Annotated in this window: 104 protein-coding genes (2 of these 104 cut by a window edge); 10 read left to right on the plus strand and 94 right to left on the minus strand. The window is 46.5% G+C overall.

Going from position 1 to position 115,343, the window contains the following annotated elements; genetic code table 11:
• On the minus strand, positions 1–418 hold the beginning of the coding sequence (locus tag F6X55_RS11590) for a bifunctional glycosyltransferase/CDP-glycerol:glycerophosphate glycerophosphotransferase (RefSeq protein WP_153463445.1). It extends 1,805 nt beyond the left edge of the window; only the first 418 of its 2,223 coding nucleotides appear in the window; its start codon is at positions 416–418; the stop codon falls past the left edge of the window.
• 486 nt (positions 419–904) lie between these two features.
• Between F6X55_RS11590 and F6X55_RS11595 the strand changes: the two genes are divergently transcribed.
• The 3 genes from F6X55_RS11595 (at position 905) to F6X55_RS11605 (ending at position 5,445) form a co-directional block, all read left to right on the plus strand.
• A complete protein-coding gene (locus F6X55_RS11595) occupies positions 905–3,655 on the plus strand; it encodes an SH3 domain-containing protein (protein ID WP_153463446.1) in 2,751 nt (916 codons plus the stop codon).
• A 214-nt stretch (positions 3,656–3,869) separates the two neighbouring features.
• Positions 3,870–4,268: a glycerol-3-phosphate cytidylyltransferase gene (tagD, locus tag F6X55_RS11600; protein ID WP_026570729.1), complete on the plus strand. Its 399-nt coding sequence runs from the start codon at positions 3,870–3,872 to the stop codon at positions 4,266–4,268.
• 37 nt (positions 4,269–4,305) lie between these two features.
• Complete coding sequence (locus tag F6X55_RS11605; protein WP_272914948.1) at positions 4,306–5,445, plus strand: CDP-glycerol glycerophosphotransferase family protein; 1,140 nt, start codon at positions 4,306–4,308, stop codon at positions 5,443–5,445.
• Positions 5,446–5,749: 304 nt separating this feature from the next.
• On the opposite strand, the gene F6X55_RS11610 is transcribed toward F6X55_RS11605, so the two are convergent.
• The 18 genes from F6X55_RS11610 to fabZ all read right to left on the minus strand — a co-directional run bounded on the left by F6X55_RS11610 (position 5,750) and on the right by fabZ (position 26,221).
• On the minus strand, positions 5,750–6,796 hold the full coding sequence (locus tag F6X55_RS11610) for a glycosyltransferase family 4 protein (protein ID WP_026570731.1): 1,047 nt from the start codon (positions 6,794–6,796) through the stop codon (positions 5,750–5,752).
• 193 nt (positions 6,797–6,989) lie between these two features.
• Positions 6,990–8,027: a GNAT family N-acetyltransferase gene (locus tag F6X55_RS11615; RefSeq protein WP_161993079.1), complete on the minus strand. Its 1,038-nt coding sequence runs from the start codon at positions 8,025–8,027 to the stop codon at positions 6,990–6,992.
• A 23-nt stretch (positions 8,028–8,050) separates the two neighbouring features.
• The gene (gene pssE / locus F6X55_RS11620) at positions 8,051–8,530 is read right to left on the minus strand and encodes a PssE/Cps14G family polysaccharide biosynthesis glycosyltransferase (protein WP_153463452.1); all 480 of its coding nucleotides are present in this window, start codon (positions 8,528–8,530) and stop codon (positions 8,051–8,053) included.
• Complete coding sequence (gene pssD / locus F6X55_RS11625; RefSeq protein ID WP_026570734.1) at positions 8,527–8,997, minus strand: PssD/Cps14F family polysaccharide biosynthesis glycosyltransferase; 471 nt, start codon at positions 8,995–8,997, stop codon at positions 8,527–8,529. The genes pssE and pssD overlap by 4 nt, the downstream gene beginning before the upstream one ends.
• A gap of 12 nt (positions 8,998–9,009) precedes the next feature.
• Complete coding sequence (locus F6X55_RS11630) at positions 9,010–10,101, minus strand: glycosyltransferase (protein ID WP_153463454.1); 1,092 nt, start codon at positions 10,099–10,101, stop codon at positions 9,010–9,012.
• An 11-nt stretch (positions 10,102–10,112) separates the two neighbouring features.
• Positions 10,113–11,576, minus strand: a complete 1,464-nt coding sequence (locus F6X55_RS11635) for an O-antigen ligase family protein (RefSeq protein WP_051382146.1) — start codon at positions 11,574–11,576, stop codon at positions 10,113–10,115.
• 16 nt (positions 11,577–11,592) lie between these two features.
• On the minus strand, positions 11,593–12,498 hold the full coding sequence (locus tag F6X55_RS11640) for a PIG-L deacetylase family protein (protein ID WP_153463455.1): 906 nt from the start codon (positions 12,496–12,498) through the stop codon (positions 11,593–11,595).
• Between the two features lie 5 nt (positions 12,499–12,503).
• Positions 12,504–14,027, minus strand: a complete 1,524-nt coding sequence (gene murJ / locus F6X55_RS11645) for a murein biosynthesis integral membrane protein MurJ (RefSeq protein WP_153463457.1) — start codon at positions 14,025–14,027, stop codon at positions 12,504–12,506.
• 174 nt (positions 14,028–14,201) lie between these two features.
• The gene (locus F6X55_RS11650; RefSeq protein WP_153463459.1) at positions 14,202–16,622 is read right to left on the minus strand and encodes a cell wall-binding repeat-containing protein; all 2,421 of its coding nucleotides are present in this window, start codon (positions 16,620–16,622) and stop codon (positions 14,202–14,204) included.
• A gap of 353 nt (positions 16,623–16,975) precedes the next feature.
• On the minus strand, positions 16,976–17,173 hold the full coding sequence (locus tag F6X55_RS11655) for a hypothetical protein (RefSeq protein ID WP_153463461.1): 198 nt from the start codon (positions 17,171–17,173) through the stop codon (positions 16,976–16,978).
• A 67-nt stretch (positions 17,174–17,240) separates the two neighbouring features.
• Entirely contained in the window at positions 17,241–18,578 is a 1,338-nt protein-coding gene (locus tag F6X55_RS11660) for a UDP-glucose dehydrogenase family protein (protein ID WP_153463474.1), read from the minus strand.
• Entirely contained in the window at positions 18,575–18,709 is a 135-nt protein-coding gene (locus tag F6X55_RS20320; protein ID WP_272914944.1) for a hypothetical protein, read from the minus strand. The genes F6X55_RS11660 and F6X55_RS20320 overlap by 4 nt, the downstream gene beginning before the upstream one ends.
• Before the next feature lie 259 nt (positions 18,710–18,968).
• Entirely contained in the window at positions 18,969–20,042 is a 1,074-nt protein-coding gene (locus F6X55_RS11665) for a glycosyltransferase family 4 protein (protein ID WP_026570740.1), read from the minus strand.
• A 171-nt stretch (positions 20,043–20,213) separates the two neighbouring features.
• Positions 20,214–23,303, minus strand: a complete 3,090-nt coding sequence (locus F6X55_RS11670; RefSeq protein ID WP_153463477.1) for an efflux RND transporter permease subunit — start codon at positions 23,301–23,303, stop codon at positions 20,214–20,216.
• Between the two features lie 2 nt (positions 23,304–23,305).
• The gene (locus F6X55_RS11675) at positions 23,306–24,175 is read right to left on the minus strand and encodes an efflux RND transporter periplasmic adaptor subunit (RefSeq protein WP_161993080.1); all 870 of its coding nucleotides are present in this window, start codon (positions 24,173–24,175) and stop codon (positions 23,306–23,308) included.
• 351 nt (positions 24,176–24,526) lie between these two features.
• Positions 24,527–24,859: a hypothetical protein gene (locus F6X55_RS11680; protein WP_051382147.1), complete on the minus strand. Its 333-nt coding sequence runs from the start codon at positions 24,857–24,859 to the stop codon at positions 24,527–24,529.
• A gap of 369 nt (positions 24,860–25,228) precedes the next feature.
• Positions 25,229–25,606: a hypothetical protein gene (locus tag F6X55_RS11685; RefSeq protein WP_026570743.1), complete on the minus strand. Its 378-nt coding sequence runs from the start codon at positions 25,604–25,606 to the stop codon at positions 25,229–25,231.
• Positions 25,607–25,801: 195 nt separating this feature from the next.
• Positions 25,802–26,221: a 3-hydroxyacyl-ACP dehydratase FabZ gene (gene fabZ / locus F6X55_RS11690; protein WP_026570744.1), complete on the minus strand. Its 420-nt coding sequence runs from the start codon at positions 26,219–26,221 to the stop codon at positions 25,802–25,804.
• A 270-nt stretch (positions 26,222–26,491) separates the two neighbouring features.
• Between fabZ and F6X55_RS11695 the strand changes: the two genes are divergently transcribed.
• Positions 26,492–26,632: a lmo0937 family membrane protein gene (locus F6X55_RS11695; RefSeq protein ID WP_152525554.1), complete on the plus strand. Its 141-nt coding sequence runs from the start codon at positions 26,492–26,494 to the stop codon at positions 26,630–26,632.
• Positions 26,633–26,806: 174 nt separating this feature from the next.
• On the opposite strand, the gene F6X55_RS11700 is transcribed toward F6X55_RS11695, so the two are convergent.
• The 63 genes from F6X55_RS11700 to F6X55_RS12010 all read right to left on the minus strand — a co-directional run bounded on the left by F6X55_RS11700 (position 26,807) and on the right by F6X55_RS12010 (position 95,343).
• Complete coding sequence (locus F6X55_RS11700) at positions 26,807–27,154, minus strand: DNA-directed RNA polymerase subunit beta (protein WP_035426930.1); 348 nt, start codon at positions 27,152–27,154, stop codon at positions 26,807–26,809.
• A 66-nt stretch (positions 27,155–27,220) separates the two neighbouring features.
• Complete coding sequence (locus tag F6X55_RS11705) at positions 27,221–28,048, minus strand: flagellar hook-basal body protein (RefSeq protein ID WP_026570746.1); 828 nt, start codon at positions 28,046–28,048, stop codon at positions 27,221–27,223.
• A gap of 11 nt (positions 28,049–28,059) precedes the next feature.
• Positions 28,060–28,884, minus strand: coding sequence for a flagellar hook-basal body protein (locus tag F6X55_RS11710; RefSeq protein WP_153463483.1), 825 nt, complete (start codon positions 28,882–28,884; stop codon positions 28,060–28,062).
• A 140-nt stretch (positions 28,885–29,024) separates the two neighbouring features.
• Positions 29,025–30,026: a rod shape-determining protein gene (mreB, locus tag F6X55_RS11715; protein WP_026570748.1), complete on the minus strand. Its 1,002-nt coding sequence runs from the start codon at positions 30,024–30,026 to the stop codon at positions 29,025–29,027.
• Positions 30,027–30,419: 393 nt separating this feature from the next.
• Positions 30,420–30,704, minus strand: a complete 285-nt coding sequence (spoIIID, locus tag F6X55_RS11720; RefSeq protein ID WP_026570749.1) for a sporulation transcriptional regulator SpoIIID — start codon at positions 30,702–30,704, stop codon at positions 30,420–30,422.
• 477 nt (positions 30,705–31,181) lie between these two features.
• Positions 31,182–31,337 carry a hypothetical protein gene (locus tag F6X55_RS11725; RefSeq protein WP_153463486.1) on the minus strand — a complete coding sequence of 52 codons (156 nt, stop codon included), beginning with the start codon at positions 31,335–31,337 and terminating at the stop codon, positions 31,182–31,184.
• Positions 31,338–31,572: 235 nt separating this feature from the next.
• On the minus strand, positions 31,573–32,628 hold the full coding sequence (locus tag F6X55_RS11730) for an AimR family lysis-lysogeny pheromone receptor (protein WP_051382148.1): 1,056 nt from the start codon (positions 32,626–32,628) through the stop codon (positions 31,573–31,575).
• Between the two features lie 209 nt (positions 32,629–32,837).
• A complete protein-coding gene (locus F6X55_RS11735; RefSeq protein WP_026570750.1) occupies positions 32,838–33,743 on the minus strand; it encodes a stage II sporulation protein SpoIIQ in 906 nt (301 codons plus the stop codon).
• Positions 33,744–34,166: 423 nt separating this feature from the next.
• Positions 34,167–35,216 carry a stage II sporulation protein D gene (gene spoIID, locus F6X55_RS11740; RefSeq protein ID WP_153463489.1) on the minus strand — a complete coding sequence of 350 codons (1,050 nt, stop codon included), beginning with the start codon at positions 35,214–35,216 and terminating at the stop codon, positions 34,167–34,169.
• A 36-nt stretch (positions 35,217–35,252) separates the two neighbouring features.
• On the minus strand, positions 35,253–35,429 hold the full coding sequence (locus F6X55_RS11745) for a hypothetical protein (RefSeq protein ID WP_153463492.1): 177 nt from the start codon (positions 35,427–35,429) through the stop codon (positions 35,253–35,255).
• Positions 35,430–35,686: 257 nt separating this feature from the next.
• Positions 35,687–36,694 (minus strand): ABC transporter ATP-binding protein, encoded by a 1,008-nt coding sequence (locus tag F6X55_RS11750; protein WP_153463494.1) that lies wholly within the window; start codon positions 36,692–36,694, stop codon positions 35,687–35,689.
• Positions 36,691–37,626 carry a C40 family peptidase gene (locus tag F6X55_RS11755; protein WP_035426934.1) on the minus strand — a complete coding sequence of 312 codons (936 nt, stop codon included), beginning with the start codon at positions 37,624–37,626 and terminating at the stop codon, positions 36,691–36,693. Before F6X55_RS11755 ends, F6X55_RS11750 begins: the two co-directional genes overlap by 4 nt.
• A gap of 2 nt (positions 37,627–37,628) precedes the next feature.
• On the minus strand, positions 37,629–38,732 hold the full coding sequence (locus tag F6X55_RS11760; protein WP_153463497.1) for a mandelate racemase/muconate lactonizing enzyme family protein: 1,104 nt from the start codon (positions 38,730–38,732) through the stop codon (positions 37,629–37,631).
• Positions 38,733–38,763: 31 nt separating this feature from the next.
• Complete coding sequence (locus F6X55_RS11765; protein ID WP_026570755.1) at positions 38,764–39,684, minus strand: S66 peptidase family protein; 921 nt, start codon at positions 39,682–39,684, stop codon at positions 38,764–38,766.
• Between the two features lie 189 nt (positions 39,685–39,873).
• Positions 39,874–41,526, minus strand: a complete 1,653-nt coding sequence (locus tag F6X55_RS11770; RefSeq protein WP_153463501.1) for a peptide ABC transporter substrate-binding protein — start codon at positions 41,524–41,526, stop codon at positions 39,874–39,876.
• 20 nt (positions 41,527–41,546) lie between these two features.
• On the minus strand, positions 41,547–42,554 hold the full coding sequence (locus F6X55_RS11775) for an ABC transporter ATP-binding protein (protein WP_026570757.1): 1,008 nt from the start codon (positions 42,552–42,554) through the stop codon (positions 41,547–41,549).
• A 5-nt stretch (positions 42,555–42,559) separates the two neighbouring features.
• The gene (locus F6X55_RS11780; protein WP_026771875.1) at positions 42,560–43,513 is read right to left on the minus strand and encodes an ABC transporter permease; all 954 of its coding nucleotides are present in this window, start codon (positions 43,511–43,513) and stop codon (positions 42,560–42,562) included.
• 1 nt (position 43,514) lies between these two features.
• Entirely contained in the window at positions 43,515–44,447 is a 933-nt protein-coding gene (locus F6X55_RS11785; RefSeq protein WP_026771876.1) for an ABC transporter permease, read from the minus strand.
• Between the two features lie 10 nt (positions 44,448–44,457).
• Positions 44,458–45,282: a M55 family metallopeptidase gene (locus F6X55_RS11790; protein WP_026570760.1), complete on the minus strand. Its 825-nt coding sequence runs from the start codon at positions 45,280–45,282 to the stop codon at positions 44,458–44,460.
• Between the two features lie 605 nt (positions 45,283–45,887).
• Positions 45,888–47,201: a UDP-N-acetylglucosamine 1-carboxyvinyltransferase gene (gene murA / locus F6X55_RS11795; protein WP_153463503.1), complete on the minus strand. Its 1,314-nt coding sequence runs from the start codon at positions 47,199–47,201 to the stop codon at positions 45,888–45,890.
• Positions 47,202–47,234: 33 nt separating this feature from the next.
• Positions 47,235–47,948: a YwmB family TATA-box binding protein gene (locus F6X55_RS11800; protein WP_153463506.1), complete on the minus strand. Its 714-nt coding sequence runs from the start codon at positions 47,946–47,948 to the stop codon at positions 47,235–47,237.
• A 130-nt stretch (positions 47,949–48,078) separates the two neighbouring features.
• Entirely contained in the window at positions 48,079–48,309 is a 231-nt protein-coding gene (locus F6X55_RS11805; RefSeq protein ID WP_200865446.1) for a DUF1146 family protein, read from the minus strand.
• Between the two features lie 754 nt (positions 48,310–49,063).
• A complete protein-coding gene (locus F6X55_RS11810; RefSeq protein WP_026570764.1) occupies positions 49,064–49,465 on the minus strand; it encodes a F0F1 ATP synthase subunit epsilon in 402 nt (133 codons plus the stop codon).
• A gap of 117 nt (positions 49,466–49,582) precedes the next feature.
• Entirely contained in the window at positions 49,583–50,995 is a 1,413-nt protein-coding gene (gene atpD / locus F6X55_RS11815) for a F0F1 ATP synthase subunit beta (protein WP_026570765.1), read from the minus strand.
• A gap of 30 nt (positions 50,996–51,025) precedes the next feature.
• On the minus strand, positions 51,026–51,886 hold the full coding sequence (gene atpG / locus F6X55_RS11820; protein WP_026570766.1) for an ATP synthase F1 subunit gamma: 861 nt from the start codon (positions 51,884–51,886) through the stop codon (positions 51,026–51,028).
• An 87-nt stretch (positions 51,887–51,973) separates the two neighbouring features.
• Complete coding sequence (gene atpA / locus F6X55_RS11825; protein ID WP_026570767.1) at positions 51,974–53,482, minus strand: F0F1 ATP synthase subunit alpha; 1,509 nt, start codon at positions 53,480–53,482, stop codon at positions 51,974–51,976.
• 22 nt (positions 53,483–53,504) lie between these two features.
• A complete protein-coding gene (locus tag F6X55_RS11830; RefSeq protein ID WP_153463509.1) occupies positions 53,505–54,047 on the minus strand; it encodes a F0F1 ATP synthase subunit delta in 543 nt (180 codons plus the stop codon).
• Entirely contained in the window at positions 54,044–54,508 is a 465-nt protein-coding gene (gene atpF / locus F6X55_RS11835; RefSeq protein ID WP_371069722.1) for a F0F1 ATP synthase subunit B, read from the minus strand. Before atpF ends, F6X55_RS11830 begins: the two co-directional genes overlap by 4 nt.
• Before the next feature lie 193 nt (positions 54,509–54,701).
• Positions 54,702–54,908 carry a F0F1 ATP synthase subunit C gene (gene atpE / locus F6X55_RS11840; protein WP_026570770.1) on the minus strand — a complete coding sequence of 69 codons (207 nt, stop codon included), beginning with the start codon at positions 54,906–54,908 and terminating at the stop codon, positions 54,702–54,704.
• A 169-nt stretch (positions 54,909–55,077) separates the two neighbouring features.
• Positions 55,078–55,803: a F0F1 ATP synthase subunit A gene (gene atpB, locus F6X55_RS11845; protein WP_026570771.1), complete on the minus strand. Its 726-nt coding sequence runs from the start codon at positions 55,801–55,803 to the stop codon at positions 55,078–55,080.
• Between the two features lie 24 nt (positions 55,804–55,827).
• Entirely contained in the window at positions 55,828–56,196 is a 369-nt protein-coding gene (locus F6X55_RS11850; protein ID WP_026570772.1) for an ATP synthase subunit I, read from the minus strand.
• A 779-nt stretch (positions 56,197–56,975) separates the two neighbouring features.
• Positions 56,976–59,168: a S8 family serine peptidase gene (locus F6X55_RS11855; RefSeq protein ID WP_153463512.1), complete on the minus strand. Its 2,193-nt coding sequence runs from the start codon at positions 59,166–59,168 to the stop codon at positions 56,976–56,978.
• 335 nt (positions 59,169–59,503) lie between these two features.
• Positions 59,504–60,658, minus strand: coding sequence for a non-hydrolyzing UDP-N-acetylglucosamine 2-epimerase (gene wecB, locus F6X55_RS11860; RefSeq protein ID WP_153463515.1), 1,155 nt, complete (start codon positions 60,656–60,658; stop codon positions 59,504–59,506).
• A gap of 24 nt (positions 60,659–60,682) precedes the next feature.
• A complete protein-coding gene (upp, locus tag F6X55_RS11865; RefSeq protein WP_026771880.1) occupies positions 60,683–61,312 on the minus strand; it encodes a uracil phosphoribosyltransferase in 630 nt (209 codons plus the stop codon).
• Between the two features lie 140 nt (positions 61,313–61,452).
• Positions 61,453–61,695, minus strand: coding sequence for a hypothetical protein (locus F6X55_RS11870; RefSeq protein ID WP_026570775.1), 243 nt, complete (start codon positions 61,693–61,695; stop codon positions 61,453–61,455).
• A 367-nt stretch (positions 61,696–62,062) separates the two neighbouring features.
• Positions 62,063–63,301: a serine hydroxymethyltransferase gene (locus F6X55_RS11875; RefSeq protein ID WP_153463518.1), complete on the minus strand. Its 1,239-nt coding sequence runs from the start codon at positions 63,299–63,301 to the stop codon at positions 62,063–62,065.
• Positions 63,302–63,475: 174 nt separating this feature from the next.
• Complete coding sequence (locus tag F6X55_RS11880; RefSeq protein WP_152525568.1) at positions 63,476–64,039, minus strand: TIGR01440 family protein; 564 nt, start codon at positions 64,037–64,039, stop codon at positions 63,476–63,478.
• 58 nt (positions 64,040–64,097) lie between these two features.
• Positions 64,098–64,547, minus strand: coding sequence for a ribose 5-phosphate isomerase B (rpiB, locus tag F6X55_RS11885; protein WP_153463521.1), 450 nt, complete (start codon positions 64,545–64,547; stop codon positions 64,098–64,100).
• Between the two features lie 4 nt (positions 64,548–64,551).
• Positions 64,552–65,910, minus strand: a complete 1,359-nt coding sequence (locus F6X55_RS11890; protein WP_081704602.1) for a methyl-accepting chemotaxis protein — start codon at positions 65,908–65,910, stop codon at positions 64,552–64,554.
• Between the two features lie 98 nt (positions 65,911–66,008).
• Complete coding sequence (locus F6X55_RS11895) at positions 66,009–66,617, minus strand: low molecular weight protein arginine phosphatase (protein ID WP_153463524.1); 609 nt, start codon at positions 66,615–66,617, stop codon at positions 66,009–66,011.
• A 394-nt stretch (positions 66,618–67,011) separates the two neighbouring features.
• Entirely contained in the window at positions 67,012–67,566 is a 555-nt protein-coding gene (locus F6X55_RS11900; RefSeq protein WP_026570780.1) for a manganese efflux pump MntP, read from the minus strand.
• A 321-nt stretch (positions 67,567–67,887) separates the two neighbouring features.
• Positions 67,888–68,952, minus strand: a complete 1,065-nt coding sequence (locus F6X55_RS11905; RefSeq protein WP_035426942.1) for an L-threonylcarbamoyladenylate synthase — start codon at positions 68,950–68,952, stop codon at positions 67,888–67,890.
• 429 nt (positions 68,953–69,381) lie between these two features.
• The gene (locus F6X55_RS11910) at positions 69,382–69,828 is read right to left on the minus strand and encodes a hypothetical protein (RefSeq protein ID WP_153463526.1); all 447 of its coding nucleotides are present in this window, start codon (positions 69,826–69,828) and stop codon (positions 69,382–69,384) included.
• Between the two features lie 96 nt (positions 69,829–69,924).
• Entirely contained in the window at positions 69,925–70,533 is a 609-nt protein-coding gene (gene spoIIR, locus F6X55_RS11915) for a stage II sporulation protein R (protein WP_153463529.1), read from the minus strand.
• 86 nt (positions 70,534–70,619) lie between these two features.
• Positions 70,620–71,489: a peptide chain release factor N(5)-glutamine methyltransferase gene (gene prmC / locus F6X55_RS11920; RefSeq protein WP_035426944.1), complete on the minus strand. Its 870-nt coding sequence runs from the start codon at positions 71,487–71,489 to the stop codon at positions 70,620–70,622.
• Between the two features lies 1 nt (position 71,490).
• Positions 71,491–72,561: a peptide chain release factor 1 gene (prfA, locus tag F6X55_RS11925; RefSeq protein ID WP_026771885.1), complete on the minus strand. Its 1,071-nt coding sequence runs from the start codon at positions 72,559–72,561 to the stop codon at positions 71,491–71,493.
• 114 nt (positions 72,562–72,675) lie between these two features.
• Positions 72,676–72,894 carry a hypothetical protein gene (locus tag F6X55_RS11930; RefSeq protein ID WP_026570787.1) on the minus strand — a complete coding sequence of 73 codons (219 nt, stop codon included), beginning with the start codon at positions 72,892–72,894 and terminating at the stop codon, positions 72,676–72,678.
• Positions 72,895–73,103: 209 nt separating this feature from the next.
• Positions 73,104–73,505: a hypothetical protein gene (locus tag F6X55_RS11935; protein ID WP_026771886.1), complete on the minus strand. Its 402-nt coding sequence runs from the start codon at positions 73,503–73,505 to the stop codon at positions 73,104–73,106.
• Positions 73,506–73,906: 401 nt separating this feature from the next.
• A complete protein-coding gene (locus F6X55_RS11940) occupies positions 73,907–74,527 on the minus strand; it encodes a thymidine kinase (RefSeq protein WP_026771887.1) in 621 nt (206 codons plus the stop codon).
• 243 nt (positions 74,528–74,770) lie between these two features.
• On the minus strand, positions 74,771–75,016 hold the full coding sequence (locus F6X55_RS11945) for a type B 50S ribosomal protein L31 (protein ID WP_026570790.1): 246 nt from the start codon (positions 75,014–75,016) through the stop codon (positions 74,771–74,773).
• A 285-nt stretch (positions 75,017–75,301) separates the two neighbouring features.
• Positions 75,302–76,588: a transcription termination factor Rho gene (gene rho, locus F6X55_RS11950; RefSeq protein ID WP_026570791.1), complete on the minus strand. Its 1,287-nt coding sequence runs from the start codon at positions 76,586–76,588 to the stop codon at positions 75,302–75,304.
• 713 nt (positions 76,589–77,301) lie between these two features.
• Entirely contained in the window at positions 77,302–78,588 is a 1,287-nt protein-coding gene (locus F6X55_RS11955) for a UDP-N-acetylglucosamine 1-carboxyvinyltransferase (protein WP_026771888.1), read from the minus strand.
• A gap of 458 nt (positions 78,589–79,046) precedes the next feature.
• The gene (gene fba / locus F6X55_RS11960) at positions 79,047–79,910 is read right to left on the minus strand and encodes a class II fructose-1,6-bisphosphate aldolase (RefSeq protein ID WP_026570793.1); all 864 of its coding nucleotides are present in this window, start codon (positions 79,908–79,910) and stop codon (positions 79,047–79,049) included.
• A gap of 163 nt (positions 79,911–80,073) precedes the next feature.
• A complete protein-coding gene (locus F6X55_RS11965) occupies positions 80,074–80,448 on the minus strand; it encodes a response regulator (RefSeq protein WP_153463532.1) in 375 nt (124 codons plus the stop codon).
• A gap of 668 nt (positions 80,449–81,116) precedes the next feature.
• On the minus strand, positions 81,117–82,727 hold the full coding sequence (locus F6X55_RS11970; RefSeq protein ID WP_026570795.1) for a CTP synthase: 1,611 nt from the start codon (positions 82,725–82,727) through the stop codon (positions 81,117–81,119).
• A 509-nt stretch (positions 82,728–83,236) separates the two neighbouring features.
• Positions 83,237–83,848 (minus strand): DNA-directed RNA polymerase subunit delta, encoded by a 612-nt coding sequence (gene rpoE / locus F6X55_RS11975; protein WP_153463534.1) that lies wholly within the window; start codon positions 83,846–83,848, stop codon positions 83,237–83,239.
• Between the two features lie 570 nt (positions 83,849–84,418).
• Entirely contained in the window at positions 84,419–87,658 is a 3,240-nt protein-coding gene (gene icmF, locus F6X55_RS11980; RefSeq protein WP_153463535.1) for a fused isobutyryl-CoA mutase/GTPase IcmF, read from the minus strand.
• Between the two features lie 38 nt (positions 87,659–87,696).
• Positions 87,697–88,335 carry a TetR/AcrR family transcriptional regulator gene (locus F6X55_RS11985; RefSeq protein WP_153463538.1) on the minus strand — a complete coding sequence of 213 codons (639 nt, stop codon included), beginning with the start codon at positions 88,333–88,335 and terminating at the stop codon, positions 87,697–87,699.
• Positions 88,336–88,609: 274 nt separating this feature from the next.
• Positions 88,610–89,752, minus strand: coding sequence for an acyl-CoA dehydrogenase (locus F6X55_RS11990; RefSeq protein ID WP_026570800.1), 1,143 nt, complete (start codon positions 89,750–89,752; stop codon positions 88,610–88,612).
• 24 nt (positions 89,753–89,776) lie between these two features.
• Positions 89,777–90,919, minus strand: coding sequence for an acyl-CoA dehydrogenase (locus F6X55_RS11995; RefSeq protein ID WP_153463541.1), 1,143 nt, complete (start codon positions 90,917–90,919; stop codon positions 89,777–89,779).
• A 26-nt stretch (positions 90,920–90,945) separates the two neighbouring features.
• Positions 90,946–91,800, minus strand: a complete 855-nt coding sequence (locus tag F6X55_RS12000) for a 3-hydroxybutyryl-CoA dehydrogenase (RefSeq protein WP_153463544.1) — start codon at positions 91,798–91,800, stop codon at positions 90,946–90,948.
• Between the two features lie 52 nt (positions 91,801–91,852).
• Positions 91,853–93,034, minus strand: coding sequence for an acetyl-CoA C-acetyltransferase (locus F6X55_RS12005; RefSeq protein ID WP_026771893.1), 1,182 nt, complete (start codon positions 93,032–93,034; stop codon positions 91,853–91,855).
• 170 nt (positions 93,035–93,204) lie between these two features.
• On the minus strand, positions 93,205–95,343 hold the full coding sequence (locus F6X55_RS12010; protein ID WP_153463547.1) for a (Fe-S)-binding protein: 2,139 nt from the start codon (positions 95,341–95,343) through the stop codon (positions 93,205–93,207).
• 246 nt (positions 95,344–95,589) lie between these two features.
• Here F6X55_RS12010 and F6X55_RS12015 point away from each other — a divergent pair, with 246 nt between their 5' ends.
• Positions 95,590–95,769 carry a XapX domain-containing protein gene (locus F6X55_RS12015; RefSeq protein WP_026570805.1) on the plus strand — a complete coding sequence of 60 codons (180 nt, stop codon included), beginning with the start codon at positions 95,590–95,592 and terminating at the stop codon, positions 95,767–95,769.
• A 434-nt stretch (positions 95,770–96,203) separates the two neighbouring features.
• Here F6X55_RS12015 and F6X55_RS12020 read toward each other — a convergent pair whose 3' ends face one another.
• Entirely contained in the window at positions 96,204–96,611 is a 408-nt protein-coding gene (locus tag F6X55_RS12020; protein WP_153463549.1) for a KGG domain-containing protein, read from the minus strand.
• A gap of 184 nt (positions 96,612–96,795) precedes the next feature.
• On the opposite strand from F6X55_RS12020, the gene F6X55_RS12025 reads away from it, so the two are divergent.
• Entirely contained in the window at positions 96,796–97,077 is a 282-nt protein-coding gene (locus F6X55_RS12025; protein ID WP_153463552.1) for a YrhK family protein, read from the plus strand.
• Positions 97,078–97,598: 521 nt separating this feature from the next.
• On the opposite strand, the gene F6X55_RS12030 is transcribed toward F6X55_RS12025, so the two are convergent.
• A complete protein-coding gene (locus F6X55_RS12030; RefSeq protein ID WP_153463554.1) occupies positions 97,599–98,507 on the minus strand; it encodes a helix-turn-helix transcriptional regulator in 909 nt (302 codons plus the stop codon).
• A gap of 76 nt (positions 98,508–98,583) precedes the next feature.
• On the opposite strand from F6X55_RS12030, the gene F6X55_RS12035 reads away from it, so the two are divergent.
• Complete coding sequence (locus F6X55_RS12035; RefSeq protein ID WP_026570808.1) at positions 98,584–99,030, plus strand: VOC family protein; 447 nt, start codon at positions 98,584–98,586, stop codon at positions 99,028–99,030.
• A gap of 320 nt (positions 99,031–99,350) precedes the next feature.
• Here F6X55_RS12035 and argS read toward each other — a convergent pair whose 3' ends face one another.
• The 5 genes from argS to speE all read right to left on the minus strand — a co-directional run bounded on the left by argS (position 99,351) and on the right by speE (position 104,917).
• Entirely contained in the window at positions 99,351–101,021 is a 1,671-nt protein-coding gene (argS, locus tag F6X55_RS12040; protein WP_153463557.1) for an arginine--tRNA ligase, read from the minus strand.
• A gap of 167 nt (positions 101,022–101,188) precedes the next feature.
• A complete protein-coding gene (locus tag F6X55_RS12045) occupies positions 101,189–101,623 on the minus strand; it encodes a YwiB family protein (protein WP_153463560.1) in 435 nt (144 codons plus the stop codon).
• Between the two features lie 357 nt (positions 101,624–101,980).
• A complete protein-coding gene (locus tag F6X55_RS12050; protein WP_153463563.1) occupies positions 101,981–103,054 on the minus strand; it encodes an AimR family lysis-lysogeny pheromone receptor in 1,074 nt (357 codons plus the stop codon).
• Positions 103,055–103,199: 145 nt separating this feature from the next.
• Positions 103,200–104,075: an agmatinase gene (speB, locus tag F6X55_RS12055; RefSeq protein ID WP_026570812.1), complete on the minus strand. Its 876-nt coding sequence runs from the start codon at positions 104,073–104,075 to the stop codon at positions 103,200–103,202.
• 14 nt (positions 104,076–104,089) lie between these two features.
• Positions 104,090–104,917 (minus strand): polyamine aminopropyltransferase, encoded by an 828-nt coding sequence (gene speE / locus F6X55_RS12060; protein ID WP_026570813.1) that lies wholly within the window; start codon positions 104,915–104,917, stop codon positions 104,090–104,092.
• 433 nt (positions 104,918–105,350) lie between these two features.
• Here speE and F6X55_RS12065 point away from each other — a divergent pair, with 433 nt between their 5' ends.
• Positions 105,351–107,435 (plus strand): transglycosylase domain-containing protein, encoded by a 2,085-nt coding sequence (locus F6X55_RS12065; protein WP_153463566.1) that lies wholly within the window; start codon positions 105,351–105,353, stop codon positions 107,433–107,435.
• A gap of 574 nt (positions 107,436–108,009) precedes the next feature.
• Here the strand turns inward: F6X55_RS12065 and F6X55_RS12070 are convergent.
• On the minus strand, positions 108,010–108,528 hold the full coding sequence (locus F6X55_RS12070) for a YwhD family protein (protein WP_026570814.1): 519 nt from the start codon (positions 108,526–108,528) through the stop codon (positions 108,010–108,012).
• 180 nt (positions 108,529–108,708) lie between these two features.
• On the opposite strand from F6X55_RS12070, the gene F6X55_RS12075 reads away from it, so the two are divergent.
• Positions 108,709–108,894: a 2-hydroxymuconate tautomerase gene (locus F6X55_RS12075; RefSeq protein WP_153463569.1), complete on the plus strand. Its 186-nt coding sequence runs from the start codon at positions 108,709–108,711 to the stop codon at positions 108,892–108,894.
• 77 nt (positions 108,895–108,971) lie between these two features.
• Here the strand turns inward: F6X55_RS12075 and F6X55_RS12080 are convergent, their stop codons facing one another.
• From F6X55_RS12080 to F6X55_RS12090, 3 genes are all read right to left on the minus strand, one after another.
• Positions 108,972–110,969, minus strand: a complete 1,998-nt coding sequence (locus F6X55_RS12080; protein ID WP_161993081.1) for an ABC transporter permease subunit — start codon at positions 110,967–110,969, stop codon at positions 108,972–108,974.
• 337 nt (positions 110,970–111,306) lie between these two features.
• Positions 111,307–111,813 (minus strand): YwgA family protein, encoded by a 507-nt coding sequence (locus tag F6X55_RS12085; RefSeq protein WP_153463575.1) that lies wholly within the window; start codon positions 111,811–111,813, stop codon positions 111,307–111,309.
• A 45-nt stretch (positions 111,814–111,858) separates the two neighbouring features.
• Positions 111,859–113,157, minus strand: coding sequence for an HD domain-containing protein (locus F6X55_RS12090; RefSeq protein ID WP_153463578.1), 1,299 nt, complete (start codon positions 113,155–113,157; stop codon positions 111,859–111,861).
• A 388-nt stretch (positions 113,158–113,545) separates the two neighbouring features.
• Between F6X55_RS12090 and F6X55_RS12095 the strand changes: the two genes are divergently transcribed.
• Positions 113,546–114,379 (plus strand): lipoate--protein ligase family protein, encoded by an 834-nt coding sequence (locus F6X55_RS12095; protein WP_153463580.1) that lies wholly within the window; start codon positions 113,546–113,548, stop codon positions 114,377–114,379.
• Between the two features lie 17 nt (positions 114,380–114,396).
• Here the strand turns inward: F6X55_RS12095 and menC are convergent, their stop codons facing one another.
• A protein-coding gene (gene menC, locus F6X55_RS12100; protein ID WP_153464043.1) for an o-succinylbenzoate synthase crosses the window boundary here: on the minus strand, positions 114,397–115,343 show its 3' portion. 130 nt of this gene lie beyond the right edge of the window; only the last 947 of its 1,077 coding nucleotides appear in the window; its start codon lies off the right edge, out of view — the gene reads right to left on this strand; its stop codon occupies positions 114,397–114,399.

Here is a 115,343-nt window from a genome sequence, read left to right on the forward strand (position 1 = left end):
CTTGTGCATCTTCCTGCAACATTTGTTTTTCTTCTTTGTTAGTTGTTCTGTCCGTAGCAGTAATATTTGATTTCCCGACAACCATTGTGAATCCTTCTGCATTCCTCAACAGGCTTCCCAAAGTGTCTTCAGCTATATAATCATCACTGTCTAAAAAATAAATGTAATCCCCACTTGCTTGATCTAGCCCTTTATTACGTGCAAATCCTACACCATGGTGTTTTTCCAGGGTGATGACCTTCACTCGCTCATCCAAAAGATAAAAATCTTGAATTATTTGTTTAGTCTCTGTTTTCGAATTATCATCGACAATGATAACTTCAAAATTTTGATAAGTTTGTTCCAAAACGGAATTTATACAATCATTTAAATACATACCTGTATTACTAACAGGTATTATGACTGAAATTTTTTTCATTATGTCCACTCCAAGAATAGAATTTCAATTTCAATATTATATCATCTAGGTATAAAGCAGTAAATCATATAAATAAATTGCATTATATCACTTCCTTATATATTTACTAATAGGAAAAGGATAAACTATGAAAGAGCCTACACGACTATACCCATATCTATCCTTATCCAGGTACTTTAGTCCTCATAAATAGTGTCTAATAATAGGGAAAAATAACCTTAACAATTTTAGTGAATCTTGCCATAATAAACTATATGTTTATGCTAATGAGGTGATTGATAGAGACAATATACTATGGAAACTTCACAGAGGATTGATAAGTGATTCCTTTTATCAAACTGGAATGTAATCACTCTACTATAATTAGAAAATAATAGAATATAAAATTTCATAATTATTATATAGAATAACTACACTTACTACTCATCTTTCCTATTACGTTGTCAGTAACTCAGCCAAGATTCAATACTACATGGGGGAGAGAGATTGAAGAAAATAATAAGAATAATGGCTTACCTGCTGGTATTTTGGGTATGTGCACACTTTTTCCCTTCCTTTGCTTCAGCAGCTCCGGGTGATAATTTACAGGGGATAGGCTTACAGGACTCAACACCCGTTTATGCAAAGACATCGACTAATTCGACCGTATTGAAATCATACGAGCGGGGAACTTTGCTACGCTATAGTACTTATAACACTTCCTGGTATAAAGCAACGGTCTATATTCGCGGGAAAGCGACAACTGGATATATTCGTAAACGGGATGTCGAAAATGCCGTAACTCCCCAGAGCGATATGCAAGGCGTAGGAAACGTGAAGCCTACGAACGTATATGCTTTAGCATCCAATTCTTCTAAAGTGTTAAAGTCTTATAGCAAAGGAACCATTCTTAAATATAAGACATTTACTTCGAACTGGTATCAAGCCACGGTTTATTTAAACGGCCGTGCGACTGCTGGCTATATAGATGCTAGCGATGTAGAAAATGCAGACAACTCACCGGCCAGTCTCTCGGGGGTCAGTCTGGATGATCCAGTCAAGGTTTATCAACAAGCGACTGAAACGAGCAATGTTCTGAAGTCATATGGACAAGGGACAATATTAAAGTATCAAACTTTCACTTCCAATTGGTACAAAGCCACTGTATATGTCCGTGGAAAAGCCAAAACAGGTTTTATAAGCAAAAAGCAGGTAGAGAATGCCGACCCAGAACCTACCGATTTATTGGGGGTTGGTTTGAAAAGTTCCACTAAAGTGTATGATTCTCCAAACAGCAATTCCAATACACTGAAAGCATACAGAAAAGGGACAATCCTACAGTACCGAACATTCACTTCCGAGTGGTATCAAGCTACAGTGTATGTGAATGGCAAGGCGAGAACCGGATATATTAGTAAAAATGACGTGGAAGATGGTGAAGTGTCTCCAACAGCTTTGGAGGGTATTGGAGTTAATAATCGCACCTTTGTATATGCACAAGCCTCCACCGATTCTGAACAGCTGAAAATCTATAATCAGGGGACAATTTTACAATACGAAACCTTCACCTCCAATTGGTATAAAGCAAAAGTGTATCTCGATGGCCAAGCCAGAACCGGTTATATCGCCAAAAACGATGTGGAGAATGCTGATGATCAGCCGACTACGTTAAATGGTATTGCTGCCAAAGCGCCGACCAAGATATATACTTCGCCGGTAGGAGCCAACACCATTAAATCATACACGCAAGGTTCCTCGCTTAAATACCAGACGTATACTTCAGGCTGGTACCAGGCAACCGTTTATGTCAATGGCAAAAAACAATCAGGCTATATCAAAAATTCTGATGTTGAAAACCTGGAAGCTGTTCCAAAGCAGCTTCAGGGATATGGCGCCAAAAGCCCTACCAATGTCTATGCCACTCCTTCGACTTCCGCTTCTGTGTTGAAGTCTTACGGCCATGGGTCTGAATTGAAGTATAAAACCTATACTGCCAGCTGGTATCAGGCAACTGTCTATGTCGATGGCAAAGCAAGGACTGGTTACATTCATAAAAATGATGTCAGCGATACACCGCAAACAGTCTATCAGACTACGGAATATGATCATACATTCAGCCAGGCTGCTGACATCCAGATGACAAGAACACCAAAGGCAAATGGCTCCGGAACGATTCCGGCCACCAGAAGCCAAGTCGAGTACTACATGAATCCGGACAATTTCGCTAAAGATGCATCAAGCTACTTTCAATTCTTGAAGCTATCACATAGTGCGCAATTAAGTGCCAATGAAATCAACAGCAAAGTACTAAACAACAAAGGTACTTTGACAGGAACAGCAGCTGCGTTCATCGAAGCGGGCGAAAAGTTCAACATCAACGAGGTTTACTTGATGGCCCATGCCCTGCACGAGACGAACAATGGCAAGTCTGCATTGGCTGCAGGTGTAGGTGTTGATACGAAAGGGAATGTAGTGGGCTCGGGACAAACACCAGCTTATACAGTGTATAACATGTACGGCTACGGTGCTTATGACGGCTGTGCCCTTTCCTGTGGTGCCAAATATGCCTTCGATCATAATTGGTTTACCCCGGAAGCTGCAGTTATCGGCGGGGCTGAGGATGTAGCGAAAAACTATATTAATAGAGGTCAGGATACGCTTTATAAAATGCGCTGGAATCCTGCGAATCCGGGCGTACATCAGTATGCGACTCATGTTTCCTGGGCAGTGAGCCAGACGACAAAGATAAGCGATATCTATTCCTTATTGGACAACTATGTATTGAATTACGATATTCCGCAATACCGCAATCAACCAGAGACTGGAACAATCAGTGAGCTTCCTGCAGGAGTTTACGGGGTCACCACCACCAGGTTGAACTTCCGGACAGAGCCGAATTCCTCTAGTGGTGCGACAATTATTAGTACGCTGGATAACGGTCAAAAAGTAGAAGTTCTTGGATCAAATGGCAACGGCTGGTACCAAGTGAAAGTCGGCAGTCAAACAGGATGGGTTTCTTCTTCCTATGTTGATCTTCTGAACCTTCTGGAAGTTACGGCTTCCTCCCTGAATGTAAGAACCGAGCCTTCTACTAATGGAGGTCTGGTCGGCGGTCTGAGTAACGGAACCCTGGTCGCTGGGATGCTCGACAGTAATAACCACCTAAGCAAGAATGGTGTATGGTACCAAATCGACTATAATGGCTCAGCACGATGGGTAAGTGGAGGAAATAACGGAGAATACATTTCCGAAAAATAGTTGAAAGCATAACATAAAGAGAGGGACAGCGTATGGATTTTCCATAAAGTCCCTCTCCTTTTATGAGCAAAATTCTTTACATTAGAAACTATTACCTCTTGTATATTCTTAACAAACCGTTTACAATTTATAGTGTTATGGGTAAAAAAAAGTATAAACTATGCTATGAAATCTTAACTTTTGTAGCATTGATTCCTTAGGGAGGTTTCAATAAATGAAAAAAGTAATCACTTATGGCACCTTTGACTTGCTTCATAACGGCCATATCAATATACTCCGCCGTGCCAAAGAGCTTGGCGATCACTTGACTGTTGCTATCTCGACCGATGAATTCAACGCGATTAAAAATAAAAAAGCATATCACAGCTACGAAAACCGCAAAATGATTTTGGAAGCTATCCGCTATGTGGACGAAGTCATTCCTGAAGAAGATTGGGAGCAAAAGATAGACGACGTACAAAAGCATGATATCGATATCTTTGTAATGGGTGACGACTGGGAAGGCAAATTCGACTTTTTGAAAGATTATTGCGAAGTCATTTACCTGCCCCGCACAGTCGGCATTTCCACTACAAAAATCAAAAAGGATTTATTTAAAGTAAACAATGGCTAGAGAACTGGTGATATCCAGCTATCTCTTTTTCTTCAGGATGCTTTTCAACTTCTTCAAGTTGTTCCCGCTCAAGGAAAAAACCATCATGGTCGCTTCCTTTGGGGACAATATCGCCACAGTAGCGGATGAACTGAAACGTTCTGGTCAAGAGCAAATCATTGTATTAAAAGCAGAAGGATGCAAGCGGGACTTTGCGGACGATTCTCAAGTCTTAATCAAGCATTTTCGTCCATCCCACCTGCTGCAATTCTTACAATCTATCTACCATTTAGCCACATCCAAAGTGATTTTCGTTGATAATTACTTTGGATTTTTATCTGTCACCGATTTTAAAGCGGGAGTTTCCTGTATACAGCTTTGGCATGCTGCGGGCGCCATCAAGCAATTCGGATTGAAAGATCCTTCGATTGAAACACGCAGCAACCGTGCCAAACAGCGGTTTCAGGAAGTATACCGTCGCTTTCATTATGTGGTGGTCGGTTCAGAAAAAATGGCTGGTATCTTTCGAAAAAGCTTTGGCCTGAACAACGAGCAAATTTTGCGGACCGGTGTTCCAAGAACGGACTTCTTTTTTGATAAATCGCACACTAAGCAAATCGAGCAGGAGATAAAGCAAAGGTTTCCGGTTATCGCAGGGAAACAGGTGATTTTATATGCACCTACCTTCCGTGATAACCAACTTCATTCCGCCGATATCGCTTTGGATATTGAACAGCTTTACAAGAGCTTAGGTGATGAGTACGTCTTGTTTTTGCGTCTGCATCCGGCAATCAGGGCAAATCTGGATAACAAGTACAATGATTTTGTCGTAGATGTTACAGACTATGAAAATATCAATCACTTGTTGTTGGTCAGTGACTATTTAATCACTGATTACTCTTCCATTCCTTTCGAATTCGCGTTATTGGAAAAACCGATGATATTCTTCAGCTATGATTTGGCAGAATACCAGACAGCACGCGGTTTTTGGGAAGACTATAAACAAAACATTCCAGGACCAGTTGTTTCCACGACAACCGAAATTTCTGACATCATAAAAGAAAATCGTTTTGATATGGAGAAAGTGCGTAACTTTTCTGCTCAATGGAACCAATACTCGCGAGGAAATTCGGCCGCCAACCTGGTCCAATACCTCTACAGAGAGGAAGAGCAACAACAGCGGGTATCGGAACAATAATCGCCGTGATAGGAGTGTACTCCTATCACGGTTTTCTCATGGAGACTAGTTGTCGTTCCTATGTAAATCAACGGAACAGCTGGAAGAATGATTGATCAGGGAGACATTAAGCGGGAATAACAGACGTCTTGCTGAGGGAGTGCAGTAAAGTCTTGCGGGATAGAAGTCCTTTATGGGGTTACAGTAAGCTGTCCACTGGCCATGAAAAGCGTAATACAATTCCCCCACGCCCTAATATGCAGGAACACAAAAAGAGCTGCTTCACAAGCCTTTAAACGGCTGATGAAGCAGCTCTTTTCTATGTTTATCGTTTCGCCTTGGCGCCTTCCAACAAACGCAGAATCGGGCGATAGTTTTCACTGATAAGGCCTGTCAATTCAACTACAATCTCTACCAGTATCGTCAGTGCCAACAGGGTTATCGTCGATCCCCAAACGGTCGATTTGGTGAAGATGATGGCCGCGATGCTGAACAATCCGCTCATCGCATAAATCAGGATAACGGTCTGTTTATGGCCAAAGCCTAGTTTCAACAGACAATGGTGCAAATGCAGCTTATCCGGGGCGGACAGGGGCTTGTTTTGGATGATGCGGCGAACAATCGCAAAGAAAGTATCTAAAATCGGCACGCCCAAAATGATAATCGGGACAATCAACGAGAACAACGTTACGTTCTTAAAGCCAAGCACCGAGAACACACCGATCATGTAGCCTAAAAACAATGCGCCAGTGTCGCCCATGAATATTTTGGCCGGATGAAAGTTGTAAACCAAAAATCCGAGCGTGCTTCCAAGCAGCATCAATCCCATCAAAGCGACGAACGTATCACCGAGCGATATCGCCAAGCCGGAAATCGTGATCAGAGCAATGGCCGAAACACCGGCTGACAGTCCATCCAAACCATCAATCAAATTGATGGCATTCGTAATGCCGACAATCCAAATCAAGGTGATTGGAATGCTCATGTAGCCGAATTGCAGTGTCTCACCGAAAGGCAAATTTATGAAAGTGATTTGTACGCCATTGAAAACGACGATTCCTGCAGCGATCAGCTGAACGGAAAACTTCACTTTGGCTGACAACTCGAACAAGTCATCAAGAAAACCGATCGTGGTAATCAAAATGGCACCTACCAGAATCGGCCAGTCATACTGACTGACTGGGTCAAACAAGTAAAAGCCGATAAGGAAACTGATAAATATCGCCAAACCGCCTAACCGCGGCATTAATTTGCTATGAATTTTACGGTAATTCGGCTGGTCGACCGCACCGATGCGGATGGCCAGTTTTTTAACCAATGGTGTTATCGCCACCGATATAATAAAGCATAATAGCAATGCTATAAATTCCATGGTCGGTCCTCCTGAATTTCGAGCCTATCTCTCTCTAGTTTGTTTGTCTTTTAATATGACGTGGGTCACTGAAAATAGGTTTCATAGTTTCGTATTTTTTTTGCTTTTGTTACTATAGCACAATACGGGATAAAAAACACGGTTTCCCGAGAAAATTTTACAATTGTTTCAATATAGTAATGAAAATAACCTCTTAAAATGAATCAACATCTCCCTGGTGCAAATACCAGTCCTCAAGCCTGCACCCTATCGTTGTATTCTCTAGGGGATGAACAACAAGCGCGAGCGGGTGGTCCTTTACCTTAAAGCCCTTTGAAGCGAGGGCATTCGCTGATGGAGTTTCAGGCAAGGCCCAGCTCTGTACCACGTCGCAGTCTCGCAATTGGTGCAATGCTCCCTGCAATAATTCCTGCCATACCTTTTCATCGTCAATCGCCAGCCAGTCAACAATTGTTCCGACGGCCACGCTGCCATGATTGAGTTGTTTCCCTTCCTTTTTCACGACTACATAGCCTGCCAACTCCGCTCCCTGACTAAGTGCTGCCATGTGATACGTGTTGTCCGGATGCTGGTGGTAACGCCAATTCAAGTACCTATCGCTCCGGCGGATCACAACCGGCCTGATTGCGGACAGGCGGTCGGCCAGATCAGTGAAACGCCCGTCACATGCTGTGACGGTTTCCAGTCGATATGGAACAGAAGACAGTCTCCTTTGTTTGCTGATTGATTTTTTATAAATACTGCCCAGCGGTTTCGCAAGGCTGGCAAGCTTTATCATCCCCGCAGCCAATGTAAAAGGATTTTGTATGTAAACAAAGCGTGACACAGGACCCGCTTCCTTTGCTGGTGTGCGGGTAAGGAGCAATTCTCTCGCTTTCGGCGCAGGGAAACCATATAGCAGCTTGATTCCCGACTTTCTGGCTTCGGTAAACATCGCTTCATTCAACTGCTGATATATTCCTTGCCCCCTGTTGTCTGGATCAACCATCGTATCGACACGCAATCCTGCCAGATGCAGTTCACCTTTAATATATACTTCGCTTACCCATAAGGCAATGTGGCCGGCGATACGGTCGCTTTTTTCAAAAACCAAAATCCATGGATTAACCGGGTTGGGATGGTTAACGTATTTCCATTCCCAACCTGCTAACGAGCGCTCTTTCCCGAACACTTTGGTGTACAGCTGTTGGATTCCCTCTCGATCCCCCGGCTGAAAAAAACGAATGGCCATGCTATCCTCCCCTTTTGAAGTGCTCATGCATGATCGATAAAATCGGTCAGGATTTCCTGCAGGCGTTGCTTTCCCGATTGAAAAGGTTTCGGAACGAAATGGCTGGCCTGGTGGATGACAGCCTCGAGTCGATCGCCGTCATTCCAACTTAAAATGTGGCCTTGGGCAGTGAATGCTTCCACCAGCTGAAGCTGGTGATCATCATTATGTTCGCCGTACTTTTTCAGACGGGGAGCGGCAATCACCTTTTTCCCCTTTCTCAATCCAGTAATGACAGAACCGGTGCCTGCATGGGTGATAACCAGGCTGGCATCATCGTATAAAGCTTCCATTTCTTCATAGCTGACAAACGGTTTCAATGTCATCCGTCCGCTTTTATATGGTGTGTGGCCGTGTTGGACGATGACCTCTTCTTGGATGACATTTTCCTGTTTGAGCCGGTCCACTTCATCAACCAGGCGGGTGAAAGGAAGTTCGTGCGTGCCTAAAACTACTAGTATCAATAGATTGACCCCCCGTACACTGCCTTCGGATAAATGTCCTTCATCGATTCCCATTGCACGATGAACAAATCGGAAATCGGATAAACCATCCGGCCGGACAAGGTGGGGCTGGTTGATTTGGCAAAGCTCTCGATGAAGATGATTTTGCGCCGGAATAATTTTGCCAGGTAACACATCGGCACCGCTGTGTGTGCTCCTGTTGTGATGATGATATCCGGACGGTGCTTGAGAAAGATGAACAAGGATTTGATCGTATTATAGGTGAATTTGTAGATATAGCGGATCGGATAATTCCGTGCCCCGTACATCAGCAGGGAAACCGGGTATTTTTCCATCAACTGTTCGGTGATCTCCGACTTTTCGGTTACAAGATGGTATTGGTAGTTTTTGAACAAGCCTTCCAACTGTAGCAGCTGGGTAAGATGTCCGCCTATAGATGAAATGAGAAGCAATTTTTTCTGTTTCATCCTGTCTCGCTCCTATCGATGGTAGATTGAAATAAGCTGATCCAACAATTTATCCTGATCGTTTTCCTGGGCTTTCTCTTCTCCCTTGATGACAAGTTGATCACGAAGCTTTTCGCTCGTTATCAGTTTCTCCAATCCATCGCACAGTGATTCATGGTCTTTGGGCTGCACAAGTATACCGGCCCCACCTTTGAGCAGATGGGCAAGACCGCCGACATTGCTGCCGACGACAGGGGTATGGCACGACATGGCTTCCAGTGCCACCAACCCGAACCCTTCCATATGGGAAGGAATGATAAAGATGTCGGAAGCCGCCATCCAGTCCGCCACCTCCTGTTGTCCTTTGGGACCATGGATGGTCACATCCGGGATATCCTCCCTGTCGATTTTCTCCTCGATTCTCTCCAGGAATTCTGGCTGCTTGGCTGCTCCAATGAGATGCAGTTCCAATTGATCAAACGTTTGTTTTAACTGCTGGTAGGCACTCAACAGCTCCATCAGCCCTTTCGCTTCAATCAGGTTGCCGACATACAGCAGTTGTATCCTGTCTTTCTCTAGACCCAACATTCGTTTCGCTTGTGGTTTAGGAACCGGCGTGAAAATCTGCCGGTTGACTCCCATATTCAACACAGTCACTTTTCCGGCATCCACTTGATAGCGGTCAAGCATTTCCTGTTTTAGTGTTTCCCCTACTGCGACGATATGGTCCGCATGCTGCAAAATCCGTTTTGTCTGCTGAAAAAAGAACTTCCCCTTTTTCGCCATTTTGTCCAGATCGCCGCCATGGCAGGTAACAATCAACTTGGTTCCGAACCGCTTTTTGAACCAGAGGCCGAACAATCCGCTCGGGAAAATATAGTGGGCATGGATCAATTGATAGCCTTTTCCCTTGCGAAGACTGATCAGGCCGATGCGTATCATCCAGGTCGAGTATTTTTTCAACAGTTGGTGTTTTCGCATACCCGGCTCCGTAATCGCTGCGACATCGATGTCCAACCCTCGTTTTCTTAAAGCTTCGACCTGATTGCGGACAAATATACCGAAGGTCGGACTGTTTTTCCCTGGAAACATGGTACTCAAGACAAGGACATTTTTTAACGGCATCTGCTCCCCTCCTATTCTGCCGCCGCTGCCAGCTTCCTTGCAGACTGGACGTGGCGTGTCTGGTTGATGACATACGCAAGCATCGCAAAGTAAAACAGTGTGAACGAGTCATTTTCCCAGATGTTGTAGACCAGTCCGGCAACATAGGAGCCAAGCAAGACGGCAAGCAGTACCGTGGCTGTCTTCAGCTCGCTTCGTCTGTTCCACAACAGGTAAAGCATATTCAGTAAAAACACGGCAAACACGATGACGCCGAATATCCCGGTCTGCACGATGACTTGGATGTACTGATTGTCTGAATAAAACTCACGATCGATATTGTAATCTTCATAAATCGGTGAACCGGCATTCAATGTAGCCGAATCACCAAACGTGGCAAAACCTGTCCCGATCACCGGATTGTCCTGGAAGATGGTCCAACCCTTTTCGATGATGTACAGACGGCCTGCACGTTTGCTCCCCTCCACGGCATCCTCGTTGAAAGTCTCCCGCATACGGTCGGAGAAACCGCCGTCGCGCTCGTCGTACTGTTTTTGCGTGCTGCGTTGGGTTTGCCCGAAATCGGATGCTTCAATCGTGCTCGCCAGCATATTGGCAGGGACGCCGATGAAGATGATTCCGGCTGCCAGAGTGATCAAAGTCGTCCTCAGGATTCGCCAGTTCCTGGTCAACGCGATATAAATCAACAGGCCGACAGTAAAGGCGAGCCAGGTCCCGCGCGAATAGGTAAGAAACCAGACACCCATGTAAAGAACCAATGCCATGTTGGCCACCCAGACCATTTTGCCCCGCAAATAAGTGCGTAAAAAGAGTGTCAAAATGAACGCAAAAGACAAGTAGTAAGCGAGCAGGTTAGGATTGCCGATCAATCCATAGATCCGAATCCGATTGATAGCGGAAAGCGGCATGTTTTCCCATGTCGGAGGAAGCAGCCACCCGCGCAAAGAGAGCTTTTCCACCAGTCCGTGCAGGCATATTACCACGGCCAGAATCACGGTCGCCCAAAGGAACCGGGCGATATCCTGTTTCGTGATGTCCATCCGCTTGACGACATAGTAGACAAGGTAAAACAACAGGAAGGATCGCAGCTGCAACACCAAAGCCGTAATCGAAACGCCGGACACGAGCGCAGAAACGGCGCCGATAAAACAAAAGGCGAAAAAAGCGAGTTCAAACCATTGGAACTTCACAAGTGAACGCCAATCGTGCCGGTATTTCAGGATGGTTTTTACCAACAGGATGAAAATCACGGCATCTCCGACAAGCTTCAGGATCGGGTTGAATTCGACCAGAAAGGGACGGATCGGAAAATAAACAAACAGCAAAATCAAGGCGTTTTTTTCCTGAAAATAGCTGTAGGTGACAAAGGCTGCAATGACGGCCAGTGACACGATGAGGTTGTCGAGCATCATAGCGGCCAGTAGAATAAGCAAGGCGGCCGGTACGAATCCGATTTGTTTGATGCTGATGTTCATGGTACATTCTCCTCTCCTATCGATGGGTGCCGGGATGTGACGGCCAATGTTGCTGGTAAATCCTTTTCTTCAACCGATGATTTTTATATATTGCCCACAACAGCGTCACCGTGCGGTTTGCCTGTTTGAACAGCTTGGGATAATCATAGTTTTCGTTTTTTATCGCCTGCATGATTTCCTGAAATTCCTTGCTGGAAAGCTGCAGGAATCCTTCGGCTGCATCAATAGCATTCTCGGCAAGGTGGGCTTTCATCCTGTTAAGTTCCAGAAAGCCGTCGAACGCGATTGCTTGCGATTGAAATACACCGATCGCCCGGCGTTTTGCCGGCAGTGTCTCCGAAATATCGATCAAACAATTGATGGCTGCCGGTGGAAAGGGGCAATTGATTTCATATAAACGAATGAGCGGATCGATGCTGTCTACTTGTTCGAGAGCACCAGCCAACGCTTCCGCTGTCGCGACATGGTCCGGATGGGCATCGACAAACGTCGTGGAATAAATGATATCCGGCTGGAGACGTTTGATGTGTTCGGCAATCGTGCCGCTCAAATCCGGCCGATTCCCGACATGCCCATCCGGCAAATCACAGTAGACAACCTGATCGATTCCGAGAATCGGCTGAACCTGGCTGATTTCCGCCTTCCGCAGGACAGCCAGTTCTTTTCCCGGAAGCCGGCTGACACTTCGTCCTCCATCTGTGATAAACAAACAGGTAACCTGTGATCCGGTATCGGCATGACGACGTATCGTCCCTCCGAGTCCGATCGTTTCATCGTCCATATGAGGAGCTAATACCAGGATGTGTTGATTCGGCACCACGCTTGCGGTTTTTTGACTGTTTTGATAATGTTTTTTCATTAAAAGCCTGGTAACCGGAACGACTACCGGCTCCGCTGATTTTAACAATGTATCTTTCATCATCGCTGTTACGTCTCCTTTTGCTTCGTTTTACTTCGCAGACTTCCGGCTAGGTAGTGCAAGGAGTGCGTCTTCAGGACCCCTGCGGCCCCTAGGAATATTCCCGCACCGATAGCCGCAACCATTATGATATGCAACAACACGGGCCAACCTGTGACCAACCGGCTGAGCGGGATGATGACAGCTGCCATGATTCCTGTAGCGACAGTGATTTTGATAAACTCTCCAGCCAACATGCCTGACGGAAGCCCCTTGACATGCTTCAGGAAGAGAACAAATCCTGTGGTCGCATAAAGCAAACCGACTACCGAGGATGCGAGCGGGATACCGATAAATCCCAGCATGTTCGTGAATAAATAATTGAATAATAGATTCAACACCACGGAAACGGCGCCGATTTTCATGATTAATTTGCCTTGTTTTATCGAATAAAATCCTTTGTTGACCATCGTATTCAAACTGAAAAAAAGTACCGAACCAAAATAGTAGTAGGCCGCCTGGCTTGTCTCCAGGGTAGCCTGATGCGTAAACGCACCGCGCTCATACAATAGCTCGATGATTTGCGGCATGAGGATCATCATCCCGCTGATCGCCGGAAGGACGAGCAAGTACATCAGGTTAAGTCCCTGCGTCATCGTTTGTTTGAATTGCTTCTGATTGCCTGCAGCCTGTGCTTGAGCAAGTGCCGGAAAAACCAGGGTCGCAATCGTGACTCCGAAAATCGCCTGCGGAAAATGGACCAGGTTTTTGGCATAGTTGATATAGGTCACGGTTCCTTCGGGAAAGTAGCCGGCAAATATATTGTCGACTGCCAAGTTGATTTGGCCCACCATAACGGTCAAGGCCACAGGCAGGAACAACTGATAAAATTGTTTAATTTCCGCCGGATTGATTTTTTCTTTCCATCGGATTGCTTGTTTGGGAACAGCCAAAATCAGCTTGAACAATAAAGAAACAATCGTACCTGCAAAATAGCCGGCCGCCAGTGCGTTAGGTCCGGCAGATTCCGCGAATAGAAAAGCGCTGGTTATCATGGCGGCTATCACGATGATTTGCGAGGCAGCTGATGTGGAAAATCGCTGTCTTGCATCCAGATAAGCCTCCAATACAGCGTTTAATCCAACAAACACCAAGGCACCCATAAGCCAAATGGATACCCCGACCGCAACCCTTGTCGCCTGTCCGCTGAATTCGGCATAAAGAAACGGAATCAAATACGGGGAAAGCAGCATACCGAGAACCGCTGCGACTGTCCCTCCAATAGCTGTTGCTTTGAACACATGGGACAAGTGGCTGTTTTCCCTGCCACTGGCAGCTGCCTCGAGATAGCTTGGGACGAATGTATTCTTCATTCCGTTGATCATGAACAGGAACAGCATGTTCGGAATGATGAATGCAGCCAAGAATGCATCCGCCTGATAACTGTCTCCGAAGTAATAGGCAATCACCATGTCGCGGACCAGGCCTGAAATTTTCAATAGCAATGTCATCAGCAAAAACAACAATCCGGCCGCTCCCAGTTTCGACTTCATCCTCATTACCCCGCAGTTTGCTTCCTGTTTTGTGTTTGGACAGTCCGCCAGAGGCGGAGCTGCCTGTAATTCACCTCAAATATACCAAACCTAAACAAAAGAAAAAGGAAAATTCATGATTCTTAACGCACTCTTTACGTACTTCATATTAACTTAGTATTCTGTGAATCTTTGTTAATGGAACAGACCTTCCAGCTTGTTTCTGACAGAGGGGGAAATCGCACTGTTTCCGCCCAAATAGTAATAAACCGGTTCGCCGGGCAGTCCTTTCAGCCATTCGGAAAGCACGTCGGGCACTTCCTTCTCGTTCGTCAACAGCAGCGGTGACTTTTGCCGGGCAGCCAAGGCAGTTCCGGACAGGGAATCCGCCATGCCATAGCCCCTTGCAAAAAAAACGTTGGATAGTGCCTGTTTTGGATAATATTTTTCGGCGATTGCCACACTTGTTTCAAATCTAGTTTTGCCTGATACCCGTTCGACTATACTGACCTTTTGCCGCAATGTTTTCTCGACGGCTGCAGAAACAGCGTTTGTACCACCGATGATAGTTGCTTTGCGTATATTGTTATCTTGTATAAATTGAGAAACTTGTTTGTTTAATCGGCTTTTTTCCGTCAGCAGAATCGGAATTTGATTTTCTGCTGCATAAGAAGCAATGGATAGTGCGTCAGAAGACTTTTCGTCACCTGTCGTGAGATAGATTTCATCGGCAGTGTTCGATCGGGCAGTCACTTCGGCAATATTGGCAGCTGTTTCATATCGGGTCGCTCCGGATAACCGGATGATCTCGGCATTTCCATAGCGGGATTTCAATTTGTTTTCTATTTTCAAAGAAACTGCCGCAGTACCTCCAAGTAAATAAATTTTGTAGGGCCTGGATCCTGAAACATAATGGTCCGGATTAAGCCGGTCGATTTCCTTCAAGGTAACCTCTTGCAGCGTATCTGGAGTGGTCAGCAATAACGGGGACGCAAACTCTGCCGCCAACACGCTCCCGGTCAATGCATCGATTGGCAAGTCCCCCCTACCCAGTACAACGCCTTGGCTATTGTTCCAGTGCCAGCCGAAGTTGGCGATGCTGACGCTCGTTTCATACCGCCGGCTTCCTTCCAAAGCATAGGTAAGGGTGTTTGGCGAACTGCTTAAGTAACTGCTCGCAGCAAAACCGGTTTTTCCGCTGCTTGTCCTTACCGGGTACCAGACAAACTGGGAGGTGTTACTGTTGGAAGATTGAAATGAACCAGTAATGGTCACCCTTTCTCCTCGCTTTAGTGAACCGATCTGCGAACCGGAGGGACTGTCCCTCAACGTCAGACTGTCAGCCGTAACATAAACTGGTTGATTGACAGAATAGTTTTGCCTGGTCGTCACCTGGCTCGCTTTATAACGGATTGTTTCCCCGCCGAAACGCAGAATCCCATCAATCCTAGGGTTCAATAAATAGGTGGGAAATGGCGGCAAGTCTTCTAAGAGACCATAGTCGTTGATGTGTCGATAGATTTTTTCCTGATAAGCAGATGCCGGATTTGTGAGCGGATCATTCCGCGAGGACAAACCATTATACGCAAGAATGGCAAAATACCAGTTTTCCAGCTTTGATTTATCATGGTCATTTATCTTCGGTATCAATCCTGCATTGGCATAGTTCCATTTCTGCTGTAAAATTTTCAACCCTTCTCGAATGTTGTAACGGATATCGGTAGAAAGCTTGTTGATTTCGCGCTGCTTTTCTTCGGGATCTTCTATGAATCGATAGTCTGATACTTGCATGATTCCGATGCCGATGCAGTCGTAGCCCAGTTTGACATTGGTGCCATCCCAATTCGGGCAGTTTTTTCTATAATGGGATTCCGGCGTATTACCCTTTGGCCAATACTGTTGCCAACCGCTTTCCTGGTAGGCGATTGCTTTGACGATCTCCGGAGGAATGCCGGCGTTGACCGCTTCTTCAGTGAGGATGCGGGAGATTTCACTGTAGGAGGGGTTACTGTATTTTTCCTCAACGGAAGCCAGGATAGCAAATCGACTTGTGATTTTGGACATAGCGGAAGGCTGCTCATTAGCTTGCTTTTTGACTTTACCTTGTTCTAGTTTAAACACATCGTCGAGAATATCAGTCGGCTCTGTCATGATGTCATTGTTTTCGAATACTGGGTAGCTCACCGTTATCTCCTGACCTTCCATCTCTAAGGCTGCCCGTTGATAGGTAGGAGAAGTGAAAACTTTTTGATACTCTTCACCACCAGAGAGCACTTCAAAATATACCTCTTGGCCAGTACCATCCAATCGATATTCGATAATCAGGTAGTGATCGGTATCCTCCGTTAGTAATTGAATATCGGCGATAGCCGCCAGAGTGGCTTTGTTGCTATACAACACTTTGGCATTTCTCACCACTTTAATCGATGATGTTGTTTGGTTGTTGTTTACTTCAGCGGTCAATCCTCCTTCAAATTCCAGTTGGGTTTCCCCTCCCGGTATTCCGTTTTCCTCGGCAGCAGTCAAATGACTGGCCGCCATAAACAAAAACAGCAAACTCAGGACAAAGCCGCCTGCTTTCTTTATGCTTGTTTTGTCTCCAAAGTATTTCGACAAAATCGAACACCCTCTCCCCTTTTTTTAACTCTATGAATCTTATAAAAAACGGAGATAGAGGCTTTGTCAACGCGGCTTTGATAATTGTAAACCAATCTGGTTCCCTTAACGTTCAGGATGAATCGTGCGCATCTTACCCTCTGTTGGGGGACACGCTTGTGCCGTTTTAGATAGTTAACCAAAATTTCAAGAAAACTAAACAAAGTAATCAAACGTTTACTGTAAAGTTTTGTTGAAGATTTATTAAGTTGTGGGGTCAGGTTGTGGGGTCAGTCCCCGGCGATAGATGGGGACTGACCCCGTAGGTAATATGGCCTATATTCAAGATAAAAAAAGGAGCCGGGTTGGGCTCTTTATTCTTGGGAATGCTTCTCTTTCTTATATGGTTTTGCAGAGCCGGTGAATGGATTGATTTCGTACGTTAGGTCTCGTCCGGCCTCTTTTTCTTCTTGTGAAACGCTTTTTCCAAGTGCTGCATAATACCAAGCCCATGCGCCCAATGACAATAATCCACCGATAGTTGTAACCCAAAACACAGCGTCCCCGTCCATGCTCCACCTCCATATGATTGTTATTTCCAGTTTAGCATGGAATACCTTTTTTCGGTCATCCTACAGTCTAGTGACTTGCCAAAGAGGTAACCGCCCTAGACGAGTTGACAGTCGGCCGTCCAATCGAATGGTACTCGATTTCACTTGCTTCTGCATCTTTCAAGGCGAAGCAGTTACGGCCGTCAAACAGAAGCGGACTGGCCAGCAGGCGGGCATATTCCGTTAACGGAAGATCCTTGATCTGCTTCCAATCGGTGACGATCACGGCACAGTCTGCAGCTTGGACAGCCTCCTGCAGATTGTCGGTCAACATGATTTCGGCAGGCATCAGTTGTCTGGCTCGAGAGACAGCAACCGGGTCATACCCGCGGAGCATAGCCCCTGCAGCCTGCAGTTTCTCTGCGACCCGTATGGCGGGTGATTCCCGCATATCGTCTGTATTCGGTTTGAAGGTCAGACCAAGCAAAGCGATGGTTTTGCCTTCAAGACTTCCTAAACGGGCTTGAATCATTTCCACCAGCCAATCCCGCTGATTCTCATTGACATGCTGGACACTGCCAAGCAATGGCATCGGGTAATCATGACTTCTTCCCATCGCGATCAATGCATTGGTGTCCTTTGGAAAACAAGAGCCGCCATAGCCGAGCCCCGCTTGGAGAAACTTACTGCCGATACGCGAATCCATTCCCATTCCTTCTGCCACGTTATCGACATTGGCTCCTACATGGGCGCACAAATGAGCCATTTCGTTAATAAAGCTTATTTTAGCCGCCAAAAATGCATTGGAGGCATATTTGATCATTTCGGCGCTGCGTAAATCCGTTTTGACGATTGGCAGCTGGAACGGCCGGTTGATTTCCTCCAGCAGTTCCAGTGCAATTGGATCATCAGACCCTATCACAATGCGCTCCCCGTGAAATGTATCCTGTACTGCCGTACCTTGACGGAGGAATTCCGGGTTGGAAACGATACGTATTTGAACCGGTTCGGCCAATTCTGCCTCTATCATCCTTTTGATAGATTGATTGGTTCCCACGGGAACAGTGCTTTTCGTCACAATCACCGCATTCTGCTTCAAATGGCCGGCAACCGCTCTGCTAGCCGCTTCAATAAAAGTCAAATCAGCTGAGCCGTCAGCCGTTTCCGGTGTTCCGACAGCCAAGTAAACAACCTCTTTCCCGGCCAGCCCTTCTTCATAATCAGTAGTAAACTCCAGCCTGCCGCGTCGGAGATTTTTTCCGAGTAAATCTTCCAGCCCTTCTTCAAAAATCGGAGACCTGCCGTGGTTCAACAAACTGACTTTTTCTTCATCGATATCCAAACAAGTAACCGAGTGGCCGATTTCTGCTAAACAAACACCTGTGACCAAACCGACGTAACCCGTACCAATGACCGCTATATTCATGGCAGTTTCACCGCCTTTTGCTTCTTTCCGTATCCAATGGAGAGGAAGTCAACCAACGGATGCTCCATTTGCTTCTTTCGTTCGCTGCCAGGGAATGCCGCAGTTCGGGACGCTTGTTCATTCTTTTTCATCAAATCGCTCTCCTTTGTCAGGTGTTACTTCTATTTATATTGGGCAGCATGCGAATCCATGCATGACCGTTGACTTCATCCTACCCCGTCGATAGAATCGCCACAATCCCCCTGAACATGCGGTTTCCCGCGCGTTTACAATGTTTACAAATAACAAAACCACAATAAAAGGCGTCCTTTCTCGTTTGAAAAAAGGACGCCTTTTATTTTCTTTCTGTAAAATCGTGTTTGTTAGGTTTTTGTTAATTTTGCTTCATATTCAGCCACGGTCATTGGTGCGTTTTACCAGCTTGTGCATGCTGTTGATCAACGGTTTTTTCCTTTTCTCCACTGCGCCGATTTCCGCTATCAAAGTAAGCAGCAGCAAAATAATGAAAGAAATGACCAGTGAAAAAGTGAGCGATGCATTCGAGAACATGATGCCGAGGATGCCGAATACGGCGCTGAAACCGTAAATGATCAGCACGGTTGCCCGGTGGCTGAACCCCGAGGCAAGCAATTGATAATGAATATGCTTTTTATCGGGAAGCATGATGTTTTCATGGTTGTACAACCTTCGCACTATGGCGAACAACGTATCGAATATGGGTACCGCCAAAACGATCACCGGGATGATAAAACTGAACAATGTCACATTTTTGAACAATCCAAGCAAGGAAATGACGGCTACGGAATACCCGAGAAACATCGATCCGGTATCGCCCATATAGATTTTTGCCGGATAGAAATTATGATAGAGAAAACCGATATTGCTGGCAATCAATACGACGCAAAAATACACAACGACCACGCGGTAATCACCAAGCGCCATAATCAGCACGCTGATCAAAGCGATTGCCGACACGCCGGAAGCCAGTCCATCCAATCCGTCGATTAGGTTGATGGCATTGGTTATGCCCACAATCCATAACAACGTGACGATAAAACTCCAATTACCAAGTTCCACTAATCCAAAAAGCGGTACATTGATCCGCTCGATGATCAGGCCGCCGTATATCAACACGCCGGCAGCAGAGATTTGCCCGATCAATTTATACAATGGGCGCAGCTGAAATTTATCATCAAGAATTCCGAGAATGACGACGATGATCGCCCCGAGACCGATTTCGAACATATGGCGGTGAACCGGCTGCAAATACAGCAAGCCGAGAACCGTGCCTAAAAAAATGGCCAGGCCGCCCAGCCTTGGAATCGCGACTTTATGAATTTTTCTGGCCTCCGGCTTATCCATCGCTCCGATTTTGACTGCGAGCTTTTTCACAGGAACAACGAGCAAGGCAGTAGCCAGCAGTGAAATCAGAAAGGCAATGACAAGCTCTGTCAGGTTAACCATAGAATCCCTACTTTAATTGATTTCTCTCATCTTTAATATGAATCAAACGTTCGATAATATTACAATTTTACTACACTCTATTTCAATTATTCACCGAGACGCACCTGCCCAAACATATAAAGGCAGGCAAAAAACGCATGCACCCGGGTGGGCACATACGTCTTTTACTTGCTAAGCGTTTTGTTCCCGCTTTTTATCACGACGGAACAAACGGACGATTCTTGCTGACAATCCGTCAAAGTAGGTGTAAACAACCGGGATCAGCAGCAGGGTGAAAATGCTGGAGATTCCCAGACCGAAAATGATCGTGATGGCCAGCGGCTGCTGCGATTCAGCTCCTTCGCCTAAACCGAGCGCCAATGGCACCATTCCGAGAATCGTCGTCAAGGTTGTCATCAAAATCGGCCGCATTCTGCTGGCGCCTGCTTCGAGGATGGCATCGAAACGGGACATGCCCCGTCCTCGAAGAATATTGATATAGTCGACCAGCACGATGGCATTGTTGACGACAATACCTGCTAACATGATGATTCCGATGAACGCAGTGATGCTCAACGGTTTGCCTGTCAGGAACAGTCCCAGCAGGATACCGACGACTGTTGCCGGAAGCGAGAACATGATAACCAGCGGTGTCAGGAAGTTCTCGAACTGAACTGCCATTACGGCGTAAACAAGGAAAATCGAGAATACAAGCGCCACTGCCAAATCGGAAAACGCCTCGGCCATATCCTCTACTTCACCACCCATGGAATAGGAATATTCATCCGGGAAGTTTAACTGGTCGAGTTTCGTTTCCACATCGCCACTGATGCTGGCCAAATCCCGTCCCGAGATATCACTGGAGACGTTGACCTGCGGCTGCTGATTTTCCCTGGACAACGTAGCAGGACTTTGAATTTGTTCAAAATCGGCTACCGAATCCAACGGTATCATCGTTCCTTGCGGTGATTGAATCTTCAAATTTTGCAAGTCGGCAATCGTGCCGCGTTGATCTTCCGGGAAGGTCAGACGTACGTTCATATCGTCCCCGTTTTCCCGATAATTCATGACCACCTGACCGGTGAAGGCCATTTGAATCTGGCTCATGATTTGCTGGTGTGTCAAGCCTTGTTGAGCGGCAGCTTCCCGATCAACCGTCACGTTCAGCTCCGGCTGTGTATCGGAAATCGAGGAGGTTGGATTCAGCACTCCATCCACTTCGCCGATTTCAGAAACGACTTGATCGGCCAGTTCGCGCAGTACTTCATGTTCAGGTCCGGTCAGCTGAATTTGTATTGGTGAACCGGTGCTCATCCCTGATCCGCCAAGTGAATTTACTGATATATCGGCACCTACGATATCTTCCATGTCCTTTTGCATATCGGCGATCACTTCATCGGTCGTTTGGCTGCGATCTTCAGAAGAAACCAGCTGCAAGGTATAAGAAGCTTGATTTCCTCCTCCACCGCCGCCCATCATCTGGTTGCCGCCGCCAATACTCAAATAACTTGTATCTAGTACATCTTGATAACTTTGCAATCTCTCACTGACTTCTGCTGCAATTTCTTCGGTCTCTTCTGTCGAAGTGCCGGTAGGTGTTTCCAGTGCAATCTCGATTTGTCCTTCATCGGATGCAGGCATGAATTCAGCGCCGATGAACGGAATCAAAGCAAGGCTTCCGACAATGCACAGGAAGGTCACAAATACAGTCGTTTTGCGGAACTTCAGCACTTTGCGAAGCACGCCTTTATAGCCATTATTGAATTTATCCAGGAAGCGGTCGAACCAGTAACGCCGGCCATGGTCTTGCATGGCTTTGCTCAGCAGTTTGGATGACAGCATCGGAATCAAAGTGATGGAAACAACCAACGATGCAATCAATGCAAACGAAACGGTTAATGCGAACGGCGTGAACAGGCTGGATGCAATGCCTTCAACAAAGACAATCGGCAAGAATACGACCAATGTTGTCGTCGTCGAGGCGATAACAGCAGGAGCCAGTTCCGATGCTCCCTTCTTGGCGGCTTCCACCATCGAAAAGCCGCGCTGGCGATAGGAAACGATATTTTCCAATATGACGATCGAACTGTCGACCATCATTCCGATGCCAAGCGCCAGTCCGCCCATGGTCAGGACGTTCAGTGTTTCACCAGTAAAGTAAAGCAAGGTAAAGGTGGAGATGATCGCAATCGGAATAGAGAGTCCGATGACGATGGTCGCCCGGATGCTCTTTAAGAACAGCAACAGGACAAGAATGGAAAAGATCCCACCGATAATCATATTTTGGACCACGGAACTGATCGATGATTTGATGAATGTCGACGTATCGATCACGACATCGAGCGACACGCCTTCCGGCAGCTCTTCTTTCAAGTCCTCGACTGCTGCCGTGACATTGTCGGAAACATCCACGGTGTTACCGTCGGTCTTTTTCATGACGGAAAGGACTGCCGCCTGCTTTCCATTGACCATGGTGGTTCCGTTCGACTCTTCAAATGTATCTTTTACTTCAGCAATATCTTCTACGTGTACTTGGGTGCCGGACTGCGACTGGATGATCGTCTCCCGGATATCATCAACCGAATCAAAGTCCCCATTCACCCGTACTTGCAGGTCCTGATCGCCTTTTTGCACGGTTCCCGCTGAACCGGATTGGTTCACCCCACCGAGTGCCTGCGAGATATCCTGCGTGCTCAAGCCGTATTGTGCCATTTTTCCTTGATCGAGTTCGAGCTGGATTTCTCTCGTCTGTCCGCCTTCGACGGTCACCGAGGCTACGCCTTCCTGCCGTTCAAAGTATGGGACCACTTGATCATCGGCCACGTTTTGCAGTTGGGACAGATTATCGCCTGTCAGCCCAACCCACATGATCGGCATTTGATCAGGATTGAAGCGGAGTACGGACGGATCGTCCGCACTGTCCGGCAACATTCCTTTGGCTGAATCGACCTGTTCACGCACTTCGAGCAGGGCGTTGTCCAGGTTGGTGCCGGTCGAGAACATGATGATAACAAGGGAGGAACCCGATTGGGATTGGGATTGTACTGTTTCCACCCCTTCTATCGAACTGAGCGAAGCTTCGAGCGGCTGACTGACTTGCTTTTCGACTTCCTCTGGAGCAGCATCCGGGTAACTGGTCGCTACTACGGCAATCGGCAAGTCAATTTTCGGAAACAAATCGATTGCTAAACTGCGTAATGAAACAAAGCCCAGCGCCAGGATAGCCAAGACGATCATGACCACGCCAACCGGACGCTTGACGGAAGTATCTACTAACTTCACGATTATTGCTCCTCCTTCTTGATGCTGACTTGCCCGCCATCACTTAAGGTGAGCTGTCCTTTGACGACCACTGTATCCCCTTCAGCTACATCTGCTTCAATCGCTGTCAGATCGGATTGGGTTTCGACTATTTCGACAGGCATTTCTGTTGCCTGGTCATCTTTCACGGTATAAATAAGCGCTTCGCCGTTGTCATCCACCAGGGCTGCAGTTGGAACAAGCAACGTATCCTTGACCACTTTTTCAGCCAATTGAACTGCGGCAGTCATACCCGGTTTGATATCATTGTCTTCATTTTCGAACGACAACTCGACAGGGTACAAACCGGTATCGTCTGGAACCGAGGCGGCATATTCAATTGTAGCAGTCAATTCTTTGTCCAAACTGGTAAACTGCACTTTCGCTTCGTCTTTATCTTCAAACAATTCCAGGTCTTCTGCAGTTACGGTCACTTCTACTAATAGATTGTCCAAATCGACGATCGTGGCAAGTGGTTCGGAACCGGAGACCATTCCGCCTTCGTTGACTTCAAGCGACGTAACCTCCCCGTCTGCAGGCGCTTCGATGTCGACGTTCCCCATCCCTTCCGCAGATTTGATGGTGGCGATGACATCGCCCTCTTCCACCTTGTCGCCTTTTTCCACTTCCAGCGAATCTACTTCACCGGCTGTGGGAGGAAGGACAGGTGCTGTGGACTCAGGTGTCACCCTGCCATAAAATTGCTTATCCACTGTTAAATCCCCTTTTGTTACTTCCCCCACTTCAACGGGAGTCACGCTTTCTTCTTCCCCGCTGTTATCCGATTCCTGTTCAGAACAAGCCGCCAGTACCAGGGCAATCAGTGCAAGCAGCAGCAATGCGAATTTTTTCATGATCATTCTCCTCTCCATTTGCTGACCATATGTATGATCCATCTCCGGCACACTATGCCGATATTTTCTATAGTTCACGCTTTTTTGTCAAATCTTGCAGTCGAAGTGCTTCTTGTCGAATACTCCGGCTATTCTGTTACTGAAAATTTTTCCCACTGTGATTATACGGCTTGATTACCGTTTGGGTTTCAATTGTTTTTATGAATTCGAGAAAATATACCCATAATGACCAGTCAGTCGTGTTTTACTATATCACGTATCGGCCAGTGTGACAATTACACGGCATATTAAATGAACGAAAAGAATATCCTGCCTCCGTTTCGTGGTGGCAGGATATTCTGAGCTTATGGATTATTGATTTTTGTCGTCGTCATTCATCGTGTCTTCATTGGTGGCATCATTGTTCTCGTCGGTCAGATCACCGGATTCTTGATCTGTGTCCCCTTGATCATCCTGGTTGCCGTTCTCTTGGTCACCTTCATCGGTAATGCCTTCATCGGTGTTGTTCTCATCCATATTATTGTCGCCTTGATTCATGTCATCCTCATCATTGCCGTTGTCTTCCACCGGTGCATCATTATTATCTTCCGGCGGTGGATTGTCGTTATCATCGTTACCGCAGGCAGCCATGAGCATCAAAGCCAGCATGGACGCCCCCAACTTTAATAGCAAGTGTTTTTTCATAGGTAAAAACCTCCTTTATGTTGTCTTCCATTTATAGCCTTCCCATTTTTTCAAAAAAGTTTCTAAAGTTTTTGTAAGGATGTACAAGCTTGTTTTCCTATAGACGAGAAAGCAGCCTGACTGTACGAGGAAGTCAGTTAAAGAAACCTCTTAACAAATGAGAGCAGCCAGTTTCCATTCAGCATCTGTCCCTGATGGATACCGAAAAAAGACTCACCACTAGAATGCCATCCAAATAGAAAATTATACATGGAAGGGAAATAAACAAGCATAAAGAAAGGAAATGAATGAGGGGACAGACCCCCAACACAGTAATACGCTATCGCGCTACCACTATCAAGCGTTGGGGGTCTGTCCCTCGAGGGAGTTTTATTGGTCTTGATTTTCTTGATCGGAATCATCATTCGTGGAATCTTCGTCCATCGATGAGTCATCACTAGAACCGCTGTCTTCTTCACTTTCTACTTCATTTTCGGATGAATCACTGCCTTCGCGGTTCGGTTCGCCTGTCCCGCCTTCGGTTCCATTATCACCGGTACCTTGGTCGCTCTGGCTGTCAGTGTCGCCTGAATTACCATTGTCTTGTTCGATTTCACCGGTTTGCTGGTCACTGTTTTCTTCCACGGGAGAGTCGGGCGACTGATCATCTTCCGGCGGAGGCTGTTCTTCATCTCCACTCCCGCAAGCAGAAACAATCGACAACGCCAATAAGGGTGCACCCAGTTTGTAAAGTAAACGACTGTTCATGTTTCAGACTCCTCCTTGTTGTCTTACTTTTAAGCATCGGTCTGACGCAATGATTCGTTAAATTCTTTCATGGTTACACTATATCCCCATGTCCCGGAAGTTAAACCAGCCTCTATAATGAAATTGGGGACAGTCCCTCCGGTGCGCCGACAAGCTTGATCTTGCTGCGGGAGGGACTGTCCCCGGTATTAGTATTTATTTGATGGCGAACATGATTTCTGCTTCGCAGGCTGTTTCGCCATCTACGGACGCGATTGCTTTTCCTTTTCCGATCGGCCCTTTTAACTTGATGATCTCCACTTCGAGTCGTAATTGGTCACCTGGCTTTACTTGGCGTTTGAAGCGACATTTATCAAGTCCAGCCAAAAAACCAATCTTTCCTTTGTTCTCTTCCTTGTTAAGGATCACGACTGCTCCGACTTGCGCCAATGCTTCGACAATCAATACACCTGGCATGACAGGGTAGTCAGGGAAATGGCCCTGGAAAAACGGTTCATTGATGGTCACGTTTTTTTTGCCGACTACTCGCTTTCCCTCTTCGATTTCGGTTACTTCATCCACCAATAAGAATGGGTAACGATGCGGAATAATGTCTTTGATTTCATTAATATCCAATGTTCTCTTTCTCCTTTCTCATCTGTCGGCAGAGAGCAACCCTGCTGTTATCACAGTGACTTTCTGCCACCTGCCTGTCTACTATTAAAGTATAAAGAAAACAAGCTTTTCCGCCAAGCATCAACAGAATGTTTTTCAGCTGAATCGGAAAACCTACGAATAGATTGGCTGGTCTTATTCAATTTCTTCTGCGAAAACCAAATGTTTCAGGAAAATGGCAGGAAGGGAATAGGCTTTACAGTTGGACAACTTAAAGAGGAGGTAAACCAGATGCTTTGGACCATATTGGGCATCATCCTTGCGATATGGCTGCTCGGCTTTATTTTTAACGTAGTCGGCGGCATTATCCATATCCTATTGGTGATCGCTGTCATCGTACTAGTTATAAAATTCATCCGCGGACGAACCTAGATAACGGGGACTGACCCCAAAAACTCCGGAGGACGGGGGTAACCGTTGTTTTCGGGAGTATGGGGTCAGTCCCCGGAGTGTCATAAAAAAAGGTGATCAAGCTATAAAGCTGTGATCACCTTTTTTATATATGGAAGTAAGCAATTCGAAATTCGCAAACTCTGGTTTCGAGTTTTATTCTTGTTTGCCTGTCACGATGTTGACAATGTGCTCCCACGTGGATACTTCCAGTGCTTCTGTAGGTTTTCCGTCACCTAATACACCATAGCCGAACATCAATCCGCAAATCAATGCCAACCCACACAGCACAAACACGACCACCAGTCGCAGCCAAATCGGAAAAATCCGGCGCCTTGCCTTTAGTAGCTTCCATGTTCTATTTTCTTTTTTTTGGTCCGAAGCTTCTTCTTTCTTCTCCAGAGACTGATCCGCAGTCTTTCTTTGCTGCTTTGTCTGCTGTTTGAATTCCTTGCGCTTGGCTGGACCCTGATTCACTTCTTTTGTAGGATTGTTCGTTTGCATGGCTTTGATGACTCCTTACTATTCATCTTCTGCGGTTTCTAAAAAGGATGACTGGATTTTATCGGATTACCGCAGTTGGTTTACCAGTCCTGCCATTTGATCGCTCATGGAAATCGATCTGGCATTGAACTGGTAAGAACGTTGCGTTAACAGCATATCACTCATTTGTTTGGATATATCGACATTCGAATTTTCCAAGGCACTGGTTTTCACTCGCAAATCATTTTCTCCGACTTGCTGGATGATTTCCCCTTCCTGGTAATTCAATGCGTCCAAATCCGGGAGGCGGAAGCTGTTATCCCCGGTCGGTTCTAACACGCGGGGCCGTACTGCTTCTACAACCGCAAGTCTTCCTTCCCTTGCTGTCTGTCCGTTCCGAGTTACTTCAATTATTCCATTACCCGTAATCTGTATGTCTTCAAACCCATCGGCAAAAGACAACGGCCCGTTTTCACCCATGATCGGGTTGCCATCCTGATTGGTGAGCATGACCTCCCCATTATCCAATGGACTCAGATAAAAAGAACCGGCACGCGTAAATCTGGTTTCACTCACGCCATTTTCCGTCACTTGGACTTGAAAAAGCTGATTGTCATCAAGAAGTGCCACGTCCAGCCCCCTTCCCGTTTCCTGAAGGGAACCGGCCGACAAATCTGCATTGGTATGACCCAGCTTCGCTCCGGAGCCTATCCGCAATCCATCTGGCGTCAAGCGACCCTCTGCATTAGCCGGGTCTGATAGGTTGTCGATTTGCTGAAACAATAAGGAAGAAAAGTTTGCCTGACGGCTTTTATAACCATTTGTATTCGTATTCGCCAGGTTATTGCCGATCAAATCCAATTTATTTTGCAGCTGTCCCATGGTGACCGCTGCCTGAATCCCGATTCTGCTCATGACAATCCCCCTTATCTTACTCGGCCGATTTCATTGACGGCCTTTTCCATACTAGAATCATATGCTTTTAACACCTTCTGATTGGTTTCGAACGAGCGGTAAGCTTCCATCATATCCGTCATCGACCGCAAGGAATCCACGTTGGAGCCTTCCAATACACCCTGCTGCACAGAAAAAGTCACACCTGCTGCAGCTCTGGCATCGACAGCCGGATCGGCTCCTTCATCCATCCGGAAGACATTCTCGCCTTCCTTTATCAAAGAATTGGCATCAGCTGCATAGGCAACTCCCAGAGGAATATTTTGCCCGTCAATCTGTACGGTCCCTTCCTCTGTTACATTAAACTCCATGTTGTTGGTCTGGATTGGATTGCCTGCTTGATCCAGTACATAAAAACCTTGATTGGAAACAAGAAAGCCATCCCCGTCAAGGGTAAAGTTACCATTCCGCGACAATCGCTCTTCTCCTTCTCCATTTTGCAATGTGAAGAACAGGCCGCCGTTTTCATCCGGCAGATTCCCATTTACGAGCGCCATGTCCGTTGAGATGCCCGTCTCTTGCAGATCACCCTGGCTAAAATCTGGAATGGTTTCCTGTATATAGACACCTGAATTGATAGACCCGATCGTCGTCGGCATCGCTCTGCTCAAGTTACGACTTGTCGGCACGTTCTGCTCTTCCATCCGCTGCAACAACAACTCAGGAAATGCTTTCAACGTGGCCTGGTCCTGCTTGTAACCAGGCGTCTGTGCATTGGCAATATTGTTGGACAACGCTTCCTGCCTTCGCTGTTGTGCCAGCATTCCGGAAGCTGCGGTATAATATCCTCTTAACAAAATCCCTGCCCCTTTTTCAGCAAACAGCTGGCCGCTGCCTGCATGTTATTCGTTATGCCACTTTCAAAGTGGGTATCAAAATCATACGTAAATCTGTTTTTCCAGACATTTTTCGCACCATCGTCAGTAGGAAACGGTCATTACACGATGCTTTTCTTATCGACCTTGTCGATGTTTTCCAGCATGATACCTGTCCCTCTCGCCACACAGTTCATCGGTTCATCCGCCAGCAATACAGGAACTTTCAACTGGTCAGCAAGCAATTGATCGAATCCGTGCAGCAAAGCGCCTCCTCCGGTGAGGATGACTCCGCGATCAATAATGTCTGCCGAAAGCTCAGGCGGGGTGTGTTCTAACACCGTTTTGGCCGCCTGTACAATCAAAGAGACTGATTCACGCAGCGCCTCTTCAATTTCCGCTGAATGAATGGTGATCGTGCGTGGAAGTCCAGACACCATGTCGCGTCCGCGGATATCGATGCTTTCATCACGGGCACCGGGGAATACTGTGGCTACATTGATTTTGATATCTTCCGCTGTGCGTTCACCAATCAACAGCTTATATTTTTTCTTCACATAATTAAGGATTTCATGGTCAAACTTATCGCCGGCCATTTTAATCGACTGGGCGGTTACAATATCACCCATCGAAAGGACAGCTACATCCGTCGTTCCGCCGCCGATGTCAACAACCATGTTTCCGCTCGGCTGGAAAATATCCATACCAGCTCCGATGGCTGCCACTTTCGGTTCTTCTTCTAAGTATATTTTCTTACCGCCGGACTTTTCAGCAGCTTCTTTGATTGCCTTCTGCTCTACCTTGGTAATATTGGTCGGGCAGCAAATCAGCATCCGTGGCTTCGATAAAAAGCCGCGGGCATTTATTTTATTGATAAAGTATCTCAACATCGCTTCTGTCACATCAAAATCGGCAATGACTCCATCCTTCAGCGGCCGAATAGCCTCAATGTTGCCCGGGGTTCGTCCGACCATGCGCCGCGCAGCATCTCCTACTTCCAACACTTTTCCCGAGTTGCGGTCCATGGCAACTACCGAGGGTTCATTTAGTACGATTCCTTTTCCTTTAACGTGGATTAACACGTTCGCTGTCCCAAGATCTATTCCAATGTCCCTAGAAAACATGAATCTTGATCCTCCCTGCGTAATATTGATGCGTCGTATCCGTCCCTGAACACAATGCTACTAATGATATATTTTATCACAATTCTTTTCAATTAGTTAGCGGGAATCGAAAAAAATCTTGGTAATTTCCAAATTCTGCTGAAGAAGGCGGAACACCAGTAAAACAGAGACTGACAAGTCGAAGCAGCAGTAAGCATTTGATCACTTGGCAATATGTCGGATACCGATTTAGGTCAAAAGTAACAGGCGGGCGACTTTCAACCGGAAGAGACATTAATTTGTCAGGGCTGCTTTTGCTTTGGGGGAGTTTTTTTATTAATTATCCAAATCACCTGGAATAAAAAGAAGGCTTCCGCCATTGCGGGCGTAAGCCGGGTTTACTGCATCTTCTATTTAGCTTACTGGTTCTGCGGGGGTGTCTGCTTCTGTCGTACTGACGCTGTATTTTAATTTTGTGGCTTCTCCACCGCGGAGATGGCGGATAGCCTTATGGTGATCCAAAATCGTTTTCACTTCATTAGCCAGCTCTGGGTTGATCTCCGGCAGTCTTTCCGTTAAATCTTTATGGACCGTGCTTTTTGATACCCCGAACTCTTTTGCAATCACTCTGACCGTCTTTCTGGTTTCTACAATGTACTTCCCAATCCTGATAGTTCTCTCTTTGATGTAGTCATGCACACCACTCGCCTCCCTGAGTTGTAAGTCCAAGGTGTGAAATGAGACATAGGTGCTGAGAAAATAATGACTGGAATATTCTATGTAAAAAGATACAAAGCAGCGCGGTTGTTATCTTCGATGTTTAGCGGAAAAGCCCCACAGTACGCTCACCTCAGACCCTGCTTGAATGCTAGGTTTTTTACATTTTATTAAAATCGGACCCCATTTATGATTAAATTTGCAAATTGGGGGGACAGTCCCCCACCTTGCTGCCAATTTAGCGCGACGCAGTGTTAGTGAGTTGGGGGACTGTCCCCCTTCATATTTTGCAAGAAAAAAACACCCACTCTAGATGGGTGCTTTTCTATTTAAAAAACCAAGGGGATAGATTTTTTAGCGTGTTCAGTTAAGAGGGAAGCATCTGGGATGCTATTTTTTTGTATATCTTTACTCTGCATGTTCCCTGCAGTGAAAATGCGCTGTTCAGTTTAGTCGGTATTAACCGATTTCACCGTAATCTGGATCGTAATGAAGAACAATCGGCTTGTCATCCACCGGTGCCTTGTCCTTACCATCTGCCAGGAAGGCAACTCCCGGTTGTACCAATGCGAAACCTACCACCAACACAAACAATGCAACTAATCTTTTTACCATAAATAAAACCCTCCTAAAAAATTTTATTTATAAAAAGATTGTTCGATCCAGAAAAGGGTAGTTATGTAGATTTCAGGGAAGCCATTCTGGAAAAAGCAATCCTCTTACCAAATTTGGAACAAATCCTGAATGATGCTTTTTTATCCGGGAATAACCCGGTTTAACCGCCTCGGGATGTATCTTGTTCCCTATAGGCGAATAATACCTTGCTTGTCTTCCTTTTCAACGACAGATTTCAAGCATCGTTTTTAAATCGACTGTTATTTATCGCCAACAAGGGAAGGCGTGAGAAAAAATAGTCACTTCTTTTAACAATAAAGTCGTTATAGGCACGAAGCAGTATCCCTTTGTCTTGTTCTGCCAAACCCAGGTAGTATTTTCGGAAGGGAGATTCCAAGGAAATGCGTTTAAGGATTCTTTTTGCTTCATCCATGTCTCCTCTGGCAATTGCCAAATGAGCTTGTTCACTTGGATCAGTAGTGGTGACTCCATCAACAACTCCAAAATGAGCCGAAATGAATGGGTAGTTTTGTTGTTCTATTGCCCTGATAAGAGTGGTTTTGTTATAGAGAGTGGCGATTCGTTTAGCTTCCTCCAAGTGATAGATACATTGGAGATAGTTTTCATATAAGTAACTCAAGCCAAGATGCATGTGAATATTCGCTTTTCTTTCCTGGCAATAAGGATAAGTTAAAACTTGGAATGCATACTTTCTTGCCAAAATTAACTCGTTTCTTTTCCAGTAGTATGTAAATAAGGTCTCATTGAGGCGGACGAAAAAGAGTGAGGTTAAAAAGGGATCTTCTATCTCGCTGATGAGTTCAGACTGGTGGTCAAGATAATCACCCAGTTTTTCAAATTCATTTAAGTCATAGTAGAGATAGATTTTCATAAAGCCAACTAAACAGTTCAGTTCCGCTATGTTCGTTTTCAAATGATGTACTTCTTCCAGCAGCTCATGTTTCGGCTTTGCACTTTGCTTGCGAAGGACGAAGAGTTCATAGAGGTAGGCCCATTTCCGATTAATTGGATTAACGCTTTGTTTATTTTGTAGAAGTAAAATGTCCAGTTCCTGAAAGAAACCATTCATATAAAGAAATTCCATGCCAGTCCTTTTCACATAGTCGGATGTCGAACCCATGCAAAAAAGCTTCGTCATATGAACGACCTCGTCTTCCGTGTAATCCATACGGATAGTATTTACATAGTCTTCTATGGTCATGTGTTTGTTTAACATGGGTTTCTCAACGACCCTTTCAATAAATTTACTTCGGGAAGGGCTTCCCGTCATGGCATACCTCCTTCTTTCCTTTCAAGATGTGAGTTAACTTGTCATCTTTATTTAATTATCGCATAAATATTACGTTTTTCAACAGGAAAATACGAACATTAGTTCGACATTATATTACAAAATATTACAAATTTCTGACTTTTTCTACAATTACAGATAGGTCTTTTTACGCAGAAAAAAACCCCGGGGATTTTTCCGGGGTTTTCACTTTATGCGTTGGCCATCGCTGCGGAAGATTCACGATCTCCCGCCGATGACTCTTCCGTTGCGCTGCTGTCGTCGTTATTTTCCTTGTCTTGCTCCGAATCTGTCTCTTGTTCATCAGACGGAGTATTTTCACTTTCGTCTGTCGAAGCATCCTGCTCATTGTCAGTTTCTTCGTCTGCAGAAGCATCACTTTCTTTCGTGCTGTCTTCAGCAGACTCAGCTTTCAGCTCATTAAGCTGGCGGTTGAAGTACGATTCCGGATTGACCGGAGTATCACCCTGCCGCAGTTCAAAGTGTACATGTGTACCGCTTGCCTGGCCGAACAGGTTTTTACCGGCTTTTCCGATAACGTCGCCTTGTTGGACCTTGGCTCCTGCTTCTACTGCCACCTCTTCCAGACTAGCATAGTAGGTAGTGACTTCGTTCTCGTGGGAAAGCTTGACTACGTTACCCAAAAGCGGGTCTTCTTTGACCTCCACAACCTCTCCGCTCAGGGAAGCAGTAACATCGAAGCTTTCTCCTTCTGCTGCAGCAATATCGACACCGGTGCTTTGATAGTACTTATTGTTGTATAGTACAAGTGCTTTTTCTTGATCTTCACTATCTGCACTATAGTCATAAAACTTCGTTACAATCTCGGCTTGTGCTTCTTCCTGCACCGGCATTTTTATCACTTCCTGCTGCTCCAACACTGGTTCGGCATCTTCGCCCATGTCAAATGGATTCTCGGAAATGCTGTCCATCTCAGAATCATTTTCTGCCTGCTCAGGGGTTTCCAGACTTTGATACCATAAAACTCCTGTTAAAAGCAAGGCAGCCATCGTCAAGTAAAGTGCCGGGAAAAACCATTTCTTTCGAAAGATACGTTTCCATCCATTTTTTGAAACGTTCTTGTTTTCCTCTCTCATTGATCATCACCTCAGCTACCATTCTGAGCAGAAAATGAGAGATATATACATTTTAAAAAAATTTTTTAGTAATTAATGTTCGACAAATTCCAGATATTATACATCAAACAGGAAATAAGGGGATAGAAAAGGGGGGAGGGGGACTGACCCCAATTCCGTATTCCAGCCGGGAAGCGATGATTGGGGGGACAGTCCCCTCAAAGAGTTTTAGTGTCTATTTCACTCGGCGATTGGCAACTCATAGCCGGAATGGCAGCATTTTCGGTTTTGTGGGGACTGTCCCCAAAATGGTTGCCGCTTAGGTTTTACTCGGAATGGGGTCAGTCCCCGGTTTTCTCTTATTACTATATTTCTCTTGATTTTCACGTTCGGAGGGACTGACCCCCTATCTTGCTGACCCCTATGAAACCCTATCCAGAATTTTCAAGAGTTGGATGCGAGTTGCGGGGCGGTTTGGTCGATGTTGTTGATGTCTGCACCTTTGTAATAGTATTGCAGGATTTGTTTATAGGTTTTGCCTTCTTTGGCCATGCCGTTGGCACCGTATTGACTCATTCCGATGCCATGGCCATACCCTTTGGTGGTGAAAATCAAATGGTCTTTCTTTTGCTCGACTTCAAAGTCGCTAGAACGGAGTGCGAGTTTTTCACGGACTTCTCTTCCAGAGAACGATTCTCCCCCGATCGTAATCGAGGCGACTCGATGGCTCTCTGTCCTATCGATTTCAGCTGCAGCTGCCGCATTGCTGTCTATCTTGATACCAAGTGCTTGTTCCACTTCCTGAGTAGTGAAGATTTGCTGATCTAGATACTTTGGTGACTCTTTATCCCATGGACTGGCGACGCTTCGTAAATAAGGGAGCTCACCTTCCCAGTAGTTTTCCGAGTCTTCGGTGTAACCATTGCTGGTCGAGAAAAAGGCTGGTGTAATCGGCTGGTCTTCATAGGTGACGATTTCACCTTTGGTTGCCGCGACTGCCTCGGTGATTTTTTCCATCTTCCATGTGTAATCGGAACTCCAAACTTCACGCAGTTCTTCTTCACTTTTGTACACTTGATGCTGAACAGTATCCGTAACATCGGCACCTTTCGGGTTTTCATCCGGGTCAAGCGTCAAGTGGTTGACGATATACGTTCTTGCTGCCAACGCTTGCGCTTTCAACGCTTCCAGTTCAAATTCTGCCGGCATTTCCGATGCCACTACGCGGGTGACATACTCTTCAAGAGGAACGGTTTCTACCTCTTCTGTGTTGGAGCGATACACCTTCACCGCAAACGGGGAATCCTCTTTCTTAAGGCTAACCTGTTCTGCTTCAGGTTGTTTGTCGATGGATTGTTTTGCTGTACCGCCAGCCTGGATAAACGGAGCTACAATTAACGTCGGCACCACTAAGATGATAGTGATCAGGCTGGCTGCTACAATCATGCTAGGACCTCTCCATTTGATGGTCGATGCTTGCTTTGATTTCTTCATTGGCGGCCTCCTTTTCTAGTTTGTCTACTAACTAATCTATACAGGAAGGAAAAACAATAGAACTATTTTTTTGCCGCTTGCGGTCATACTGATAGATTGTCCTATTTCGATGGAAGGAGAGTAGCCGAGAATGATTTTGGCGATCAGACTGTACTGTTGAAACCAGTATGGTACCTGTAACTCATGGTTGGACTTAAAGTGGTGATTCTTCATAAATAATGCTTTCCAGTGTTTTATCGCGAATACCGGTGGCTGGACTGCCAATCGCCAGACCTTTTTTAAATGACTAGAGGAACGTCTCTTGCTTTCTCCTCTGGGCTTTGCACTTCAGTGCCCAGTTCGCTGTTCACAAGCAGATGAATGCCTTTCCCCCAAGCAGACGGGAGATGGGCTGGAGTCATACAAATCACTTACCGATACTGGTTTCACAGCAAAACCCCGTCTCTGATCAGACGGGGTTTTGCTGGTGCTTAATGCAGCACCGTTTCTTTTATCGGTGTTTTATTCTTGATGTCTTCGTTATATAAATGGCAGGCAACATAATGATTTTCTTCGATTTCCTGCCAAACTGGATCGATTTTGGCGCAAGCTTCCATGGCAAACGGGCATCGGGTCCGGAATACACAGCCACTCGGCGGATTGATGGGGCTTGGGAGTTCTCCTTCCAGGATCATCCGTTCACGTCCTTCTTCCACGTCGGGATCGGGAATCGGGATTGCGGAAAGCAACGCTTGTGTATAGGGGTGAAGCGGACGCTTATATAAGTCGCTTGCTTTGGTCAATTCGACCATATTGCCTAAATACATAACGCCGATCCGGTCGGAAATATGCTTGACCATCGACAGGTCGTGGGCAATAAACAAATACGTCAGCCCTTTTTCCTTTTGCAGCTTGCGGAGAAGGTTGACGACCTGAGCCTGTACGGAAACGTCGAGAGCGGAAATCGGCTCATCGGCAATGATGAATTCAGGATCAAGGGCCAGGGCCCTGGCAATGCCGATTCGCTGTCGCTGCCCACCACTGAACTCATGGGGATAACGGTTGGCATGGTCCCGGCTGAGTCCCACTTCCTCCAGAAGCTGATACACCCGGTCTAGCCGCTCTTTCTTGTCCGGGTATAATCCATGAATCTCCATCGGCTCGGAAATGATTTCTTTGACGGTGGATCGGGGATTCAACGAAGCATATGGATCTTGGAAAATCATCTGCATGCTGCGATGGAAGTCGAAGGTTTCCGTATCTTTCAACTCATGAACGTTTTTTTCGTTGAACACAACTTCTCCGGCCGTACGGTCATACAGTCCCATGATGGTACGGCCGATAGTCGATTTGCCACAGCCCGACTCGCCGACAAGGCCGAATGTTTCTCCTTCAATCACATCAAAACTGACATCGTCGACCGCCTTCAAGGTTTCATCCTTTCCGACTTGAAAATATTTTTTCAGCTTGTTCACTTGCAGCTTTTTGGTTTGTTTCATAGTGTCCCCTCCGTCTTTTTCCAATACCGTCGGGCCCCGCATAGCTCTTTTTCATAGACGGTGCCGGCCAAAGTTGTGATTTCGATGGACTTTCCAGTCGTCGGAGAATGGATCATTTTGCCGTTGCCATAATAAATCCCGACATGGTGCAGGGCGCCTTTACCTTCTTCGTATGCGAAAAACAACAAATCTCCTGGCAGCAAGTGATCGACTGCGATTTCCTCTCCTCCTAGTGCGGCCTGGTCTGAAGCGTCTCTGGGGATTTGGTATCCATTGGCCTTGTGCATATTGTAGCTAAAGCCGGAGCAATCATAGCCATAGGCGCTCATTCCGCCCCACAAGTATTCCAATCCGATAAAAGCTTCTCCGGTCCTGACAATGTCGCTGCCGTTACCTTGTATCACTCCTTTTTCATCCGGTATGATTTCCACATCCGATTTGTCCAAATATCCTGCGGTCGCATCCGGCAGCAGGACTTTTGCTTGAGAATCTGTCAATCCGAGGAGCGGCAGTGCCGTCAAATAACTCAGTTCCAGCAGGAAATTCTCTTTTTCATCATATAAAGGGACCAGTTTGCCGGAAACAATCGCCTTTCCTTTCACCTGTCTTGCATTTGGTTGCGGTTGAGCCTGACAAGCTGGTATCCAGCCGGGATAACCTCGGGAATCTTTTTTAGATGGCTGAGTCGGTATGATCACCCGCAGCCAATCCTGTTTCTCCTCCAGCACGATTACTTCTTCTCCGTATAGCAATTGGGATTGAACCAAATTTTGTTCACACAAGTCAAGCCGTGTCTGGTAGCTCAAACGAGTCAGCCAGGCTGGCAAATCTACCGGATTGCGGATACCTGGTTCATCCACCTCACGCGGCGCTTCCGGATTTGTCCATAAAGTAGCCACCGGCACATTGATTATCCACCTGTCTTGTTGCATGATTAACGCACCTCCTCGCTTTCCTTTGCCAGTTTCACCTGTTGAATGCCCAATCCTGTCTCTTCTGGTAATCGAATGATTTTCCCATCATATTCAATCCCTCCGGTGACGGCATCTTGCTCCAACATCAAAGGCGCGTCAAAATCGAAACGGGTGATATTCGGTTGACTTGCCGCCAAATGGGCCGCTGCCGTAATACCCAATTTTGTCTCGATCATACTGCCGATCATGCATTCCATTCCATAGGATGCAGCCAACTTGGCAATTTTCAACCCGTTATGAATACCGCCTGCCTTCATCAGTTTAATGTTGATCAGGTCGGCGCAGTGTGACGACAATATTTCCCTGGCATCTTCCGGAGAAAAAACACTTTCATCCGCCATGATCGGTGTGTCCACATGGTCTGTGACGAACTTGAGCCCGACAATATCTCCCGCTTTCACTGGCTGTTCGACCAGTTCAATATCGAGCCCTCCTTCTTCCATTTTCCGGATTGCTGTGACTGCCTCTTTTGCACGCCATCCTTGATTGGCGTCGAGCCTGATCAGAATGCTGTATCCAACACGGTCACGAATCGACTGGATTCGCCGGATGTCGGTTTCGATATCATCCTTCCCGACTTTCACTTTCAGACAGGTGAACCCCTGTGCGATGTAACGTGCCGCATCTTCTGCCATTTCTTCCGGTGTATTGACACTGACTGTATAGTCCGTTTCCAATTGATTGCGGTATCCGCCGAGCAATTGATAAAGCGGCAAACCGCAGTGTCTGGAAAAACAATCATAGACCGCCATATCCACGGCTGCTTTGGCACTCGTATTGCCTACCATACATTGATCAAGCGTTTGAAAAACATCTTCCATGGCCAATAGCGACTTGCCGATAAGCGCAGGCGCAATGACTTTTTCGACTGCATACTGAATCCCAGCAAGACTGTCTCCCGTAATCACGTGGGTGGGCGGCGCTTCCCCCCATCCTGTCGTGCCGTCTGAACAAGTCACTTTGACATAGATTGATTCGGCAATGGTGACGGTCCTTAACGCTGTCTTAAACGGTTTTTTCAAGGGAACGGCTACGCTCGCCGTCTTAATCGATTGTATATTCATTTGGTTGATACCTCCCTGTCCCTCCCCATAATCATCGTACTCCCGGTTCGATGGCCAGCGTCTTGCCACTGGAGGATAAATTCGCCTGGACCCCCAGTGGAACTGCCACATGCGGCTGACAGTGACCTATTCGGAATCCTTTTACGACTGGAATCCCCAAATCGGCTAAATAATCATTCAGTACTTGTTCTAGCGTCAAAGAGTTTTTCCGTTTTTTTGGTACAGCATTTTTGAAATCCCCGACCACGATACCGGCCGCCTGCTCTAACTTCCCGGCCAATCGCAGCTGGTTGAGCATGCCGTCAATCCGGTATGGTTCCTCATCGATATCTTCGATCAACAGCAATTTTCCAGCCGTCTCGATTTCATACGGTGTTCCTAACGTGCTGCACAGCAAACTTAAGTTCCCCCCTGTAAGTTCGCCCTGAGCCTCTCCCTCCGCAATCACTTCTAACGGGGCGATTTCCTCTGAATACAAAATCTTTGTTGGTTCAAAAAGCTGGTTGAACATTTGCCGGGAGAGGGGGTCAAATTCTGCTTCCCCGATATCTGAGCTAACCATCGGTCCGTGAAAGGTGACCATATCGGAACATTGTTGAAATGCAGTATGTAAAAAAGTAATATCACTATAGCCCCAAAACACCTTGGGATTGGCGGCGATCAGCTGATAATCGATTTTGTCGGCGATTCTCGCCGTCCCGTAACCTCCGCACATACATATGATACCGGCTATTCGCGGGTCTCTGAACATCTCATGTAATTCTGTCAGGCGATTTGCATCTGTCCCTGCCAGATAACCGTATCTATCATTGCTGTGTTCTCCAATTTTCACGTTCAATCCCAATGATTCAATAAAGGCTATGCCTTTTTCGAGATTGGCCGGGTTGGGTGGACTGGCTGGAGCGATCAGGCCTACGGTATCGCCTGCCTTCAAACGGTTTGGTAACTTCATGACTTCCTCCTCTTCCACCGGCGGACACTGCTGAAGCTTCCCGAGCATCTCACCGTACGGTTGTTGTCAAACCATTCTTTACCTTGTTGCAAGAAAAGGCCAATACCGGCCAGCCTGGCGGATGATCGAATCCCTTTATTCCAGGCCGGGCAGTATTGAGCCAAATCTCATTAGCTATAAGGATATCCGTTAGTTTTTGTCAGCCCACTTCAGTTCCATATAACCTACAGGGTGACGGACAATTCCGGATACATTATCTTTATGCAAGAACACTTGATTGTAGAAATTGACCGGTACAATCGGCATTTCCTCAAACAATACTTTTTCCGCTTCGTACATCAACTCCCAACGTTTTTCTTCGTCTGCTTCCTCCTTGGCCCGGGCAATCAAATCGTCGTATTTTTCATTTGACCAACCGGTCCGGTTCATCGAAGAATCTGTGACGAAGCTTTCCAGGAAGTTGATCGGGTCTCCATAGTCAGCCAGGAAGGAACTGCGGGAAAGCTGGTGTTTCAAATCCTTTTGGTCTTGAAGGAACACGTTCCATTCAGCATTTTCCAGAGTGATTTCAATTCCAAGATCCTGTTGGAAGCGCTGCTGGACGGTTTCTGCTATTTTCTTGTTGTCATCGCTTGTGTTATAAGTCAATGTAATCGGGGGAAGTTCATCATAGCCTTCTTCTTCCATTCCTTCTTCCAACAGCTTTTTCGCTTGTTCCGGGTCATATTCTACCAAGTCACCATTTGTTTCACGGAAATCATTTCCGGAAGGATCTTCAAATCCGTATGAAACAAAACCGCGAGCCGGTTTTTCACCTTTTTTCGTAACGTATTCAACAATTTCATCCTGGTTGACCGCCATGGCCAGGGCTTTACGGATTTTTACATTCTGGAACGGTTCCTTGTTGACATTGAACCGGTAGAACTGTGTGCCAGCCTGCGGGTCGATGACCACTTGATCGCTGTCGAGCAGATCTTCAGCCAAATCAGCCGGTATCTCCGAGGTGTCCAAATCGCCGCTTTCAAACATTTGATATTCCGTGTTTGTTTCATTTACCATGGCCCAATGTACTTCATCCAGTTTGACGGTGTCTTTATCCCAGTACTGGTCGTTTTTCACCATGGTAAAGTCGCTATCATGGTTCCACTCACTCAGTTTGAACGGTCCGTTGGCGACAAATGTGTCCGCTTCTGCATACCATTCCGGATTTTCTTCTGCCACAGCCTTGTTGACAGGGAAAAACGCCGGGTTGGAAATGACATTAAGGAAAAAGCCTGTCGGTGCTTCCAGTGTCACTTTGAATGTCTTCTCGTCCACTGCTTCCAATCCTAAGTCATCAGCGCTTCCTTCCCCACTGTTGAACGCTTCTCCCCCTTGGATGAAATATCCGAGAAATGCAGAAGAGAAGCCTTCCTCCGGATCAAGCAGCCGGGTCCATGCGTAAACAAAGTCATCGGCCGTCACGTCATCGCCATTCGACCACTTGGCGTTGTCCCGGATATGGAAGGTATATTCTAATCCATCATCAGAGATATCCCAGGATTCCGCTGTTGCCGCTTGTGGCTTATGGTCCTGACCCAATCGGGTGAGTCCTTCCATCAGGTTGTTCAATGACTGCCAAGAGGCTGCGTCGAATCCTTCCGGCGGATCGAAGGATGTCGGTTCCACCCCGTTGTTCAGACGAAGCACCTTGTCTCCGCTGTTTTCACTTGTTCCTTCTTCTGTCGTCCCTGTCTGATCTCCTGAATCCTGATCCTCTTCGCCTGCGCTTTCATTGGCCGTACAAGCGGCCAAAACGAACACTGCCAGCAATACAAATAAAATCGACAAGCCCTTCTTCATGTAAATCCCCCTTTTTTTGGTTACTTTCTTGTCCCTGCCATGGTAGAGACTAGCTGTGCCCTTTGATCCTGCAGCCAGCAGTCCACATCGTGCGTACTGCTGAGTGATGCTGAATCGGGATACACTTTATCACACACCTCCATCGCAAACGGACACCTTGCAGTAAAAGGGCATCCTTGCGGGGGTGAGAATAAATCAGGTGGTGTTCCGTCGATCGGAATAAGATCATCTTCTTCTATATCCAACCGTGGAACGGAATTTAGCAATCCTTTTGTATATGGATGCTGGGGTTCATAAAATATTTCCCGCTTGGTTCCGACTTCGATTATTTTACCTGCATACATGACCGCAATCCTGTCGGCGATTTTGGCAACAACCCCGAGGTCATGGGTGATCAGAATAATCGATACTCCTGTCCGTTCCTGGATTTTCCCGAACAACTCCAAAATTTGCGCTTGTATTGTGACGTCAAGCGCAGTCGTCGGTTCGTCGGCTATCAACAAATCAGGGTCACAAATCAACGCCATGGCAATGACTACCCGTTGCCGCATACCTCCGCTGAACTGATGCGGATATTGCTTCAGCCGCTCTTCAGGACTCGGAATCCCGACAAGGTTCATCATTTCCAACGCCCGCTCTTTTGCCTCCCGTCCGGATATATCCTTATGCTGCTTCAACCCTTCCGTCAGCTGATTGCCGATGGTCAGTGTCGGATTAAGTGCCGTCATAGGGTCTTGGAAAATCATCGAAATATCGACACCGCGTATTGTCCGCATTTCTTTTTCAGAAACAGTAGTCAAGTCTCGGCCCCGGTAAACAATCGAACCATTCGCGATTCGCCCGGGTGGCGTAGGAATCAAGCGCATGATGCTGTTGGATGTTACACTTTTTCCACAGCCGGATTCGCCGACAATGGCCAAAGTCTCCCCTTTTTTCAAATCGAAATTGACACCACGGACCGCCTTTACTTCCCCACCGTATGTTTTGAAGGTTACATGCAAGTCTTTTACCTCTAGTATTTTATCCATTGTTGTCACTCCCTGAGTTTCGGATCCAGGGCATCCTGAAGTCCGTCTCCTAACACATTAAAAGCAAACATCGTCAATGAGATAAATAACGCCGGAAAGAACAGGCGCCACCAGTCTCCTGACAGAATGGTGGACAGGGCATCATTCGCCATCACACCCCAACTGGCGTACGGCGCCTGGATTCCCAGTCCCAAAAAGCTTAAAAATGCTTCTGCAAATATAGCCGTCGGCACGGTCAACGTCATCTGGACAATAATCGGTCCCATCGTGTTAGGCAAAAGGTTTTTGCGGATGATCCGCCATGATTTGGCACCGAACGACTGGGAAGCCAGTACAAACTCGTGGTTTTTCAGTTGCAGTACCTGTCCCCTTACGATCCGGGCCATGCCGACCCATCCGGTGACACTCAATGCAACGATGATCGTTGCCAGACTTGGCCCCATGACAACAAGCAACAAAATGACGACCAGCAAATACGGCAAACCATAAAGAATTTCAATAATCCGCATCATAATGTTATCGGCACGGCCGCCTTTGTAACCAGATATCCCGCCGTAAACGACCCCAATGAAGAAATCAATCAGGGCTGCCATCAGTCCGACAAACAAGGAAATCCTCGCCCCGTACCAGGTTCTGGTAAAAACATCACGCCCCAGTTCATCAGTACCGAACCAGTGCTCCGCGGATGGAGCCATATTCTGATTTGGAGGATTGATTTCCCTTACAGAATAAGGGGAAAAAATCGGTCCAAAAATTGCCAGCAGGGCGAGGAAAATCAAAAAGATCAATCCTCCCATGGCAAGCTTGTTTTTGACGAGTCGCTGCCAGGCATCACTCCAGTATGACAGCGACGGTCGGGAGACCTTCTCTGCATCTTGCCCATTTTTATCAAGCGGGCGAAACCATTCGTCCGGGATACCTGCAGACTGCGGTTCTTTTGGTTTTTCCGCCAGACTCATGTCATTCCGCCTCCTTTTTATGCAGTTTGATCCTTGGATCCAAAATACCGTAAGCAATATCCACGAGGAAAAGCATGATGATCAGGAAAGCACTGTAAAATACGGTTGTCCCCATAATCACCGGGTAGTCCCGATTATTGATACTTTCGACAAAATACTTGCCCATTCCGGGAATCGCGAATATTTTCTCTAAGACAAAGGTACCCGTCAAAATACCCGCCAATAACGTGCCCAAAATCGTCACGACAGGCATCAAGGCATTTTTCAAAGCATGCTTAAAGACGATTTTATACGGTGACAACCCTTTTGCTCTGGCCATTTTGATATAATCCTGTGTCAGCACTTCGAGCATGCTCGACCTGGTCAACCGGGCGATGATAGCCATCGGCCCTGTCGCCAAGGCGATTACCGGAAGAATCATGTGCTTCGGGCTGCTCCAGGTGGCCGCCGGGAGGATTTTCCACGTAACGGCAAACGATTGAATCAGCTGGGTGGCCAAAATAAAATTGGGAATCGAGATTCCGAGCACGGCAATCGCCATTGCAGCATAATCAATGATCCCGTTATGGCGGAGGGCCGCGATGATTCCGAGCAATATTCCGGAAATAATCGCCACGATCACGGATACCAATCCAAGTTCCAGGGAAATCGGAAAACCTCTACCGAGCAAATCATTGACCGTTGAAGTCGGCTGCTTGATCGATGGTCCAAAATCAAAGGTGACAATCGATTTTAAGTAAAGCAGGTATTGGATATACATTGGTTCATCCAGATGGTAGTGAGCCTCCAAATTGGCCTGCACCGCTTCACTCGTCCCCCTCTCCTGGTTGAACGGAGAACCGGGAATCGCATGCATCAAAACAAACGTCAAGGTGACGATGATTAAAATGGTGACCAGCATGATCAGAAATCGTTTCGCTATGTATCGCAGCATGGCTTCCCTCCTAACTGAACGTCGTGCGCATCGCCAGTTCGGTCATGACCAGCATCGCCTGATACGCTTCGAGAATGCTTTTGGCCGGAAATCTGACGGTAGTAGTTCCAGGTTCGATTTCTGTCCCAGGCATCAAGTTGGCCCATTCCGCCTGGCCATAATTGGTGAATTCGATCCGCAGCACCGGATTGTCCGGAGGTGTGAGCGGCTTGACATTCTGTCGGTTTTCCAGGGCTGCGCCCGCCTGCCTTTGCAGCAGCTCTCCCGCCTTTTTCGGGGAAAGGGTTTTGACCGCAGACCGGGAGATTGTTGTTTTGACCGGGGCTGTGACAATGTTCGGGATAAGCTGCTCTGCTTCTTGGCAGGCACAGTCATCTCCTGCCACCATTAAAACTGGCACGCCGTAGTATCCCGCCACAAAGGCATTGAATCCCAGTTCGCCGACAGGCTGGTCGTTGATGAAGAAATTGCGGACTCCGAACGTCATCGAATGAGACATCACGCCTCTTTGTCCTGCACGGGCGTGATAGCCGAGAAACATTGCTCCTATGTAACTGTCATCTAAATTTTGTACCATAGAAAAGGGTTTTACATCGCCTGTTATGAGTGATGCTTCTGGATGGATTGCGTCAATTAAGAGGTTGTTCATTTTGGAGTGGCTGTCATTGACTACTATTTCGTCACAGCCAAATTCACTTGCAGCTTCGATTACATGGTTGGCTTCTTCTGTCATGATTTTGCGGGCGCGTTCATAATTGTGCTTGTCTGAGTCAACGAAGGTTTGATCCGGCAGCCCGGTTATTCCCTCCATATCCACTGATAAGAAAAGTTTCATTTACCCTGCTCCTTCTTTTGGTGTAAAAGCATAGAAATGGAAATCCTTACATAGACATGATTTTAACACAATTTTATAAAAATTTAAACAATTCTTTCGATTCTTCTGTCAAGGGGCTTGTTTATTTTTGGATAGCTGCAAAAATTCGCCTTTTGGGGAATAAATGGAATCCTGGAGGGCGTTAAGACGTTTTATCACAGCACACTCGCATAGTGAACATTCACTTAAGGAAAGAGACTTCTTGATTGTGAAAAACCCACTAAGGGCGTTCTAATAACCAAAAAAGCAGACCAGAAGGAATACCCGAAGACTCATGCAAGAGGAGATGCCTCAAAGAGACCCACAGAGCGTTAACCGGAGGAGGCACAGAAACCGACCGAAGAAAGCGCAATATTACTACGAGGACAGTTCTGCCTCCTTTCTTAAGGATAAAATTTTCACCACATAAAGCATGTTATTTCCACGGTAATATCGCCATGTTAAAACTCGTTTAGAACGCTCGTCCTTTCCGGACACAAAAAAAGCGATCCTGTCCGGATAGCCCGCTGAATCGTTCATTGAACAACACAGCAGTTCCTTTCAGAATCGCTCTTTCATTCTATTAGTTAGGATGATACAGAGGTTTGATGCTGTTGATCGGCACTGACAATCACTTCGCCATCGTCAGTGACACGTTCGATATCCGCTCCCAACGAAGCGAACTTTTCAGCCAAGTTGACATAGCCACGATCGATATGCTTCAATTCGGTAACGCGCGTATAACCTTCTGCTGTCAAACCGGCTAGTATGAGAGCGGCACCTGCACGTAAATCGGTTGCAGCCACTTCTGCCCCCTGTAGCTCGACAGGACCTTCCACAATGACGCTTCTGCCTTCGATTTTCAATTTCGCATTCATGCGACGGAATTCTTCTACGTGCATAAAACGATTCTCAAACACTGTTTCGGTAATCACACTGGTGCCTTCTGCTCTTAACATCAAGGCCATCATTTGCGATTGCATGTCTGTCGGAAAACCTGGATGCGGAAGTGTCTTGATGTCGGTAGCCTTCAGCTTTTCCGGGCCGATGACACGCAGACCGTCTTCCTCTTCTTTGATATATACACCCATTTCCTCCATTTTGGAAACCAGTGAGCGCAAATGGTCCGCTTCTGCACCTCTTACTAAAACGTTACCGCCGGTAATCGCAGCGCCGACCATAAAGGTTCCTGCTTCGATCCGATCGGGAATGATCGTATGCTCGACTCCGTGCAAGGTGGAAACTCCTTCGATACGGATTGTTTCCGTTCCTGCACCGATTACTTTGGCACCCATTTTATTTAGGAAATTAGCAAGATCGACAATTTCCGGTTCCTTGGCACAGTTTTCCAATATTGTTTTACCTTCCGCAAGTGCTGCAGCCATCATGATGTTTTCGGTAGCTCCGACGCTTGGCACATCCAAATAAATTTTTGCGCCTTGCAGCCTGCCTTGTGAATGGACTTCGACAAAGCCATTGCCTACATGGACTTTTGCCCCCATCGCTTCAAAACCTTTTAAATGCAAGTCAATCGGCCGGGAACCAATGGCACAGCCCCCCGGCATCGCTACTTTAGCATGGCCGTATCTGGCCAAAAGTGGTCCTAACACAAGGACAGAGGCTCTCATTTTTCTGACGAATTCGAATGGGGCTTCCGTCTTAAGTGGTTTCGTTGCGTCTACTGTAACGGTGTTATTTGAAATGCTGATATCTGCATTCATATTGCTTAGTACTTCTTTTATCGTGTTAACATCTGCTAGTGCTGGTACTTCATGAATCGTGCTGGTTCCTTCGCTTGCAATTATACTTGCTGCGATGACAGGCAGTACGGCATTTTTGGCACCTTCTACTTTCACGGTACCATTTAGCTGCCTCCCACCACGGACGATGATTTTTTCCACTGCTCATTCTCCTCTGCGTCCAATTTCACTATATTAATATTCAGTAATTATGATAGGTGTTCCTATTGTCATGGTAGTATTGCCACTCGCATCTTCACGAGCAGCTAGCTGGATATTCATTAGGCTGTCCTTGCCGGGGATGGTTTGTTCCCAATAAGGGGTATAACCCGACAGAACGGTGAAATCTTTTTCCTGTATGCGATCTAGTGCTTGAACATTCAATTTTTCTACAAATTTTTCAAAAAAATAAACCTTATTCATTTTATCATCTGACAGTAGTGTCAGACAAGCAAATTTTTTTACATTTGTAGTAAATAATGCTTTAGTCACACTCTCCGATTTAGCATGGTAGTAAGACTTTGTCTGTTCATTCCACCTTTCACCCGTAAGTGAATAGCTGATTTGGATACCACCTTGTTCATTTTTAGGCACAATCATGATAAAGGTTTCGGTCGATTGCGTTTTTTTATGGAGGTTGCTGGCAGTCCATTTTTCTGCCTGGCTCGTTTCCTCTCTATTAATGTCGGACGCAGGGAAATAGCTTTCTAGTTTTCTAGCAATCTCGTGGGCACGGTTTCTGTCCAGTTCATCTTTCATGACTATCTGCCACTTTTCCAGCGGGAGTTGCTCCTGTTCTGCCAATTGGATCAATTGCTCGATTGGTTCTTTTTGTATGGATGCATGAACGAATGATTGCAATGAAACCATGATACCTATTGTTATCACGAGAATGAACCGGATTTTCATTTATATTCTCTCCCTCAGCTTATGAATGAGTGCTTGGACTCTTTCACAAGTATTGACCGGAGAGCAAAAAAAATACGGTTCTTTTCTCGTCATGATTTGACATCCGGTTCACGTTTTCGTGAACTTCGCGTCAAAAAAGAAAGATTAGCTGCTGGGACCATTGCAAGAAGTCCAAAAAGAACCTGCTTACAGTCGTGCCAATTGCAATTGTGATAAATATCAACAAAATATTGGCTTCCATTATGCGTCCTTTTTTAATAAGAGGTTCTAAATTAATGCCTTGCAGCACCCTCCACGTGATAATGATAAAAATCAAGTGAGAAATCATACTGATAAGCGCTTCTTGGCCAAGTGATTGCATCAATTGGATCACACCTTTTCTTTTTGTTGTCGCATCGTTTATTTACTAGTAAAACATTGCCACGGACAAAAAGAAATGTCAACGGGTGATTGTTTGATTCTGGTAGTGTAATACCTTTATTTCAAATTACCTAAACGTAAAAATGGACAAGGCGGGCGGATAGGCTATTCGAATTACTACAGATGGGGAGAGGGTCGGGCCTTCTGTTTGTCTGAATTCGGCCGAATATGACTGTTATTTCCCGGGGAATATCGACACTGGCTTTTCTTTTCTTGCATTGAATCAGCATCTTTTGGTTTTTAAGACAGCGTTCTGCCATTATTGTTTAAAAATGGGGAAGATTGAATTGGAGGAGGGCACGGACTTGCGTCTGCTAGCAGGGGATTTTTATCCAGGCTCTCTCGAAAGCTCTCTTCGCTAAGCCATGGCATCGAGTTACAATACCTGTCATCGTACTGGACGGTTATTCAGGTTATTGCCATTGCCTCAAAATAATCGCTGTCACCAGAGCAATCCTTGATAATTTCAGAAATATATAGCTTACATAGACTCAGACGGGGCGCGGGGGGTTAACTATGGAAAACTGATCACTATCCATGCTTCCCCAGCGGGGTCAAGCATCAAAAGAACATTAAGTCAGCGATGTGGAATTTTAGCTGCTGGTATTTACGGCCAGGTTGCTTAGAAGGCTCAAACGATAAAAAAGACTTTAATGCTTATGCAGCAATTAAAGTCTTTTTTTCGTTAAGTGTGCTTATCGATTTTCCACTACGTCCAGACGGTTGATTGCACGTCTAAGCGCATTTTCAGCCCTTCTGAAGTCAATATCGTCCTGCTTAGTCTGCAGACGTCTTTCGGCCCGTTCTTTTGCTTTGCGGGCACGTTCCACATCGATTTCGGTCGGTTTTTCCGCCGATTGTGCCAAGATAGTGACCTTATCAGGTCGTACCTCGACAAATCCGCCATTCACCGCCAGCTTTTTCGTGTCGTCCTGCCCTTTCAAACGCACAGCACCGATCGATAACGGAGCAACCAATGGAATGTGACCATGCAAAATACCGAGTTCACCGTTTTCCGCCTTTAAACTAACCATTTCGAAAGCATCTTCCATTACAGGGCCATCAGGAGTGACAACACTCACCATTAGTGTTTTCAATGAAACCCCTCCTCGGGCTGGAATATGGCTACATTCAACAGCCGTTTCTTTAAAAATGCCAGAAGAAGGCCGGTAAAGCTGTCATCTGCTTTTACCAGCCTTGACCGGCCTTAGAATTTACGCCATTTGTTGAGCTTTCTCGACTACTTCCTCGATACGGCCAACCAAACGGAATGCATCTTCCGGTACATCATCATGTTTTCCGTCCAAAATTTCCCGGAAGCCTTTTACAGTTTCCTGAACAGGTACATAGGAACCTTTTTGGCCCGTAAACTGTTCTGCTACGTGGAAGTTTTGAGACAGGAAGAACTGAATGCGGCGGGCTCTGGAAACTGTCAGTTTATCCTCGTCCGTCAGTTCATCCATACCAAGGATGGCGATGATATCCTGTAATTCTTTATAACGTTGCAAGGTACGTTGCACCTCACGGGCGACTTCATAATGCTCTTCTCCGACTACTTCCGGATCCAGTGCACGGGAAGTGGACGCCAGTGGGTCCACGGCAGGATAGATACCCTGTTCCGATAACTTACGATCCAGGTTGGTCGTTGCATCCAAGTGGGCAAACGTTGTTGCCGGAGCCGGGTCGGTATAGTCATCGGCAGGCACGTAAATGGCCTGGATGGATGTAACCGATCCTTTATCCGTCGAGGTGATCCGTTCTTGCAGTTGCCCCATCTCTGTTGCCAATGTTGGCTGATAACCAACAGCAGAAGGCATACGGCCAAGCAATGCAGATACTTCCGAACCTGCTTGGGTGAATCGGAAAATATTATCGATAAACAGCAACACGTCCTGGCCTTGCTCATCACGGAAGTATTCCGCCATGGTCAAGCCTGTCAGGGCAACACGCATACGTGCTCCCGGCGGCTCGTTCATCTGACCGAAAACCATCGCTGTTTTGCTGATAACGCCTGAGTCTTTCATTTCATAATACAAGTCGTTTCCTTCACGCGTACGTTCCCCTACACCGGCGAATACAGAAATGCCGCCGTGCTCCTGGGCGATGTTGTTGATCAGTTCCTGGATCAGTACGGTTTTACCAACACCTGCACCCCCGAACAAACCAATTTTACCACCTTTGATATATGGAGCGAGCAAGTCAACGACCTTGATTCCTGTTTCCAGGATTTCTGTTTCTGTTGCAAGGTTTTCGAACTTAGGCGACTGACGGTGAATCGGGTCACGTCGCACCCCTTCGGCCAACGGTTCGTCCAAGTCGATTTTTCCACCCAGCACGTTGAACACCCGGCCGAGTGTGACATCGCCTACGGGCACGGAGATCGGTGCACCTGTATCCACTACTTCTGTACCACGCTGAACCCCTTCTGTCGATGACATGGCAATTGTACGAACACTGTCATCGCCCAAGTGCAGTGCGACTTCTAAAACGAGTTCGCTGCTGGATTCATTTTCATCTTGTGAGGCATATTGCACGCGTAATGCGTTATAAATTTCCGGAAGCTGTCCGCTTTCGAATTTTACGTCCACGACAGGTCCCATGATTTGGGTAACGCGTCCTTTGCTCATCGATTTCCCTCCTAACTTACTATAATGGAGCTATTCTTGTGCCGCTGCTCCACCAACGATTTCTGTGATTTCCTGGGTGATGGCTGCCTGACGTGCACGGTTGTAAGACAACGAAAGATCATCGATCAGATCATTGGCATTGTCCGTAGCACTTTGCATGGCAGTCATCCGGGCAGCATGTTCACTTGCTTTTCCGTCCAACAAGGCACCGTAAAGCACGCTCTCCGCATATTGCGGCAGCAGAACCTCTAGGATTTCTTCCTGGTTCGGCTCGTACTCATAGCTGCTCAACTGCTTGCCTTCCGTACCGATATTCGTCAAAGGAAGCAGTTTTGTTGTCGATACCTCTTGCGAAATCGCACTTACATAATGGTTATAATAAATGTTCAATTCGTCAATTTCTTCATCGATGTACATCTGTACCGTCTCAGAAGTCAGATCTTTTATGTCAGCAAAATTCGGCTGGTCGGCCAGCCCGGTGATTTCCCTGGCGATCGGCATGTCCCGTTTCGCAAAGAAATCTCTTCCCACACGGCCGACAGCGATTACGATATACTCATCTTTCGACTGATGCCTTGCCTGAATATCACGATAAACTGTCCGCAAGATACTGCTGTTGTATGCCCCCGCCAGGCCACGGTCCGAAGTGATGACGAAATAAGCAGTCTTTTTCACTTCCCGCGCCTGCAGCATCGGATGGTTGGCTACATCGCCGCCATTTGCGATGCTTGCGACCACTTCCTGGATCTTTTCGCTATATGGCACGAACGATCTTGCGTTTTGCTCTGCTTTATTCATTTTCGAAGCAGATACCATTTGCATCGCGTTGGTGATTTGCTTCGTTTTCTTGGTCGAGTTTATCCGGGTTTGGATATCTCTTAATGAAGCCACGCTGTCTCACCACCCTTTCTTCAAAGGTTCACGCCGGAATAGATCCTGTCTGATTCCCAACGTCCTCCTGCCTTCTTTCTCATGAGCTTATGCAGATACTACAAAGCTCTTTTTGAACTCTTCGACAGCATTGTTCATATCTTCCGTTTCCGCAAGTTTTCCTGTTTCGCGGATTGTTTTCAGCAATTCAGCTTTATTGTTGCGCAGCCATTCGTGGAACTCACCTTCGAAGCGCGTAATATCTTCCACTGGAATATCATCGAGATATCCTTGAGTCAAAGCGTAAATGATCATGACCTGATTTTCCACTTTCAATGGCTTGTGCAATCCCTGCTTCAATACCTCTACTGTCCGTGCACCACGGTTCAGTTTTGCTTGAGTCGCTTTATCCAAGTCGGACCCGAATTGAGCGAAAGATTCCAGTTCACGGTAGGACGCCAAGTCAAGACGCAGTGTACCGGCTACCTTTTTCATTGCTTTGATTTGTGCAGATCCGCCGACACGGGATACCGATAGACCCGGGTTGATTGCCGGACGTACACCGGAGAAGAACAAGTCCGACTGCAAGAAAATCTGCCCATCTGTGATGGAGATGACGTTTGTCGGAATGTAGGCTGAGATATCCCCTGCCTGTGTTTCAACGAAAGGCAGTGCGGTCAACGAACCAGCGCCTTTGTCGTCGCTTAGCTTGGCAGCACGTTCCAACAGACGGGAGTGCAAGTAGAAAACATCCCCCGGGAATGCTTCACGGCCTGGCGGACGGCGAAGCAAGAGGGAAAGTTCACGATAAGCAGCTGCCTGTTTGGACAAGTCATCGTAAACGACCAGAACATGCTTGCCGTTGTACATGAATTCTTCACCCATGGTAACACCTGCATATGGTGCCAGGTATAGAAGCGGTGCTGGTTCAGATGCTCCAGCAGACACGACAATCGTATAATCCAATGCGCCATAGCGGCGAAGGGTCTCTACAGTTCCGCGTACGGTCGAATCCTTTTGTCCGATGGCTACATAAATACAAATCATATCTTGATCTTTCTGATTCAAAATCGCGTCGATTGCGACGGTCGTTTTACCTGTTTGACGGTCCCCGATGATCAGTTCACGCTGGCCGCGTCCGATCGGTACAAGGGCGTCGATTGCTTTGATACCCGTTTGAAGTGGTTCATGAACGGACTTACGATCCATTACTCCAGGTGCCGGAGATTCGATCGGACGGGTTTTTCCTGTTTCAATCGGTCCTTTTCCGTCTACCGGCTGACCCAGCGGATTGACGACGCGTCCCAGCAATTCATCTCCTACTGGCACCTGCATAATCCGTCCGGTACGACGTACTTCGTCTCCCTCACGGATATCTTGATATGGTCCCAAAATGACGATACCTACATTGCTTTCTTCCAGGTTTTGTGCCATTCCCATGACACCGTTGGAAAACTCGACAAGTTCTCCAGCCATAACGTCATCAAGACCATGAGCACGGGCAATCCCGTCCCCGATTTCAATTACTGTCCCTACATCGTTGACTTCTATATCAGATTGATAGTTCTCAATTTGCTGTTTGATCAGCGCACTGATTTCTTCAGCTTTAATGCTCATGCCATTTCACCCCTATCATCAATTATTTCGCGGATACGATATTCCGTTCGATTCGCTCGAGCTTGCCACTGATGGTTCCATCATAGATCGTGTTGCCAATCTTCAGTCTGACTCCGCCGAGAATCGACGGATCGACGATATTGGTGATCTTCAACTCATTTTTAGCGAGTTTTTTTGCAAAGACTTGAGAAAGCTGTTCCTGCTCCTCTTCGGTCAGTTCCCGAACAGAATAAACGGTTGCTTCCGCTATCCCTTTCGCATCATGCACTAATTCGATAAAGTGACTAATTATGGATGGAATGAGTTCTTCGCGGTGGCGGTCAACAAGCAATGACAGTGTATTGACCACATCGGAAGAAAAGTCTTGAAACGTCTCACGGATGAGTTGTTTCTTTTTATCATTATTAACTCTTGGATGCTTCAGGAAAGGTAGTAATTCTTTATTGTTTTGAAACACTTCTTGTAAAATGTGAAACTGTTGTTCAAGCTGGTCGACGGCTTTTTTTTCTTCCGCCAGTTGAAAAAGAGCATCTGCGTATCGTTTGGCAACTATGGCTTCACTCATCGCTCTTCTCCTACCTCTTTGATATATTCATTGATCAGTTGCTCTTGGTCTTGCGTATTGATTTCTTTTTCAATCACCTTGCTGGCGATTTGCACGGACAAGGTAGCAACTTGATCTTGCAATGCTTTGATCGCTTTTTCTTTTTCCTGCTCGATGTCTTCCTGAGCGGAAATTTTGATGCGCTCTGCTGTTTCGCGGGCTGCTTCGATGATTTGCTGTTCTTGCTTCTGTCCGGCTTTTTTCGCATCTTCGATAATAGATTGCGCTTCCTGCCGGGTGTTCTTCAGCTCTTCAGCAGCTTCGCGTGATGCACGCTCTGCTTCGGCACGGTTCTTTTCCGCCGTCTCGATTTCACTTGCTATATGGTCTTCCCTTTGCTTCATGACATTCATCAACGGGCCCCATGCAAACTTGCGCAAGAGGAGCAATAATACAATAAAGAAAAACAACTGGGTTAACATGTCCCCCACTAGGAGACCGCCCGGCCCAGCATTAATGATCAGCCAACCTGTGTATTGCACAGCATTCACTCCTTTCATCGTCGGTAACCGGTTTATTCGTCAACATTGCTATGTTTCTTCAAGCGTAAAGGAAAGGCGAAAGTTCAAATCAATGAACTTCGCCAATGTATTTAAGTTTTATCTCAATGTTTTGTTACATGACGATAAGCGCGATTACTACCGCGATGATCGGCATTGCCTCAACTAGACCTACACCAATGAACATGGTTGTCTGCAGGGCGCTGCGCAATTCTGGCTGACGAGCGATCCCTTCTACTGTACGACTTACAATCAAACCGTTACCAATACCTGCGCCTAGTGCGGCTAGTCCTACTGCGATTGCAGCTGCTAAAGCTCCCATAATAAAAATCCTCCTCTAGAATATATGAATTTAGTTAATTCCTGATTTTTCAGTATTTCATAAGCAGGTGTCCGGTACTTCCGTAACTCCCCGTTCACAAAAACTGACCCGGGTTCCTCTCTGCCTGTTTGAATAGACAAGCAGCGGGAATACCCTTAATATATAATTTTTAATGATCCGAGCTCACTTTGTGAGACATATAGACCATTGTCAACATAGTGAAAATGAAGGCCTGGATAGCTCCAATAAACAAACTGAATCCTTGCCATGCCAACATCGGGATTGCCCCTCCAAGGAATCCTACTGCACCAGAAGCGGTAAGACCCGCCAGCAATCCAAGCAAGATTTCCCCTGCATAAATATTTCCGAAAAGACGAAGACCAAGCGTCAACGTATTCGAGAATTCTTCCAGCAGTTTAATCGGGAATAAGAATGGCAAAGGACGGAAGTAATCTTTTCCGTATTCCTTCACACCCCTCATCTTGATTCCATAGTAGTGCGTCAACACGATTACCATGGTCGACAGTGTCAGTGTGATGCCTGCATCCGATGTCGGAGACTTCCACCAAAGATGGTGTTCTGAGTCTACAGCCATGAAAGCGACACCGAGAAGGTTGCTGACAAAAATGTAGGTGATCAGCGTCAGGCCTAACGGAAGGAATGTCTTCCCCGTTTTCCAATCCATCGTATCTCCGACAATTCCTTTCACGAAATCTATGACCCATTCCATGAAATTTTGGAGACCGGTTGGCTTCATCTGAAGCTTTCTTGATGCGGCGACCCCCAGGATGAAAACAAGGGTGGATGCGATCGCGATCATCAAAACGTTGGACAAGTTGAAATCAAGCCATGAGATTCCAAAAACGTCCTCGAGTAAGGGTTTTTTATGATCCAAATTTCTTCACCTCTCTTCCCAGCGCTAGTCTTTGACTCTAAATATTGCAAAATCTATCATAATGACAACGTAAACTGTCATTAATCCAATTAACACACCGATAAGATGGAAATATTCTTCGAACTGAAGGGCGATAAGCACAGCCGCTGCGGCTGCTGCCAATCGGGAAAAGGTGCCAATACCTTTGGTAGAACGTTGTTCAGCTGCGGCCTTGCCGAGCTGCTGGATCTTTCTTTGCATAAGCCATAGGTTGTAAAAGCCTATCACTGTTCCAAGGAGAAGTCCGAGGAAGATACGTGGATACGGTGTGAAAGCCGATCCTAGTACCAATAGTGCGAGAAGGTAGAACATCCATTTGCGCTGACGGGTTATCATATATTCGTATTGTTGCATGCTTTGTTCCCCCGTAATGAAGATGCTTGATATATTTTAAATGGATGCTTCTTTATGTACCGGCTCCAATTCAAGGCCAATTCAACCCATTGAACGATTGTCGGAACTTGTGGAAAATCAGCTTGGTTTTTATCTCTCTTTCAGAAGACGGGATTGCATCAAACCGATTAAAACGCAAAAAAATTTTGTCGAATCCGGCAAAACTTTTTCACACCTGCCCTGTTCACCAGGTCAGGTTTGTACTCATCTTACAAGCTGTACAGGTTTTAAACAAGGAATAAGCTTATCAGGAAAAGAAGCTTATGAAACCCTTATCATTCCACACTAGATTAGCATACAATAGGGGTAGTCCAATGTCAATCGGTTTCACGGAGAAAGTAGATATTGGAAAACCTTCCACGAAAACACTGTTCACCAGTACACTCCCCTTTATTATATAAGAAGGAAAACAAACACAAAAGCGACAAATTTGTGACAATTAATTAGAGTCTCGAAGTTTGAAACGAAGCAGGGGTCAAAAATAGGGGTCAGTCCCTAGAGAAAGTCGAAGACACCTAATTTCCGAAAATCGCCGGTTGTGGGGACTGACCCTCATTAACATTTGCCGGTTGGGGACACACCTTTGATGACAAAAACCCTGTAATAAAGGGTGTTTTGGCGGAATCCATGGATTTTTCGGCCGTTTTGGGGTCAGTCCCTCCGCCAACCTCGTTAACCTTACTTAGCCGGAAGAGGGACTGACCCCGGTTCCCCCGGTTCTCCGGTCATTGGTTCCTCTGTCATTCGATTTGCAGGGTGGTGGGATAACTATATTGGTGTTCTTTATCGGTTTTGATGATGATGTTGGCCAGGTATTGGCCTTTTTTTCCGATATTGCGTTTTTCCAGCACTCCTTCGACCAGGCCTGGTTCTTGATTTTGTAACTCCAGTATGGTGCGGTCATATCGAAGGGTCGATGGGTTATAAAGGTCGATGGTCAGTTTTTCCGCCCCTTCAGGAAGGTACATACGATACTGGTATTGGTCATCGGTGAATGGCTTTATGGCGAATTCAATCCCCATCGCTTTCGGATACTCGGCTTCGTTAACGACAAATAAATAAGGAAGTCGATAGGCTTCCTCACCGCTATCACGTTGCAGTGTAAGCCAGCCTTGATGGATTCCGTTTTCCAACATGGTATTTGTAACCGACAAGGTAATCGGAATCTCTTTCTTCTCCCCCGCCTCTACCGTGACAGCCTTTGGCAGTTCCCATCTCAAGCCGCGCTGCTGCTTCGGGATATCAAACCGGAACTCCTGCGGCCGGTCGGATATGTTTTCTACCAACAGTTCATAGGTGCCGGTCTGTTTTCTCTCCTCTATTTTCCCAAAAGATATAAGCGGATTAAACAGGATTGTATCCGTGTTAATAGCGGCATCAATCCGCATCCGCCCCATTCCCTGGACAATCGGATCATATCGGTTTCCCTTTTCATCGTTTACCGGCAAGGCTGTCGTCAGCAGTGCTCCTTTCAGTTGCTCGTGGCTCCAGTCTGGATGGGCCTGTTTAACCAGAGCAAGTCCGCCGGCAACGTGAGGGGCTGCCATACTTGTACCCTGCAACTCCTGGTAACCGCCGGGAACTGTGCTGGTAATGGCTGCTCCAGGCGCCACAATTTCGGGCTTGATTTCCCAATTGACCGTGACCGGCCCTCTCGAACTGAAGGGCGCCATTAAATCCTGTTCCTTTTGATAATTTGTTTCCAGCCAGGTCTCCTTGACGGCGGCATTTTTTTTGAGCCATTGACCGTCCTTCTCTGAAACGGACACAACCGGAATGGCTATCGGCTCGTTTCCATCATCGATAGAACCAGCAAAGCTGCCTTTTTCGTTGTTATAAATCACCACAGCTTCAGCCCCTGCCTTCTCGGCCGCCCGGGCCTTATCGGCAAAGGGGACTGTCCCCCGTTCGATCAGCACGATTCTTCCCCTGGCATCCTCGATTTTACCGTTCTCCAGCTTCCGATGGACAATCGGGTATTTTTTTTCGAGATCCCAGGGGACTGACCCCATGAACAAATTCAAATCGATGGTTTTATCGTGCAGCTGGTCATATAAAGAGGGGGTGGTCATAGGGGGCGTGGAAGCACCGACCGAAATGGCTTTGTCTGAAGTGGCCGGCGATCCCACTGTCCAGTTTTCCGGTCCTTCGTTCCCGTTAGCCACCACCACCGAGACCCCTTTTTCAATGGCTTGATTGACGGCGGCACTCGTCGGCCAATCAGGACCGTTCACCGAGCTGCCAAGTGACATGTTGATAATATCCATGCCGTCCTTCACAGCTTTTTCCAATGCCGCTATCACCTGGACAGACGTTCCCATTCCGCCCGGACCGAGAGCACGATAGCCATAGAGCTCAGCTTCCGGTGCTACCCCCTTCATTTTGCCACGGGCAGCAATTATCCCAGCGACATGACTGCCATGGATGGTCGGCATCCCTTGGTCCACTTGGGTTTCCATCGGGTCATCATCCAAGTCGACAACATCGAATCCGCCTTGGTAGCTTGCAGCCAGGTCAGGATGCGTGTAATCGATGCCAGTATCGATTACCCCTACTTTCACACCTTTTCCGGTGTATTCACTGCCAGCCTCCGATTGAAAAAAAGCCCCCTGTTTCAAAAACTCCACACTGTTCTCTGCAGTGGCTTGATAGGTCTGTACGGGGTAGCTTTTGCGGACAAAGTCTTCGGTTTCGATTTTTTCCAGCTGGTGTGCTTTTCCGCGAACGGCCAGGCCGGTAAAAAGGGTATCATACACTTGCAAGACTTCAATAAAAGGATGATATTTTTCGATGAATTCCTTGTATGCATGAGGGTCGCCATCAACCTCGACGATGAGGGATTGGGATTCTTCTATTTCTGCGGAGGATTGTGCAGAGGGGGTAAATGTCAGCAGGATAGCGAGGACAAGAACGCACACGATATGTTTGACCATGAATAATTCTCCTCTTTTTCCCTTAGTATCCGCCATTCCGACAGAATCATGCATCGGAAAAATTCCGCACCAGAAGCTTAGCGTGTACCTGATCAAAAGGAAGATAAAATGAGTCAGATAAACTTTCTTCGCTACTCATCGACAGGACAGGATACAGCGCTTTCCACAGGCATGACTTCATCCATTCAGAGTGCAAAAATGCTTAGATGCGGCTTTTCAACTCGCATGCTTTTCCCGCAGAAGGATCCTGTTCTTGTCAGTAAACCGCCATTCACTCCTTTTTCACCAATGCAAAAAACCGAACGATTTCGATTGATCGTTCGGTTTTTACTGTGTCACTTTGTTATTGTCCGGAACGATGCTGGCCGCTCCGTTGTTTGTCCAAAATAATAACGAATCGCTTCGGCTATTCTGGCCGAGCCTTTTCCATCTCCATAAGGATTGGAAGCTTTGGCCATCACAGCATGGGCTTTCTCATCTGATAAAAGTTCATTGGCAAGACGGAAGATGTTGTCTTCATCAGTTCCGGCGAGCTTCAATGTTCCGGCTTGGATACCTTCCGGACGTTCGGTTGTATTGCGCAGGACCAAAACCGGAACACCGAGAGAAGGCGCTTCTTCCTGGACTCCGCCGGAATCCGTTAATATCAGATGGGCATGCGCCGCAAAATTATGAAAGTCGACTACACCGAGCGGTTCAATCAGTTTTACACAATCATCATTTCCGAGTATTTCGACGGCCGTTTCCCGGACTACCGGGTTCAAGTGGACAGGATAGACAACCTGAATATCGTCATGCGCTTCGACAAGCCGCTTGATGGCACGGAACATTTGCCGCATATTACTCCCGAGGTTTTCCCGCCGGTGGGCAGTCAAAAGCACTAACCGTTTCCCGTCGAGTTCCTCTAGAATCGGACTCTTATAATCATCTGCAATCGTTGTTTTCAAAGCATCGATTGCTGTATTCCCTGTAACAAACACCCTTTCTTCCGGCTTGTTTTCCCGGAGCAGGTTTTGTTTCGCTTGTTCAGTCGGGGAAAAATGCAAGTCGGCCATGACCCCTGTCAATTGCCTGTTCATCTCTTCTGGATAAGGAGAGTATTTGTTCCATGTCCGAAGCCCTGCTTCCACATGGCCTACCGCCGTTTGATTATAATAAGCAGCCAAGGATGCGGCGAAGGTCGTAGTCGTGTCTCCATGCACGAGTACGATATCTGGATTGGTCTGTTTGATGACCTCGTCCAGGCCTTCCAGCGCTCTAGTCGTTATTTGAGCCAGCGTTTGCCGTGATTTCATGATATTCAAATCAAAGTCCGGCGTAATATCGAAAATGTCCAGAACCTGATCCAGCATTTCCCTATGCTGGGCCGTCACGGTCACGATTGTTTCGAACTGATCAGGACGCTTGTTCAGCTCCAGGACAAGTGGCGCCATTTTGATCGCTTCCGGCCGGGTACCGAAAATCGTCATTACCTTGATCGGTTTCGTCATGGTCGATCCTCCTGCCTTCCGGATTTATTTAGTACCAAACAGGCGGTCACCGGCATCCCCTAAACCTGGGACGATGTAGCCTTTTTCATCCAGTTTCTCATCCAGAGCAGCCAGGTAGATATCGACATCAGGATGCTCCTTCTTAATGACCTCCACACCTTCCGGGGCAGCAATCAGGCACATTAGTTTTATATTTTTCGCTCCGCGCTTTTTCAAGGAGTGAATTGCATCGTTTGCGGACCCGCCAGTGGCCAGCATTGGATCGATGACAATCAGTTCACGCTCTTCGATATCGGATGGGAGCTTGATATAATATTCTACCGGCATCAATGTTTCCGGATCACGATACAGTCCAACGTGTCCTACTTTCGCAGCAGGGATCAAACGGAGAATCCCGTCGACCATCCCCAGCCCTGCACGGAGAATCGGAACCAAGCCGATTTTCTTACCGCTTAACGTTTTTGCTTTGGCTTTGGTTACAGGAGTATCAATCGTAATTTCTTCTACAGGCAAATCTCTGGTAATTTCAAAAGCCATTAACCCGGCCACTTCGTCTACCAGTTCGCGAAATTCTTTTGTCCCTGTGCTATTTTTACGTATGTAGGTTAACTTGTGTTGGATCAATGGATGATCCAGTACATATACATTTCCCACGTTCCGATCACTCCTTTGGTATTTTTGCATCCTTAAAATTGTACTGAAAAAACAGCCTGCTTTCAAGGGGACATGTCATTCCGTGTCGAAGTTTTTCTGCTTTCATACAAAATCCATCACCACGCAGGATGATGGATCGGTTACAGTTGTGTTTCTTTTTCATGGACGACTTCCATTATTTTTTGTTTTATTTCAAGCCTGCACTCGGCAGATAGCGGATCTTGGCGGGGATCGATATGCCGACCGCGGACCAGAAATCCGTCATACGTGAATAAATCGTTGAATTCTCGGTGCTGTGCAGCGTCGTATCCTTTAATATGCAGGTTGTAGCCATCTGCTGTCTCAATTACTCCACCTATCGATACAACGTTTTTTTCATTCATGGTGAAACCCTCCTGGTTAGGGTATACCCTAATCAGGCCATATTTAAAAGTGCGTTTTTCAGGTGTTTTTTTCCAAGTGGTTTCGATTTTTAAAGGGCTCCGTTTCCCCTCTGCGATAATAACGCCGGGGAAGCTCCTACGATTCTCCCTGCTGTGTACTGCCCAAGCGCGTGACTCTCCACTCGACTATCGGCAGCAGCAAACATGCTTTTCCCTGGGCGACATTTCCAACTGGACCGGCCAAGCATAAAAAGAAAAAGCACCTATACCGCCTTTGCCCTGAATGGAAGGGGGAAAGGCAGTTTAAGTGCTTTTATGCTGTCACATTTTAGTCAGGTCTCTCCAAACGGACAGCTTGTTTTCTTGTCTATCGTTGATAGAGCGGGAACTTATCGGTCAATGCTTTTACTCGATCTTTGGCTTCCTTCAGCTTCGCTTCATCGTCATGATGCTTTAGTGTAAAAGCGATGATGGAGCCTAATTCATCCATTTCTTCCAGGCCGAACCCGCGGCTTGTAACAGCTGCTGTTCCGATCCGGACACCGGAAGTCACGAACGGACTTTCTGGATCAAATGGAATCGTATTTTTGTTGGTCGTCAATCCCACGTTATCCAACGCTTCTTCGGCGACTTTCCCTGTCAATTCCAGACCGCGGACATCCAACAGCAGCAAATGGTTATCCGTACCACCGGAGACAATTCTGATGTCTTCTTTTTGCAACGCTTCTCCGAGCCGTTTTGCATTATCGATGATTTGTCGGGAATACGTTTTGAAATCATCTTGCAGCGCTTCTTTGAATGCCATTGCTTTTGCCGCAATGACATGCATCAGAGGGCCGCCCTGCATACCCGGGAAGACGGACTTATCGATTTTTTTGGCATATTCTTCTTTGCAAAGAATCATCCCGCCGCGAGGGCCTCGCAAAGTTTTGTGCGTTGTGGTGGTAACAAAGTCGGCATATGGAACTGGATTGGGGTGAAGTCCTGTTGCGACCAGGCCGGCAATATGCGCCATGTCGACCATTAAGTAAGCGCCGACTTCGTCCGCGATTTCACGGAACTTCGCGAAATCAATCGTGCGAGAATAAGCGCTGGCACCGGCAACAATCAATTTCGGCTTTAGTTCTTTCGCTTTGGCAAGAACATTTTCGTAGTCGATTTGTTCCGTTTCTTTGTCGACCCCATATTCTTCAAATTTGTAAAGCTTACCACTAAAATTGACGGGGCTGCCATGTGTAAGATGGCCGCCATGGCTAAGGTTCATTCCCAGCACGGTGTCACCGATTTCCAAGACCGAAAAATATACGGCCATGTTGGCCTGAGCACCGGAATGCGGCTGAACATTCGCATGGTCGGCACCGAATAGCTGCTTGGCGCGGTCGCGGGCAAGATTTTCTGCAACATCGACATATTCACAACCACCATAGTAGCGACGGCCCGGATACCCTTCCGCATATTTGTTGGTCAATACAGATCCTTGCGCCTCCATTACCGCTTCCGAGACGAAATTCTCCGATGCAATCAACTCAATTTTGTCATTTTGCCGCATTCTTTCGTTTTCAATCGCTTGAAAAAGCTCCTGATCCTTTTCTTTCACATGTTGCATTGCCGTATTCCCCCTTTGGATTTTTGAAGATTATTTGAAGTGGGTTCTCGAGCTTGCGGTCTATGAGCAAATAAGAGAAATGACTGGTTCCTCTTTACAATCCCAGCAAGATTCCTTCTCACAACCAACGACCATTTTCCGCTCGTCACCAATCTATCAAAATAGTAACATTAATCAGTCGCAGAATACACCTGAATCATCTTGCGGATAGACTGCCCGGTGACCACCGATAAGCTTTGGCCGGGTACGTGCCATCGTCACCCTCGCGTTTCCGGCAGCACGTTGTTTGAAGCGCAAGGGAATCGCCACCCGCCGTAAATGCATGCCGATCATCGTTTCTCCGATATCGAGACCGGCGTCGGCGGAAATCGTTTCTGCGAGGACAGGCTGGTTCATATGCTTGTATGCATATGCCGCCATGGAACCACCCGCTTTCGGGACGGGAACTGCTGTCACTTGTTGGTAACCACGTTGGATCAACGTCTCTTGTTCTACAACAAGTGAACGATTCAAATGCTCACAGCATTGAAAAGCCAACTGAATCCCTGTCTCCCGTTGCAGTCGTTGCATCCCCGCAAAAATGACCGCGGCCACTTCTTCACTTCCTGATGTGCCGATACGTTTCCCGGCCACCTCGCTTGTAGAACAGCCGACAACAAACAACTGTCCCTTCCGCAAGTAACCGGAATCCAGCCACTCATCGACAATCGCATGTATCTCCTGTTTTAACCGATCCACCATGTTATACCCAGCCTCCTGTCTATAAAAGGGGACTGTCCCCCGTCAGTTCAGCGTACTAAACTGTTTCGTTGGATTCATAGTCCGTGATTTTTCCGATCCTGTTGGCGTGACGTCCGGCTTGAAATTCTGTCTCCAGCCATGTTTTGACGATTTCCCTGGCGAGTCCGGCGCCTATCACCCGCTCCCCCATCGTGATCATATTCGAATCATTGTGTTCCCGGGTCGCCTTGGCACTGAAAACATCGTGGACGAGCGCAGCCCGGATGCCCTTCACTTTGTTAGCAGATATCGACATACCGATCCCTGTGCCGCAAATAAGGATGCCTTTATCGAATTCCCCGCTGGCGACCCGCTCGGCAGCAGGAATCCCATAATCCGGATAATCAACGGAATCCTCGCAGTCACAGCCGATGTCTTCGAATTCGATTTTCATTTCCTCGAGAAGTGAACAGATTTCCTTGCGCAGGTTCACTCCCCCGTGGTCAGAGGCTACAATCACTTTCATTTTATTACGCTCCCTTCTCCATCGTTGCGTTCAATCGTACTGGTTGCTTCAGAGGGACGACTTCTTCTTCTTTTATCTTGAATTGGTGGATTTCTTTTTTCAATACGTTGGCTTGATCTTCGAGTGAAGCTGCAAGCTGCTCGACACTCGCGATGACCGTGGATTGCTCATTGATGATCGCCGTCATTTCCTCTGCACTGGCAGAAGTTTCCTCGGCTATGGCCGAAACCTCTTGGGATTCCACTGACGTTTTTTGAATAGCCTGCAGCTGTTCATCCACCAATTGGGAAATCCCCTCGATGGCGGAAGCAACCTCATTAATCGATACAGACATCGTATTGATGGCTGCATTGGTTTCTTCGCCTTTTTCTGCTTCTGTCCGGGCAAAAGAAACCTGCTCGGTGATTTGATTGACAACCTGTTGTACATCCGTCTGAATGTTGGTGATAAGCTCCGATATTCCCTGGACAGCCTGTGTGCTCTGGTCGGCAAGCTTCCTCACTTCCTCCGCCACCACAGCGAACCCTTTTCCATGTTCCCCGGCTCGCGCTGCTTCGATTGATGCATTCAAAGCAAGCAGATTCGTCTGTTCAGAAATATCCCCAACCATGCCGATAATATTCTCGACTTCCCGGGCATTCTTTTCAAGACGGGTGACATCTTCCAGAGAATTTTCCTGCTCCTGGGCCAATGATTGAATGCCTGAAACAAGTCTATGTATGACCGCTTTACTATCACTTAACTTGGCAACCATGTCTTGTGAATTCTGCCGGGATTGGCCGGCTTTTTCCTGAACCTGCTGGGCCAGTCTTGTAGCCGCTTCAATCGACTCAGCCGTGTTTTGAATCGAATTGGATGAATTCTCCGCCCCGGCGGAAATATGTTGAATCGCCTCATTGATTTCTTTCGTTTGCGCTGCAGCACGCGAAGAAACCGTTTTGATTTGTTCTACTTTATCGTTCGTTTTATCGAAGTTGTTTTCAATTTTATGAATGATCTGTTTCAAACTGCCCAGCATGGTATTGAAAGCAAGGGACAGTGAATGGATTTCATCCTTGGAGTTCGGAAGCTCCACTTCCTTCGTCAGATTCCCTTGCGCTGCTTCAGCAGCTACAGATTCCAGTCTCGTCAACGGGCGAGTGATAAAACCGGCCGCTGCATAGGCCAAAATGCCGGACCATATGATTCCAAGGGCCAAGGTGGCCATGACAAACCAAAATTCTGAAATAGGGATAAAGGTTTGAATGTAATCATATAAAAGATACATGAATACGGCGCTGATTGAATAGGTGATCAGGGCAAGCAAAGTAGTAAACAAAACCAATTTCCAGCGCAAACTGCCTTTTCTCGTCTTTTCTTCCATTCACATTCCCTCCACTTTTCCGATGCACAAACCAAAACAGGTTTCCCCTGTGACACTAGTCGGGTTCTCCTGGTTGACGCACCTTAATACTAGCTTCTTTATCTATTGTCTATCTTTTTGGCCAGTAGTTCAATATACTTTTCGATTTCCTGCAAAGTTTCTTGATATGTGTTCAAATTTCCGCCAAAAGGGTCGGATATGTCGAAATCCGGCAGGCTTGCCTCCAGCTGCTGGATATGATTGATTTCTTGTCTCAACTGGGTATGAAGCTCTTTATCAAGCTTGTGCGGATCCATGGTTTTGCCATTCTCTTTCATGAACCGTGCCCGTTTTTCCTCTAAATCGGCATAGGCTTTTTTGAGCTGGTCCCAGGCATCCCCGTCACCCTCCAATACATATTCCTTCAGGGTGTACAGCTTTTCGCTGAAGGATGGGTATTGCATAGCAAGGGATTGTTTGTGCTGAGACGTCATGGTCAGGACCAGGTCTGCCCAGTTGAGCAGCTGTACTGTCACAGGCTGTGATTGGTGATTCAGATTGATGTTCTTATTCCCCAATACCTCGATCGTACTGTGGGACGCCTGCTGTCCAGATCCGGCAAAAATCCCGGCAGACTGAACCTCGACACTCGGCAGCTTGTTCCGCAGAAGTGCTTCGGCCATCGGGCTCCTGCATGTATTTCCCGTGCAAACGAACAGTATTTTCATCTTTTTACCTCCAAATAGGAAAGGAACAGGCATTCCGGCAGCTGTCTTTCCATAGTTACTACTGCTATCATTCCTTTTTCTTGCTCCATTATATCATTTAGCCCGATATTCCCTACCGAAAACTTTTTATAAAGAATAACAGGCTAAATTCGTCACGTCCTGCACAATGCCTGCATCAACCCTATCGCGTGCGCCATCGACATGTTTGCGATAAGCCTGGAGGCGCCGTTTTTGTCACAGATATTGGCTGGCTAGAAAATTACGATAGAGAGGTGCCGGAGCTGGACGAGCCTGTTCCAGCACATAATCATCCACAGGCAGTTTCTTTTAACATTTTCCAAAATACAAAAAAGCCGTCTGCCGTTGAATCAGCAGACAGCCCGCATCGATCGGACTAGCCAAAAATAATTTTCAACCCAAATGCACATAGGATACTTCCGCCCAACAGTTCGCTGTAAACACCGATCAGCCCTCTAGCTTTCCTTCCAAGCAGCAGTCCCGACCAAGTCAGGAACGCGCTGAACCAGCCGAACAAGACAATGGCCAAAAAAGTGCGGACACCCGACATCCCCAAGCTGAGACCAACAGAAAAACTATCCAGACTGACACTGATTGAAAACAGAATAAGTCCTGCACCAATCGGCCTGATCAACTTTTTATCTTCCCGATTAAAAGACGATAAAAGCATCTGTACACCGAGCGCGAACAATAATAGTCCACTCCCTAAAATTGCGAAGCCCTCGATTTTGGTGGAAATAAATTTGCCCACTGCAATACCCATAAACGGCATCAACATATGAAACAGGCCGACTGTTAAGCCGATAATAAAAATCCGCTTCAGCCTCAGAGCCTGCATTCCCATACCAAGACCGACAGAAAATGCATCCATCCCTAGCGCTGCAGCCATAAAAATCAACGAAATATACTCGCCGATATTCACACCAGCCATCCCGCCAACCCCTCTCCGGACATGCTATTCCACTATATGCCCAAGAGACAAGTTATATTACCGGAATCGGACAAGACCGGATAAGCCAAAGTCTAGACCAGGGTCCCAGACCAGGGTCAGTCCCCACAGCCAACCTCTGACATTACCTCCCGGTTGGGGACTGACCCCAAAACGGCTGATTTGATGGGCAAGCTTTATACGGGGGACTGTCCCTCCAGGAGAAAAACCTTGAATTATCAAGGAACTCACCAAAACAATTGGCTATCCAGACCTGTCTGGGGACTGTCCCCCGCTGGTACCTAGGGAGGGACTGACCCCCGCTTAAAATTGGTTGATTTTTTTGGTTGCTGCTTTATGGAGGCGGTTCATGATTGCCTGACCGACGCCTGTTTCCGGGAATGTTTCACAGAGTATGATGTCGACATCTGATTTTTTGAACGAGCGCAGCGCATCGTATAAATGGGCAGCCACCTCACTTAAATTGTTCCGCGATCCGCATATATTGATATTGTCGGCGTCCAACTCGGCTGCCAGCTCTTTGCTGGCGATTATCCCGATTTTATCCCCAGCCTGAAGCTGGGCATCGATTTGCGTCTGCATGAAGGATGGGGCGCCGTCCACCAGCCACAAAGGTGCGTCAGGTGCATAGTGTGTATATTTCATACCTGGCGCCCGAGGTTTCTCCACATCCCCGTTCTCCGGAAGCTTCCCGTTTGCCGCCGCGAGCGCCGGATCAACCATGATTCTTCCCACGACTTCTTCAAGCTGCTCCCGGGTGATACCGCCAGGACGTAAAATAATCGGCATTTCGCCGGTACAATCTACCACCGTGGATTCTACGCCAACTCCTGTCGGTCCGCCGTCAAGGAGCCCGGCGATCCTCCCTTGCAGGTCTTCATATACATGATCGGCTGTAGTCGGGCTGGGCCGGCCGGACTTGTTGGCACTCGGTGCCGCCAGCGGAAGCCGGCATGCGCGAAGGAGCGCCTGAGCTACTGGATGGTCCGGAATGCGCACCCCGACTGATGGTAGTCCGGCCGTTACGTTATCCGCAATCGTGCCGTTGCTTTTCAAAATCAGGGTCAGCGGTCCAGGAGTAAAGGCTGCCAACAGCTTTTCGGCCACCTCTGGAACCTCTGCAACGTAATCATCGACTTGAACGCGGTCCGCTATATGGACAATCAACGGATTATCGGATGGACGTCCTTTTGCCCGGAATATTTTATCCACGGCATCCGCTTCTTTAGCATTTGCGCCCAGACCGTAGACAGTTTCTGTCGGGAAAGCCACTACCTCGTTTTGTTCCAGCAAGGCTGACGCTTCCCTGATTGCCAGGTCGGTTGCACTGGTTGTTTGCTCGATTTTCCACACTTTTGTATCCTTCACGGTTACTAACTCCTTTAATTAATCAAACGTTTGATATGTGCTATTCAAGTACTATTCCCTTTCGCAAATTCGCTTATCAACAATTTATCCACATTATGAAATTTTTCTGGCAATTCTGCAAGATGCTGTGTATAACTCCCCTGAAACCAGTCAAAAGCAAAACAATCCCTGCCGAAAACATACGATAAAGGGATTGTTTTGCCAATGAATATGGAAAGGACAAGGAATAAATACCCACTCAAAGCCCCTGTCTTATACACTCAATCCGTACGAATGACCTATTCCCGACACTTATCCACTACTCTCCACAAATTATAAACAGTTGTTGTGCACAGATGTGGATAACTTCTGTTATATCACAGAGATTGTTAATAACTACTGTGTTTATCCCCAAGTCGATTTCACTGAGTCCGTGCACGTTAATTCCGTTCATTTCAAACCCTGGATATCGACAGACTTTGCTTCTTTCCCAAAAGAACTCTTCCACCAGGTCCCCTCTGGCAGTGCATGACCTTCGGCAAACGATGGAAAAGCAGCCTGTTCAAACTGCAATAGCACCAGCAACGTATCGAGTGCTGCTTGATGGCTGTAAATGTACACACAATCAGCTGCTTTCTCTCCGGCCAATGTCATCGCTGTCTCCAATACAGTCCATGGAAAAGAAGATGGCACTCCTTCTTTAATATACAAGCTTTTCAGCCAAAAAACCTGATCCTCCATAGGAAGCAAGGCGAAAAAAGCCTTATATTCCCCTTTTACTTCTATCAGGAATCCATTTTCCTTCACGTTGTGTTTTCCGCGAAAAGCTTCCCATGACCCGGCAAAAAAACGCTGTAACACCTGGTCATCCAACCTGTTAGTATGAATCAGTTTCATCCGCACACTCCCTATCCCGTTTTCTTAAACCGGCTCTTCTGACCGGAATCACTGTTTAATCTAGTCTATGAGTGATAGAGGAGTGATATGATAGATTTAACTGAACCATTCTAAAAAGAAAAACTTCACCTTTACTTCTTTTTCTTCCTCCGGATCCGATTTTTCTGACTCTTCTTGCGTTTCTTCTGTCTCAGCGACAGTGGAACCATCCGCAAAATCGAGAAAGCACAACGGCGGAAACAATACGCACCACCAGTTTGCACCTTTGCCTGCGCCGAGCGTAATCAGGATTGCTTCATACTCACCGGCCGGGTAGACATAGGACCCATATACTTTATCCGGAAACGTAACATTACTTCCGTACTCTACTTGATAGGTTTGATTTGAACCTTTCTCTTCCAGTACTTGCTTAACGATAGCTTCTATCTCGGGAAGCTTGTCCTGGATCAATTCTCTCGCTTCATCTATATCAGAAATATCGCCGACCCATTTTGTAATATCGGCATTGACCCGGTCGCGGATCAAACGCTTTAAAGCCTGATCACTAGCGCTATCACTGTTCGCCAAAATTCTGAGCCGGATCGCTTCATCCGGTATGACCTGATACCCAGCTTCATCCGTTTGTCCTAACTGTCCAAGTCCCTTAGTCGGGAAAAAACCGATCAACGCTAAAAAAATAAGAAAATAGATAAGATAATTCCGCATTTCTCCTGCCCCTTTCGCTAACTGTATAGCTCCATTATGGACAGAGAGAAAAGCTTTTAAACTCGCAATCTATTATTTTTATGCTGCTAATCGGAAAGCTGCGCAAACACCATGCGATTCTTGCCATTTATGTCTTTTTTTATTTCAACGGAAGCGCCGGGGAATTTACTGCGGAGCAATCCGGCAACTTGCTCTCCCTGTTGATGGCCGATTTCAAAAGCTATCAATCCCCGACCGGAAAGAATAGAACCAGCCTGATCAATGATTTGCCGATAAGCTGCAAGGCCTTCATTCTCGGCAAACAAAGCCAATGCAGGATCAAAATTTTTCACTGTGTCATCCAGAGATGCTTTGTCCTGGTAAGAAATATAGGGTGGATTGGAAACGATGATGTCCACCTTTTCGCGCCGGTCTATTATTGGCTGTAAAAAATCACCCAGATAAAACTGGACTTCAGCTCCAAGTCTGGCTGCATTTTGTTCCGCCACCTGTACAGCCTGTTCGGAAATATCCGTGGCAGCCACCTGCCAGGATGGTTTTTCCAGCTTCAGGGTGATGGCGATCACCCCGCTTCCGGTTCCTGCATCGACGAGCCGAATGGGCTTTTCCCCAAATTCCCGGGCATATTCCAGGACACCGAGTACCAATTCTTCGGTTTCCGGACGCGGAATCAAAACATGCTTGTCGACGTAGAACTCCCGGCCATAGAAGGACTCCGTGCCAATCAAGTGTTGGACCGGTATTCCCGTCTCTCCATGTGCTTTCACATCTGCAGTGAACTGATCATCTGTTTCCTTCTGCAATAGTTCACGCTGAGCAGCTAAAAACCCGGCCCGTTCCAATCCAGTATGATATTGCAGCAAGATTTCGGCGACTCGCGGTTCCCGGTCATGCTGTTGTAAAAAAAGAGAAGCCCAGCGAAGGGCTTCATTGATTGTGCGTCGTTGTGCTGTCATGTCATTCACCGATTTGTTCCAATTTTTTGGTTTGTTCTTCCATCAGCAAGGCATCGATGATTTCGCCGACTTTCCCCTCCAAAATCTGGTCGAGCTTTTGGATTGTCAAACCGATTCGGTGATCAGTCACCCGGTTTTGAGGAAAATTGTAGGTGCGGATCCGTTCCGATCGATCGCCTGAACCTACTGCAGACTTTCTTGTTTCATCGTATTCCGCTTGTGCTTCTTGTTGGAATTTGTCATAGATTCTGGCACGCAATACCTTCATGGCTTTTTCCTTGTTTTTGATTTGCGACTTTTCATCCTGAATCGAGACAACGATCCCTGTCGGCATATGTGTCAGACGCACAGCAGACATCGTGGTGTTGACACTCTGGCCGCCAGGACCGCTGGATGCAAATGTATCGACACGGATATCCTTGTCATGGACATCGACTTCCACTTCTTCCGCTTCCGGCATAACAACCACGGTGGCAGTGGATGTATGGATCCTGCCGCCCGATTCCGTTTCCGGAACACGCTGCACCCGGTGAGCGCCATTTTCAAATTTCAGTTTGGAAAAAGCGCCATCGCCATTAATCATAAAAATAATTTCTTTGTAGCCCCCGACACCAGTCGTGTTGGCTTCCATTACGTCGATTTTCCAGCCTTCCGATTCAGCAAAACGGGAATACATCCGATAGAGGTCGCCGGCAAACAAAGCAGCTTCATCGCCCCCAGCTGCACCGCGGATTTCCATGATGACGTTTTTATCATCGTTAGGATCCTTCGGCAACAACAAAATACGCAGCTTTTCTTCCAATTCTTCTTTCCGTTGAGAAAGCTCACTGATTTCCGACTTGACCATGTCCTGCATTTCTGGGTCCTGTTCCTCATCCAGCATCACTTTGGCATCGTCCAGCTGGGTGGTCACTTCTTTATATTCACGGTATGCCTGGATGACGTCTTCCAGGTCGGATTGTTCTTTCGAATATTCACGTAGCTTTTTCGTATCACTGATTACTTCAGGGTCACTGAGCAATTCATTCAATTTATCATAACGGTCTTCCAAGGATTGCAGTCTGTCTAACACTTCATCCACCTCTTTCTCCTTAACAGTATAATTATAGTACAGGAGAAAAACCCCGTCAAAAAAAGCTTGGCAGCGATTTGAAGCGGGTCATCAATCTTTGCGATTTCACCCTGCTCAGCGTGACATCCAGCCGTCAAGCAGTTCAATCAGGCCCATCCCCAATGCCAGTGCAGGTCCTAACAGAAAAACACCGGCCAGCAAATATAGAATAGCCTCCCACAGCGGATGACGCCGCTTACGAGGTTCTTCTTCAATTTTCTGTTCCAGTTCGGTCAATCGCCGATTAAGTCGATTTACTTCTTCGGACAATTCCTGTTCCGAGTGATGGCCCATGTTTGGTCCCCCTTGACATGAATATTGCTTCTTTCTATGTTATTTTAACATAACAGCATTGGCCTGCTGCCCCTCATCCGGTTAAAATTGCGCTTGTTTTGTTCAGGAAACAGGAAGTCGCCAATCCAGACAAAAATCCATTATTATGTATAACGAGACAAAGGAAGCTCTGGACTTCCTTCCGGAACTAGAGCTCCCTTCCTGTCAGATCAACGAATGACCACCCGCACATGGTAATTCCCATTCACCTGGTCATCGACCGACCGTCGGATTTGATTGATTTTGGCCATTTTCTCCCCCGAGTTGAATTTCCCGTTTAAAACGGCTTCAATCCGGATTTCTTCATCAATCATTTCGACACTTTCCACCGTGACGGCTTCCACTGATTCGGCTGCCCGGACGATCGCCGCTCTGCTAGTGTCCTGGACGATTTCGCGATCGCCATATTCATCGAAAATCCTCGGCTGAGTGCCCCGCAATTGGATATACCCTTCTTCCGTTGTTTCCACTTCTTCGCCCTGCGGCATACTCCCTTGTTCCTGTCCGTTATTCCCGGTTCCACATGCATTCAGTATTGCCAAACAAAAGATGGCTGTCAATATTCTATACATACCCAACCTCCATGCTTTTTCCTTAGCATGCTTCTGCAGCACGATAATATCCGCTTGAACGGAATCCAGCAGCTTGCTTATCGATTAGGTCCGCAGCACGAATACACTTCGCTTTCCGCGGGTGCCCCGTGAGCCTCCTCGACTTCGTCTGCGGGGTCTCGCATAGGTCACTGATCCCGCAGGAGTCTACGTGTATTCGTGCTGCTCAGAGTATTTGCAATTTCACTCTCGATTTTGCAGAAAAAAGATAACCAAAACGGAAAGACTTACAGAGAGTTGGTCAAAGGAAGCATATCCTCCTCCGGCTGATAACTGTCATTCTTGATACATGAATTTCGCCCTCTACCTTCTCCACATATCAAAAAAACAGGATACCGAAATGGCATCCTGTCTTGAAATCATTAATTCGATGTAGGAAAAGCTTTTAGGTTTAGCGCTTGCCTGGGCCGGTTCGGCACTTCATGGTGATGGCGGCAGCGAGGCTCGTACGACTCAGAAGCACCCACCAAAATGATGGGATCATCATAGGAAGCAGGCTTGTCATTGATCAGACGCTGGGTCCTGCTTGCCGGGGACCCGCAAATCGGACAAATCGCATTCAGCTTTGTCACCGATTCGCTCAACGCCATCAATTCCGGAACCGGTCCGAACGGTTCACCCCTAAAGTCGGTATCAAGACCGGCAACGATGACCCGGTGGCCATGATTGGCCAATTCATCGACAATGCCGACAATTTCGTCATCGAAAAACTGAACTTCATCTATTCCGATTACATCGACTTCTGCATCGATATATTCAAGAATATCGGCTGCTCTGTCGACCGGACGCGCCAAAATCGACGTTCCGTTGTGAGAAACAACCGATTCCTCAGAATACCGACTGTCAATGGCGGGTTTGAATACCCGGACAGATAGATTTCCATATGTAGCTCGGCGCACCCTTCTTATCAATTCCTCCGATTTACCAGAAAACATGCTGCCGCAAATCAGCTCTACCCATCCACTTTGTTTCATTACATACATCAACGGGACACTCCCTTCAAGATTGCAAAGACGCTGGATCATGTTACTGCCGCAGTTGTACTCTATTTCCATAGTTATTGCCTTGTTCATCTATAAAAAAACGTCTCTTTTTGTTTGAATTCTTCACGATTTGCATCCATCTTGCCACAATACAAAGTAAAAAAACAGGCAAAAAGTTAGACGATTTGCCTGTTTTTCATGATTATCTTTGGTTTTTTCCACCGGGATATCCCCTGGGGACAATTAACCAAGGTTATATTTTTTCTTGAATCGATCGACACGTCCGCCAGCTTTGTCCGCTTTTTGCTTACCAGTGTAGAACGGGTGAGAAGCTGAGCTGATTTCCACACGGATCAACGGGTAAGTATTGCCGTCTTCCCATTCAATTGTTTCTTCAGAAGACTGTGTAGAACCGCTTAGGAATTTGTAGTCAGAGCTAGTATCAAGAAATACTACTTTTCTGTATTCCGGATGAATTTGTTCTTTCATGTTCTTTCCACTCCTTTTGCCCTGAATCCTTTGGAAACAGAGTTATTGTAAGGCCACAATCCGAATATGATCCGGAAAGAGGCGTCAGAATATCCGCCAATAAGGACAGCAATTTATTCTAAGCTCACATAGAATGATTATAACAGTGTAAAATTGCCTTTGCAAGCGACAGTTGGGAAAAATCCAGATGTCCTTCACATGGACGCGCCCGCCTCCACGACGCTAGGGAACTAGAGGTAAGGACGTTATATCCGGAGATTTTTCCGCCATTTACCAGAAAACAAACTACCCCTTTCTGGCTGTCCCTTTCCGCTTCATATCTTCCTCCATGGACTGGAAAAACTCTTCGTTGTTTTTCGAAGCCCTCATGCGGCGAAGGAAACGCTCGACAAAGTCATTGGAGTCTTGCATTGTTTTTCTGATCGCCCAAATCTTATCGAGATGATCCTTGGAAACAAGCAATTCTTCTTTTCTCGTACCGGAACGCAAAATATCGATTGCCGGGTAAATACGACGCTCAGCAAGACTTCGATCCAGATGAAGTTCCATATTGCCGGTCCCTTTGAATTCTTCGTAAATGACGTCATCCATACGCGATCCCGTATCCACCAAAGCGGTTGCCAGGATGGTAAAGCTCCCGCCTTCTTCGATATTACGCGCTGCACCGAAAAATCGTTTAGGACGATGGAAGGCAGCTGGATCGATACCGCCTGACAGCGTACGACCACTTGGCGGAATGACCAAGTTATATGCCCTGGCTAATCTGGTGATGCTATCCATCAGCACAATGACATCCTTTTTGTGTTCCACCAGCCGCATCGCCCGTTCCAATACCAGCTCGGACACTTTAATATGGTTTTCCGGCACTTCATCAAAAGTAGAGCTGACAACGTCGACATCCGGATGGACAGAGCGTTCGATATCCGTCACTTCTTCCGGGCGTTCATCAACCAACAGGATAATCAGTTTTGAATTGGGATGATTCTTGGAAATGCTGTTGGCGATTTGTTTCAACAGCATGGTTTTCCCTGCTTTTGGAGGAGCGACAATCAATCCGCGCTGGCCGAATCCGACCGGTGTCATCAGATCGATAATCCTTGTCGACAGCTTTCTTGTTTCTGTCTCCAAACGCATCAAACGGTCTGGATACAATGGCGTCAGGGCAGGGAAATGAACGCGTTCTTTGGCAGTTTCCGGGTTTTGACCGTTTACCGCATCCACGTGAAGCAACCCGTAATACCGCTCGTTTTCTTTCGGCGGACGGACTTTTCCAGACACCTTGTCACCATTTCGCAGATCAAACCGTCGGATTTGCGAAGCCGAAATGTAGATGTCTTCTGCACTAGGAGAATAATTGATCGGACGAAGAAAACCGAATCCTTCCGAAGGAATGATTTCCAAAACACCATCCATGAACAAAAAGCCGTCCTTTTCCGCCTGGGCTTTTAAAATGGAAAAAACAAGCTCGCGCTTGGTAAGCTTTGCGTAATAGGATACTTTATATTCTTTTGCTTTTTCATACAGTTCTTTCAATGTTAATGTTTCTAAATGAGAAATGGTCAATTCAGCCACAAAATCACCACACCTATTAAATTTTGATATTTTATCGAACACAACCTATCGGAACCTCCGCATGATGGCAGACAGATTCCAACACCGCCGAAAGACACAGCAGTGCTACAGGTTTATTTTCAATCGTAATAAATGAATTGGGTAGTAATGCACTTCCTGGTTGGAGCCTCATTGGATAGCTTTGATAGATTTAGCTGACGGAGGAAAACCCAGTAGGAAAGCCAGCGAGTGTTCACTAAAGGCTTTTCTTTTCAACAATACGATAAAAACGCAACTGGACGCCCAGTGTCGTTGGCGAAGCAAGCGTTTCACTATATACTATCATCCATGCAACTCATACATTCTGATAGCATAAAAGCTGATCCAAGAAGAAGTTGAAGGAAAGCATAAAACTAGAATAGAAGTTTTTACGTGAGTACATCAATCATTATAACCAAACTAAACACTTATTAAACTTCTTCCATAGTACCGTTTCTTTCTCGATTATTCAACTATAATTTATCGGGCAGCCACCAAGAACATTGTATGCCCTTACAATATTCTGACGGCAATCCCTCGGCTCGTTTGTTTACAAGGGAGGGAACATAACAAAGAACGGAGGGCAAGTCAGAGGACACGGAAAAAAGCTTGTCCAACCCGCAGAAGGGCCGGACAGCTTTCCGCCTCCTTATTTATTCCCTGCCGAGCGACTCGACGGAGGGCCTATTCACTGGTCAAGAGTTTTGAAACTGCTCCACTTCTTCAGCGGTCATTTCTTCCCGCCAAATCTTGGCACCAAGCTGGGACAGCTTCTCTGTAATTTGTTCATATCCCCGGTCTATATGTTCCAAACCGGTTATTTCCGTCACGCCATCAGCCATAAGCCCGGCAGCGATCAACGATGCACCAGCCCGCAGGTCGCTCGCCTTTACTTTCGCACCTTCCAGTTGGACAGGTCCGGAGACAATGGCCGAACCACCTTCCACCTTGATCAGCGCGTTCATTCTGCGAAGCTCGTCAATATGTTTCAATCTCGCCTGATAGATTGTATCGGTCACGACACCCGTACCTTTTGCTTTGGTCAGCAAAGATGTGAATGGCTGCTGCAAATCGGTCGGAAACCCGGGATGGACAAGCGTTTTGATATCGACACTCTTCAGTTCTTTTCCGGGCTGGACAAGCAGCTGCTCATCGCCTTCTTCGATTGACACACCCATTTCGCGAAGCTTAGCCAGCAAGGACTCGAGATGCTGGGGAATGACATTGTCGATCAATACTTTTTCTCCCTGTGCAGCCGCCATGATTGTATAAGTCCCCGCTTCAATCCTGTCTGGGATGATGGTATGCATACAGCCTGTCAAGTTATCACAACCCTCAATCCGGATAACATCTGTCCCGGCTCCCTTTATTTTCGCGCCCATGCTGGTGAGCAACGTTGCGACATCGATAATTTCCGGTTCCTTGGCTGCATTTTCGATGACTGTCTTCCCTTTTGCTCTCACTGCTGCCAGCATGATGTTGATGGTAGCCCCGACACTGACCACATCCAGATAAATCCGGGCACCGCGCAATTCATCCGCCCGCAGGTAAATCGCGCCTTGTTCGTTGGTCACTTTAGCGCCAAGCGCTTCAAAGCCTTTTATGTGCTGATCAATAGGACGAGGGCCTAGATGGCATCCTCCCGGCAAACCGATCACCGCTTCTTTGAATCGACCGAGCATCGCTCCCATAAAATAGTAGGAGGCACGAAGTTTTTTCACTTTTCCGCTTGGAAGCGGCATATTGATCATATTGCTAGGATCGATATGAATCGTCTGTCCCTTCCAGGAAACGTCCCCGCCGATTTCCTCCAGTAAATCTCCCAACACGTCTACATCCGATATTTTCGGCAAGCCCTCGATGATCACTTTCGATTCTGCGAGTATTGCAGCCGGCAGCAATGCAACCGCACTGTTTTTCGCTCCGCTGATCCTTACTTTGCCATTCAAAGGTCTGCCGCCTTCTACGAGTATTTTTTGCATCTGGAACTCCTCACTCCCTGAGATTGTTCGAAACAGCTTACTGACAGCGGCTGTCCGCTTTCATTGTCACTGTGGCTTTAAACGCAACTTCACTATAATAAGAATAAGTATTGATGTTCAATCCGAACAACCTGCAGTATTCTAGTTAGTCAACCTTATTCTACACAATTTTTGCCAAACAATACTAATTTTGCATCTGCCGATCCGGCAAAGGGTTGATGGCTTGAACTTTGCTAGAGCGGCAGCAGTCTCACTTGATTGTACCACTCTTCTCCAGGTGCAGCCTGCGATGAGATGCAGGCGCACTCCGCCCCCATAGGGGAACATATGAAGCGAATGAATTTGGTATGTATCTTAGTTGATTGTAAGTAGGAATGATGGCTGGAGAGTGGGATAGTATGAAAAGGAAACTGCCTGTATAGACAGTTCCCTATTTTCAACATTTTTAAGCAGCTTTATTAGGCACGGTTAGAAGAACCAAACTCACGCATTTTGCCAATGACGGTTTGTTTGATCGCTTCACGTCCAGGTCCCAGATATTTACGAGGATCGTATTGGTCTGGCTGTTCTGCAAGTACTTCACGTACTTTTTGCGCCTGGGCGATTTGATTTTCCGTGTTTACGTTGATTTTGGATGTACCAAGAGAAAGCGCACGCTTAATATCTTTAGTCGGGATACCTGTTCCGCCGTGCAATACTAGTGGTACATTCACCAGGTTGAATACTTCTTCCATACGGTCGAAACCTAGGTTCGGTTCACCTTTGTAAGGACCATGAACGGAACCAAGGGCAGGGGCGAAGCAGTCAACGCCTGTCTCATTGACAAGACGCTCACATTCTGCCGGGATGGCATATGCAGCTTCAGCATCTTCAACGATCAGGTCATCTTCCTGCCCGCCGATACGGCCAAGTTCAGCTTCTACGGAAACTCCGTTAATGTGGGCAACTTCTACCACTTTCTTTGTCAGTGCAATGTTTTCTTCCAACGGGAAATGGGAACCGTCAATCATAACGGAAGTGAATCCGGCATGAATAGCTTGGACACATTTTTCAAAACTGGAGCCGTGATCCAAGTGAATCGCGACCGGTACAGTTGTACCATACTCCTCCATCAACGCTTTCACCATCGATACAACCACTTTGAAACCACCCATATATTTTGCGGCGCCTTCAGAAACACCGAGGATTACTGGGGATTTTTCTTCTTCTGCTGCTTGAAGAACGGCTTGGGCATATTCAAGATTGTTCAAGTTGAACTGGCCGACACCATAGTTATTTTGCTTGGCTTCTTCAAGCATTTCTTTCATTGAAACTAATGGCATGCTGTTTTTCCTCCTTAGGGTATGTTGTCTTGCTTAGTATGCAATATCCAGTCAATAAGTATTTTTGATTGGGTACAGTATAAGAATACCAACTACCACCCCTCGGTGCAACAAAACAGTGAAAAGATACCGCTTACCCGGATTTATTCAGATTATTATGTAATCAGTTGCTGTTTTTTTCTGCCAATATCCGGTTGACCCTCTCTCTGGCATCATCAATATTGAACGGTTTCGCGAAGATTTCTTCCACCATTGGAAATTGATCCTTTTTCCCTTCTATTTCTTCGGACAGCCCGCTCATCAAAATCGCCGGCACTGTAACGCCTTCTTCTTCGAGCCGGTGCAAAAGGGCGCTGGCATCCATGATTGGCAGCTTGTAGTCAACCATCAGTAAATCAGGCGGTTCGTTGACAATCTTATCTAGTGCCTCCTTGCCATTTTCTGCTGTTTTGATTTGATACCCTTCCGTTTTCAAAATTTCCTCCAGCAGCAAACGAATCCCCGGTTGGTCATCGACAATCATTACGGTTTTTTTCATTTGTTCTTCAACCCTTCCTGATTTGAAACTATTGCATGTTATGTAAGCATTTTTCTATTTCTTTCCCGCTTCCCCTTCAGGTTTCGCAGCGCGCATTTCTCTCCGTTTGAATGGACACTTACCGCCTAATTACCCAGGAACCGAATAATACTTTTTGCCTATCAATCATATTTTCACATGGTTGGCGAAATGTAAAGATGCCGGGTCTATTAGTTGTTCGATATAAAGGTACGATTTCCTGCTGAATTTGAAGAATTATGTCTCCTTGTTTCGCTTTTCATTCCTTCCATAACTCTTTCAGCCATAACTTGTCGCTTTTTGCCTATATCTTCGTTATAAACAGAAAAGACGAGGCGGGACCAGCCTGCGTAATGCTTCGTCAGCTTTGCATCTTAATCTGGTCTTATGCTAATCTTCGCTGTGGAGTTGCCCGCGCTGGTACCAAGCATCCTTTTCCTCCATAATTGCCTCATGGGATCGGGGAAAGATACGCGTATACACTTTTCAACCATTCGTACTTCTTTTTTGAATTCACGTACTCTTTTCTGAAGTTGAGGAGCCATTGAAGCAGGTCGATGTTCTATCTATTGCGACAAAAAAACAGCTGCACAAAAAAAGCGCACCGTTTTGTCCTGGGACGCACGGCTGCGCTTTTAAAACATGGTTATCTATTGATTGTCTCTGTGAGTTGCCGAAGCACCGATAAATCCATCGAACAGCTGCTGCGGACGATTCGGCCTTGACTTGAATTCCGGGTGGAACTGGGAAGCGACGAACCAAGGGTGGTCTTCCAGCTCAATCGTTTCAATCAACCGACCGTCCGGGCTTGTCCCGGAGAAAACAAATCCTTTTGCCTCCATTTGTTCCCGGTAGATGTTATTGAATTCAAAGCGGTGACGATGGCGTTCGTATACAACGTCTTCCTCTCCGTAAGCAGCCCGTGTTTTGGTGCCTTGTTTCAAGCGGCAAGGATAGACGCCAAGTCTCAAAGTCCCGCCAAGGTCTGACACATCCTTCTGTTCAGGAAGCAGGTCGATGATTGGATGTGGTGTAGCGGGATCGATTTCTGCAGAATGCGCTCCATCCAATCCGAGCACATTCCGGGCAAATTCGACAGTCGCCAACTGCATACCTAGGCAAATGCCCAAGAATGGGACTTTGTTTTCCCGTGCATAACGTATTGCATCGATTTTACCTTCGATTCCTCTGTCTCCAAAACCTCCAGGTACCAAGATTCCATCCACACCATCCAGCTTCGCTGCCACATTTCCGGCCGTTACCTGCTCGGAATTAATCCAGCGGATATCGATGTCCGAATCGTACTGATAGCCGGCATGCTTCAACGCTTCGACCACCGAGATATAAGCATCCGGCAATTCCACGTATTTTCCGACCAAACCGATTGTCACCCGTTTGCTGAGACTGGTGACTTTATGGACTAATTCATTCCACTCCGTCATATCGGCCGGTTCGCAATCAAGACCGAAATGGTCACATGTCAGTTGATCCAGCTGTTGCGCCTGCAAGGAGATCGGAACATGGTAAAGCGTATCTGCATCGCCGGCTTCAACTACTGCCTTCGGGTCAATGTCGCAGAACAAGGCGATTTTATCCTTCATATCCTGACTGATCTCCATCTCAGTACGAAGCACGATGACATCCGGTTGAATCCCCAGCGAACGCAACTCTTTGACACTATGCTGCGTCGGCTTTGTCTTCATTTCCCCGGCTGCTTTCAAGTAGGGGACAAGCGTACAGTGCAGATACATGACATTGTCCCTGCCGATATCGCTTTTGATTTGCCTGATCGCTTCCAGGAAAGGAAGGGATTCAATATCCCCTACTGTTCCGCCGATTTCCGTGATGACGACATCGGCATTTGTCTGCTGGCCGGCGCGGAATACTTTGTCTTTGATTTCGTTGGTAATATGAGGGATCACTTGGACCGTTCCACCGAGGTAATCGCCTTTTCGCTCTTTCTTGATGACCGTCGAATAGATTTTACCAGTGGTCACGTTGCTGTACTTGTTAAGATTGATGTCGATGAATCGTTCATAATGTCCCAAATCCAGGTCTGTTTCCGCTCCGTCTTCCGTGACGAAAACTTCTCCATGCTGATATGGACTCATCGTACCAGGATCGACATTGATGTATGGATCAAATTTCTGGATGGTTACATTCAATCCCCGATTTTTCAGCAAGCGTCCCAGCGATGCTGCCGTTATCCCTTTTCCAAGCGAGGAGACGACTCCTCCTGTTACAAAAATATACTTTGTCACCCTAAATCCCTCTTTCTATGTTAATGATTCTTTGAATGAACTGATCCTTTTAAAAATAATCATCATATAACAACCAGCGATCAATAGCAAGCATTTGCTTACCGGTTAGACTTTTCCAATCGGCTGTTTTTTATGAAGGCTGTTTCTAAATAGTGATATACAGAAAGCGCCTGGGATATATCATGCCGAATTCCTTCTGCGCTTTCAGCGATACGATCATATTGCCCGCACCTCTCATTCCTGACAGCGAACCAATCAGCTTCCTGCAGCCGGATTTTCCTGCCGCGATAATTATCTTGAAAAAAGCATCTGTGAAAAGCAGGGTTCCTTTCCATATAGCTCATGCAGCTTGTCCAGACTCAACACGTTGTTTGGAAAGCGTATATTTTTCTTATAAAACAACAAAAGCGCTCCCCTGTTCAGGGGAACGCTTTTATAAACGAACAATAATTTAAAGAGCCCAAATAAAATTTTACTCACTTGCCTGTGGAAAGTCAAGCGCCGTTTACTTAATTATAATTATCATCGTTCGCATCGTCGTCATCTTCATCGCCGACATAAGAGACGTCTTCCTCGACAACCTTTTGATCTTCATCGTCCAGTTTGCCGCTGCGGAAATCGCCATCATACTCATCATCGTCGTCCGCATTATCGGTATCATCGTCGTCAAATTTATCATCATTGTCATCGGCGAATTCGTCGGTCGTATCGATATCGTCGAAATCAAGATCTTCTTCCAATTCATCCAAATCGTCTTCGATTTCCTCTTCCACGTAGATATCCTCTTTTTTCCGTTTACTTGTTTTCGCTTTCGCTTTTTTCTTCTTTTTCTTTTTGGGCGCTTCCGTGATTTCTTCTTCAACCTGCTCAATCGGGTACCATTCTTTCAATCCCCAAAGGTTGGATCCAAGCGTCAAAAAACGACCGTCCGTGTTCAAGTCGGTATAAAATTGTGCGATGTATTCATCTTTTTGTGCTTCGGTGAACCCTTTCAGTTCCGCAATGCGGTCATATACTTCTCTAAAATCTTTTGCTTTTTTCTCTTCAGCAAGGATTTCACTCGCCAGTTCGATCATCGATAAACCCGTAATCTCCTCGTGGCTGTAATTTGTCAAGCTCACGGTCAAGCACTCCCTTTACGTCAATTTATTAAACAGACAGGTATCCAGCTGGAGCCGCTGCCTGTGCCTGGTTGATATTCGATCAATGAGATTGTTTCGATCTTCAAGTATCAGCCGCCTGACATTACCAGCATGCGATACTGTTAACAAATCCTCTCATACATTATATGGTTATAAAAATCAAATTGCAATAATAGCCTATATTTCCAAAGACATGGCTCCAGATGCTCCGTCTCTTTCCTTTCCAACATGTTTGGGAAAGACTTAATAACCGCACAAGCGAGACATTTATGCCAGCTAAAGCCGATACCTAACGTATTTTTTACTTTCATATCCAATTACTTTTCACAATTTCAGCAGGAAATAAACCTGATAAAATGAAAAAATTCCATTTCCCTTTCCCGGCATCCCCCGGCAACGGTTCACAGAAAAGATGCCCATTGACCTGAAGGGCATCCTTTCCATAAACATGACATATTTTCCGCGACGATTATGTCCACTATGTGACCATAAATCAATCCGGAGATCCACCTATGGAGTCAACAACCGTCACCGCGCTTGCTTTGCATCCTACATGTTGCGTCGATATTGGCCGCCGACTTGATAGAGAGAGTTCGTGATTTGCCCCAGACTTGCCACTTTTACCGTTTCCATCAGTTCAGCGAATATATTCCCTCCAGAGGCTGCAGTCTGTTTCAATCGATCAAGCGCAGCTTCCACTTCAGCCCCATGCTCCTTGTGGAACCGTTCCAACTCTTGGATTTGATGCTGTTTTTCTTCTTCCGAGGCACGGGCCAGCTCCATGCTGTCCATATAATCGGCAGCGGGCGGATTTGGGTTTAAATACGTATTGACCCCGATGAGCGGTAATTCCCCGGAATGTTTTTTCGCTTCATAATACAGCGATTCCTCCTGGATTTTCCCGCGTTGATACTGCCTTTCCATCGCACCGAGCACACCGCCGCGATCGTTGATTCGTTCAAATTCCTGTAAAACTGCTTGCTCGACCATATCGGTAAGCTGGTCAATGATGAATGAACCTTGCAAAGAATTCTCGTTTTTGGTCAAGCCGAACTCTTTATTGACAATCATCTGGATTGCCATCGCCCGGCGGACAGACCCTTCTGTCGGCGTCGTGATCGCTTCGTCATAAGAATTGGTATGGAGGGAATTGCAGTTATCCTGAATCGCGATCAACGCCTGCAAGGTTGTACGGATATCGTTAAAGTCGATTTCCTGGGCATGCAGGGAGCGACCAGAAGTTTGAATGTGATACTTCAGTTTTTGACTGCGTTCTCCCGCTCCGTATTTATCCCTCATCACGATAGCCCAAATTCTCCTGGCGACACGGCCGATAACCGTATATTCGGGATCAAGACCGTTGGAGAAAAAGAAGGACAGGTTCGGCGCGAATTTGTCGATGTCCATTCCCCTGCTCAAGTAATATTCGACATAGGTAAACCCGTTCGCCAGGGTGAAAGCCAACTGGGTAATCGGGTTGGCTCCGGCTTCGGCGATATGGTAACCGGAAATCGAAACGGAATAATAGTTGCGGACCTGATGATCGATGAAATATTGCTGAATGTCGCCCATCATCCGCAAGGCGAATTCAGTAGAAAAAATACAGGTGTTCTGCCCCTGGTCTTCCTTGAGAATATCCGCCTGGACCGTGCCCCGGACAGTAGCAAGCGTACTGGCCTTGATATCTGCCGCTTCTTCGCTTGTCGGTTCCCGTCCGTTCTCATTAGTGAATTTAGCTAGCTGCTGATCGATGGCGGTATTGAAAAACATGGCCAGGATAATCGGAGCAGGACCGTTTATCGTCATGGATACCGACGTTTTCGGATCGATCAAATCAAATCCATCATACAGTTTTTTCATGTCATCCAACGTACACACGCTGACGCCGCTTTCGCCGACCTTTCCGTAAATATCGGGCCGCGGGTCCGGATTTTCGCCATAGAGGGTCACGGAATCAAACGCCGTGCTGAGCCGTTTGGCCTCATCATCCTTCGATAAGTAATGAAAACGGCGGTTGGTTCGCTCAGGTGTGCCTTCCCCGGCAAATTGCCGCTTCGGGTCCTCTCCTTTTCGTTTAAAAGGGAAAACACCGGCGGTAAACGGGAAAGCTCCCGGAACATTTTCCTTCAACAGCCAAATCAGACGGTCTCCCCAATCGGTGAAACTCGGAAACGCTACTTTGGGGATTCGCAGACCGGACAGGCTCTCGGTACTAATGTCCATGTTCACGTCTTTGCCTCTGACACGGAAGGTCATTTCTTCCCCCTGATAGCGGTCCCGTGTATCCTCCCAACTTTCCAGCAGCTGCTTGCTGCTTCCATCAAGCAACGCGTGGTGTTTCTCCATCTGGTCCTTTAACTGTTTCTCCACTTCCTCGTTTTCGACAAGCTCTACCGTTGCCTGCAAATGCTCGATTTTTCTGGCGACAGAAGCTTGATCTTCTGCCTTTTTATGATAATTTTTCACGATAGAGGCGATATCACGCAAATAGTGGCGGCGATCGTTCGGTATGATGACATTTTGTTTTTCGACGAGTTTGGATTTGGCGAAGGAAGTCGTATTTTCCCATTCAAAATCCTCGTTCAATTTTTCGACAATCGCCGCAAACAATGTATTGGTACCTGCATCGTTAAATTGACTGGCAATCGTTCCGAACACAGGGAATGTCTGCTTATCCTGGTGAAACAGCATGCGGCTGCGTTCATACTGCTTACGCACCTGGTTGAGTGCATCCTCCGAGCCCTTTTGTTCAAACTTGTTGATGACGAGAAAGTCTGCATAATCGATCATATCGATTTTTTCCAACTGAGATGGCGCACCGAATTCAGCTGTCATGACATACATGGATAAATCACAGACATCCGTTATCGCAGCGTTCCCTTGGCCGATGCCGCTCGTTTCCACGATGATCAAATCCATTCCGGCTCCTTTCGCAATTTCAATCACGTCGTGGATCGACCTGGATAACTCGCTGCTCGAATCACGCGTTGCCAACGATCGCATGAACACCCGGTCGGAAAAAATGGCGTTCATGCGGATCCGGTCACCCAGAAGCGCGCCGCCTGTTTTCTTTTTGGTAGGGTCGATGGATAAAACAGCCAATTTTTTATCCGGAATTTCGTTAAGGAAGCGCCTGATCAGTTCATCTGTCAAGGAACTTTTCCCAGCGCCCCCTGTCCCCGTAATCCCCAATACCGGAATGGTTTTGGTCTGCTGGTTGTCCCGTACCGCTTCGACTGCTGCTGCCTGCTCGGAAGCAGCGTTGTTTTCAACGACACTGATCATTTTTGCCAGGGCCCTATGATCCCCGGTGGCCAGTCTCTCGACTTCATCCGCCAAATCGACCGGCGGTACAAAATCGCATTCTTCCAACATTTGATTGATCATTCCCTGCAAACCGAGTGTGCGGCCGTCCTCCGGCGAAAAGATTCGTGCCACTCCGTAATCGTGCAGCTCCTTTATTTCTTTCGGGATGATGACACCTCCGCCTCCCCCGTAAACACGGATATGGCCGGCATCCTTTTCTTTTAATAAATCCACCATATACTTGAAGTATTCGACATGCCCGCCTTGATAAGAGGAAATCGCAATCCCCTGTACATCTTCCTGAATGGCAGCATTGACGATTTCTTCAACAGACCGGTTATGTCCGAGGTGGATCACCTCCGCACCGCTGGCCTGCAGAATCCTGCGCATAATATTGATCGACGCATCGTGTCCATCGAACAAGCTTGAAGACGTCACAAATCTGACCGGGTGATCCGGCTGGTATATCTCGACCTTTTCCATCAGAAATCCTCCCCTTCCTAATCACTTAAAATAACCTGTCAACCGCCTGTAGCAGGCAAGCCATCACCAAGACCCAGTCCCGCCAACAAGAAAGCGACCTGTCGTTCTGTGTACGAAGCGATCGTAAACTCTTTCTGCAGCATCCAACGGCGGAAGCCCCACATTTGACCCTGAATGAAAATATTGTTGGCAATCAAGGATACATCTCTTTGTTTGAGCCGGTTTGGGGAACTGTCCTGCAAAAGCTGCTCCAGCATGGCGACCATTGCTTTTTCCTTTTGCATCACATATTCCTGCGCTTCTTTCGAAAGCGATTTCATTTCCTGGTACATGATGACCACTTCATCCTGCATCTCATCCATCAGTAAATAATAAGCGCGGACTGCCTGCACCAAATGATCCAAACTGGCACTTTCCCTCAAAAAAGCCGCTTCCATTCGCGCTTTTACCTTTTCGTATATCGAATCGCAAACCAAAAAAAGTACATCTTCCTTGGTACGGATATATTCATAAAGCGTTCCGATACTGAACCCAGAGGCTTTAGCAATCTCCCTGGTCGTGGTCCGATGGAATCCCTTTTCTTTAAACAAGCTGACCGCGCCCTTGATCATTTGATTACGCCGCCGCTCGATCAGTTGCTCATCTTTGATTGTTGAAGTGACTTTACTTCCGTTCATTTTTCATCACCTCCGCTTCGATTTTATGAGCCATGCAAGGCCAGTCGAGAGGATCCATCCGGCGTTCATGTTGGCGACCTTCACCGCCCCACCTCCGAACGTTCAACGCCGAAAAACCGAATTCAAAAACATCGCAAACGCCTGTGTTGTCCTCTCCAACCGTCTTGCTTCCTTATCCCCCAACTACTGAATCGGTAGCTGGTTCAGGCAAATCATACACCACCAGTTTGCTTTTACTAAGTGAATATGTGCCTGCCAATAATGGCGAGGTGGCTTATTCCTTCGTCAGCATCCGGCCGATCACAAGACGCTGGATTTCATTGGTCCCTTCATAGATTTGTGTGATCTTGGCATCCCGCATATACCGTTCAACTGGATAGTCCTTCGTATATCCATAGCCGCCAAAGACCTGGACTGCTTCGGTCGTAATCCGCATCGCCGCATCGCCGGCAAACAATTTCGATATGGCAGATGCTTTGCCGTATGGCTGTCCGTTCGATTCCAGCCAAGCGGCCTGGTATGTCAGCAAACGGGCGGCTTCTATTTCGGTCGCCATATCTGCCAGCTTGAACGATATTCCCTGGTTTCGGGCAATCGGTTTGCCGAATTGCTCCCGCTCTTTCGCATAGCTGACAGAAGCATCCAGGGCTCCTTGTGCAATACCGAGTGCCTGGGCTGCGATTCCGTTGCGTCCGCCATCCAGTGTCGTCATGGCGATCTTAAACCCTTGCCCTTCTGCGCCGAGCAAGTTTTCTTTGGGAACCCGGCAATTTTCAAAAACCAGCTCAGTGGTCGGAGAGGAGCGTATCCCCAGCTTCTTCTCTTTTTTTCCGAACGTAAAACCGGCCATGCCTTTTTCGACAATAAAGGCACTGATGCCGCGATGCTTGGCATCCCGATCCGTTTTGGCAAAAACGATATACGTATCGGCGACGCCTCCATTGGTGATCCATACCTTGCTGCCGTTCAATACATAGCTGTCCCCATCCAGCCGGGCGGTCGTCTTCATCGACGCCACATCACTACCGGCGCCAGGTTCGGACAAAGCATACGCGCCAAGTTTCTCCCCTCTTGCCAATTCCGCCAAATAGGTCTGCTTCTGATTTTCCGAGCCGTACTTGTATAAAGGCCAGCTTGCCAAAGAGATATGGGCCGACAACGTCACACCCGTAGATGCACAGACGCGCGACAGTTCTTCCACCGCTATGACATAACTGACAAAATCAGCGCCGATTCCGCCGTACTTTTCCGGCCATGGAATTCCCGTCAAACCCAATTCAGCCATTTTGTCGAATAACTCCCTGTCAAACCTCTCTTCTTCATCCCGTTCGGCCGCAGACGGTTCCACTTCGTTTTTGGCGAAATCGCGCACCATTTTTCTTAACATTTCCTGTTCATCGGTTAGTTGAAAATCCATCTATTTATCCCCCTTTTAGACTGGTCAATCTTGCAGCAAATGCTTGCCGATCACCATATGTTGAATTTCGCTGGTACCTTCATAAATTTCACAAATTTTGGCGTCACGGAAAAGTCGTTCGACCGGGTAGTCTTTCGTGTATCCATAACCGCCAAAAATCTGCACTGCCTCGATCGCTGCCTTGACAGCGGTCTTGGATGCAAACAGCTTTGCCATGGATGCCTCCTTGCCGCATGGTTTATTTAGGGCACGCAAAGAAGCTGCCTGGTAGGTCAACAATTTTGCCGCTTCCACTTCTGTCGCCATATCGGCCAGCTTAAAGGAGACGCCCTGGTGGTCGGCTATCGGTCTGCCGAATTGTTCGCGCTGTTTTGCATAAGCAATCGAATGCCTCAACGCAGCCTCTGCGATACCGAGCGACTGAGCAGCGATTCCTATCCTCCCGGCATTCAAATTGGCCATGGCGATCTTAAAACCATCTCCTTCGTTGCCCAGCAACTGTTCATTTGTAAGATAGCAATCTTCAAAATGAAGCTGAACCGTACTGGAACCGTGCAAACCCATCTTTTTTTCCGTTTTTCCAATATGGAGGCCCGGGGTGTCTTTTTCAACGATAAAGGCACTCACCCCTTTATAGCCGCCTTCCTGACTAGTCCTGGCAAAAACGATGAATGTATCGGCATAACCACCGTTGGTGATAAACATTTTCGTCCCTTGCAACAGGTAGCCATCTCCTGTCGGCTTGGCCGTCATTTTAAGATTGGAAGCGTCGGACCCGGCACCCGGCTCCGTCAGCGCAAACGCACCCAAATACTGGCCGCTCGCCAGTTTGGGCAAATATTTTTGCTTCTGTTCTTCGCTGCCGAAATATAAAATCGGATTGGTCCCGACCGAAGTATGTACCGACAGAATGACACCTACCGTCGCACTGACCTTGGACAGCTCATGCAGGGCAATGATATAGGAAGTGTAATCCATTGCACTGCCTCCATATTCTTCGGGGATGGGAATGCCCATAAGTCCCAGCTCCCCCATCCTTCGCACGACTTCAACTGGAAATCGATCTTCCGTTTCCATGCGCTGGATCTCCGGTTCGACTTCCTTTTCGGCAAAGTCCCGCACCATTTTGCGCATCATTTGTTGTTCATCGGTAAACGTAAATTCCATTCAGCCCGCCACCTTTCTCCTTTTGCTTATTCCTGATAAGTGTAAAAACCTCGACCGGCTTTTTTTCCGATCCACCCGGCCTTTACATATTTACGCAGCAACGGGCAGGGACGGTATTTGCTGTCCCCGAATCCTTCGTGCAACACTTCCATGATGTAGAGGCACGTATCGAGACCAATGAAGTCTGCCAGCTGGAGTGGTCCCATCGGATGATTCATCCCCAACTTCATTACCGTGTCGATATCTTCCGGCGAGGAAACCCCTTCGTATACTGCATAAACCGCTTCATTGATCATCGGCATCAGGATGCGATTGGCGGCAAAGCCTGGATAATCGTTCACCTCCACAGTCTTCTTTTCCAACTGGACCGCCAGTTGTTTGACTGTCTGATACGTTTCTTCGCTTGTCTGCAGGCCGCGAATCAGTTCGACCAGCTTCATGACCGGGACCGGATTCATGAAGTGCATGCCGATCACCTGCTCGGGCCGACTTGTAACAGCGGCGATTTCTGTAATGGGCAGCGATGAGGTATTGGTTGCCAACAAGACGTGTGCTGGCGCAAGTTCATCCAGTTCTCGGAATATTTTTGTTTTGATTTCCATGTTTTCCACGGCGGCTTCTATCACCAAATCACAAGACTGAACATCCTGGAACGTGGAGCTAGGAGTCAGCCGGTTGATTGCCGCCTGCCTTGCTTCCCCGGTCAATTTTCCTTTTTCCATGGCCCGCTGCAGCCGCTTTTCGATTCCAGTGATTCCTTTTTGCAATGACGCTTCCGAAACGTCATGGAGCAATACCTCTAGTCCAGCTGTTGCACATACCTGGGCTATTCCAGCTCCCATTTGACCTGCTCCTACCACCATTACTTTATTTATTTGCATGGCCATTTCTCCCCTCAAGCATAATATCTTTTTGTGATAACAACGTATTTTCTTAACGCACTTCCAGCAGAACGGCGTCTCCCTGTCCGCCTCCGCTGCAGATCGCGGCAATTCCGAGACCGCCTCCTTGTCGTTTTAATGCGTGGATAAGCGTCAAAATGATGCGGGCACCGCTCGCTCCGATTGGATGCCCCAATGCAACCGCACCGCCATTAATGTTCACCTTTTCCAAGTCCAGATTGGCAATTGCACTGCTGGCCAGTGATACGGCGGCAAACGCCTCATTCACCTCGAACAAATCGATATCCTCCAAAGACTTTCCTGTTTTTTGCAATAAAGCGTTGATCACCAAGCCGGGAGTCTGTGGGAAGTTTTCCGCCTCGACAGCTACTTCTTCATGGCCAAGCACATATGCGATCGGTTCCAAACCTTCCGTTGCCGCCCGTTGTTCCGACATCAGCAGCATTGCACATGCCCCGTCATTGACTCCCGGAGCATTTCCCGCCGTGATGGTTCCATCCTTATCAAAAGCGGGACGCAAGGAAGCGAGCGTTTCCAATGTGGTCCCTTTTCTCGGTGCCTCGTCTTGCTCTACCACAACCGGCTCCCCTTTTCGCCGCGGCACCTCGACAGGAACGATTTCTTCCGCCAAGATTCCTTCATCGATTGCTTTGACTGCCCGTTGCTGGCTGCGCAGCGCCCACGCGTCTTGTTCCTCCCTGGTAATCCCCAGCTCCGCTGCTGTTTTGTTTCCATAACTTCCCATGTGCACTCCGGCAAATGAACAAGTCAATCCGTCATGGATCATCATATCCTTCACCTGTTGATCACCCATACGGTAACCGTTTCTGGCGTTTGGCAAAAAGTACGGAGCATTGCTCATGCTCTCCATCCCGCCCGCGATGATGACCTCTTCCTCGCCAAGACGGATCAATTGGTCGGCAAGTGTCACACTGCGCATGCCCGAGGCACATACCTTATTGACGGTTTCTGTCTTGACTGCCCAGGGAATGCCTGCTTCCCTGGCAGCTTGCCGAGACGGGAGTTGTCCCTGCCCTCCCTGCAAGACTGTACCCATGATCACTTCATCCACCATTTCAGGCTCAATGTTGCTTTGTTGAAGGGCACCCGCAATCGCCCTGCCTCCTAATTGCGCTGCACTCAGTGTACTCAATGCCCCTCCCAGTTTGCCAAAAGGCGTTCTTGCTCCTGCCACAATCACCGAATTTGTCACGTTTATTCCTCCCCATCATTTGATAACGCTTACATTTTGTCCCGATTGAACGTTCGCTCAGATCCGCAGCAAAAGGCAAGGAACTGTTCTTTCTGACCAGTTCCTTTCCCCTATTACTTTAACGAAGTCCTTTTTCATTCGAACTTATATATAGTAATACATTTCGTTGTTTATGCGGTTTTTTCCTCTTTCTTTTCAAAGACCGATAACGCCAGGATTTCTGCTACATCCATCGTGCTGATATCTTCATCCACTTCTTTTGCTTTCGTGCCGTCGCTCAACATGGTCAAACAGAATGGACAAGCACTCGAAATCATAGTTGGATTGACCTTCAACGCCTGTTCTGTCCGGGCCACGTTTATCCGGTTTCCCGTTTTATCTTCTGTCCACATCAAGCCACCTCCGGCTCCACAGCACATTCCATTTTCCCTGTTCCTATCCATTTCCACCAGACTTATGCCGGGAATCTTTTTCAGTATTTCCCGCGGTGGATCATAAACGCCATTGTACCGTCCTAAATAACAGGAATCATGATAGGTCAGCGTTTCATTGATTTCCCTGCTCGGTTTCAAGCGCCCCTCGGTAACCAGGTCGTATAACAATTGCGTATGGTGGTACACTTCCGCTTCAAACCCAAAATCGGGATATTCATTCTTAAAGATGTTGTAGGCGTGCGGATCGATGGTTACAATCTTTTGTACATTGTGCTTTTGGAATTCTTTTATGTTTTTCTCGGCAAGCTCCTGGAAAAGAAACTCGTTCCCGATCCTGCGGGCTGTGTCACCGGAGTTTGCTTCTTTGTTGCCCAGAATGGCAAATTTGACGCCGGCTTCGTTCATCAGTTTGGCGAAGGCAACGGCGATTTTTTGGCTGCGATTATCATAAGAGCCCATCGAGCTGACCCAAAAGAGATATTCAAATTCCTCACCGGCTTTTTTCAATTCTTTCACCGTCGGAATCGACACATCTTCATCAAGGCCACGCCAGTTCTCTCGTTCTTTTTTCGATAACCCCCACGGGTTCCCCTGCCGTTCGATATTCATCATCGCCCGCTGAGCATCCTGATCCATTCTTCCTTCGGTCAAAACGAGGTAGCGGCGCAAATCGATGATTTTATCGACGTGTTCATTCATGACCGGGCACTGGTCCTCGCAATTCCTGCATGTGGTACAGGCCCAAAGTTCTTCTTCCGTAATCACATCACCGATCAAGCTGGTGTTGTTCACTGACTCCAAACCTGCAGCGACTTCATCCTTTGCGGCCCCTGCATTTCTTGCCATTTGGGCCAGCTGGTTTCCTTCTGTATTGGAAAAAGCATAGCTGGGAACCCACGGCGATTGACCAGTGACAGCTGCGCCCTTTTCGGTCAGATGATCCCGGAGTTTGATGATCAAATCCATCGGTGACAACATCTTCCCTGTCCCTGTTGCCGGGCAGACATTGGTACAGCGTCCACATTCCACACAGGCATATAAATCGATCAGCTGCAGCTGGTTGAAGTCTTCAATCTTGCTGACTCCGAAGGAAACCTCTTCTTCATCCATCTCATCGTCCACTTCAAAGTCCAATTTTTTCAATTTACCTGGAGGGGTCTGCCTGCTTAAAAAAACGTTGGCAGGAGCCGCCAGGAGATGCGCGTGTTTCGACTGTGGCACATAGACGAGAAAGCTGAGCAAGGCCACCAGGTGAATCCACCAGGCAACAAAGAACACAACAGCGGCAGCAGTCGGAGAAATCCACGAGAAAGCGCTTGCAATTAGAGATGCAACAGGCTCTGTCCATGCCGTTTCATGTCCATGCCAAACCATCCCCATTCCATTTCCGAGTAAGACGGACAGCATGAGTGTACCGATAAACAATAGCACGAGTCCAGCTTTGAATCCCCGCTTCAACCGTACGAGTTTCTCAATGTAACGTCTATAAAACGCCCAGACCACCGCAACGAGAATCATCAAGGTTACCAGCTCTTGAAAAAAAGTAAACCCGGGGTAAAGCTGCCCTAAAGGCAAGTGTGCCCCTGGTGACAAACCTTTGACAATGAAATCGATCGCCCCGAATTGAACAAGCAGGAAGCCATAAAACATCATCACATGGATGGCACCCGACTTTTTATCCTTCAATAACTTTTTCTGACCAAATACGTTGACCCAGACACGGTTCAACCGCTTTTTGATTTCCCCGTCGAATTCAAACTTCTTCCCCATTTGGATATAAGCAATCCTCGTTCTGACTACCCGAACGAATAAGTATAGGCCGTAACCTGTCACAGCTAAAAATAATAACCAATTAACCAGCAATAGTCCGTCCATCATCCATCCCCCCATCTTGTGATAATGATCTGTTGTTGTGAAAATTATTACGGAACAGCCCGATTCGTTTTATCAGAATCGTTTCCTCCCCTTTGTATAATGCTTATACCCCTACTTTATATTATGAATGAACATTCAGTCAACCTGAATTTGCGAATTTTTCCACATTTATAGATAGAGTTAATGCGAAAATGCATACTTCAGCAAGCCAGTTGAAAACTAGTAGGAAAAGAAGGGGGCAAAAATATGAAAGAGGTTATCCTATCCCTGTTCACCGGATTGGTCGTCGGTTTTATTTTTGCATGGGGAAAGCTTCCTATTCCCGCTCCGCCTGCTCTTGCAGGTGTAATAGGAATAGTCGGCATCTACTTGGGCTTTAAATTATTTCAGCTTGCGGAACCGTTAATACACAGACTGTTTTCTTAGCACAGTGGCTACTCAAAGATGTTGGACCTTTTTATGGATAAGAGGGAATGGAGAGCTACTGATATGGATTCACTAGAAGAGATGAGCGGGCTGCAACGATTGCGAACCGTTCTTCGCGACGGCCAGTTGCTGCAGTTCCGGGTCGAATGGAGGATTTGATTCGATGAAGGCCTGTTTTTGCTTTTCTGATGATTCATTCGATTTTGGCCGCTCGTATGACAGGCGGTTTTTCTTCTGATCCTCCTCCCCATCGACTGATGAAGTTCATTTTCTGATTTTCTTATGCCCCATTTGCTTTTCATTGCTCGTACGAAGTTGCTTTTCCGAATCTATCGAGTCCCATTCGGCGTTCACCATTCTGTATACATCAAAAAGAGAGGAAGAAACGTATTTCTTCCTCTCCTTTACGCGAAAACTAAATCCTTAACCGCCTATTAAGAATTATTGTTATTGTTTTTTCGCTGTTGGCCGCGACGTTCGCCGCCCTTTTGACCAATTTCTTCATAGAATTCTTCGTCATGGTTTCTGGAAGTAGCGTTACCGCCTTTTTGGCCAATCTCTTCATAGAATTCTTCGTCGTGATTCTGAGAAGTAGTTTCGCCGCCTTTTTGGCCTATTTCTTCATAGAATTCACGATCATGTGTCTTGGAAGTGGTTTCGCCACCTTTTTGACCGATCTCTTCATAGAATTCTTGGTCATGGTTTTGCGAAGTGGTTTCGCCGCCTTTTTGACCGATTTCTTCATAGAATTCACGATCATGATTTTGGGAAGTGGTTTGTCCGCCTTTTTTACCTGCTTCCTCTACTGACATCTTTCTATTGTTGTTATCATTCTTAGCCATGCTGTAAAACTCCTTTCCTGAAAGTTGATTATTATCTCTTACATTACTACTAGTTCCACCATCCACCTCCTGGTTAAACCTATCAAACGAATTTTTTTAAATTTAGAGAAGGAAATTCCTGCTATTTTTAATCATCGGTTTAAGGGGTAAAGATAAATAATTGTGAAAAAGCGAGGTGAAAAACATGCCCCAGATAAAGGACGAAAAGGACTATGTGGATATTCAGATGGGCAGGTTCCAACTTTTCTTCAACAAAAAGTATCGTTTGATATCTTTGACGAATGATATCGCCCTGGGCCTCTGGTTTTTAATCGGCAGTATTTTCTTTCTGTGGAAACAAACGCAGACAATCGGTACGGTATTGTTCATTCTTGGTAGTGCCCAGCTGTTAATTCGACCAATATTGAAAATCATCCATGCCTTTTACTTAAAACGGACGCCTCCCCATCAACAGGATGAATCATAAAAAAAGACTGCATAAAAGGTAATTAGCTCCGTTATTGCGGAAATAAATCAAAAAAGGTTGCGAGTCCCAACAAAAGTTCGGGAGGTGAAATAACCTCCCGCTTGTTGATTTATCACTCACTTTTCGCATAAAAATTCCTTTAACAAAATGAAAAAGAGGAAGTGAAATCGTATGTTGAAATTAATATAAGGAGGAAGCTTATTCAATTAACGGCCAGCTTACTTGAAGTATAATTTTATGACACTGAGCTATTTATGAGGAAAATCAACACAATTGATGATTTATCGGTATATAAAATAATTAAATTTTTAAAGTTGCATTGGGGAGGTCCAGCAATGGTTATTTCCAGTGGAATTTATGATTCTTCCTGCTATGCGACCTGAATCCTTTCCTATAGGGAAAGATATTGATACTCGTCTGAAATAGGGTGGACGACTATATCGGAACTACATTAAATATCCTCACCTTATTGTAAATCACATCCATTTACACACACTCTCCGGAGACCACCTATGAACGCTTTATTTGTAAAGTTTCACTGCTCCCTCCAAAAAGTTTACATATTTCACAATAAAACCTTTTGGCTTTATAATCTTGACTTTATTACCAAATCCGGCTAAAAATTGATAAGCATATTGATTCTCAGGCAATTCAATTGTTGCAAGGTAACTTCTGGAAGTTTCTTTTATAACTGCATCTTTTCCGTATCTTTCGATAAATTGATCCCTTACAGTAACATCTAGCGAAAGATGTACTTTAACCAATTGTTTTTGTTCATTATCTTGTTTTTCATGTTGAAATTCCTGGTCAGTCCTTGGGACAAAAAAACCGGCTTTTTGGATATTTTCTATCCTCGTCAATTTAAACGTTCGATAGTCTTCCCGTTCTAAACTATAACCAAAAAGATAACAATGCATCTCCCTAAAATGTATTTTATAGGGTTCCACGAGTCTGTACGTTTTGTTTCCTATTTGATCCACATACTCAAATTCCAATAACCAATTGTTCTCGATTGCTTGCCTGAAAAATAAAATTTCTTCGTTGATTCGACCCCTTCCCGGCCAATCATAGAAAGTCAAATCAAGTGTTGGAGAAAAATCTATGCTGGTCATTCCTTTGATTTTTTGAATAGTCGTTTGAATCTCTTGATTGTGAATCAATCCCTCAAATCCACCTAAAGCTACAAGTATATTTTCAATATCCTTGTGATTTAGTAATCGTTTATCGAATTTATACTCTTCCATTAGCGCGTATCCGCCTTCAGCACCATATTCCGCATAAACAGGGATGTTCGCATAACTTAATGTTTCCATATCACGTTGTATTGTTCGTTTCGTTACATGAAATAGTCGGCTGAATTCCGATGCCGAAACCACTTCTTTTTGTAACAAAATCATCACTATCGAGATAAGTCGCTCAATTTTTTTCATATTCCCCTCCAATAGATGACATACATATGTCGTCTATGCCCTATTATACTCCAAATATGAAAAGGAGGAATAACATATGAAAGCAATAACTTATCTACAATTTGATGGAAGAGCAGAAGAAGCGTTGGCCTTTTATGAAAAGGCATTATTAGCAACTAAAGTAAAAATGGTGAGGTTTGGTGATTTCGGCCAAGACCCGATAACGGAAGAGGAACAAAACATGATTATGGAATCTCGTATCGAGTTTTCAGGGAATATGTTAATGATCTCTGATGTACCGCCTTTTATGCAAGCTGCGACTGGCGAAATCACCAATGGGAATACCGTCCTAATCAGTATTATTGATGCTGATCCAGAAATCAACAAACAATGTTTTGACGGGCTTTCAGAAGGTGGTACTGTGATCATGCCGATATCTTCTACGCCATGGTCGGCAAGTTTCGGAATATTAGTCGACAAATTCGGGATAATGTGGAAGTTTAATAGTGAGGCAAGTAAATTTCTAGATGGTTATGTAGGATAATCTTGTATTAGTAGGGGTTTTTCCTAAAATAAATCCCGATAGTATATCCGTAATTGGTGGAGATTCTACAACATGGACTAACGTCAGGAAAATGCAGATTAACACGTCAAGGAAGTCCGCATATTAAAAACCTGATTTCTCAAAAAGGATGGGAAATTAGGCTTTTGTGAGTCGAAGAAAAACACTATCCTATTAAAAACCGGACGCATTCGATTACTTGGGGTTCGAAGCGCCCGGTTTTGTTTTGGCGGTTATGCTTTTTAGCCTCTTTCCTTCCATGCTGTTAACCGGATATGGATGAATCGAAAACCATATTTTTGTTACATTCTTTCTGGAGCTTCTACTCCGATCAGAGCGAGACCGTTGGCGATGGTGACGCGGACTGCTTCCATCAACGCCAGACGGGCCTTAGTCCGCTCAGGCTGGTCAGTGTCCAACACCTTCTCGGCGTTGTAGAAGCTGTGCAAGGTCGAAGCCAAATCGAAAATGTATTGTGTCACACGGTGCGGTGTACGTTTCACTGCAGCCTCTTCGATGGCGGAAGTGAATTCACCCAACCGTTTCAGCAGCTCTTCTTCTTTTTCGGTTGCCAATAAGCTGCCATCGATGTCCTTGCTGACTGTAAATCCTTTTTCTTCTGCCTGCTTGAGCATCGTGCATATCCGCGCATGGGCATACTGGACGTAGAATACCGGATTTTCATTGGATTGCGAGCGGGCCAAATCCATGTCAAAGTCCAAGTGTGAATCACTTGAGCGCATCACAAAGAAATAGCGCATGGCATCGATGCCGACTTCTTCCATCAATTCTCTCAACGTAACGGCTTTCCCTGTTCGCTTACTCATTTTGACCCGTTCTCCATTCTGGAACAGATTGACCATTTGAATAATTTCCACTTCCAGCTTATCTTTTTCGTAACCAAGCGCCTGGATTGCCGCCTTCATGCGGGGGATATAGCCATGATGATCGGCACCCCAGATATTGATCAATGTATCGAATCCACGATCAAGTTTGTTCTTGTGATACGCGATATCCGGAGTTAAATACGTATAGCTGCCATCCTGCTTAATCAGGACGCGGTCTTTATCATCTCCGAATTCTGTCGTCCGGAACCAAGTGGCCCCATCTTGATCAAAAATATGTCCTTTATCCTTCAAGGCTTGCAGCGCTTGATCGATTTGGCCATCCTTATAAAGGGAGGTTTCCGAGAACCAGTTATCAAAAGGCACCCGGAATTGAGACAAGTCACCTTCCAATTTTTTCAGTTCGTATTGAAGACCGTACTCCCGGAAATAGTTAAGACGTTCTTCTGCTGGCGAATCGCTCCATTTGTCGCCGTGTTCCGCTGCAAGCTGTTTGCCCAATTCGATAATGTCCTTGCCATGGTAGCCATCTTCAGGCATCTCCCAGTCTTTTCCGAGAGCCTGCATATAACGGGCTTCGACGGAAACCGCCAAGTTATTGATTTGGTTTCCGGCATCGTTGATGTAATATTCCCGTTCCACTTGATAGCCGGCTTTTTCCAATACGTTGGCCAGCGAATCACCAACCGCGGCACCACGGGCATGACCTAAGTGAAGATCACCGGTCGGATTGGCCGAAACAAACTCGATTTGGATTTTCTGTCCGTCACCGACTTTTGAATTTCCATATGCTTCGCCCGCTTCCAAAATCGAAGGGACCAATTCGGTCAAGTATTGGTTGTCCATAAAAAAGTTGATGAATCCCGGACCGGCGATTTCCATTTGTTTGATGGATGCTTTACTGCGGTCGAACTGGTCCACGATTTTCTCGGCAATTTGCCGCGGGGGCATTTTGGCGATTTTCGCCAGCTGCATGGCAATATTGGTTGCATAGTCGCCATGGTTTTTGTCCTTCGGCTGTTCCAGGACGATGACAGGCAGTTCCTCCTGTCCCGCAAGCCCTGCATCGACAACAGCGCGGCTGATTTCTTCTTTTAGTTTTTCTTCTGTTTGCTGCATGATATTCATCGAGACGCCTCCTCCTAGCCGGATTTGACAGGCAGGCCACTCTCGAAGCAGCCAAGCCTGTATTTATCCTGCGCAATATATGTGTTCCCAGAATCGGTCCATTGGACAGTTCCTGGATGTTTTTACTGTTACGAATTCCCGTGCCTCACAAGCACATGCACCATCATTCAATGCGCCAGTTGAAAGCCCAAGGTCAAGCGGTGCCTCCGTTTTCCTTCACCATTCATCTTGGTCGTATAGCTGATGAACAATTCGCCTTGTTGTCGCTCTTCCAGCGATTTAAAAATAATTTGGTCTGTGTGTGTTTCCATGTGCATCGTACCAAATTCATGCCGGTAAACATTTTCGGTCTTTTGTTTTTTCCGGAAAACTTGATGCATATGTACAGCACCGGTACGTTTCACACTGACCTTTTCCGGCTGAATGGTGATCATCGCCTGGATATCCTCTCCCTGCTCTTGATGCTCGGTAAAAGTCAGGACAGCGGTACTGCCTTTTTGTATATAACTGCCCGTTTCTTTTACAACGGTGACATCTTTTTGACCTAAGTCAAAAATTTCGGTCGTTAACTTTATGTCTACAGCTGCTTTGCCTGCTGTCAATTTCCCACACCCCTTCGAACGGGTTTTTCAATAGACATTCCTAAATAACTAATTATAAGAATGAATTTGGAAAAACTCAAGTCTCATTGTATGTCAGTTGTTAAGCTATCCTAAATGAACCAGTCCATCCGAAACCAAAAAACAATTACTTGACACGAACCTTATAAAGTAACGCCTAGATAAACTTTCTTTTATTCTGCTGTTTGAGGCGGGCTTCGCATCGCTATGGCAAGCTACTGCGATTCACGCTATCCATGGGTGAAACTTTGAACACGTACTTTCTCCTAAGCCAGGTTATGAAAAAAACCGAACGATTTGTCCGGTTTTTGGTCACTATGCTTTGCTGTTGTCCCAGCCTCAATGCACAGCATTCAATTTATTCATTTCCAATAAAGGCAGCTTGGCAAAAAAGTGATCACTCCGTTCGCTTATAAAACGGCGATAGGAAATTTCCAGCATTTCGGCATCACGGGTGGCTTTTCCTAAGTAGTATTGCTGAAAAGGGGTCAAACTTTCAAAACGGTTCAAAATACTGATACAAGTTGGTATATCTCCGCGGGCAAGCGCCAGATGGGCCGCTTCTGACTGAATCGGGGTGGAAATGCCCGCTGTTCTGCCATGGAAGGCTGCAATAAAAGGAATGGTATAATTGTTGATTCCCTGGATGGCAGTCAAATCTTCGATCATATTGGCCAGTCGCTTTGCTTCGAGGGCATGTTCCATCGCCTGCTGATAGCTGTCGAACAAATACCCCAGCGCCATCGTGTTATGGATATCGATTTTCTTGCGTGGAGAGTGGGTGGTTTGCAAAATTCGAAAACCGTGTTTTCTGGCAATGATCATTTCGTTGCGTTTCCAATGGAAAGTAAGCAGCATTTCATCCAACCTCACGGAAAACAATTCACGAAGCATAGGATCCCCGATTTTGTGGATGTTTTCCAACAAACCGTCCAGGTAGCTGCTTAATCTGCCAAACTCTTTCCGCTCAAAATGTGCATATACCCGCAAAAACATATGCAAGGTTTCGACTTCGACACTGTCAGCTGCAAGCTTGTTCAACAATCCCACATATTCATCCGTTTTCAGCATTCTTTTCCTGCGCAGATGGATGATCTTGTACAACTGTCCCCACTGACGATTTACCGGATTCTCAGAAACCAGATTTTTTTCGATTAGCTGCTCGAGGTCATCCAGAAAATCATAAGCATACAGAAATTCCATGCCGACTCGCTGGTTGGCCTCTGTCTGGGCTCTCATACAGTAGCTGCGGGTTACCTCGATTGCTGTGGATACATTATCAGAAACAGAAAATGATTGAAAAACATGAAAAAGGGAAAGCTCCCCTTCCTGCATAAGAAACTGATTCCTTGTCCGGCTTTGACCGTTCTCATCGTCAACAGGCTTCAACTTTTTTTCTTCAATGTTTTTCATAGCTACCCCTTTCCACCCCTTATTCTACATATAGCGACAATTTATTTTCTATTATAGCATATGTTCAAACTATTCTGGCATATTTATCCTCTAATTTCCAAAAATTGTGCAGAATGCTGTCGAAGCGCACCAAAACAGGAAGGAGTTACTTCTTCACCCATCCGAGCAGCATTTCTCTCACAAACTTACTGGCAGCGATCACCGTCTGTTCGGTCGGATCATAAACCGGGGCAACTTCCACAAGGTCTGCTCCCACCACTTCGAGATCCGCATCGGCGATCAATTGAATAGTTTCCAGCAATTCCTTGGACGAAATCCCGCCTGCTTCAGCAGTGCCGGTACCAGGTGCATACGCAGGATCAAGTACATCGATGTCTATGGTTACATAGACCTTTCTTCCGGCAAGCTCTGGCAAGATTTGTTTCAACGGCTCCGCGACTGAAAATTTCGCCATATGCATCCCGCTCGATTCCGCATACTCGAACTCTTCCCGCATGCCAGATCGAATACCGAAGGAGTAAACATTCTCCGGTCCGATCAATTCACACGTCTTTCTGATCGGTGTCGAATGGGACAGCGCCTCTCCTTCATACTCCTCTCGCAAATCAGCATGTGCGTCGATATGAAGCACTGCTATATCTGGATGTTTTTCATAGACCGCCTGAATGATTGGCCATGACACCAGATGCTCTCCACCCAGTCCCAATGGGAATTTCTCTTTTTCCAACACTTTTTTGGCATAGTCATAAATCATATCAAGGCTGCGTTGAGGGTTCCCGAACGGCAGAGGTATATCGCCGGCATCAAAAAAGTTCACTTCTTCCAAGTGCTTATCCATGTATGGGCTATATTCTTCCAGGCCAAGCGAAGCTTCCCTTATGCGGTTTGGCCCGAACCGGGAACCTGGGCGGAAGCTGACCGTCCAATCCATCGGCATTCCATAAATGATTGCCTCTGCTTCTTCTGGTTCCTGTCGAGACATGATAAAAACCTTTCCTGAATATGCTTCATCGAATCTCATAATGACGCCCTCCCTTATTCTGTTAATTCCCGGACAAATTTCGGCAGTGCAAACGAAGCATAGTGAAGTTCCTTGGTATAATATTTCGTCTCGATTTCGTTAAAGCGTTCCTCTTTTACTTTTAACGGATCATGGATTTTACTGCCGATAGTGAAGGTCCACAGACCGCTCGGATATGTCGGGATGTTTGCTGTATAAAGACGGGTGACAGGAAAAATCTCTTTTACGTCCCGGTAAACCTGTTTGATCAAATCTGCTTTGAACCATGGGTTGTCCGTCTGGGCGACAAAAATCCCGTCGTCCTTCAGCGCTTTTGCGATTCCATCATAAAAGCCTCTCGTAAATAAGTTCACTGCAGGTCCTACTGGTTCGGTAGAGTCGACCATAATCACGTCGTATGCCCGCTCGCTTTCGGCTATATGCATGAAGCCATCCGCAACCTTGACATCGACCCGGGGGTCCTCTAAATCCCCGGCTATTTCCGGCAAATACTGCTTGGAGTATTCGATTACTTTTCCGTCTATTTCCACAAGCGTCGCAGTTTCTACCTGCTCATGCTTGAGTACTTCGCGGATGACTCCCCCATCTCCTCCTCCGACAACCAAAACGTGCTTTGGATTCGGGTGAGTGAATAGCGGAACGTGGGCAACCATCTCATGATAGACAAACTCATCCTTTTGCGTGGTCATCACCATGCCATCGAGTACCAGCATGTTCCCCCACTCTTCTGTTTCCAATATATCAAGCTTTTGATAATCCGTTTGTTCAGAATGCAAGGTACGCTTGATTTTCGCCGTAATACCAAAATTTTCCGTTTGCTTTTCTGTGTACCATAGTTCCATGCTCATTCTCCTTTTTTAATTGAAGACTCTTAAGTACGCTGCTCAGAGGTCTCGCTTGACCCTGGATCCGCAAGTCTCTTGAAATTTCCGCCCCTTTTCCAGACCGTTGATAACTACCAGAATGGAGCCGCTATATTTTTCCCCTCGTTCTATTCTTATATCATTCACCGACACTACTAGTGTTATTTACCTGATCGGACTGCTTGAAACACAAGATCCCCTTTCAGGATTCGACAAGTTTCACCGGATGTACTATGTCAATTCTCTTGGAATCAAAACAAAAGGCAACAATATTAAAAATCTTATACTTATGCACGGAGAAAAATCAACTGTTTTGTCAGGTTTATTTATCCGCTTTCCTACCTATACTGATAAAGTTGACTGTTCATTTCCAACAACCTACCCCTATATTCATGAAAATCAGGTGGATGCCATGATTTCTTTTATAAAAAAACAACTTGTGAAAATTGAAAACAAACTACTGCGCAGGACTATCCTCTCGATCCTGCTGACAGGATGTGCCGTTGTGCTGACTGCTGTAACGGTTTATTCGGCAGCACTGCTGCTCGGTCCGCCTCCCTTAAGCAAGGGTGGAAATACCATCTATTATAGTGCGGATGAAAAAGTCATCGGTGAAGAGCATGGACCGGAGAGCAGATATTGGGTCACCCTTGACGAAATGTCCCCCATGCTGATTAAAGCTGCATTGACGACGGAGGATAAACGGTTTTATTCCCACCATGGCCTGGATGTAAAACGCATCCTTTCAGCGGCCTGGCATGATTTACAAGCGATGTCCAAGGTGCAGGGAGCAAGCACCATCACACAGCAATTGGCGAGAAATTTGTATTTAACCCATGAAAAAACCTGGACCCGAAAGCTGAAGGAAGCTTTTTATGCGATTCGTCTGGAAATGTTCTATGACAAAAAAGAAATTCTGGAGGGCTACCTCAATACGATTTATTATGGCCACGGCGCTTATGGGGTTGAAGCGGCAAGCAGGTATTTCTTCGATAAGCCAGCCAGCCAGCTTGATTTATCCGAGGCGGCCTTGCTGACAGCGATTCCGAAAGGTCCTTCCTACTATTCGCCATATCGGCATTGGGACAACGCAAAGAACCGGCAGGAGCAAATACTGGCTTCGTTGGAACAGGCCGGGGTCATTTCGGAAAACGAGAAGTACCTTGCAGCAAGGCAAGCCGTACAATTGACGGAACACGCAAAAGAAGCAGAGAACAAAACGGCACCCTATTTTCTGGATACAGTGCTGTCGGAACTGCAGGACATATTGGACATGGATGCCGAGGCTATCCGGTCCGGTGGATACCAAGTGTACACCACGCTTGATCTTAAACAACAACACCAACTCGAAGAAACCGTGAACAAGTCGATCAGCAGTTCCTCTGAGCTTCAGGTCGGTGCCGTAGCCCAAAATCCGGACAATGGCGCTGTCACTGCCATGGTAGGTGGCCGTGATTATGCCGACAGCCAGTACAATCGCGTCACCCAGGCTAAGCGGATGCCGGGGTCCTCTTTCAAACCGTTTTTGTATTATGCAGCCTTGGAAAATGGTTATACCCCTGCCACGACCCTGCTCAGTAAACCGACCAGTTTTGAACTGGAAGACGGAACGGTATATCAGCCAAGCAATTACAATGGCTATTACGCCAATGAGCCAATCACCCTGGCTCAAGCATTAGCGTTGTCGGATAACATTTACGCAGTAAAAACAAACCTTTTCTTAGGCCCGAAAGAACTGGTGGAAACAGCCAAGAAATTCGGAATAGAAGAAGATTTTGCCGCAGTGCCGTCATTAGCGCTTGGTACAGGGGCAGTCACCGTTAATGAAATGGCTGCCGCATACGGCATGCTCGCCAATGGAGGCAAATCAGTAGAGCCGTTCACCATTGAAAAGATTACTGATTCACACGGCAAGGTGTTATATGAAAGGGAAGAACAAGAACCTTCCCATGTGTTGGATCCTGTGAACGCCTTTATCCTGACAGATTTGATGACCGGTATGTTCGATGAATCGCTTAATGGATATATGCGGGTAACAGGTGCATCGATTGCCGACGAATTAACCCGCTCCTATGCCGGCAAATCAGGAACAACCAAGACGGATAACTGGATGGTTGGGTTCAGCCCCGATCTTGTAACAAGTGTATGGACTGGATTCGACGAAAACAAGCCAGTGGAAAACACCGATGATTTGCAGGCTGCAAAAGAAATTTGGGCGGGATTCATGGAAAAAACCCATGCCGACCTTCCATTTCATGCTTTTCCGGTGCCCGATGGGGTGGTTGGCGCTTATGTTGACCCTGTATCTGGTGAACTGGCAACTCCTTACTGTGAACAGCATCGACTGATGTATTTTGCCAAAGGGACCGAACCGACCAGTTATTGTTCGCTTCATCACGATGAGGAACAAGAGAAGCAGGAACAGATACGAGAAGAAGAGGACGAAGAACAAGACAATGGCTGGAAGCGTTGGTTTAAATGGTTGTCCAGAAACTGATCGCTTTCTTATCAAACTGAAATCAACGAAACCGTCTCATAAGTATGTGTGCATAAACAATCCTTCATTGCCACTCTCGCTACGGAAACACACTACGCTTTCCGCGGGCGGCTGGTGAATTTCCTCGAGCTGACGATCTGCGGGAACTCACCGAGGCCTTTCCTGGAAACTCCGTGAATTTCCTTCGCTGATAACCCTGCTGTCCTACATAAAAAGATAATGAATGCACTATCAAACAATGAAGTCCCTTTTGTTTCTGAAAAGCTCGGGAAGTATGCACGGAAAAAGCGAAGTGTTCCATCCTAGCAAGTTTAGCACCTTTTTGCCAGAAGTCAGAAAAACGCAATGTGTTTCCTCAGCAAGTTTTCTGTAAGAAACAATGAATCTGATATAGGTCCGAGGGATTCAACTTCATAAGAAAAAGGCCGGAACGGATTCCGGCCTTTTTCTTTGTCCTAGTACACAGTTTTACCATGTGATACATATTTTACAAACTAATTCGCAAAACCTCAAGATATTCAATCATTATTCACAATTCAGTCACAAAATGTTCAATATTTCTATGCTTGCATCCTTACTCGGGAAGGGCTTGTTTCAACTCATCGGAAGAGTTTTCCCACATTTCTTTGTTGAACTCGCGGAGAAAATCGCCCAGCAGTTTTTTCGAGTGCCCATCCATATGATCGACAATCACTTTGCCTTTCATGGATTTATCCATATGGTTGACATGTTCCGGCATTGATTTATAGGCACGCTTGATCGAACGGTCCACGCGTATTTCACTTCCGGCCACTCCATGGTAATAAGAACCGGAGTCTTTTCTTTCAACAGTTACCCAGACGATCCAGTACAGCTTGCCGTTCGGAACTGCATCTTTATCGGGAAGAAACTTGACCCGCCGCTCGATTTCACTGCGGGCATGCATGGCTCCCATATCGACAAACGCCCGGTCCTCAGCTGGATCGATGATCACCGGCGAAATGTTTTCCAAGCTGATCGAGCCTACACCGTAACCACCATGACCATCGGTGGAATCATCCTTCATGATGGTGAATTGATTTTTTTTCTTTTTGGAAGGTTGCTCCTCGCTCATTTTTAGCTCCTCCTTCTATAATATCTGCAACAGATTCGCAGCCTATTTCTTTATATGATATGCTGTTTTCATTGTAGCATAGGGAAAAATTCAATTTCATCTTTCAAGTATCTACACAGCAGGGATTTTCCCTTGTCACACGAATTAGTCAACGAAATTTTTCAGAGGAGGTACTTACACATGCCATATGTAACAGTAAAAATGCTGGAAGGAAGAAACGACGAACAGAAGAAAGCACTCGTGGAAAGAGTGACGGAAGCCGTCGTCGACACTACCGGCGCTTCCAAAGATAAAGTCGCCGTCTTTATCGAGGAAATGAGCAAGAGCGATTATGCAGTTGGCGGAAAAAGACTGAGTGATGAATAAACCCTGACTAATAAGGAAATCTCCATCAAAGATAGAAGCCAGCGGAACTCCGAAACGGGGTTTCGCTGGCTTGTTTTTTAGCCATGCTTTTTACTTCGTCCGATGTTTTCCTGCCCGACGAAGCCAAACTGACCGGGAGACGGCTCCCTTTCAAAGGATTTCTCTTCAGGCTCCAATTTTTGGCGGGCACCGAACCAACGTCGCTTCTCTATACGCACACCGACCCGCTGTTGCTGCACTTCCTGAATGCCTTCGATGACCAACTGCATGGCAAGTATCAGTACAATAAATGCTGCGAAAACCGGGACGACAATCCACTCGTGTCCACTCATAAATGCATTCCGCGAACCACTGATAATACCCGACCATTCAAATGTCACCGAGTATGGCCACGCTTTATAAGACTCATTCAGCATGATACTGGTGCCGCCCAGAAATATATTAAACAAGCCGAGATGAATAAGAATCAACAATACCTGTATAAACTGCTGACCAAAGATGATTCCCAGCTTGGAATGGAGATGCGGCATAATATGGCGGAACAATATGTGGTTGGAATTCCCGCCTAAAACCCTGGCGCCGTCGATATATTCCGTCCTGGTGATCAAACGGATTTCGTTCCCGATCAACACAGTCGTCAACGGAACAACCAACAAAGTCAACACGCCGGCTTCGACCAATATCCGTTCTGTGAATGAATATTCGAACCCGGAAGTGGTTCCGCTTAAAACGGGAGTCAGTAAAATCACGGCAATCACGCTCAAAGGCAGAAAATGAAAGCTGTCGACAAACCGCTCTATCCTTCGTTTCCACTGCTCCTTGATGAACAGTGCATAAGGAACGGCCAGTATAAATCCCAACAGCATTCTAAGCAGCGCGATAATCCCGGCAAAAAGTATCGTGTACTTGGCACCTGTCAGCAATTGATCGAGGATGCTGTATCCATTCTGGTCGGTTCCCAACAAGACATACTTCGAGGGCGGGTGCGGTTTGCTGCTGACCAGATTCCCATCCTCATCATAGATCAACGTGAAATTTTCAACTGGTTCTTCATGGATGACAGTGTGTATGATACTGACAGCCAATATAGCAAAAATGACTGCAAATCCGACCAGGAACTTCTTATTTTTGAAATGGGCGGCAAGACCCTTCACATAATCCCCAAGTCGTTTTTTCCAAGAGAGATTATTCGGCTTGGAAAAGGTTTGGATGAATTTTTTATCCTTCATTTGCAATGCTGTTTTTTCGGTGAATATCTCGATCCCCTGGTAAAGGATATAAAACGGCGTAAACACCATGATCAAGGCAGCCGCAATCACCATCGGGCGGAAATCTTCCATCACGAAACTGAACAGGCCGCGGATATTAAACATATACTCGATTACAAACAAACTGGACAATGTACCCCACAGAATGATTTTTGAATGATAGAAGGTACTTTTCAATATATTCCGCAGGACATGGACAGCGATGATGGCATTATGTTTGATTCCCTTACTGAGTGCGAAGTCCACATAGTCCTTGGTCAATTCTTCCTCCATCAGCAATAAAATGACGCGAAAAAGGGAAATCATCGGCAAAACCGCCAACACAGTGATCGGTGCTATGTAGATCCGTTCGTCTCCAAGTGTGACGAACTTCATCAGATGGACTCCTGTCTGCTTGAAAATAAAAACAATGAACATTTGCAGCAAAAAGGCCACCATTAAATCGGGTATGGCTTCACAAAGCACCAAGAGCCGTTTTATTACACGAATTAATACTTTGGGCAGCAACTGGGTGAGCAGTGCCAGTATCAATGCCAGACTGAAGCCAATCAGTAACGCAGCGCCAAGAATACGCATGGAATAAAAATAAGGATCCCATAAAAAAGCAAAAACATTCAATTGCTCCTGTCTGAATTGGTACACCCAATTGTCGGGCTGCACTATTTCTCTGGCCAGGTTCCATGTATTTTCGGCATATAAACCAACATCGACAAGGCCATCACCCTGTAGCAAACTAGGAGCAGAGCTTAACGCCACGATACCAAGCAAGCCAAGTACATAATAGCCCAGGAATTTTATTAATTTCACAAGCAACTTCCTTCCCATCCCCCATTTATTTACATCCCTATAGTCCATTGTAATCAATTTTCTAAAAATTCACAACGTGGTAAATAATCACCTTTATCGCTATTTCTCTCGCCATAACTATCAACTAAACTATCCTTTAGTGAACTTTGCATTAAGGTTTATTCCATATAAAAGTACGCACTATGATTGGATTAATTTACTGTTAATAATCAAAAATCAAAAAGACCAAATCATATGCGATTTGGTCTGCCAATTATCATGGTGTATATATAATATGTTTTCCATACTACCGAAATTACTTTGAGAAAAAATCGCTTTCTTCAACAGCATCAAAAAATCAATGGGTTGACTGCCGGCGAAGTTTGTCGATGAATTCCCATGCTTCGGCTATCTCTGTCTCCTGGTAGTTTTGTGTCTTTTTGACGGTTTGGACTTTCTCTTCCACTTCCTGTTTGGACAAGTCATCGAAGTACAGCATCGTAGATACCAATTCAAGAAACCGGGAGCTTTTTTCTTTCATATTGTTTATCATACTTTCAAGCGGCGGGAGTTCAACCTTCGAATGGTTCAGAAACTCTTCCCCTTGTTCCGTTACACGATAACGGTATTGGTAATAGTTGCTTTTGTCTTCTTTTACCTCGGAAATAAATCCAAGATTGCAAAGCTCTTCCACACGGAGGGTCAATTCCTCTGAATAAGGGCCGTAGAAATGAAACTCGTATTTTTCCTCGAATGGAATGTCACACTTCTTCAGTATGTAAATCATTTTCTGCAGTTTTTTCCTGCCGACAACTTCGTCTGCCGTCGAGAAAAACTTCATGATTCTGGCGTGATTTTCTAACATACTCACCATCTCCTGTTCTGGCCGGATGGCCAATCTTGTTATCGCTTATCCGAATAATATCTCAAAAATCCGCATTTTCTCCGGTCTATCGGCCGGAAGTTGTTCCAGGACATCCAGCGGGAAATACAACTTATGATCTGTGCGTTTCTTGCCGGAAATTGCTTCGACAATATCCGACTGGCGCGATAGTTCCTTCAGTTCATCGTTTTTCGGCTGCAACAAATGAATCGGAAGCCGTTCTTCTTCCTCGCCGGGACGATAAAAATCGTAAGGCAGATCAGAAGAGGAATCGACTACCAGGTAGTATTCCGGATCGATGTCGATGGCTTGAAACAGCTTGTATAATTCCATCCACTCTGTCATTTGCTGATTCGGGTTGAACTCGATATATTTAAACAAACGCCGGTTGATAAACCGTTCACACAAATCACGTAAAACGGTGTCGTCTTCTTCCAGCCAGGCTTGAAAATAATACAGGACGATCGATTCATCAAGCCGCAGGTATTCCTCCAAATCGACGTTTTCCGCAAAAAACGAGAGAAAATGGGTCGGCTTCTGCTTAAACTGATAATTTTGTTCGTATAAATATTTGGCCCGATGAAGAATTTTCGACAATATCACCTCTGCACTTCTGGTGACAGGGTGAAAGTAAACTTGCCAATACATTTGGTAACGGCTCATGATGTAGTCTTCCACGGCATGCATTCCGGTCTGCTTGATGACGACTTGATCCTCCGTCGGCCGCATGACCCGTAAAATTCTTTCCATATCAAAATGTCCATAGCTCACCCCGGTGAAATAGGCATCCCGTTGCAGGTAATCCATCCGATCCGCATCGATTTGGCTGGATATCAAACTGACGACCAATTTGTTTTCATAGGTTTTATTGATGACATCAGCCACGTCCTCCGCAAATCCCTTCCCGACACGTTGCAGGATTTTATTGATCTCCGTATCCCCGAGAACGATTTTTTTGGTGAAATCCTCGTGATCCAGCTTAAATACTTTTTCGAAGGAATGGGAGAACGGACCATGCCCCAAATCATGCAGCAGGGCAGCACACAAGCATAACAGCCGTTCATCATTATTCCAGTTCGGACGATTTTCAAAGTTGAACAATATCCGCCGGACGATTTCATAGACGCCAAGCGAATGGTTGAACCTGCTATGCTCAGCTCCGTGGAACGTCAAAAACGAGGTACCCAGCTGTTTGATCCTTCGAAGCCTTTGAAATTCCCTTGTGCCGATCAAGTCCCAAATCACTTGGTCTTTGACGTGGATATACCTATGTACAGGATCTTTAAATACTTTTTCTTCACTTAACTGCTCATCTTTATATGCCATGTCCAGGTCCCTTCTATTGATATCAACAAGACAACAGGGAAATACTGCAATCCTTATCTTTTCTGTACCCGACTCACTCTATAAATAGTCGACCGATTAATCACAGGAATGAGATTGAAAAGCCTGTATAACAAACTTCCCCTGAAAAGTTCTGTACTAGCGGTCGACGAATCCCGACGTTTTATCGGTACCTTTGCATGTCGATTCATAAACAATTACTATCATTATATAATAGAAATGCCGACACAAAAATGGTTTTTTTGCACGAATTGGATTTTTTGTGATTATCAGCCGCTCAGACAATTTGCTATAATGAACTGGCAGCCGCGGAAGGTGCAGCTGCCACCCGACCAGAAGACAACTGGCGGTAATCAAAGGAGATATTGGTATGGAAGATTGGAAAAAACTGTTCAGTGGAACAGTGCGTTATATCGACCAGCGCGGAAAGGCAGGCAGAGATGATGCGATCGCTTCCTTTGCCTACGATGATGCGCTGGCAATTTCTGTAGGTAATGAGACTTCTCCTCCAGCAGCGAGACTTTGGGTTCACGATAAAACACTCATTCTCGGCATTCCAGACGCAAAATTACCTAACGTAGATGCAGCCCTCCAATGGGTCGCCGGGCACGGATATCAAGCAGTTGTCCGGAATTCCGGAGGACTGGCGGTTGTACTTGATGCAGGCGTTCTCAACTTGTCCTTTATATTACCGGACGCCAAAGGAATCGGTATTCACGAAGGATATCAATTCATGGTCACCTTCATTCAGGACTTATTCCGCAACCTGACGACGGAAATAAAGGCCTTCGAAGTAAAAGGTTCGTACTGTCCGGGCGACTATGATCTAAGTATTAGAGGACAGAAATTCGCCGGTATATCCCAACGGCGTGTCAAAAATGGTTCAGCTGTCCAAATTTACCTTTGTGTAGAAGGAAGCGGCCGTGAACGGGCCGAACTGGTCCGGCATTTTTATGAAATCGGCAGGAAAGGGAAATCCAACCGATTTGAGTATCCAGAAGTGAAGCCGGAAACCATGGCATCGCTTACTGAACTGCTTTCCATCCAGCTCACAGTCGATGATGTGTGCAAGTCGATTCACCAAGCCCTGGCATCCGTGAGTACGTCGATTAACGAGCAATCCTTGGACAGCGTTGAACAGCAAGCGTTCGAAAAAAGGCTGGAACAAATGAAGGAGCGAAACATCAAAGCACTGGGAAGTTGAACCCAGTGCTTCTTGTTTTACAGTCTCCGATGGACCTGCCGTTCTATCCGATTCGATTCTAAGGCCTGCCAATCGATGTCATACCCAATACCAGGAATATCTTTTAACGCGATCCCACCATTTTGCAGCATAACCGGCGGTGTAATGATATCCCGGTGCCAATAGCGGTCCGATGCAGAAATATCACCAGGATACAAAAACTGCGGCAAACTAGCTATGGCAATATTATGGGCCCGCCCCACACCTGCTTCCAGCATCCCTCCGCACCAAACAGGTATGTTATTTTCCTGGCAGAAGTCATGTATTTTTTTCGTTTCGCTCAGACCACCGACCCGCCCGATTTTAAGATTGATTACCCGGCAGCTTCCCAGTCCGACGGCAGCCCTCGCGTCTGTCAGGGAATTGATGCTTTCATCCAGGCATATCGGTGTATCCAGCTTGCTTTGCAAAATGGAATGTTCATAAATGTCATCGTGTCCAAGCGGTTGTTCGATCATCGTCAGGTTGAATTCATCCAGCCGTTTTAAGATATCGATATCTTTCAATGTATAGGCAGAATTTGCATCGGCCATCAGTTGGATGTCGGGAAAATGGCGGCGAACTTCGCGAAGGACTTCTACATCCATTCCGGGTTTGATTTTCAATTTTATCCGCTTATAGCCTTCCTCCAGATGGTCTTCCATGACAGTAAGCAAGTTGGAAATGGATGGTTGGATTCCAATACTGACACCGGATTCTATTCGGCTTCGCCCTCCGCCCAACGCAGCCGCAAGCGAAATTTCCTGACGCTTGGCAAATAAGTCCCAAACCGCTCCTTCCACTGCTGCCTTTGCCATGTTGTTGCGACGAATCACCGAAAAGCGGCTGCTGATTTCATCCGGATGGCGAATCGACTTCTTGAACAATAATGGCAATAAAAAGTCCTTGATCACATGTTCGGTTGTCGCCACTGTTTCTTCCGTGT

The sequence above is a fragment of the Sediminibacillus terrae genome, assembly GCF_009602435.1.
Lineage (GTDB): Bacteria > Bacillota > Bacilli > Bacillales > Amphibacillaceae > Sediminibacillus > Sediminibacillus terrae.

Coding starts and splice junctions, on each gene's coding strand:
- F6X55_RS11725 (WP_153463486.1), bottom strand. CDS start 31,337: ATGGTAAAAAGATTAGTTGCATTGTTTGTGTTGGTGGTAGGTTTCGCA.
- F6X55_RS12070 (WP_026570814.1), bottom strand. CDS start 108,528: ATGAGCGAGGAGCAACCTTCCAAAAAGAAAAAAAATCAATTCACCATC.
- F6X55_RS12030 (WP_153463554.1), bottom strand. CDS start 98,507: ATGAAAAAAATTGAGCGACTTATCTCGATAGTGATGATTTTGTTACAA.
- mreB (WP_026570748.1), bottom strand. CDS start 30,026: ATGTTTTCTAGGGACATTGGAATAGATCTTGGGACAGCGAACGTGTTA.
- F6X55_RS11770 (WP_153463501.1), bottom strand. CDS start 41,526: ATGAAGAAGGGCTTGTCGATTTTATTTGTATTGCTGGCAGTGTTCGTT.
- F6X55_RS11800 (WP_153463506.1), bottom strand. CDS start 47,948: ATGAAAATCCGGTTCATTCTCGTGATAACAATAGGTATCATGGTTTCA.
- F6X55_RS11780 (WP_026771875.1), bottom strand. CDS start 43,513: ATGAGTCTGGCGGAAAAACCAAAAGAACCGCAGTCTGCAGGTATCCCG.
- F6X55_RS11655 (WP_153463461.1), bottom strand. CDS start 17,173: ATGGACGGGGACGCTGTGTTTTGGGTTACAACTATCGGTGGATTATTG.
- tagD (WP_026570729.1), top strand. CDS start 3,870: ATGAAAAAAGTAATCACTTATGGCACCTTTGACTTGCTTCATAACGGC.
- F6X55_RS11750 (WP_153463494.1), bottom strand. CDS start 36,694: ATGAAACAAACCAAAAAGCTGCAAGTGAACAAGCTGAAAAAATATTTT.
- F6X55_RS11730 (WP_051382148.1), bottom strand. CDS start 32,628: ATGACGGGAAGCCCTTCCCGAAGTAAATTTATTGAAAGGGTCGTTGAG.
- murJ (WP_153463457.1), bottom strand. CDS start 14,027: ATGAAGTCGAAACTGGGAGCGGCCGGATTGTTGTTTTTGCTGATGACA.
- F6X55_RS12090 (WP_153463578.1), bottom strand. CDS start 113,157: ATGGCATATAAAGATGAGCAGTTAAGTGAAGAAAAAGTATTTAAAGAT.
- F6X55_RS12035 (WP_026570808.1), top strand. CDS start 98,584: ATGAAAGCAATAACTTATCTACAATTTGATGGAAGAGCAGAAGAAGCG.
- F6X55_RS11965 (WP_153463532.1), bottom strand. CDS start 80,448: ATGAAAAAAACCGTAATGATTGTCGATGACCAACCGGGGATTCGTTTG.
- speB (WP_026570812.1), bottom strand. CDS start 104,075: ATGAGATTCGATGAAGCATATTCAGGAAAGGTTTTTATCATGTCTCGA.
- F6X55_RS12095 (WP_153463580.1), top strand. CDS start 113,546: ATGGAAGATTGGAAAAAACTGTTCAGTGGAACAGTGCGTTATATCGAC.
- F6X55_RS11935 (WP_026771886.1), bottom strand. CDS start 73,505: ATGTATAGAATATTGACAGCCATCTTTTGTTTGGCAATACTGAATGCA.
- F6X55_RS11755 (WP_035426934.1), bottom strand. CDS start 37,626: ATGCAACAAGACAGGTGGATAATCAATGTGCCGGTGGCTACTTTATGG.
- F6X55_RS12000 (WP_153463544.1), bottom strand. CDS start 91,800: ATGCAAATAAATAAAGTAATGGTGGTAGGAGCAGGTCAAATGGGAGCT.
- F6X55_RS11745 (WP_153463492.1), bottom strand. CDS start 35,429: ATGAAGAATCACCACTTTAAGTCCAACCATGAGTTACAGGTACCATAC.
- F6X55_RS11765 (WP_026570755.1), bottom strand. CDS start 39,684: ATGAAGTTACCAAACCGTTTGAAGGCAGGCGATACCGTAGGCCTGATC.
- F6X55_RS11680 (WP_051382147.1), bottom strand. CDS start 24,859: ATGAAAAAACACTTGCTATTAAAGTTGGGGGCGTCCATGCTGGCTTTG.
- F6X55_RS11910 (WP_153463526.1), bottom strand. CDS start 69,828: ATGAAACTGATTCATACTAACAGGTTGGATGACCAGGTGTTACAGCGT.
- F6X55_RS11700 (WP_035426930.1), bottom strand. CDS start 27,154: ATGCAAACGAACAATCCTACAAAAGAAGTGAATCAGGGTCCAGCCAAG.
- F6X55_RS11930 (WP_026570787.1), bottom strand. CDS start 72,894: ATGGGCCATCACTCGGAACAGGAATTGTCCGAAGAAGTAAATCGACTT.
- F6X55_RS11695 (WP_152525554.1), top strand. CDS start 26,492: ATGCTTTGGACCATATTGGGCATCATCCTTGCGATATGGCTGCTCGGC.
- F6X55_RS12020 (WP_153463549.1), bottom strand. CDS start 96,611: ATGGCTAAGAATGATAACAACAATAGAAAGATGTCAGTAGAGGAAGCA.
- F6X55_RS11675 (WP_161993080.1), bottom strand. CDS start 24,175: ATGAAAAAATTCGCATTGCTGCTGCTTGCACTGATTGCCCTGGTACTG.
- F6X55_RS12015 (WP_026570805.1), top strand. CDS start 95,590: ATGAAAGAGGTTATCCTATCCCTGTTCACCGGATTGGTCGTCGGTTTT.
- pssD (WP_026570734.1), bottom strand. CDS start 8,997: ATGAAACAGAAAAAATTGCTTCTCATTTCATCTATAGGCGGACATCTT.
- F6X55_RS11785 (WP_026771876.1), bottom strand. CDS start 44,447: ATGCTGCGATACATAGCGAAACGATTTCTGATCATGCTGGTCACCATT.
- rpiB (WP_153463521.1), bottom strand. CDS start 64,547: ATGAAAGTGATTGTAGCCTCTGACCACGGGGGAGTGAACCTGCGCAAG.
- atpD (WP_026570765.1), bottom strand. CDS start 50,995: ATGAGCAAAGGACGCGTTACCCAAATCATGGGACCTGTCGTGGACGTA.
- F6X55_RS12075 (WP_153463569.1), top strand. CDS start 108,709: ATGCCATATGTAACAGTAAAAATGCTGGAAGGAAGAAACGACGAACAG.
- F6X55_RS11990 (WP_026570800.1), bottom strand. CDS start 89,752: ATGGATTTTCAACTAACCGATGAACAGGAAATGTTAAGAAAAATGGTG.
- icmF (WP_153463535.1), bottom strand. CDS start 87,658: ATGGAAAAGGTCGAGATATACCAGCCGGATCACCCGGTCAGATTTGTG.
- F6X55_RS11855 (WP_153463512.1), bottom strand. CDS start 59,168: ATGGTCAAACATATCGTGTGCGTTCTTGTCCTCGCTATCCTGCTGACA.
- F6X55_RS11630 (WP_153463454.1), bottom strand. CDS start 10,101: ATGCCGTTAAAAAATGTCCTTGTCTTGAGTACCATGTTTCCAGGGAAA.
- fba (WP_026570793.1), bottom strand. CDS start 79,910: ATGCCATTAGTTTCAATGAAAGAAATGCTTGAAGAAGCCAAGCAAAAT.
- speE (WP_026570813.1), bottom strand. CDS start 104,917: ATGGAACTATGGTACACAGAAAAGCAAACGGAAAATTTTGGTATTACG.
- F6X55_RS11945 (WP_026570790.1), bottom strand. CDS start 75,016: ATGAAAGAACAAATTCATCCGGAATACAGAAAAGTAGTATTTCTTGAT.
- spoIIR (WP_153463529.1), bottom strand. CDS start 70,533: ATGCGGAATTATCTTATCTATTTTCTTATTTTTTTAGCGTTGATCGGT.
- argS (WP_153463557.1), bottom strand. CDS start 101,021: ATGAATATCATGCAGCAAACAGAAGAAAAACTAAAAGAAGAAATCAGC.
- atpA (WP_026570767.1), bottom strand. CDS start 53,482: ATGAGCATTAAAGCTGAAGAAATCAGTGCGCTGATCAAACAGCAAATT.
- F6X55_RS11850 (WP_026570772.1), bottom strand. CDS start 56,196: ATGCAACAATACGAATATATGATAACCCGTCAGCGCAAATGGATGTTC.
- wecB (WP_153463515.1), bottom strand. CDS start 60,658: ATGACGAAACCGATCAAGGTAATGACGATTTTCGGTACCCGGCCGGAA.
- prmC (WP_035426944.1), bottom strand. CDS start 71,489: ATGACAGCACAACGACGCACAATCAATGAAGCCCTTCGCTGGGCTTCT.
- F6X55_RS11900 (WP_026570780.1), bottom strand. CDS start 67,566: ATGGCTGGTGTGAATATCGGCGAGTATATTTCGTTGATTTTTATGGCT.
- F6X55_RS11955 (WP_026771888.1), bottom strand. CDS start 78,588: ATGCAAAAAATACTCGTAGAAGGCGGCAGACCTTTGAATGGCAAAGTA.
- spoIID (WP_153463489.1), bottom strand. CDS start 35,216: ATGAAGAAATCAAAGCAAGCATCGACCATCAAATGGAGAGGTCCTAGC.
- F6X55_RS11985 (WP_153463538.1), bottom strand. CDS start 88,335: ATGAACGGAAGTAAAGTCACTTCAACAATCAAAGATGAGCAACTGATC.
- F6X55_RS11830 (WP_153463509.1), bottom strand. CDS start 54,047: ATGAGTGAAGCCATAGTTGCCAAACGATACGCAGATGCTCTTTTTCAA.
- F6X55_RS11610 (WP_026570731.1), bottom strand. CDS start 6,796: ATGGAATTTATAGCATTGCTATTATGCTTTATTATATCGGTGGCGATA.
- F6X55_RS11890 (WP_081704602.1), bottom strand. CDS start 65,910: ATGGAAGAAAAGACGAGAAAAGGCAGTTTGCGCTGGAAATTGGTTTTG.
- F6X55_RS12050 (WP_153463563.1), bottom strand. CDS start 103,054: ATGAAAAACATTGAAGAAAAAAAGTTGAAGCCTGTTGACGATGAGAAC.
- F6X55_RS11805 (WP_200865446.1), bottom strand. CDS start 48,309: ATGCAATCACTTGGCCAAGAAGCGCTTATCAGTATGATTTCTCACTTG.
- F6X55_RS11995 (WP_153463541.1), bottom strand. CDS start 90,919: ATGGAATTTACGTTTACCGATGAACAACAAATGATGCGCAAAATGGTG.
- F6X55_RS11615 (WP_161993079.1), bottom strand. CDS start 8,027: ATGGCCATTCGTTTTTTTCAGCCGGGGGATCGAGAGGGAATCCAACAG.
- F6X55_RS11735 (WP_026570750.1), bottom strand. CDS start 33,743: ATGAGAGAGGAAAACAAGAACGTTTCAAAAAATGGATGGAAACGTATC.
- F6X55_RS11660 (WP_153463474.1), bottom strand. CDS start 18,578: ATGAATATAGCGGTCATTGGTACGGGTTACGTCGGTTTGGTCACAGGT.
- F6X55_RS11705 (WP_026570746.1), bottom strand. CDS start 28,048: ATGAGCAGAATCGGGATTCAGGCAGCGGTCACCATGGGACAGCTGCAA.
- F6X55_RS11640 (WP_153463455.1), bottom strand. CDS start 12,498: ATGATGAAAGATACATTGTTAAAATCAGCGGAGCCGGTAGTCGTTCCG.
- F6X55_RS11790 (WP_026570760.1), bottom strand. CDS start 45,282: ATGAAACTTTTCTTATCAGTGGATATGGAGGGAATAACCGGGCTGCCG.
- atpE (WP_026570770.1), bottom strand. CDS start 54,908: ATGGGAGCTTTAGCAGCTGCAATCGCAGTAGGACTAGCCGCACTAGGC.
- F6X55_RS11775 (WP_026570757.1), bottom strand. CDS start 42,554: ATGGATAAAATACTAGAGGTAAAAGACTTGCATGTAACCTTCAAAACA.
- F6X55_RS11875 (WP_153463518.1), bottom strand. CDS start 63,301: ATGCAACATGTGAAAGAAAAGGATCAGGAGCTTTTTCAAGCGATTGAA.
- F6X55_RS11685 (WP_026570743.1), bottom strand. CDS start 25,606: ATGAACAGTCGTTTACTTTACAAACTGGGTGCACCCTTATTGGCGTTG.
- F6X55_RS11605 (WP_272914948.1), top strand. CDS start 4,306: ATGCTTTTCAACTTCTTCAAGTTGTTCCCGCTCAAGGAAAAAACCATC.
- F6X55_RS11665 (WP_026570740.1), bottom strand. CDS start 20,042: ATGGTTAACCTGACAGAGCTTGTCATTGCCTTTCTGATTTCACTGCTG.
- F6X55_RS11870 (WP_026570775.1), bottom strand. CDS start 61,695: ATGAATGAAAAAAACGTTGTATCGATAGGTGGAGTAATTGAGACAGCA.
- F6X55_RS11940 (WP_026771887.1), bottom strand. CDS start 74,527: ATGTATGTAATGAAACAAAGTGGATGGGTAGAGCTGATTTGCGGCAGC.
- F6X55_RS11635 (WP_051382146.1), bottom strand. CDS start 11,576: ATGAACATCAGCATCAAACAAATCGGATTCGTACCGGCCGCCTTGCTT.
- atpF (WP_371069722.1), bottom strand. CDS start 54,508: ATGTTAACCCAGTTGTTTTTCTTTATTGTATTATTGCTCCTCTTGCGC.
- F6X55_RS20320 (WP_272914944.1), bottom strand. CDS start 18,709: ATGAAAAAGAATGAACAAGCGTCCCGAACTGCGGCATTCCCTGGCAGC.
- F6X55_RS12085 (WP_153463575.1), bottom strand. CDS start 111,813: ATGTTAGAAAATCACGCCAGAATCATGAAGTTTTTCTCGACGGCAGAC.
- F6X55_RS12010 (WP_153463547.1), bottom strand. CDS start 95,343: ATGGACGGACTATTGCTGGTTAATTGGTTATTATTTTTAGCTGTGACA.
- F6X55_RS12025 (WP_153463552.1), top strand. CDS start 96,796: ATGCCCCAGATAAAGGACGAAAAGGACTATGTGGATATTCAGATGGGC.
- F6X55_RS12065 (WP_153463566.1), top strand. CDS start 105,351: ATGATTTCTTTTATAAAAAAACAACTTGTGAAAATTGAAAACAAACTA.
- F6X55_RS11760 (WP_153463497.1), bottom strand. CDS start 38,732: ATGAATATACAATCGATTAAGACGGCGAGCGTAGCCGTTCCCTTGAAA.
- F6X55_RS11895 (WP_153463524.1), bottom strand. CDS start 66,617: ATGAAAATACTGTTCGTTTGCACGGGAAATACATGCAGGAGCCCGATG.